Origin of the sequence: Galbitalea sp. SE-J8, from assembly GCF_030345695.1 — a bacterium.
In the GTDB taxonomy this organism is placed as follows: domain Bacteria; phylum Actinomycetota; class Actinomycetes; order Actinomycetales; family Microbacteriaceae; genus JAUASV01.
In genome coordinates, this window is record NZ_JAUASV010000002.1 from 114,266 (window position 1) to 229,608 (window position 115,343).

General features: G+C 72.8%; 102 protein-coding genes and 3 tRNA genes (2 of these 105 running past the window's edge). 72 read left to right on the forward strand and 33 right to left on the reverse strand.

Annotated features, from left to right (window positions below):
• Nucleotides 1-274: the final stretch of a DHA2 family efflux MFS transporter permease subunit gene (locus QT381_RS02030; RefSeq protein WP_289247007.1), read on the forward strand. It extends 1,202 nt beyond the left edge of the window; 274 of the gene's 1,476 nt are visible here — the last part of the coding sequence; its start codon lies beyond the left edge, outside the window; the stop codon is at nt 272-274.
• On the opposite strand, the gene QT381_RS02035 is transcribed toward QT381_RS02030, so the two are convergent.
• Nucleotides 248-1,069 carry a UbiA family prenyltransferase gene (locus tag QT381_RS02035; RefSeq protein WP_289247008.1) on the reverse strand — a complete coding sequence of 274 codons (822 nt, stop codon included), beginning with the start codon at nt 1,067-1,069 and terminating at the stop codon, nt 248-250. The genes QT381_RS02030 and QT381_RS02035 overlap by 27 nt on opposite strands.
• 58 nt (nt 1,070-1,127) lie before the next feature.
• Between QT381_RS02035 and QT381_RS02040 the strand changes: the two genes are divergently transcribed.
• The gene (locus QT381_RS02040) at nt 1,128-1,655 is read left to right on the forward strand and encodes a hypothetical protein (protein WP_289247009.1); all 528 of its coding nucleotides are present in this window, start codon (nt 1,128-1,130) and stop codon (nt 1,653-1,655) included.
• Nucleotides 1,656-1,680: 25 nt separating this feature from the next.
• Here the strand turns inward: QT381_RS02040 and QT381_RS02045 are convergent, their stop codons facing one another.
• The 5 genes from QT381_RS02045 to QT381_RS02065 all read right to left on the reverse strand — a co-directional run bounded on the left by QT381_RS02045 (nt 1,681) and on the right by QT381_RS02065 (nt 7,155).
• Complete coding sequence (locus QT381_RS02045; protein WP_289247010.1) at nt 1,681-2,709, reverse strand: FUSC family protein; 1,029 nt, start codon at nt 2,707-2,709, stop codon at nt 1,681-1,683.
• Nucleotides 2,706-3,803: a winged helix DNA-binding domain-containing protein gene (locus tag QT381_RS02050; RefSeq protein ID WP_289247013.1), complete on the reverse strand. Its 1,098-nt coding sequence runs from the start codon at nt 3,801-3,803 to the stop codon at nt 2,706-2,708. The genes QT381_RS02045 and QT381_RS02050 overlap by 4 nt, the downstream gene beginning before the upstream one ends.
• Nucleotides 3,800-4,141: a hypothetical protein gene (locus tag QT381_RS02055; protein ID WP_289247014.1), complete on the reverse strand. Its 342-nt coding sequence runs from the start codon at nt 4,139-4,141 to the stop codon at nt 3,800-3,802. Before QT381_RS02055 ends, QT381_RS02050 begins: the two co-directional genes overlap by 4 nt.
• Nucleotides 4,142-4,264: 123 nt before the next feature.
• A complete protein-coding gene (locus QT381_RS02060) occupies nt 4,265-6,040 on the reverse strand; it encodes a glycoside hydrolase family 15 protein (protein WP_289247015.1) in 1,776 nt (591 codons plus the stop codon).
• Nucleotides 6,041-6,102: 62 nt separating this feature from the next.
• On the reverse strand, nt 6,103-7,155 hold the full coding sequence (locus QT381_RS02065; protein ID WP_289247016.1) for an App1 family protein phosphatidate phosphatase: 1,053 nt from the start codon (nt 7,153-7,155) through the stop codon (nt 6,103-6,105).
• Nucleotides 7,156-7,370: 215 nt separating this feature from the next.
• Here QT381_RS02065 and QT381_RS02070 point away from each other — a divergent pair, with 215 nt between their 5' ends.
• The 6 genes from QT381_RS02070 to QT381_RS02095 all read left to right on the forward strand — a co-directional run bounded on the left by QT381_RS02070 (nt 7,371) and on the right by QT381_RS02095 (nt 12,583).
• Nucleotides 7,371-8,024: a TetR/AcrR family transcriptional regulator gene (locus tag QT381_RS02070; RefSeq protein ID WP_289247017.1), complete on the forward strand. Its 654-nt coding sequence runs from the start codon at nt 7,371-7,373 to the stop codon at nt 8,022-8,024.
• 175 nt (nt 8,025-8,199) lie between these two features.
• Nucleotides 8,200-9,063, forward strand: coding sequence for an ABC transporter ATP-binding protein (locus QT381_RS02075; RefSeq protein ID WP_289247018.1), 864 nt, complete (start codon nt 8,200-8,202; stop codon nt 9,061-9,063).
• Nucleotides 9,063-9,755 (forward strand): ABC transporter permease, encoded by a 693-nt coding sequence (locus QT381_RS02080; RefSeq protein ID WP_289247019.1) that lies wholly within the window; start codon nt 9,063-9,065, stop codon nt 9,753-9,755. Before QT381_RS02075 ends, QT381_RS02080 begins: the two co-directional genes overlap by 1 nt.
• Nucleotides 9,752-10,489: an ABC transporter permease gene (locus QT381_RS02085; RefSeq protein ID WP_289247021.1), complete on the forward strand. Its 738-nt coding sequence runs from the start codon at nt 9,752-9,754 to the stop codon at nt 10,487-10,489. Before QT381_RS02080 ends, QT381_RS02085 begins: the two co-directional genes overlap by 4 nt.
• 8 nt (nt 10,490-10,497) lie before the next feature.
• Nucleotides 10,498-11,454 (forward strand): ABC transporter substrate-binding protein, encoded by a 957-nt coding sequence (locus tag QT381_RS02090; RefSeq protein ID WP_289247023.1) that lies wholly within the window; start codon nt 10,498-10,500, stop codon nt 11,452-11,454.
• Between the two features lie 205 nt (nt 11,455-11,659).
• Nucleotides 11,660-12,583 (forward strand): glycine betaine ABC transporter substrate-binding protein, encoded by a 924-nt coding sequence (locus tag QT381_RS02095; RefSeq protein ID WP_289247025.1) that lies wholly within the window; start codon nt 11,660-11,662, stop codon nt 12,581-12,583.
• A 29-nt stretch (nt 12,584-12,612) separates the two neighbouring features.
• Here the strand turns inward: QT381_RS02095 and QT381_RS02100 are convergent, their stop codons facing one another.
• Nucleotides 12,613-13,263 carry a DedA family protein gene (locus QT381_RS02100; RefSeq protein WP_289247026.1) on the reverse strand — a complete coding sequence of 217 codons (651 nt, stop codon included), beginning with the start codon at nt 13,261-13,263 and terminating at the stop codon, nt 12,613-12,615.
• Between the two features lie 153 nt (nt 13,264-13,416).
• Here QT381_RS02100 and QT381_RS02105 point away from each other — a divergent pair, with 153 nt between their 5' ends.
• From QT381_RS02105 to cydC, 4 genes are read left to right on the forward strand one after another with little or no spacing between them, the layout of a single operon-like run.
• On the forward strand, nt 13,417-14,838 hold the full coding sequence (locus QT381_RS02105) for a cytochrome ubiquinol oxidase subunit I (RefSeq protein ID WP_289247028.1): 1,422 nt from the start codon (nt 13,417-13,419) through the stop codon (nt 14,836-14,838).
• Between the two features lie 9 nt (nt 14,839-14,847).
• The gene (gene cydB / locus QT381_RS02110) at nt 14,848-15,864 is read left to right on the forward strand and encodes a cytochrome d ubiquinol oxidase subunit II (protein ID WP_289247030.1); all 1,017 of its coding nucleotides are present in this window, start codon (nt 14,848-14,850) and stop codon (nt 15,862-15,864) included.
• A 4-nt stretch (nt 15,865-15,868) separates the two neighbouring features.
• Nucleotides 15,869-17,770 carry a thiol reductant ABC exporter subunit CydD gene (gene cydD, locus QT381_RS02115; RefSeq protein ID WP_289247032.1) on the forward strand — a complete coding sequence of 634 codons (1,902 nt, stop codon included), beginning with the start codon at nt 15,869-15,871 and terminating at the stop codon, nt 17,768-17,770.
• On the forward strand, nt 17,767-19,530 hold the full coding sequence (cydC, locus tag QT381_RS02120; protein WP_289247033.1) for a thiol reductant ABC exporter subunit CydC: 1,764 nt from the start codon (nt 17,767-17,769) through the stop codon (nt 19,528-19,530). Before cydD ends, cydC begins: the two co-directional genes overlap by 4 nt.
• 483 nt (nt 19,531-20,013) lie before the next feature.
• Here the strand turns inward: cydC and QT381_RS02125 are convergent, their stop codons facing one another.
• Nucleotides 20,014-20,937 carry an aminotransferase class IV gene (locus QT381_RS02125; RefSeq protein ID WP_289247035.1) on the reverse strand — a complete coding sequence of 308 codons (924 nt, stop codon included), beginning with the start codon at nt 20,935-20,937 and terminating at the stop codon, nt 20,014-20,016.
• A gap of 12 nt (nt 20,938-20,949) precedes the next feature.
• On the opposite strand from QT381_RS02125, the gene QT381_RS02130 reads away from it, so the two are divergent.
• The 5 genes from QT381_RS02130 to holA all read left to right on the forward strand — a co-directional run bounded on the left by QT381_RS02130 (nt 20,950) and on the right by holA (nt 29,458).
• A complete protein-coding gene (locus tag QT381_RS02130) occupies nt 20,950-22,389 on the forward strand; it encodes an anthranilate synthase component I family protein (protein ID WP_289247036.1) in 1,440 nt (479 codons plus the stop codon).
• A gap of 217 nt (nt 22,390-22,606) precedes the next feature.
• Entirely contained in the window at nt 22,607-25,261 is a 2,655-nt protein-coding gene (leuS, locus tag QT381_RS02135; protein ID WP_289247037.1) for a leucine--tRNA ligase, read from the forward strand.
• 114 nt (nt 25,262-25,375) lie between these two features.
• Nucleotides 25,376-25,984: a helix-hairpin-helix domain-containing protein gene (locus tag QT381_RS02140; protein ID WP_289247038.1), complete on the forward strand. Its 609-nt coding sequence runs from the start codon at nt 25,376-25,378 to the stop codon at nt 25,982-25,984.
• Nucleotides 25,981-28,407 carry a ComEC/Rec2 family competence protein gene (locus QT381_RS02145; RefSeq protein ID WP_289247039.1) on the forward strand — a complete coding sequence of 809 codons (2,427 nt, stop codon included), beginning with the start codon at nt 25,981-25,983 and terminating at the stop codon, nt 28,405-28,407. Before QT381_RS02140 ends, QT381_RS02145 begins: the two co-directional genes overlap by 4 nt.
• Before the next feature lie 10 nt (nt 28,408-28,417).
• Nucleotides 28,418-29,458, forward strand: coding sequence for a DNA polymerase III subunit delta (gene holA, locus QT381_RS02150; protein WP_289247040.1), 1,041 nt, complete (start codon nt 28,418-28,420; stop codon nt 29,456-29,458).
• A 164-nt stretch (nt 29,459-29,622) separates the two neighbouring features.
• Here the strand turns inward: holA and rpsT are convergent, their stop codons facing one another.
• The 3 genes from rpsT to QT381_RS02165 form a co-directional block, all read right to left on the reverse strand.
• Entirely contained in the window at nt 29,623-29,886 is a 264-nt protein-coding gene (gene rpsT, locus QT381_RS02155) for a 30S ribosomal protein S20 (protein WP_289247041.1), read from the reverse strand.
• Between the two features lie 128 nt (nt 29,887-30,014).
• A complete protein-coding gene (locus QT381_RS02160; protein WP_289247042.1) occupies nt 30,015-30,542 on the reverse strand; it encodes an NUDIX hydrolase in 528 nt (175 codons plus the stop codon).
• A 2-nt stretch (nt 30,543-30,544) separates the two neighbouring features.
• Nucleotides 30,545-31,210 carry an alpha/beta fold hydrolase gene (locus tag QT381_RS02165; RefSeq protein ID WP_289247043.1) on the reverse strand — a complete coding sequence of 222 codons (666 nt, stop codon included), beginning with the start codon at nt 31,208-31,210 and terminating at the stop codon, nt 30,545-30,547.
• Between the two features lie 127 nt (nt 31,211-31,337).
• Here QT381_RS02165 and QT381_RS02170 point away from each other — a divergent pair, with 127 nt between their 5' ends.
• From QT381_RS02170 to QT381_RS02185, 4 genes are all read left to right on the forward strand, one after another.
• A complete protein-coding gene (locus tag QT381_RS02170) occupies nt 31,338-32,492 on the forward strand; it encodes a pyridoxal phosphate-dependent aminotransferase (protein ID WP_289247044.1) in 1,155 nt (384 codons plus the stop codon).
• 206 nt (nt 32,493-32,698) lie between these two features.
• A complete protein-coding gene (lepA, locus tag QT381_RS02175; RefSeq protein ID WP_289247045.1) occupies nt 32,699-34,579 on the forward strand; it encodes a translation elongation factor 4 in 1,881 nt (626 codons plus the stop codon).
• Nucleotides 34,580-34,839: 260 nt separating this feature from the next.
• Entirely contained in the window at nt 34,840-35,415 is a 576-nt protein-coding gene (locus tag QT381_RS02180; RefSeq protein WP_289247046.1) for a hypothetical protein, read from the forward strand.
• Nucleotides 35,416-35,487: 72 nt separating this feature from the next.
• On the forward strand, nt 35,488-35,880 hold the full coding sequence (locus tag QT381_RS02185; protein WP_289247047.1) for an NINE protein: 393 nt from the start codon (nt 35,488-35,490) through the stop codon (nt 35,878-35,880).
• Nucleotides 35,881-36,040: 160 nt separating this feature from the next.
• On the opposite strand, the gene QT381_RS02190 is transcribed toward QT381_RS02185, so the two are convergent.
• Both QT381_RS02190 and QT381_RS02195 read right to left on the reverse strand, forming a co-directional pair.
• Nucleotides 36,041-36,394: a hypothetical protein gene (locus QT381_RS02190; protein WP_289247048.1), complete on the reverse strand. Its 354-nt coding sequence runs from the start codon at nt 36,392-36,394 to the stop codon at nt 36,041-36,043.
• A 187-nt stretch (nt 36,395-36,581) separates the two neighbouring features.
• The gene (locus tag QT381_RS02195; protein WP_353889749.1) at nt 36,582-37,463 is read right to left on the reverse strand and encodes a sulfite exporter TauE/SafE family protein; all 882 of its coding nucleotides are present in this window, start codon (nt 37,461-37,463) and stop codon (nt 36,582-36,584) included.
• 53 nt (nt 37,464-37,516) lie between these two features.
• On the opposite strand from QT381_RS02195, the gene QT381_RS02200 reads away from it, so the two are divergent.
• Nucleotides 37,517-38,173 carry a DUF1990 domain-containing protein gene (locus QT381_RS02200; RefSeq protein WP_289247050.1) on the forward strand — a complete coding sequence of 219 codons (657 nt, stop codon included), beginning with the start codon at nt 37,517-37,519 and terminating at the stop codon, nt 38,171-38,173.
• Between the two features lie 302 nt (nt 38,174-38,475).
• On the opposite strand, the gene QT381_RS02205 is transcribed toward QT381_RS02200, so the two are convergent.
• Nucleotides 38,476-39,159, reverse strand: coding sequence for an HAD family hydrolase (locus tag QT381_RS02205; protein ID WP_289247051.1), 684 nt, complete (start codon nt 39,157-39,159; stop codon nt 38,476-38,478).
• 45 nt (nt 39,160-39,204) lie between these two features.
• Here QT381_RS02205 and hemW point away from each other — a divergent pair, with 45 nt between their 5' ends.
• Nucleotides 39,205-40,431, forward strand: coding sequence for a radical SAM family heme chaperone HemW (gene hemW / locus QT381_RS02210; protein ID WP_289247052.1), 1,227 nt, complete (start codon nt 39,205-39,207; stop codon nt 40,429-40,431).
• Nucleotides 40,432-40,492: 61 nt separating this feature from the next.
• Here the strand turns inward: hemW and QT381_RS02215 are convergent, their stop codons facing one another.
• Together QT381_RS02215 and QT381_RS02220 are read right to left on the reverse strand one after the other, a co-directional pair.
• Nucleotides 40,493-40,897 (reverse strand): DUF4870 domain-containing protein, encoded by a 405-nt coding sequence (locus QT381_RS02215; RefSeq protein WP_289247055.1) that lies wholly within the window; start codon nt 40,895-40,897, stop codon nt 40,493-40,495.
• A gap of 79 nt (nt 40,898-40,976) precedes the next feature.
• Nucleotides 40,977-41,369 carry a DUF4870 domain-containing protein gene (locus tag QT381_RS02220; RefSeq protein WP_289247056.1) on the reverse strand — a complete coding sequence of 131 codons (393 nt, stop codon included), beginning with the start codon at nt 41,367-41,369 and terminating at the stop codon, nt 40,977-40,979.
• 195 nt (nt 41,370-41,564) lie between these two features.
• Between QT381_RS02220 and hrcA the strand changes: the two genes are divergently transcribed.
• The 13 genes from hrcA (at nt 41,565) to QT381_RS02285 (ending at nt 57,861) form a co-directional block, all read left to right on the forward strand.
• On the forward strand, nt 41,565-42,587 hold the full coding sequence (gene hrcA / locus QT381_RS02225; RefSeq protein ID WP_289247057.1) for a heat-inducible transcriptional repressor HrcA: 1,023 nt from the start codon (nt 41,565-41,567) through the stop codon (nt 42,585-42,587).
• Between the two features lie 14 nt (nt 42,588-42,601).
• Complete coding sequence (gene dnaJ, locus QT381_RS02230; RefSeq protein WP_289247058.1) at nt 42,602-43,720, forward strand: molecular chaperone DnaJ; 1,119 nt, start codon at nt 42,602-42,604, stop codon at nt 43,718-43,720.
• Between the two features lie 4 nt (nt 43,721-43,724).
• Nucleotides 43,725-44,453, forward strand: a complete 729-nt coding sequence (locus QT381_RS02235; RefSeq protein WP_289247059.1) for a 16S rRNA (uracil(1498)-N(3))-methyltransferase — start codon at nt 43,725-43,727, stop codon at nt 44,451-44,453.
• A 792-nt stretch (nt 44,454-45,245) separates the two neighbouring features.
• A complete protein-coding gene (locus QT381_RS02240; RefSeq protein ID WP_289247060.1) occupies nt 45,246-45,641 on the forward strand; it encodes a histidine triad nucleotide-binding protein in 396 nt (131 codons plus the stop codon).
• An 88-nt stretch (nt 45,642-45,729) separates the two neighbouring features.
• Nucleotides 45,730-46,695 (forward strand): PhoH family protein, encoded by a 966-nt coding sequence (locus QT381_RS02245; RefSeq protein ID WP_289247243.1) that lies wholly within the window; start codon nt 45,730-45,732, stop codon nt 46,693-46,695.
• Nucleotides 46,696-46,699: 4 nt separating this feature from the next.
• A complete protein-coding gene (gene ybeY, locus QT381_RS02250; RefSeq protein WP_289247061.1) occupies nt 46,700-47,161 on the forward strand; it encodes an rRNA maturation RNase YbeY in 462 nt (153 codons plus the stop codon).
• Nucleotides 47,162-47,168: 7 nt separating this feature from the next.
• Nucleotides 47,169-48,446: a hemolysin family protein gene (locus QT381_RS02255; RefSeq protein WP_289247062.1), complete on the forward strand. Its 1,278-nt coding sequence runs from the start codon at nt 47,169-47,171 to the stop codon at nt 48,444-48,446.
• A complete protein-coding gene (gene era, locus QT381_RS02260) occupies nt 48,443-49,348 on the forward strand; it encodes a GTPase Era (protein WP_289247063.1) in 906 nt (301 codons plus the stop codon). Before QT381_RS02255 ends, era begins: the two co-directional genes overlap by 4 nt.
• Before the next feature lie 441 nt (nt 49,349-49,789).
• Nucleotides 49,790-51,421: a sensor histidine kinase gene (locus QT381_RS02265; protein WP_289247064.1), complete on the forward strand. Its 1,632-nt coding sequence runs from the start codon at nt 49,790-49,792 to the stop codon at nt 51,419-51,421.
• Nucleotides 51,418-52,080: a response regulator gene (locus QT381_RS02270; protein ID WP_289247066.1), complete on the forward strand. Its 663-nt coding sequence runs from the start codon at nt 51,418-51,420 to the stop codon at nt 52,078-52,080. Before QT381_RS02265 ends, QT381_RS02270 begins: the two co-directional genes overlap by 4 nt.
• A gap of 208 nt (nt 52,081-52,288) precedes the next feature.
• Complete coding sequence (locus QT381_RS02275; RefSeq protein WP_289247067.1) at nt 52,289-53,050, forward strand: ABC transporter ATP-binding protein; 762 nt, start codon at nt 52,289-52,291, stop codon at nt 53,048-53,050.
• A complete protein-coding gene (locus QT381_RS02280) occupies nt 53,047-54,432 on the forward strand; it encodes an ABC transporter permease (protein WP_289247068.1) in 1,386 nt (461 codons plus the stop codon). Before QT381_RS02275 ends, QT381_RS02280 begins: the two co-directional genes overlap by 4 nt.
• Before the next feature lie 444 nt (nt 54,433-54,876).
• Nucleotides 54,877-57,861 carry an ATP-binding protein gene (locus QT381_RS02285; protein ID WP_289247069.1) on the forward strand — a complete coding sequence of 995 codons (2,985 nt, stop codon included), beginning with the start codon at nt 54,877-54,879 and terminating at the stop codon, nt 57,859-57,861.
• 120 nt (nt 57,862-57,981) lie between these two features.
• On the opposite strand, the gene QT381_RS02290 is transcribed toward QT381_RS02285, so the two are convergent.
• From QT381_RS02290 to QT381_RS02300, 3 genes are read right to left on the reverse strand one after another with little or no spacing between them, the layout of a single operon-like run.
• Nucleotides 57,982-58,749 (reverse strand): ABC transporter permease, encoded by a 768-nt coding sequence (locus QT381_RS02290; protein ID WP_289247071.1) that lies wholly within the window; start codon nt 58,747-58,749, stop codon nt 57,982-57,984.
• A complete protein-coding gene (locus QT381_RS02295) occupies nt 58,749-59,711 on the reverse strand; it encodes an ATP-binding cassette domain-containing protein (RefSeq protein WP_289247072.1) in 963 nt (320 codons plus the stop codon). Before QT381_RS02295 ends, QT381_RS02290 begins: the two co-directional genes overlap by 1 nt.
• Nucleotides 59,712-59,748: 37 nt before the next feature.
• Nucleotides 59,749-61,401, reverse strand: coding sequence for an MFS transporter (locus tag QT381_RS02300; RefSeq protein ID WP_289247074.1), 1,653 nt, complete (start codon nt 61,399-61,401; stop codon nt 59,749-59,751).
• A gap of 51 nt (nt 61,402-61,452) precedes the next feature.
• Here QT381_RS02300 and QT381_RS02305 point away from each other — a divergent pair, with 51 nt between their 5' ends.
• The 3 genes from QT381_RS02305 to leuA all read left to right on the forward strand — a co-directional run bounded on the left by QT381_RS02305 (nt 61,453) and on the right by leuA (nt 65,084).
• Nucleotides 61,453-62,061, forward strand: coding sequence for a TetR/AcrR family transcriptional regulator (locus QT381_RS02305; protein ID WP_289247075.1), 609 nt, complete (start codon nt 61,453-61,455; stop codon nt 62,059-62,061).
• A gap of 215 nt (nt 62,062-62,276) precedes the next feature.
• Nucleotides 62,277-63,179, forward strand: coding sequence for a ribokinase (locus QT381_RS02310; RefSeq protein ID WP_289247076.1), 903 nt, complete (start codon nt 62,277-62,279; stop codon nt 63,177-63,179).
• Between the two features lie 132 nt (nt 63,180-63,311).
• On the forward strand, nt 63,312-65,084 hold the full coding sequence (gene leuA / locus QT381_RS02315; protein ID WP_289247078.1) for a 2-isopropylmalate synthase: 1,773 nt from the start codon (nt 63,312-63,314) through the stop codon (nt 65,082-65,084).
• A 222-nt stretch (nt 65,085-65,306) separates the two neighbouring features.
• On the opposite strand, the gene QT381_RS02320 is transcribed toward leuA, so the two are convergent.
• A complete protein-coding gene (locus QT381_RS02320) occupies nt 65,307-65,993 on the reverse strand; it encodes a trimeric intracellular cation channel family protein (RefSeq protein ID WP_289247080.1) in 687 nt (228 codons plus the stop codon).
• A gap of 287 nt (nt 65,994-66,280) precedes the next feature.
• Here QT381_RS02320 and recO point away from each other — a divergent pair, with 287 nt between their 5' ends.
• The 4 genes from recO to QT381_RS02340 all read left to right on the forward strand — a co-directional run bounded on the left by recO (nt 66,281) and on the right by QT381_RS02340 (nt 69,449).
• Nucleotides 66,281-67,051: a DNA repair protein RecO gene (recO, locus tag QT381_RS02325; RefSeq protein ID WP_289247081.1), complete on the forward strand. Its 771-nt coding sequence runs from the start codon at nt 66,281-66,283 to the stop codon at nt 67,049-67,051.
• Between the two features lie 65 nt (nt 67,052-67,116).
• Nucleotides 67,117-67,911: an isoprenyl transferase gene (locus QT381_RS02330; RefSeq protein WP_289247244.1), complete on the forward strand. Its 795-nt coding sequence runs from the start codon at nt 67,117-67,119 to the stop codon at nt 67,909-67,911.
• A complete protein-coding gene (locus QT381_RS02335; RefSeq protein ID WP_289247083.1) occupies nt 67,908-68,129 on the forward strand; it encodes a hypothetical protein in 222 nt (73 codons plus the stop codon). Before QT381_RS02330 ends, QT381_RS02335 begins: the two co-directional genes overlap by 4 nt.
• Nucleotides 68,130-68,399: 270 nt before the next feature.
• A complete protein-coding gene (locus tag QT381_RS02340) occupies nt 68,400-69,449 on the forward strand; it encodes a Gfo/Idh/MocA family protein (RefSeq protein WP_289247085.1) in 1,050 nt (349 codons plus the stop codon).
• A 282-nt stretch (nt 69,450-69,731) separates the two neighbouring features.
• On the opposite strand, the gene QT381_RS02345 is transcribed toward QT381_RS02340, so the two are convergent.
• The gene (locus QT381_RS02345) at nt 69,732-70,709 is read right to left on the reverse strand and encodes a LysR substrate-binding domain-containing protein (protein ID WP_289247086.1); all 978 of its coding nucleotides are present in this window, start codon (nt 70,707-70,709) and stop codon (nt 69,732-69,734) included.
• 70 nt (nt 70,710-70,779) lie between these two features.
• Here QT381_RS02345 and QT381_RS02350 point away from each other — a divergent pair, with 70 nt between their 5' ends.
• The 10 genes from QT381_RS02350 to QT381_RS02395 all read left to right on the forward strand — a co-directional run bounded on the left by QT381_RS02350 (nt 70,780) and on the right by QT381_RS02395 (nt 81,508).
• A complete protein-coding gene (locus QT381_RS02350) occupies nt 70,780-71,817 on the forward strand; it encodes an aminotransferase class V-fold PLP-dependent enzyme (RefSeq protein WP_289247087.1) in 1,038 nt (345 codons plus the stop codon).
• A 47-nt stretch (nt 71,818-71,864) separates the two neighbouring features.
• Nucleotides 71,865-72,560 carry an NUDIX hydrolase gene (locus tag QT381_RS02355; protein WP_289247089.1) on the forward strand — a complete coding sequence of 232 codons (696 nt, stop codon included), beginning with the start codon at nt 71,865-71,867 and terminating at the stop codon, nt 72,558-72,560.
• A complete protein-coding gene (gene nadA / locus QT381_RS02360) occupies nt 72,557-73,912 on the forward strand; it encodes a quinolinate synthase NadA (protein WP_289247090.1) in 1,356 nt (451 codons plus the stop codon). The genes QT381_RS02355 and nadA overlap by 4 nt, the downstream gene beginning before the upstream one ends.
• Before the next feature lie 5 nt (nt 73,913-73,917).
• Entirely contained in the window at nt 73,918-75,483 is a 1,566-nt protein-coding gene (nadB, locus tag QT381_RS02365; protein ID WP_289247245.1) for an L-aspartate oxidase, read from the forward strand.
• The gene (nadC, locus tag QT381_RS02370; protein ID WP_289247091.1) at nt 75,476-76,333 is read left to right on the forward strand and encodes a carboxylating nicotinate-nucleotide diphosphorylase; all 858 of its coding nucleotides are present in this window, start codon (nt 75,476-75,478) and stop codon (nt 76,331-76,333) included. The genes nadB and nadC overlap by 8 nt, the downstream gene beginning before the upstream one ends.
• Nucleotides 76,330-77,535 (forward strand): cysteine desulfurase family protein, encoded by a 1,206-nt coding sequence (locus QT381_RS02375; protein WP_289247092.1) that lies wholly within the window; start codon nt 76,330-76,332, stop codon nt 77,533-77,535. Before nadC ends, QT381_RS02375 begins: the two co-directional genes overlap by 4 nt.
• A gap of 234 nt (nt 77,536-77,769) precedes the next feature.
• Nucleotides 77,770-79,152, forward strand: coding sequence for a glycine--tRNA ligase (locus QT381_RS02380; RefSeq protein WP_289247093.1), 1,383 nt, complete (start codon nt 77,770-77,772; stop codon nt 79,150-79,152).
• A gap of 269 nt (nt 79,153-79,421) precedes the next feature.
• Entirely contained in the window at nt 79,422-80,681 is a 1,260-nt protein-coding gene (locus tag QT381_RS02385; RefSeq protein WP_289247094.1) for a putative endonuclease domain-containing protein, read from the forward strand.
• Nucleotides 80,682-80,708: 27 nt separating this feature from the next.
• On the forward strand, nt 80,709-81,362 hold the full coding sequence (locus QT381_RS02390; protein WP_289247095.1) for a DsbA family oxidoreductase: 654 nt from the start codon (nt 80,709-80,711) through the stop codon (nt 81,360-81,362).
• Entirely contained in the window at nt 81,359-81,508 is a 150-nt protein-coding gene (locus QT381_RS02395; protein WP_289247096.1) for a hypothetical protein, read from the forward strand. Before QT381_RS02390 ends, QT381_RS02395 begins: the two co-directional genes overlap by 4 nt.
• A gap of 175 nt (nt 81,509-81,683) precedes the next feature.
• On the opposite strand, the gene QT381_RS02400 is transcribed toward QT381_RS02395, so the two are convergent.
• On the reverse strand, nt 81,684-82,142 hold the full coding sequence (locus tag QT381_RS02400) for an aminoacyl-tRNA deacylase (RefSeq protein ID WP_289247097.1): 459 nt from the start codon (nt 82,140-82,142) through the stop codon (nt 81,684-81,686).
• A 505-nt stretch (nt 82,143-82,647) separates the two neighbouring features.
• Between QT381_RS02400 and dusB the strand changes: the two genes are divergently transcribed.
• The 14 genes from dusB (at nt 82,648) to QT381_RS02470 (ending at nt 99,714) form a co-directional block, all read left to right on the forward strand.
• The gene (gene dusB / locus QT381_RS02405; protein ID WP_289247246.1) at nt 82,648-83,799 is read left to right on the forward strand and encodes a tRNA dihydrouridine synthase DusB; all 1,152 of its coding nucleotides are present in this window, start codon (nt 82,648-82,650) and stop codon (nt 83,797-83,799) included.
• Nucleotides 83,800-83,803: 4 nt separating this feature from the next.
• Nucleotides 83,804-85,063 carry a deoxyguanosinetriphosphate triphosphohydrolase gene (locus QT381_RS02410; RefSeq protein WP_289247098.1) on the forward strand — a complete coding sequence of 420 codons (1,260 nt, stop codon included), beginning with the start codon at nt 83,804-83,806 and terminating at the stop codon, nt 85,061-85,063.
• A gap of 262 nt (nt 85,064-85,325) precedes the next feature.
• On the forward strand, nt 85,326-87,383 hold the full coding sequence (gene dnaG, locus QT381_RS02415) for a DNA primase (RefSeq protein WP_289247099.1): 2,058 nt from the start codon (nt 85,326-85,328) through the stop codon (nt 87,381-87,383).
• A gap of 152 nt (nt 87,384-87,535) precedes the next feature.
• The gene (locus tag QT381_RS02420) at nt 87,536-89,185 is read left to right on the forward strand and encodes an ABC transporter substrate-binding protein (protein WP_289247100.1); all 1,650 of its coding nucleotides are present in this window, start codon (nt 87,536-87,538) and stop codon (nt 89,183-89,185) included.
• A gap of 190 nt (nt 89,186-89,375) precedes the next feature.
• On the forward strand, nt 89,376-90,389 hold the full coding sequence (locus QT381_RS02425) for an ABC transporter permease (RefSeq protein ID WP_289247247.1): 1,014 nt from the start codon (nt 89,376-89,378) through the stop codon (nt 90,387-90,389).
• Nucleotides 90,389-91,408 carry an ABC transporter permease gene (locus QT381_RS02430; RefSeq protein WP_289247101.1) on the forward strand — a complete coding sequence of 340 codons (1,020 nt, stop codon included), beginning with the start codon at nt 90,389-90,391 and terminating at the stop codon, nt 91,406-91,408. Before QT381_RS02425 ends, QT381_RS02430 begins: the two co-directional genes overlap by 1 nt.
• Nucleotides 91,405-93,087 carry an ABC transporter ATP-binding protein gene (locus QT381_RS02435; protein WP_289247102.1) on the forward strand — a complete coding sequence of 561 codons (1,683 nt, stop codon included), beginning with the start codon at nt 91,405-91,407 and terminating at the stop codon, nt 93,085-93,087. The genes QT381_RS02430 and QT381_RS02435 overlap by 4 nt, the downstream gene beginning before the upstream one ends.
• Nucleotides 93,088-93,091: 4 nt before the next feature.
• A complete protein-coding gene (locus QT381_RS02440; protein ID WP_289247103.1) occupies nt 93,092-93,928 on the forward strand; it encodes an ATP-binding cassette domain-containing protein in 837 nt (278 codons plus the stop codon).
• Between the two features lie 76 nt (nt 93,929-94,004).
• Nucleotides 94,005-94,976 carry a lactonase family protein gene (locus tag QT381_RS02445; protein ID WP_289247104.1) on the forward strand — a complete coding sequence of 324 codons (972 nt, stop codon included), beginning with the start codon at nt 94,005-94,007 and terminating at the stop codon, nt 94,974-94,976.
• 59 nt (nt 94,977-95,035) lie between these two features.
• Nucleotides 95,036-95,108: transfer RNA gene (locus QT381_RS02450), tRNA-Asn, on the forward strand.
• A 722-nt stretch (nt 95,109-95,830) separates the two neighbouring features.
• Nucleotides 95,831-97,123 carry a sensor histidine kinase gene (locus QT381_RS02455; protein WP_289247106.1) on the forward strand — a complete coding sequence of 431 codons (1,293 nt, stop codon included), beginning with the start codon at nt 95,831-95,833 and terminating at the stop codon, nt 97,121-97,123.
• Nucleotides 97,120-97,785: a response regulator gene (locus QT381_RS02460; protein ID WP_289247108.1), complete on the forward strand. Its 666-nt coding sequence runs from the start codon at nt 97,120-97,122 to the stop codon at nt 97,783-97,785. The genes QT381_RS02455 and QT381_RS02460 overlap by 4 nt, the downstream gene beginning before the upstream one ends.
• Before the next feature lie 455 nt (nt 97,786-98,240).
• A complete protein-coding gene (locus tag QT381_RS02465) occupies nt 98,241-98,558 on the forward strand; it encodes an SHOCT domain-containing protein (RefSeq protein ID WP_289247110.1) in 318 nt (105 codons plus the stop codon).
• Nucleotides 98,559-98,817: 259 nt separating this feature from the next.
• Nucleotides 98,818-99,714 carry a sensor histidine kinase gene (locus QT381_RS02470; RefSeq protein ID WP_289247111.1) on the forward strand — a complete coding sequence of 299 codons (897 nt, stop codon included), beginning with the start codon at nt 98,818-98,820 and terminating at the stop codon, nt 99,712-99,714.
• Nucleotides 99,715-99,768: 54 nt separating this feature from the next.
• On the opposite strand, the gene def is transcribed toward QT381_RS02470, so the two are convergent.
• Nucleotides 99,769-100,335, reverse strand: coding sequence for a peptide deformylase (gene def / locus QT381_RS02475; protein WP_289247113.1), 567 nt, complete (start codon nt 100,333-100,335; stop codon nt 99,769-99,771).
• 44 nt (nt 100,336-100,379) lie between these two features.
• On the opposite strand from def, the gene QT381_RS02480 reads away from it, so the two are divergent.
• Together QT381_RS02480 and QT381_RS02485 are read left to right on the forward strand one after the other, a co-directional pair.
• Complete coding sequence (locus QT381_RS02480) at nt 100,380-101,306, forward strand: DMT family transporter (protein WP_289247114.1); 927 nt, start codon at nt 100,380-100,382, stop codon at nt 101,304-101,306.
• A gap of 6 nt (nt 101,307-101,312) precedes the next feature.
• The gene (locus QT381_RS02485; RefSeq protein WP_289247115.1) at nt 101,313-102,617 is read left to right on the forward strand and encodes a glycosyltransferase; all 1,305 of its coding nucleotides are present in this window, start codon (nt 101,313-101,315) and stop codon (nt 102,615-102,617) included.
• Nucleotides 102,618-102,708: 91 nt separating this feature from the next.
• Here QT381_RS02485 and QT381_RS02490 read toward each other — a convergent pair whose 3' ends face one another.
• The gene (locus tag QT381_RS02490; protein WP_289247116.1) at nt 102,709-103,599 is read right to left on the reverse strand and encodes an alpha/beta hydrolase-fold protein; all 891 of its coding nucleotides are present in this window, start codon (nt 103,597-103,599) and stop codon (nt 102,709-102,711) included.
• An 81-nt stretch (nt 103,600-103,680) separates the two neighbouring features.
• On the opposite strand from QT381_RS02490, the gene QT381_RS02495 reads away from it, so the two are divergent.
• Together QT381_RS02495 and QT381_RS02500 are read left to right on the forward strand one after the other, a co-directional pair.
• Nucleotides 103,681-103,754: transfer RNA gene (locus tag QT381_RS02495), tRNA-Ile, on the forward strand.
• Nucleotides 103,755-104,136: 382 nt separating this feature from the next.
• Nucleotides 104,137-104,209: transfer RNA gene (locus tag QT381_RS02500), tRNA-Lys, on the forward strand.
• A gap of 770 nt (nt 104,210-104,979) precedes the next feature.
• Here QT381_RS02500 and QT381_RS02505 read toward each other — a convergent pair.
• The 8 genes from QT381_RS02505 to QT381_RS02540 form a co-directional block, all read right to left on the reverse strand.
• Nucleotides 104,980-105,252 carry a hypothetical protein gene (locus QT381_RS02505; protein WP_289247117.1) on the reverse strand — a complete coding sequence of 91 codons (273 nt, stop codon included), beginning with the start codon at nt 105,250-105,252 and terminating at the stop codon, nt 104,980-104,982.
• Nucleotides 105,249-105,620: a hypothetical protein gene (locus QT381_RS02510; RefSeq protein WP_289247118.1), complete on the reverse strand. Its 372-nt coding sequence runs from the start codon at nt 105,618-105,620 to the stop codon at nt 105,249-105,251. Before QT381_RS02510 ends, QT381_RS02505 begins: the two co-directional genes overlap by 4 nt.
• Entirely contained in the window at nt 105,617-106,036 is a 420-nt protein-coding gene (locus QT381_RS02515) for a hypothetical protein (RefSeq protein ID WP_289247119.1), read from the reverse strand. Before QT381_RS02515 ends, QT381_RS02510 begins: the two co-directional genes overlap by 4 nt.
• 70 nt (nt 106,037-106,106) lie before the next feature.
• The gene (locus tag QT381_RS02520; RefSeq protein ID WP_289247120.1) at nt 106,107-106,691 is read right to left on the reverse strand and encodes a hypothetical protein; all 585 of its coding nucleotides are present in this window, start codon (nt 106,689-106,691) and stop codon (nt 106,107-106,109) included.
• A gap of 10 nt (nt 106,692-106,701) precedes the next feature.
• Entirely contained in the window at nt 106,702-106,953 is a 252-nt protein-coding gene (locus QT381_RS02525) for a hypothetical protein (RefSeq protein WP_289247121.1), read from the reverse strand.
• Entirely contained in the window at nt 106,940-108,070 is a 1,131-nt protein-coding gene (locus QT381_RS02530; RefSeq protein WP_289247123.1) for a hypothetical protein, read from the reverse strand. Before QT381_RS02530 ends, QT381_RS02525 begins: the two co-directional genes overlap by 14 nt.
• 1 nt (nt 108,071) lies before the next feature.
• Entirely contained in the window at nt 108,072-110,684 is a 2,613-nt protein-coding gene (locus QT381_RS02535) for a carbohydrate binding domain-containing protein (RefSeq protein WP_289247124.1), read from the reverse strand.
• Nucleotides 110,678-114,793: a tape measure protein gene (locus tag QT381_RS02540; protein WP_289247248.1), complete on the reverse strand. Its 4,116-nt coding sequence runs from the start codon at nt 114,791-114,793 to the stop codon at nt 110,678-110,680. Before QT381_RS02540 ends, QT381_RS02535 begins: the two co-directional genes overlap by 7 nt.
• On the opposite strand from QT381_RS02540, the gene QT381_RS02545 reads away from it, so the two are divergent.
• Nucleotides 114,711-115,133: a hypothetical protein gene (locus QT381_RS02545; protein ID WP_289247251.1), complete on the forward strand. Its 423-nt coding sequence runs from the start codon at nt 114,711-114,713 to the stop codon at nt 115,131-115,133. The genes QT381_RS02540 and QT381_RS02545 overlap by 83 nt on opposite strands.
• Here the strand turns inward: QT381_RS02545 and QT381_RS02550 are convergent.
• Nucleotides 115,130-115,343, reverse strand: partial view of a hypothetical protein gene (locus QT381_RS02550; protein WP_289247125.1) — the 3' portion only. The gene runs 203 nt beyond the window's last position; only the last 214 of its 417 coding nucleotides appear in the window; the start codon falls outside the window, past its right edge — the gene reads right to left on this strand; the stop codon is at nt 115,130-115,132. The genes QT381_RS02545 and QT381_RS02550 overlap by 4 nt on opposite strands.

The window sequence follows — 115,343 nt, forward strand, 5'->3', positions numbered from 1 at the left end:
CGCGCGCATCGCGGGCCTCGTCGCGACGGCGTTCGTGGGGGTCATCGTCGGATCCCGGTACACCGTCGAGGGCTTCCACCGCGCGCTCGTCGTCGTCGCGGGACTGCTTGCGCTCGGCGGCGTCGTGTCGCTCATCGGCATCACGAACCGGCGGGCGCCCGGTGCGGCGGAACCCGATGCCGCGGAACCGGGCGCCGCGGAACCGGGCGCCGCGGGCGCCGCGCCGGCGGCATCCGGCTCCGACCCGTCAGCGGACGAGCGCGCCGCCGGATAGCACGAGCAGCGAGACGTCGACGATCGCGGCGGCGATGACGAGGCGGAACAGCGCCCGGGTGGGCGGCCGGCGCAGTCCGAGCACGAGGATCGCGACGCCGATGAGCGCCGCGGGACCGCCGAGCACGAGGGCCGGCCCGCGCGCGCCGAGCGCCACGGCCGCGGCTCCCGCGATCGTGGCGACCGCGATGACGACGATCGAGGTGCGGCGCCCGATCCGGTGGGGCATCCCGCGCACGCCCGTCGCGGCATCCGCGGCGAGGTCGGGCAGCACGTTCGCGACGTGCGCCGCGATCCCGAGGGAGGCGCCGGCGACGAACGCCCAGGCCGGCGCGAGCTGCGGCGGCGTGAGGGCCGTCGTCGCGAGGCTCGGCAGCAGCCCGAAGCTCACGACGAACGGCAGCACCGAGGCGGGCGTGCGCTTGAGCCCGAGGTCGTAGCCCCACGCGGAGAGGAGCACGATCGCGTGCACGGCGACGAACGCCGCACCGAGCGGCACCGACAGCAGGACGGATGCCGCGGCCGTGCCGAACGCCCAGCCCGCGGCGAGCCGGCGGGAGACCTCGCCGCGCGCGACCGGCTTGTCGGTGCGGCCGACCGCGGCATCGCGGGGCGCGTCGATCCAGTCGTTGGCGAGCCCGACCGACACCTGGTCGAGCAGCATCACGGCGCCGACGAGCGCGACCCGGCCGCCCGTGGCGCCGACGCCGGCCGCGAGCAGCACGGCGACCACGGTGACGGCGATCGCGGGACCCGGGTGCGACGACCGGGCGAGAGCGATCGCGGTGCGCACCATGGCCCGATGGTAGGGCGCGCTCAGTCCGCTCGAAGCTGCGCCGGGTAGCGTCTCCGCGATGCGCAACGCCCTGTCCGACCGTGCTATGGCGGAGCTCATCGTCGGCAGCTGGCGCATCGCGGGCACCAACCTCCCGCTGTGGTCGAGCGGGCGGCGGCTGCAGCCGCGCATCCGGTACGAGCCGGCGGGGGAGCATCCGCTGCAGCTCCACGAGACCGTGAGCTTCCTCGACGCCGACGGCGCGGACCACGAGATCGACGGCACCGACCGGTATCGCGACGGCGTGTTCACGCGGCGCGGCTGCGGACTGCTGCGGCTCGCGCGCTCGATCTGGTGGATGACGAACGCCGATTCGAGCGGGTCGGTTCTCGTGATCCGCCGCGCCGGCGAACGGCGCACCGCGGCCCCGACGCCGCCAGGGGGTCGCCCGCGGCGCGGCCGGGGCGCGGGCATCGACGTGCTGGAGCGCGCGGATGCCGCGGTCGACGCGCGCGCGGTCGTCGCCGCGAACGCGAGCGCCTTCGACCTCGGCCCCGAGGAGTTCGCGACCCTCGACTGGCTCGCGGAGGGCCCGTCCGCCTCCTGATCGCGGCGACCGCACCGCGCGGCGCTCACTCCTCGCCGATGATCTCCTCGCGCACGCGGCGCAGGTCCTCGAGCAGGGACCCGATGAGCACCCAGTCGCCGCGGTCGGGGGTGCCGACCACGAGCGGCGCCGTGAGCGCCGGGAGCTCGGCCGTGGTCGGGGCGCGATCGGGCACCTGCTCGCGCACGACGAGCCGCAGGTCGTGCGCGGCGCGGCCGAGGTCGCCCGCGATCGCGCGCACGACGGCCTCGTCGAGCAGTCCGGGATGCCAGCGGTCGTTCACCGTGCGGGTCATGCCGATGACCCGGGTGACGAGGGACGAGAGCCGGTCGAACAGCGCCTCGTCCTCGTCGAGGAGGCGCCGCATCCGTGCGCTGCGAGGGTTGAAGGTGAGGCTCTCGCGCGCGGCGGCGATCGCGGTCGTGCCCGCACCCTGCAGGCCGCGCAGCTCCCGCGCGCTCTCGAGGTGCTCGTGCAGCGATCCGGGCGTCTGGGGCGTCGTGAGCAGGCTCGCGATGTCGTCGATGCGGGCCGCGAGGTCGCGGCCGAGCCGCAGCACGGCGGCGTGCGCGGGGGCGACGAGCACGGGCGGCACGATCGCGACGTTGACCACGAGGCCGGCGGCGGCGCCGATGATCGTCTCGATGATCCGCTCCACGGCGTACGCGGGGGTGAGCGCCCCGATCGACAGCACGAGCATCGCGCTGATCGGGATCTGGTTCGCCGACCCGGGGCCGAGACGGAACACCCAGGACAGCAGCAGCGCGAGCACCACGGCGGACAGCACGACCCAGCTCTCGTCGCCGACGAGGTAGCCCAGGCCGAACGCGAGCACGACGCCGAGGATGACGCCCACGCTGCGCTCGAGGCCGCGGACGACCGTCTGGTTGACGCTCGGCTGCACGACGAGCAGCGCCGCGATGGCGGCGAAGATCGGCGGCTGGTCGAACACCAGGTCGCACACCACCCACGCCACGACGACCGCGACCGAGGTCTTGACGACCTGCAGGAGCGGACCGCGGGCCCGCTGCCGCAGGGACGGGAGCATCGTCATGCCGGCACCCGCTCGACGACGGTCGCGGCGCTGCCGACGAACTCGCCGTAGGCCCGCACCGCCCGCGCGATCCGCGGGCCCGCGGACCGGGGGATCGACGCGAACGGGGTCAGCGCGACGCGGATGCCGCGCGCGCCCGTCGTGCGCTTCCAGGTGCCGAGCACCTCGCCGTCGACGACGATCGTCGGCAGGAACATCCCGTTGCCGCCCGGCACGACCCGGTCGGCGTGGTCGAGGTGCAGCGCCGCGGAGCGGTCCTGGTAGCCGAGCAGGTACTCGTCGAATCCGGGCAGGGCGACGACGGATGCGGGCGCCGCCTCGAGTCCCGGACGCTGCCAGTACCCGACGCCCCTGACCTCGACGCGCTCGAGGGCGTCGCCCGCCGCGGCGAGGCCCGCCCGGGCATCCGTGAGCGTGATGCCGGCCCACCAGGCGAGGTCGCGGTCGGTGGCGGGGCCGTGCCCGAGCGCGTACCGGAGGGCGATCGCCGCGAGCGCCTCCTCGCGGCCGACCGGATGCGGTGCGGGCGCCCACGCGTCGACGAGCGCGAACGCCTGGCCGGTGCCGTCCGTGGGTCCCAGCACGATCACGCGGGACTGCGCGAGGTGCACGATGAGGTGCGCGCCGCGCTGCGCCGCGGTCGACTGCCCGCCCGCCTGCCACGCCGCGAGCAGGTCGGCGCGCGGGCGCGGTCCGTCGGCGAGCGTCGCCTCGGCGATGCGCCGCGCCGCCGCCAGGTCGTCGTCGTCGATGCCGAGGTCGCGCCGCCGTTTCGCGGATGCCGCCATGCCGCGCTCGGCGGTCACCGAGAGCAGCAGGTGCAGGTCGGCGGGCGTCGTCAGGTGCAGCGTGCCGCGCATCGGCCAGGACCGCACGACGAGTCCCGTGTCGAGCGCGCTGCGCACGTCGGCGACCCGGGCGTCGCGCGTGCGGAGGCCGATCGACCAGAGCGCGCCGGCGAGATCCTGCGCCTGCGCGGCGAGCAGGTGCCGGACGGCGGCCGCGGGCGACCCGGCGTCGCGTGCGACGATGCGCTGCGCCGCGAGCCGCAGCCCGGTGAGGCGGCGGCGGTCGGGGGTGAAAGCGCGCGTCACTCTCCCAGTATGACGACGGCCCAGTAGCCCACCGCGGGTCGAGCTCGCCGAGACCGCCCGTCGCCGGGTCCCGGCAACGAGACCGCCGCGGGAGAGGCGTCGGGAGCGAGCGAGGTCGTCGTGATCGTGCCCGCCGAGCGCGGTCTCGCGCGCGTCGCACCGCGCTCGGCCTCGAACCGCGCCTCGAGCTCGAGGTACTCCTGCAGGGTGGCCGCCTCCCACTGATGGGCGAACTGCTCGCGCAGCCGGCTGATGCGTTCGGCGAACTGGGACGCGATCGTGAGGGCGACGCGCAGCGCGTCGTCGAGGGTCTCGTTCACACCGGTGGTGTCGGTCATGGTGTCCTCCCCTATGTCTTTCCACGGCGTCGCACTCTTCGGGCGTGACGGGTGTGATCTGCTTGCACGGTTGGGCTCGACCAGCGAGAAGACCCGACCTCGCACGGCGCGGCGCGAGCGCGCTCAGGAGCGCGCGCGGGCCGCGCCGATCGCCTCCGCCGCGCGGACGAGAGCGAGGTGCGAGAGCGCCTGCGGGGTGTTGCCCGCGTGCCGACCCGTGCGCGGCTCGATCTGCTCGCTGAGCATGCCGACGTCGTTGGCGAGCGCGACGAGGCGGTCCATGAGCGCGACGGCGTCATCCAGACGACCGGATACCGCGTACTGCTCGACGAGCCAGAACGAGCAGGCCAGGAACGGGTTCTCGCCCGCGGGCAGGCCGTCGACGCCCGTCTCGGTGCGGTAGCGGTACACCAGGCCGCCGACCATGAGATCGGACTCGATCGCGGCGACCGTCGCGAGCATCCGCGGGTCGTCCGGCGCGACGAAGCCGATCGCGCTGAGGGTGAGCAGCGACGCGTCCACCTCGCTCGATCCGTAGTGCTGCACGAAGCAGCCACGGCCGGGCTCGACGCCGTGCGCCTCGATCTCGGCGCGCACCTCGTCGCGCAGCGCCTCCCAGCGCTCGACCGGTCCGTCGAGCCCGTGCCGGCGCACGGCGCGCACCGCCGAGTCGAACGCCGCCCAGATCATCGCCCGGGACTGCACGAAGTGCTGCGGCTCGCCGCGGATCTCCCAGATGCCCTGGTCGGGCCGCCGCCAGTTCTGCTCGACGTAGGTCATCAGGGCGCGCTGCAGGGGCCAGGAGAACTCGGACTCCTCGGCGCCCGCCTCGCGAGCGCGCTGCAGCGCGAGCATGACCTCGCCGAACACGTCGCCCTGGTACTGCCGGTAGGCGGCGTTGCCGACGCGCACCGGCGAGGCGCCGTCGTAGCCCGGGAACGCCGGCAGCTCGCGCTCCTCGAGCCGTCGCTCCCCGGCGATGCCGTACATGATCTGCACGTCCCCGGGGTCGCCCGCGATCGCCCGCAGCAGCCAGCCGCGCCAGCGCGCCGCCTCGTCGCGAAACCCGCGCGAGATCAGGGCGTCGAGGGTGAGCGACGCGTCGCGGAGCCAGACGTAGCGGTAGTCCCAGTTGCGCGGCCCGCCGAACTCCTCCGGCAGGCTCGTGGTGGCCGCCGCGACGATCCCGCCGGTGTCCTCGTGGGTGAGGGCGCGCAGCAGCAGGAGCGAGCGGCGCACCGCGTCGCGGTACCGCCCGCCCGCATCCGCGTCGCCGATCCAGTCCCGCCACCAGCGGGTGGTCTCCTCGATGCGCACGTCGTCGTCCATCGGCGCCGGGGCGTCGCGGTGCGATGGATACCAGGTGAGCACGAGGTCGCGCGTCTCGCCCGCCGCGACGTCGAACTCGCCGGCGTGCGCGTGGTCGATGGCCTCGAGGTGCGCGCCGCGCACGACGACGGCATCCGGGCCCGCGATCGCGACGACCCCGTCGCCGTCATCGAGCTGGCGCATCCAGGGCAGCGCGTCGGCGTAGCCGAAGCGCACCCGCAGGTCCTGCCGCATCCGCACCGTGCCACGGATGCCACGCACGCGACGGATGAGGTCGGCGCGACGGTCGCCGACCGGCATGACGTCGACGACCTCGACCTCACCGCCGGCCGTCGTCCAGCGCGTGCGGAGCACGAGGGTGTCGGCGTCGTAGGCGCGCTCGCTCGTCGCGTCGGCGTCGCTCGGCGCGAGCAGCCAGCGGCCGTGGTCCTCGGTGCCGAGCAGCGCGCCGAACATGCTCGGCGAGTCGAACCGGGGCAGGCACAGCCAGTCGATGCTGCCGTTCGAGCCGACCAGGGCGGCGGTGTGGCAGTCGCCGACGACGGCGTACTGCTCGATGGGCAGGGGCATGGCGGTTCGGGTCTCCTCGGGGTCGGGGTCGGTCGGGGGGTCGGTCTCGGTCGGCGTCGGTCTCACTCGGGCCGGGGGCGCTGGGTCGAGCCGGAGCCGGCGACGAGCCCGCGATCGGCGAGCTGCTCGGCGAGGCCCGCGCCGTCGGGCGAGTTGACCCACGGCGTCGCGCCGTCCGGCTCGGGCTCCCGGCTGCGGCCGCCCGCGAGCACCGCCTCGCCCGCGGTCAGCTGACGGATGGCGACCGCCGACACGTTCCGCGGGTGCGCGAGCGCGAAGGCGCTGTAGAGCTCCTCGTCGTGCTGGCCGTCGTCGCCGACGAGCAGCCACTCGAGCTCGGGGAACTCGCCGGAGAGCCGCTCCAGGCTCGAGCGCTTGTGCTCGCGTCCGCTGCGGAACCAGCGGTCGACGCTCGGTCCCCAGTCGGTGAGCAGCAGGGCGCCCGCCGGGTAGAGGTGGCGCTGCAGGAACCGGGTCAGGGTCGGCGCGACGTTCCAGGAGCCGGTGGAGAGGTAGATGACGGGCGAGCCGGGGTGGTCGCGCACGAAGCGCTCGTAGAGCACGGCCATGCCGGGCACCGGCCGGCGCGCGTGCTCGTTGAGCACGAACGTGTTCCACGCCGCGAGGAACGGGCGGGGCAGCGCCGTGACCATCACGGTGTCGTCGATGTCGGACAGCAGCCCGGTGCGCACCGCCGGATCGACCACGAACACGGATGCCGTGACCGGCTCGACCCCGTCGGCCCAGATCGACGCCTCGTGCCAGCCGGGGGCGAGCGCGACCTCGACGCGCACGTCGATGACCCCACCGCGCGACGGCGGCACCGCGACCTCGGCGTCGCCGACCCGCATCCGCACCGCGACGTCGCCGAGCGGCACGCTCAGGAAGCTGCGCCAGCCGCGCACGCTCTCCGGCCGATCGTGCCGCGGCGCGCGGGAGAGCACGACCCGGCCGAGCACGCGCACCCACCGGGTCGAGCCGTATCCGGTGTACGGGACGATGGTCGTGCGCAGTCCGCGCGCACGACCGAGGCGGGCACGGATGCGGTGCACGGCATCCTCGATGCGCGCTGCGCGGTGCAGGAGAACGCCGTCAGCGGCGCGGGAGCGTGCCATCGGCGACAGTCTGTCACGCGGGCCGCGCGACACTCCGACCCGCGTGTCCTCCGAAATGAGGACACTCAGGGATTATTTAGATATGCTCGTCATGCTCGACTAGATTCGTTCGGGTGGCACTCGAAAGGGTGACCCCGACCGGAGAGTCCTCCCCCCGATCGCTCGATCGAGGGGTATATTCGCGTGACACGCGACAGAAGATCAAGGAGATCACCATGAGTGGAGCAGCACTCGCGGAGGACACCGCACTCGGCAGCCTCGCGCTGCGCAACGAGCCCGTGCAGGCTCGAAGCACCGCGCGCCTCGCCGGACTCATCGACGCGGCCGCCGCCGTGATCGACGAGGTCGGCTACGAACGCCTCACGACCGCCATGGTCGCCGAGCGCGCGGGCGCGTCGATCGGCACCGTCTACCGCTACTTCCCCGACCGCATCGCCGTCCTCCAGGCGCTCGGCGCCCGCAACCTCGACCGCGTGCTCTCGCGTGTGTCGGCGGCCGTGGCCGACCAGAAGTACACCGACTGGGCGTCCGCGCTCACCGCCGCGTTCGACGTGCTCGTCGCCGCTTTCCGCGACGAGCCGGGCTTCCGCTCGCTGCGCGTCGGCGACGTCATCGACCTGCGCCCGGCGCCGGTCGAGCGCACCTACAACTCGGTCGTCGCCGAGACGATCCTCGACGGCCTCGCCACGCGCTTCGACCTCACGGTCGACGACGACACGCGCTTCGCGTTCGAGGCGGCCATCGAGATCTCCGACGCGCTCGCGGCACGCGCGTTCGCCCGCGACACCGAGGACGCGCACTTCCTGCAGGCGGCGAAGGATGCGGTCTACGCCCTCCTCGCGCCGCGGTTCGGCGCGCCCGCGCGCTGAGGCATCCGCTCCGGCAACGAACGGGGGTCGCCCATCGGGCGGCCCCCGTCCGGCGTTCCTGGGCGGTTCGGCCCGCTACACATTCGGTAACGCGGCGTGCCCGTGTCGGCGGGAGATGTTTGACTGAACGGGCGCCAGGGCGACGGCGTGACCCCGGCCGGCGAGGAGCATCCGCGTGATCGAGTTCCGCGACGTCAGCAAGCAGTACCCCGACGGCACGACGGCCGTCGACCGCTTCGACATCGTGATCCCGTCCCGGAAGACGACCGTGCTCGTCGGGTCCTCGGGCAGCGGCAAGACCACCCTGCTGCGCATGATCAACCGCATGGTCGACCCGACCGCGGGCGCCGTGCTCATCGACGACGAGGACGTCGCCGGCATCGAGCCGGTGCGCCTGCGCCGGCGCATCGGCTACGTCATGCAGAACTCGGGCCTGCTGCCGCACCGCTCCGTCGTCGACAACATCGCGACCGTGCCCCGGCTGACCGGTGCGAGCCGCGCGCAGGCGCGCGCCCGGGCGCTCGAGCTGATGGACACCGTCGGACTCGACCGCGCGCTCGCGAAGCGCTACCCGAGTCAGCTCTCCGGCGGCCAGCAGCAGCGCGTCGGGGTCGCGCGGGGCCTCGCGGTCGACCCCAACATCCTGCTCATGGACGAGCCGTTCAGCGCCGTCGACCCGATCGTGCGCACCGACCTGCAGCAGGAGGTGCTGCGGCTGCAGCGCGAGCTGCACAAGACCATCGTGTTCGTCACGCACGACATCGACGAGGCGTTCCTGCTCGGCGACCAGGTCGTCATCCTCGCGACCGGCGCGCGCGTCGCCCAGGTCGGCTCGCCCGCCGAGATCCTCGCCGCCCCGGCCGACGACTTCGTCGCGGACTTCATCGGCGCCAAGAAGGGCAAGCGCCGCCTCGAGGTCGCCTCCCGCCGTGACGACGACCTCGTGCTGGCCGATTCGGCCGGGTTCCCGGTCGGGCTGCTCGCGCGCTCGCAGGCCTACAGCGTCTCCGACAAGACCGCCCAGGCGGGGGACGCCTGATGGGGTGGCTGGGGGAGAACCTCGGACTCGTCGTCGATCTGACGCTCCAGCACGCGCGGCTGAGCGTCATCCCGATCGTGGTCTCCCTCGTGGCCGCCCTCCCGCTCGGCTGGGTCATCAGCCGCAGCCGCCTCGGCATCGTGCTGCTCGGGGTCGGCAACGTGATCTACACCATCCCGTCGCTCGCGCTGTTCGTGAGCCTTCCGGCGATCCTCGGCACGCGCATCCTCGACGAGACGAACGTCGTCGTCGCGCTGTCGCTCTACGGCGTGACGCTCATGATGCGCGGCGTCGCGGATGCCTTCGGCTCCGTCTCGGACGACGTGCGCCAGTCGGCGCGCGCGATCGGGTACTCGGCGGCCGGGCGCTTCGCCTCGGTCGAGCTGCCGCTCGCGGCCCCGGTGATCATCGCGAACCTCCGGGTCGTCTCGGTCTCCACGATCAGCCTGCTCAGCGTCGCCGCGATCATCGGCCAGGGCGGCCTCGGCTACCTGTTCACCGACGGCTACAGCCGTGACTTCCCGGCCGAGGTGCTCATCGGCATCGTCGCGACGCTGGTCATCGCGGTCGTGTTCGACCTCGTGATCGTCGCCGCCGGCCGCATCCTGCTGCCCTGGCAGCGGCCCGCTCGCCGCGGGCGGGCGCGCGCGTCGCTCGCGCTCAGCCCGGACGCGGCCGGTGGTGCGTCGTGAACTATTTCGCCGGTGCGATCGCGTTCATCCTCGACGGCGCGAACTGGGGCGGCGAGAACAGCATCGGCAGCCGGCTCGTCGACCACCTGGTCTACACGGGCATCAGCGTCGGCATCGCGGTGCTCATCGCCGTGCCGGTCGGTCTGCTCATCGGCCACACCGGGCGCGGTCGCACGATCATCGTCGCGATCACGGGCTCGGTGCGCGCCATCCCCACGCTCGGCCTGCTGCTGTTCGTCGTGCTGTTCACCGGCCTCGGACTCTGGCCCCTCGTGCTCGTGCTCGTCGTGCTCGCCATCCCGCCGCTGCTCGCGGGCGCGTACTCCGGGCTCGACGCGATCGATCGGCAGACGATCGACGCGGCGCGCGCCATCGGCATGACCGAGTGGCAGATCCTGACCCGGGTGGAGATCCCGCTCGGCATCGGGCTGATCGTCGGCGGCCTGCGCTCGGCGGCGTTGCAGGTCGTGGCGACCGCGACCGTCGCCGGCTACGTCGGCCTGACCGGGCTCGGGCGCTTCCTCATCGAGGGGCTCGCCCTGCACCGCTACGAGCTCGCGATCGTCGGGGCGATCCTCGTCGCCGCGCTCGCGATCGTCGTCGACCTCGTGCTGGTCGGCGTCCAACGTCTCGTCGTTCCGCGTGGGGTGCCGCGCGGAACGAGTCGTCCACGCGCCAGAGGCGGTCGGCCATCCGGGCCGTCCGGGGCGCCGGCACCCGTTACGGAAGGATAAGCACCCCCATGTTCACAGCATCACGAAAGACCGTCGCGGTCGGCATCGTGGCTCTCGGCCTCGCCGCGGGCCTGTCCGCCTGCAGCTCCTCCGATCCGCTGTCGTCGGGCCCGAGCACCGACCCGGGCTCGAGCGCCTCGGCCGCCCCGAAGGAGATCACGATCGGCGCCCAGTTCGCCGGCGAGGGCGAGATCCTCGCGCAGATCTACGGCCAGGTGCTCGCCGCGAACGGCTACACGGTCGACTACCCGACGGCCCCGATCGGTTCGCGCGAGACGTTCATCCCCGCGCTCAAGGACGGCTCGATCGACCTGATCCCGGACTACTCGGGCAATCTGCTCTACGCCGAGGACCCGGGCGCAACGGCGACCTCCGCCGACGATGTCGCGGCGGCCCTGCCGGCCGCGGTCGAGAAGGACGGGCTCGCCGTGCTCGACACCGCGCCCGCCGAGGACGCCGACTCGCTCGTCGTCACGCCGGAGTTCTCCGAGAAGAACGGCGTGACCTCGATCGGCGACCTCGCAAAGCTCGACGGCGACTTCACCATCGGCGCCAACACCGAGTTCGAGTCCCGCCCGTACGGTCGCGACGGGCTCGAGAGCGTGTACGGCGTGACCGGCTGGACGTTCAAGGCGATCGACGACTACGGCGGCCCCGGCACGCTCAAGGACCTGCTCGACGACAACATCCAGGTGGCCGACATCTACACGACCACCCCGTCGGTGAAGGCGAACAACCTCGTCACGCTCGCGGATCCCGAGCACCTCATCGCGGCGCAGAACATCGTGCCGCTGCTGTCGAAGGCGTTCGCCACGCCCGAGATCGCGGACCTGCTCAACCCGGTCTCGGCGAAGCTCACGACCGACGGGCTGCTCGACCTCAACGCGGCGTACGCCGGTGACGACAAGCCGTCGGCGGCGTCGCTCGCGACGACGTGGCTCACGGACAACGGCTTCCTGAGCTGAGCCGACCGGCCGCACCCTGCGGGTGCGGGCGGGCGGCACATCCCTCCCGTGTGAGGACGTTCTGCGCGTGTGAGGACGGTTCGGGACGTCCTCACACGCGCATCCCGTCCTCACACGGGGTTGGGGTGCACCCGTCCGAGTCCGTGCGGGCGGCTTTCCGCGCGTCCGCCCCGAGCGGCGCTCACGAGTCCCTAGGCTGGGGTGCATGCCGCGTCGCGCCCCGTTCCGCAGGCCGGGCTGGCGCCGGGTCCTCGCCGTGCTCGCGGTGCTGCTCGCGCTCGGCGCGACGAGCGGATGCGCCGCGACGAACCAGAAGCCGGGCACCGGCATCCGTCTCACGATCGGTGCCCAGACGGCCAACGACAACCGCGTCGTGGCAGCGATCTACGGGACCGCGCTCGCCGACCAGGGCTACCGCGTCGACTACAACTGGGGCGTCGGCTCGCGCACCCGGATCATCGCCGGGCTGCAGAACGGCATCGTCGACATCGTTCCCGACTACACCGGGCTGCTGCTCGCCGCGACCGACTCGGCGCACGCCCGCGGGTCACCCGACGTCGCGTTCGGCTTCCTGCAGTCGGCCGCGGAGCAGCTCGGTCTCACCGTGCTGCAGCCCGCCGACGCGGACAAGGCGCCGGTCTACATCGCGACGCGGGCGTTCGCGACCCGGCACGGCATCGAGGACCTGAGCGACCTCGCCGCCATCGACACGGCGATCGCGATCGGGTCGGCCGACGACCTCGACACGGTGCCGTACGGCCGGCGCGGCCTGGCGTACTCGTACGGCGTCGAGGGGTTCCGCGAGGTGACCGCGAAGGACGACGCCGAGGCGATCGAGGACCTCCGCGACAACAACACCCAGGTCGCGGTCGTCTCCACGCTGCAGCCCGACGTCGACGACGACGACCTCGTCCGGCTGCGCGACCCGCGGCACATCATCCTCGACGAGCGGATCGTGCCCGTCGTGAACTCCGGCCGCCTCGACGCCACGATCCAGCGCACGCTCGACGCGATCTCGCGGCGCCTCACGACCGACGACCTGCTCGCGTTCTCCCGGGCGACGGATGCGCTGCCCGAGACCACCGCGCGCGCCTGGCTCGAGAAGGAGCACCTCCTCGCCGACGGCTGATCCGACCCACACGGCGCGCGAGATCGGGGTCAGCCCTCGTTCTCGGGGTGCATGTGCCGCTTCTCGGCGCGGTCGATGAGCTTCTTCGCCACGAGCACCGCGACCACGAACAGCACGATGACGGCCGCGAACCCGTAGCCCGCCCAGTGCAGGCGGTCCCCGAGCTCGCGGTAGCCGCCGGCGGCCGCCGCGCCGACGCTCACGTAGAGCGCCGCCCAGACCGCGCAGGCCGGGGCGGTCCAGCGGATGAATCGGCGGTACGGCATCTCGCTCATGCCCACCGTGATCGGGATGATCGAGTGCAGCACCGGCAGGAAGCGCGAGACGAACACCGCGACGCCGCCGCGCCGCCCGAGGTAGACCTCCGCGCGCTGCCAGGTGTGCTCGCCGATGCGGGCGCCGAGCCGCGACCGGCGCAGCCGGTGCCCGAACCAGCGCCCGATCGCGAAGCCGAGACTCTCGCCGACGAGCGACCCGAGCAGCACCGCGACGAACAGCGCGACGCCCTGGAGCAGCGTCGCGACCCCCGTCGACGCGACGAGCACGATCGTGTCGCCCGGCACGACGAGGCCGAGCAGCACGGTCGTCTCGCACAGGATCGCGAGGCCCGCGAGCAGTGCGCGCAGCGCCGGGTCGACCCCGGCGACGGCGCCGAGGAGCCCGTCGAGCAGCTCGTTCACGCCCGCGAGCCTAGCCGCGGCATCCGTGAGCGACCATCCGCCGTGAGGGGGACATCCGTCGCGGATGCGCGGCGCAGGACGGGACCTTCGACCCCTGTGCGAACCTCGCGCGCGAGGTCACACTGGAACAGTCCACTCGACCCGGAAGGTGCTGTGAACGACATCCTCGACCCGCTGCTGCTGTCGCGCTGGCAGTTCGGACTCACCACGCTCTACCACTTCCTGTTCGTGCCGCTCACGATCGGCATGGCGCTGCTCGTGGCGCTGCTGCAGACCTTCTGGGTCGCCACCGGCAGGCTGCACTGGCTGCACCTGACCAGGCTGTTCGGCAGCATCTTCCTGATCAACTTCGCGATGGGCGTCGTGACGGGCATCGTGCAGGAGTTCCAGTTCGGCATGAACTGGAGCAACTACTCGCGCTTCGTGGGCGACGTGTTCGGCGCGCCGCTCGCGATGGAGGGCCTGCTCGCGTTCTTTCTCGAGGCGACGTTCATCGGCCTGTGGATCTTCGGCTGGGACCGGCTGCCGAAGGGGGTCCACCTCGCCACCATCTGGCTCACGAGCATCGCGACGATCCTCAGCGCCTACTTCATCCTGTGCGCGAACGCGTTCATGCAGAACCCGGTCGGCTACCGGCTCGACGCGGCGACCGGCCGCGCGCAGCTCACCGACATCGGCGCGGTGCTCACCAACCAGGTCGCGCTCGCGGCGTTCCCGCACACGCTCTTCGCCTCGATCATGTTCGCCGCGGTCGTCATCGTCGCGACCGCCGCATGGCACCTGCGCAAGGGCCAGCACGTCGAGACGATGCGCCGCGCACTGACCTTCGGCGCGATCACGAACATCGTCGCGTTCATCGGCACCGTGCTCGAGGGCGACCAGCTCGGCCTCGCGATGGTGCGCACCCAGCCGATGAAGATGGCGGCGGCGGAGGCGCTCTACAACACCGCGACGGGGGCGGATGCGTCGTTCTCGCTGTTCTCGATCGGCACGCCCGACGGCTCCAGCGAGATCTTCTCGCTGCGCATCCCGTACCTGCTGTCGTTCCTGTCCACCCACACCTTCACGGGCACCGTCGAGGGCATCAACGACCTGCAGGCGCAGTACACGCAGCAGTTCGGGCCGGGCGACTACACCCCGATCATCTGGGTCACCTACTGGGCGTTCCGCTGGATGATCGCGCTCGGCGTGCTGTCGATGCTCGTCTCGGTCGCGGGTCTCTGGCTCACCCGGCCCGGCCGCATCCGTGCCGGCCGCACCGTGCCGCGCTGGGCGTGGACCGTCGCGATCTGGACGGCGCCGCTGCCGCTGCTCGCCTCGCTCGTCGGCTGGGTGTTCACCGAGATGGGCCGACAACCCTGGATCGTGTTCAGCCTCATGAAGACCGCCGACGCCGTCTCGCCGTCGACGACCGGCCTCATGGTGCTCGCCTCGCTGATCGCCTTCACCGTCGTGTACGGCGCGCTCGCGGTCGTCGAGTTCCGGCTGCTGCGGAAGGCCGCGCTCACCGGTCCCGACGACTGGGAGGCCGTGCACCACGAGACCGCCCCCGCCCAGCTCGCGACCGTCTACTAGGAGCCACCGATGGACCTGCCCTACCTCTGGTTCGGAATCGTCGGATTCCTGTTCGTCGGGTACTTCGTGCTCGACGGGTTCGACTTCGGCGTCGGCATGAGCCTGCCGTTCCTCGGGCGCGACGACGTCGACCGCCGGCACCTGATCAACACGATCGGCCCGGTCTGGGACCTCAACGAGACCTGGCTCATCGTCGCGGGCGCCTCGCTGTTCGCCGCGTTCCCGATGTGGTACGCGACGCTGTTCAGCGGCTTCTATCTCGCGCTGCTCCTCATCCTCATCGCGCTCATCCTGCGCGGCGTCTCGTTCGAGTACCGCCACCAGGGCAAGGGCGTGCGGTGGACGCGCTGGTTCGACGCCTTCATCGTGATCGGCTCGGCGCTGCCCGCGCTGCTCTGGGGGGTCGCGTTCGCGAACATCCTGCAGGGCACGCCGATCGACGCGCACGGCGACTTCCGCGGCAGCCTGCTCGACCTGCTCAACCCGTACGGGCTGCTGGGCGGCGTGACGACCCTGCTGCTGTTCTTCGTGCACGGCGTCGTCTTCGTCTCGCTCAAGACGGATGGCGACCTCCGCGAGCGCGCGCGTCGCCTCGCGACCCGGGCCGGCATCCCGACGATCCTGGCCGGCGCGGCGTTCCTGCTCTGGACGGTGCTCGCCCATCTCGACTCGCCGCAGCTCTGGCTCATCGTGCTCGCGGCCGCGATCGCGGCCGTCGCGCTCATCGGCGCCTGGGTCGCCATCCAGCGCGGTCGTGAGGCGCTCGCGTTCGCGGGCCTCGTGCTCACCACGGCGTTCGCGGTCGTCACGATCCTCGCCGCGCTGTTCCCGAACGTGATGGTGTCCTCGATCGACCCGGCCTACAACCTCACGATCGAGAACGCGTCGAGCACCTCCTACACGCTCGGCGTGATGAGCTGGGTCGCGCTGTTCTCGCTGCCGCTCGTGCTGCTCTACCAGGGCTGGACGTACTGGGTGTTCCGCAAGCGCGTCAGCCGGGCGACGATCGAAGCGGCGGCACACTAGCGCCATGGCCGGTCCGATCGACCGCCGCCTGCTGACGCGGGCGCGACCCGCGCGCACGTTCCTCGTGCTCGGCGCGCTCATCGGCCTCGCCCAGACGCTCGGCATCGTCGGCACGGCGGCGGGCGCCGCCCTCGCGATCGCGGCGCTCGTCGGCGGCGCGCCGGCGGCATCCGCTCTTGCGCTGCTCGTCGCCTCCGTGCTCGTGCGCACCGCGGCGACCTGGGCGCTCGAGGGCGCCGGCGCCCGGGCGGCGAGCGCGGTCAAGAGCCAGCTGCGCGCGGCCGTGCTGACCGCCGTGTCCGCCGCGGGACCGGACGGGATGGCGCGCCGCGACCGCGCCCGGGTCACGACCCTGGTCGGGCGCGGCCTCGACGCGCTCGACGGCTACTTCGGCTCCTACCTGCCGCAGTTCCTGCTCACCGTGATCGCGGTGCCCGTGCTGCTCGGCGTGCTCGCCCTCGCCGACCCCGAGACGGCGATCATCGTCGCGTGCACGCTGCCGGTCATCCCGGTGTTCATGGTGCTCGTCGGGCTCGCGACGCACGCGACGCAGCAGCGGCAGTGGGCCGCGCTCGGCACGCTCGCGAGCGGATTCCTCGAGCTCGTCGAGGGGCTGTCGACCCTCACCCTGTTCGGCCGGCAGCACCGTCAGGAGCAGCGCATCGCCAACGTCACCGAGCACTATCGCGCCCGCACGATGGCGGTGCTGCGCGTGACGTTCGTCTCCGGTTTCGTGCTCGAGATCGCCGGCACGCTCTCCGTCGCGATCGTCGCCGTGACGATCGGGGTGCGGCTCGTGGAGGGCTCCGTGCCGCTCGCGCTCGGGCTGTTCGTGCTGCTGCTCACGCCCGAGGTGTACGTGCCGATCCGGCAGGTCGGCGCCCGGTTCCACGCCTCGGCCGACGGGGTCGCCGTCGCGGACGAGGTGTTCGCGATCCTCGACGACGCCCCCGCGCCGCGCGGCCCCCGGGCGGCGGGCGCCCGGTCTCTCGAGCTCGACCAGCTCAGCGTCGGGTACGACGGGGTCGAGGTCGTGAGGGTCTCGCTGCGTGTCACGGCCGGCCGGATCACGGCGCTCGCGGGGCCGAGCGGCGCCGGCAAGTCGACGGTCGTCGCGGCCCTGCTCGGGTTCCGGCCGCACGGCGGGCGGCTGCTGCTCGACGGCGTCGAGGCGACGGATGCGCGCCACGCGATCGCCTGGGCGCCGCAGCGGCCAGCGCTCGTCGCGGGCTCGGTCGCGAGCAACGTCGCGATGCGCGGGCCGGACGTTTCGCCCGCGGGCGTGTCGCCCGCGGACGGGTCGCTCGCGGACGCCGAGCTCGCGACCGTGCGGCGCGCCCTGCACCTCGCCGCGGCGGACCTCATCGACCCCGCGCTCGTGCTCGGCGAGGAGAGCGCCGGGCTCTCCGGCGGGCAGGCCCAGCGCGTGGCCCTTGCGCGCGCGATCCACCGTGCGCTGACGACCGACGCCCGGCTGCTCGTGCTCGACGAGCCGACCTCCGCGCTCGATGCGGCGACCGAGGCGGAGCTCGTCGGGCGGCTCCGCGAGCTCGCGGACCAGGGAATCGGAGTGCTCGTCGTCTCGCACCGCGACGCCGTGCTCGCCGCAGCGGACACCGTGGTCACGCTCGGGGCCGGGGCCGGGGCGCGGGCCGGTGCTGCGGCCGGGGCGGATGCCGGTGCTCGTGACCGTGCTGCGGCCGGGGCGGGTGCTGGTGCGGGTGCTGGTGCTGGGGTTCGTGCCAGGGCTGGTGCGGGCGAGCGTGACAGTGTCGCGGCCGGGGCGGGCGTTCGTGCCGGTGCCGGGGCGCGGGCCGGTGCTGCGGCCGGGACCGCGGCGGGCGTGGGCGGCGGGGCGGGCGCGGGTGCCGCATCCGTCGTCCCCTTGCGTCGGGGCGAGTCGTGAGCCGGCTGCTCGGCACGGACGCGCCGACGGATGCCGTGCTGCGCGCGGCGCTTCCGTCGCGGCGCGCGATGCTCACCGCGCTCGGCCTCGGCGTGCTCGGGTCGGGGTCCGCGGTCGCACTGCTCGCCACCTCCGCGTGGCTCATCACGCGCGCCGCGGAGCAGCCGCCGATCCTCTATCTGACGTTCGCGATCGTCGGGGTGCGGGCGTTCGCGCTCGCGCGCGCGTTCTTCCGCTACGCCGAGCGGCTCGCGGGCCACGACGCGGCGTTCCGCGGGCTCGGCGCCGTGCGCGTCGCGGTCTGGCGGCGGCTCACGCGTGTCGGACCCGACGGGCTCGCTAACGAGCGCCGCGGCGACCTGCTCACCCGGTTCGTTGCCGACGTCGACCGCCTGCAGGACCTCCCGCTGCGCGTCGTGCAACCCGCGGCGACGGCGATCGTCGTCGGTCTCGGTGCGGTCGTCGCGGTCGCGCTCGCCGACCTCCGCGCGGCGGCGATCCTGCTCGTGGTGCTCGTCGCGGTCGTGGTCGCTGCGACGAGCGTGCAGCGCCGCATCGCCGCGGCGGCCGACCGCGAGCTGGCGCCGGCGCGCGCCCGCCTCGACGCTCTCGTGCTCGAGCACGTGGGACGCCTCGACGTGCTCGCCGCCTTCGACGCGGTCGATGCGAGCCTCGCCCGGATCGGGGCAGCGGATGCCGCGGTGCGGTCCGCGGACCTGAACCGCGCGCGCGGCACCGGGGCGATCGCGGGCATCGGCGCGCTCGGCGCGGGACTCGCGACGCTCACGGTGCTGCTCGCGGTGCCGGTGTCCGAGGTCGGCGGCCCCGTGCTCGCCCTCCTCGCGCTCGTGCCGATCGCGGCCGTCGACGTCGTGCTCGCGGTGCCGACGGCGCTGTCCGCGTGGAGCGAGGTGCGGGTGGGTGCGGGCCGCGTCGCGCGGGCCGCGCCGCTCGAGATCCCCCCGGAGCTGCCGGGTCGGCCGGCCGAGCAGCCCGCGGCGGTCGCGCTGCCGGAGCACGGGTCCGCGCCGGTTGCGCTGCCGGCCGGGTTGCCGGACGAGACGTTTGCGCCGGTTGCGCTGTCTGCCGGGCCGTCCGCGCCGGTTGCGCTGCCGGCCGGGCACGGCATCCGTCTGAGGGGGGTCGCGGCGCGGTGGCCGGGAGCGTCCGCGGACGCCGTCTCGGACCTCGCCCTCGACCTCGCGCCGGGCGAGCGGGTGCTCGTCACGGGCCCGAGTGGCGCCGGGAAGACGACGTTCGCTCACGTGCTCGTGCGGCTGCTCGAGTACCGCGGCTCGTACCGGATCGGCGGGGTCGAGGTGCGCGACCTCGACCCCGACGACGTGCGGCGGGTCGTCACGCTCATCGAGCAGCGGCCGCACGTCTTCGACGAGAGCGTGCGGCAGAACCTGCTGTTCGCGCGCGAGTCCGCGACCGAGGCCGACCTGTTCGAGGTGCTCCGCCGCGTCGGGCTCGACGACTGGGTCACGGCACGCGGCGGCCTTGACGCGCGCGTCGGCGATCGCGGCTCGCTCGTGTCGGGTGGTCAGGCCCAGCGCCTCGCGCTCGCCCGCGCCCTGCTCACCGACACCCCGGTGCTCGTGCTCGACGAGCCGACCGCGAACGTCGACCGTGACCGGGCGGACGCCGTGCTCGCGGACCTCCTCGGCTCGGCCGCCGCCTCGGGCCGAACGGTGCTGCTCATCAGCCACGCCCCGGTCGACAGCACCCTGATCGACCGCGAGGTACGGCTCGCCTGACCCGCGGGTGCGCCGCGTGCGACCCGCGGGGTGCGCCGCGCTCGACCTGCCGCTGTGCGCCGCGCTCGACCCGCCGCCGTGCGCCGCGCTCGACCCGCCGCCGTGCGCCGCGCTCGACCCGCCGCCGTGCGCCGCGCTCGACCCGCCGCCGTGCGGAAACTCAGGAGTTGCGCGCGTGGGCGGCGGTGGCGCTCCTCGGCGCCGCTGTGCGGAAACTCAGGAGTTGCACCGGAGCTGCCCGGCGGCCCGGGTTCGGAAACTCAGGAGTTGCGCGCCCGGGCGGACGGCAACGGGTTGCAATCGCGGGGGGAGCGACACCAACTCCTGAGTTTCCGCGGGGGAGGGCTGTCGCGCGCGGGGGTCGGGGGTGGCGGGGTGCGGTGGCGTTACTCCTGAGTTTCCGCGGGGGAGGGCTGTCGCGCGCGGGGGTCGGGGGTGGCGGGGTGCGGTGGCGTTACTCCTGAGTTTCCGCGACGGGGCGGGTCAGGCGCCGGGCGGACCGGGGAGCGGCCTGCGCAGCGCGGCGAGGCGTGCGCGCCAGAGGTCGAGGCGACCGGGGAGCTCGGCGAGGCCCGGCCCATCGACCCAGCGCGTCACGATGCGCGGTCCGTGCAGTGCCGACAGCGTCCACACCTCGCAGCCGTCGAGCTCGGCGGGCGTCACGGCCTCGCGGTGCGTCTCGACGCCGAGCGCTCCCGCGAGACCGACCAGCGCCCGCTCGGTCACGCTGTCGACCCGGTCGAACTCCTCGGGCACCCCCATCAGCAGCTCGCCGCGCCACCACACGAGCGCGCTGTTCGCGCCCTCGACGACGAAACCGCCCGCGCCGCCCGGCTCGAGCGGCGAGAGGATGACGGCCTCACCCGCTCCGGTCGGCTGTACCGCGGTGCGCAGCGCCGACATCCGTTCCAGGTCCGGACCCTTGACCGACGGATGCCGCCGCGGGTCCGTCGGCGCGGTCGCCACGACCACGGAGCGTCGCCGCTCCGGCGCCTCGCGCTCGCGGTACACGAGCGCACCAGAGGGCGCGTGCCACTCGACCCGCGGGAACCACGCTCCGGAGCGCGGGATGCGAGCGATGACGGCGTCCCAGAACGCGTCGAGCTCGGCGCCCGGCGCGTCAGCGGTGGTCGCGGTGACCGCGGCGGCGGGGGTCGAGCCGAGGGCGGCGGGCCGGCCGGAGCCGGCCGCTGCCGAGGAGGCCGACGCGGCGGCAGCGGCCCCGGCGGCGGAGGAGGCAGCGCGGACGGCATCCGTGAAGCGGGCGCGGTGCAGGTCGATCGCGAGGGCGCGGCCCTCGTCGACGAGCCAGGAGTCCGCGGCGGCGACGCGCACGGCCGTCGGGTCGCACCAGTCGAGGGGCTCGAGGGCGCCGTCGCGCCAGCGGTAGGTGACGGACGCGCCCATAGGATCGAGCCTATGCGCACGGGCCTCGCGGTCGCCGATGTCGACGGCTGGGCGGAGCCGGCGACGGCATTCGCCGCTCTCGCTGACGAGCCGCGCGCGTTCTGGCTCGACGATCCGAGCGGCACGAGCTGGGTGGGCACGGGCGGCGTCGTCGTCGATTCGGTGGCCGGCATCCGCGATGCTCTCGGCGCCGGCGGCGCCCTCGTCGGCTGGATCGGATACGAGGCGCGCGCCGAGACGATGGGCGAACCGATCCTGCGGACCGAGCGCTTCCCGCGCGTCGCCCTCATGCGCGTGACGGGCGTGCTGCGGTTCGACCACGCCGCGCGCCGCGTGACGGCGTACGGCGCGGTGCCCGATCCGAGCGCGGGCGAGTCGCGTCCGCCCGATCCGAGCCCACGCGCGTCGGGCCCGTCCGCCTCGGGCCCGCCCGAACCGAGCTCGCCCGAGCCACGCGCCGCGACGTGGGCGGACGACGACGCCCGGTACCTCGCCGCGATCCGCGCGTGTCTCGACCGCATCCGCGACGGCGACGCCTACCAGCTGTGTCTCACCACCGAGGTGCGCGTCAACGGACCCGTGGACCCGGATGCCGCCTACCGCCGCCTGCGCGCGCTGACCCCCGCGCACCACGGCGGCCTCGTGCGCGTCGACGGGGTGGCGCTCGCGAGCGCGAGTCCCGAGCGCTTCCTGCGCATCGCCGGCGGACGCGTCGAGACGAGCCCGATCAAGGGCACGCGCCCGCGCTCCGCCGACCCGGCAACGGATGCGGACCTCGCCGCCGACCTGCTCGCGAGCGCGAAGGAGCGCGCCGAGAACACCATGATCGTCGACCTGATGCGCAACGACCTCGGCCGCATCGCGGTGCCCGGCACCGTCGCCGTCGAGGCGCTGCACGCGGTCGAGAGCTATCCCGCGGTGCACCAGCTCGTGAGCACGATCTCGGCAACGCTGCGCCCGGGTGTCGACGTCGTCGACGTGCTCGGTGCCACGTTCCCGGCCGGCAGCATGACGGGCGCGCCGAAGCTCGCGGCGACGCGCATCCTCGACGGCCTGGAGCGCCGCGCGCGCGGGGTCTACGCGGGCGCGTTCGGCTGGATCGACGCCGAGCCGACCGAGGGCGGGCTGGACACGGAGGGCGGGCTGGACACGGAGGGCGGCCGGGACACCGAGGGCGGGCTGGACACGGAGGGCGGGCTGGGCACGGAGGGCGGGCTGGGCACGGAGGGCGGGCTGGACACGGAGGGCGGGCTGGACTGGGGCGCGGACCTCGCCATGGTCATCCGGTCGATCGTGACGGATGCCGCGGGCGCGGTCGTCGGGACGGGCGGCGGGATCACGGCGTCATCCGTTCCCGGGGAGGAGCTCGCGGAGGTGAAGCTCAAGGCGGCGGCCCCGCTCGCGGCCCTCGGCGCCGCCCCGCCCCCGCCGCCCCCGCCACATCCGGTGTGAGGACGATCTGCGCGCGTGAGGACGACGCGGACCGTCCTCACGCGCGCAGATCGTCCTCACACGGGAAACCGGCCGGGGAACCAGCGGCGGGGACCAGCAGCGGGGCGCGGGCGGGGGCCGGGCGTTACGGGCAGGTTTCGCTAGGCTTGTGCGTTGGATGACGCGGCGGAAGCCCCATCCGCCTGTCCCGCAGCACCCCCCGAAACGAGATTCCTGCATGGCGAACGCGCACGCTGCCTCTGAAGAGCACGACGCTGAAGAGCACGACGCTGAAGAGCACGACGCTGAAGAGCGCGACGCTGAAGAGCGCGACGCTCCGGACTACGATTTCGCGGCCCTGCAGGCGAAGTGGCTCCCGGTGTGGGAGGAGGCCGCACCATACGTCGCGGGCAAGCCCGGCGACAAGCGTCCGCGCAAGTACGTGCTCGACATGTTCCCGTACCCGTCGGGCGACCTGCACATGGGTCACGCGGAGGCGTTCGCGTTCGGCGACATCATCGCGCGCTACTGGATGCAGCGCGGATTCGACGTGCTGCATCCGATCGGCTGGGACAGCTTCGGCCTGCCCGCCGAGAACGCCGCGATCAAGCGCGGCGCCGAGCCGCGGGCGTGGACCTACGAGAACATCGCCACGCAGAAGAACTCGTTCAAGCGCTACGGGCTCGCCCTCGACTGGACGCGCGAGCTGCACACGAGCGACCCCGAGTACTACAAGTGGAACCAGTGGCTGTTCCTCAAGCTGTACGAGAAGGGCCTCGCGTACCGCAAGGCGAGCTGGGTGAACTGGTGCCCGTTCGACCAGACCGTGCTCGCCAACGAGCAGGTCATCGACGGCCACTGCGAGCGCTGCGACCACCTGGTCGAGAAGAAGAAGCTCACCCAGTGGTACTTCAAGATCACCGACTACGCCGATCGCCTGCTCGACGACCTCAAGCAGCTCGAGGGCTCCTGGCCGTCGAAGGTCATCTCGATGCAGCGCAACTGGATCGGACGGAGCACGGGAGCGGATGTCGACTTCCGTCTCGAGGGCGCACCCGCGGAATCGGTGGGCGACACCATCACCGTGTTCACCACGCGCCCCGACACCCTGTACGGCGTGACGTTCATGGTCGTCGCCCCCGACTCCGACCTCGCAGCCGAGCTCGCCGCCGGCTCCACCCCGGAGGCCCGGGCCGCGTTCGCGGCGTACCGGGAGCTCGCGCAGAAGTCGACCGAGATCGAGCGCCAGGACGCGTCGCGCCCGAAGACCGGTATCCCGCTGGAGCGGTTCGCCGTTCACCCGCTGACGGGGGAGCGGATCCCGATCTGGACGGCCGACTACGTGCTCGCCGACTACGGGCACGGCGCGGTCATGGGGGTGCCCGCGCACGACCAGCGCGACCTCGACTTCGCGCTCGCCTTCGGCCTCCCGGTCAAGATCGTGGTCGACACGAACGCGCCGCTGACCGGCGCGATCCCCGTGCTCGACCTCGACGAGAACGGGCTCGCGATCCTGCCCGACGACCCGGCGCCGCTCGACCCGGCCCGCACCGGGCAGGCGCTCGGCGGCGACGGACGGATGATCAACTCCGGTCCGCTCGACGGCCTGAGCAAGCAGAACGCGATCAAGCGCGTCATCGAGGTGCTCGGCGAGGCCGGCACCGGCCGCGCGTCGAAGACGTACCGGCTGCGCGACTGGCTGATCAGCCGCCAGCGGTTCTGGGGCACGCCGATCCCGATCGTGCACTCGGCCTCCGGCGAGCTCGTGCCCGTGCCCGAGGACCAGCTGCCGGTGGTGCTGCCGTCGACCCAGGGCCTGGACCTGCAGCCGAAGGGGCAGTCGCCGCTCGCCGCCGCATCCGCCTGGGTGCAGACGACCGATCCGCGCGACGGCTCGCCCGCGCTGCGCGACCCCGACACGATGGACACCTTCGTCGACTCGTCGTGGTACTTCCTGCGCTTCCTCGACCCGAACGACGACACGAAGGCCTTCGACCCCGCGCTCGCCGAGAGGTGGGCGCCCGTCGACCAGTACGTGGGCGGTGTCGAGCACGCCATCCTGCACCTGCTCTACGCGCGCTTCATCACGAAGGTGCTGTTCGACCTGGGCTACGTGAGCTTCACCGAGCCGTTCGCCGCGACCCTCAACCAGGGCACCGTGCTGACGGCCGGCAAGAAGATGTCGAAGTCGCGCGGAGGCGTGCACCTCGGTGACGAGCTCGACCGTTTCGGCGTCGACGCCATCCGGCTGACGATGTCGTTCGCGGGTCCCCCGGAGGACAACTTCAACTGGGAGGACGTCTCGCCCGCGGGCAGCCAGAAGTTCCTGGCGCGCGCCTGGCGCATCTCCGGCGAGGTCGCCAGCCCGCCCGACGTCGAGTGGAAGGGCGGTGACCGCGCGCTGCGCCGGCAGACGCACCGGCTGCTCGCCGACGTGCCCGGCCTCATCGAGGGCTTCAAGTTCAACGTCGTCGTCGCGCGTCTCATGGAGCTCGTCAACGGCATCCGCAAGACGATCGACAACGGACCGGGCGCCGGCGATCCCGCGGTGCGCGAGGCCATCGAGGTGGTCACCGTCGTGCTCTCGCTGTTCGCGCCGTACACGGCCGAGGACATGTGGCAGCGACTCGGCTACGAGCCGTTCGTCGCGTGGGCCGGCCTGCGCAAGGCCGACCCGACGCTGCTCGTCGAGGACAGCGTGACGGCCGTGCTGCAGGTCGACGGCAAGGTGCGCGACCGGGTGGAGGTCTCCCCGCGGATCGCGGCGGACGAGCTCGAGCAGCTCGCCCGCGCGTCGGCCGCCGTGGTGCGCTCGGTGGGCGATCGCGAGATCGCGAACGTCATCGTGCGCGCCCCGCGCCTCGTGAACATCGCGACCCGCCCCGCGGGGTAGCCCCGGCGCCGGGGGACCGCTCGGCCCGTCCTCCCCAGGCGCGGCGAGCGCCGCGCGTCCACCGCGCGAACGGATGCCGCGGGGCGCCTCGCCGGTCGCCCCTAGCCTGACGCGGTGACGGCATCCGACCCCCGCGCCCGGCTCAGGATCGGCGTCGGCGCGGCGGTCGTGCTCGTCGTCGTCGCGCTCGGCGTCGGTGTCGCGGCGGCGGCGCTCACGGATGCCGGCGACACCCGCGAGATCACGCCGGCCACCCCGGTGCCGACCGCCTCGGCGGTGGCACGGACGGTCGTCGTGCACGTGCTCGGAGCGGTGCAGAGCCCCGGGCTCTACACGCTCGACGACGGCGCGCGCGTCGTCGACGCGATCGCCGCCGCGGGCGGGCTCACCGCGCACGCCGACCCGGCGGCCGTGAACCTCGCGCGGTTCCTCACCGACGGCGAGCAGCTCGTCGTGCTCGAGGAGGGCGAGGCGCCACCCCCGGGCGTCGCGGGTGCGCCGGGCGGCGGACCCGGCGGCACGACCGCGGGCGGACTGGTGAACCTCAACACGGCCGACCAGGCGACGCTCGAGACCCTGCCGCGCGTCGGGCCGGCGCTCGCGCAGCGCATCCTGGCCTGGCGCGACGACAACGGCGGGTTCACCTCGGTCGACGACCTGCGCGGGGTGAGCGGGATCGGCGAGAAGACGTTCGCGCAGCTCGAGCCGCTGGTGACGGTGTGAGGGGCGCGGTCGACGCGCGGCTCGCGGCGCCCGCGGTCGCGGCCTGGATCGCGGGGGCCGCGCTCGTCGCCCTCCCGTCGTGGTGGGCCGTCGCGGCGCTCGGGTCGGCCGCGCTCGTCGCGGTGCTGCTTGCCGTGCTCGCGGGGGTTGCGCGCGGGATGCGGCCGGTGCGGGGCCGCGGGGGCGGTGCGGCCGTGCTCGCGAGCGTCGCGGTCGCCCTGGCCGCCGCGACCCTCGTGGGCGCGGTCGCCACGGCGCGGGACGGCGCGCGGCACCCGAGCCTGATCGACGGGGCGGCGCACCGCGGCCGGTCCGTCGAGCTCGAGATCACGGTGACGTCGACGGCGTACCCGGGCGACGACGTCGTGCGCGGCGACGTGCGGGTGGCGACGGCCGGCGACAAGCGTGTGGCGGTCGACGTGCCGGTCGTCGTGCTCGGCCCGGTCGACGACCGCCTCGCGATCGGCGCCCGCCTCGGGGTGACCGGGGTTCCGCGCGCGGCGGAGCCGGGGGACGACGCGGCCTACCTGGTCTTCGCGCACGAGGCACCGCATCCGCTCGCCGCGCCGACGGGCCCGCTCGCCTGGGGCGACGGGCTGCGGGCGCGCTTCGCCGAGCTCGCGACCCGGCTGCCGGGCGACGGCGCGGCGCTGCTGCCCGGGCTCTCGATCGGTGACACGGGTGCCGTCGCGGACGACCTCGACCAGGCGATGAAGGGGTCCTCGCTCAGTCACCTGACCGCGGTGTCGGGCGCGAACTGCGCGGTCGTGGTGGGGATCGTGCTCGCCCTCGCCCGGCTGTGCGGGGTCGGTCGCCGGGCGCGGATCGTCGTCGCGGGCGGCTGCCTGGCCGCGTTCGTCGTGCTCGTGACGCCGGAGCCGAGCGTCGTGCGCGCCGCCGTGATGGCCGCGATCGTGCTCGTCGGCGACCTCAGGGGCCGCAGCGGGCGCGGCCTGCCGGTGCTGTGCGCGGCCGTCGTCGTGCTGCTCGCCGTCGATCCGTGGCTCGCCCGGGACTACGGCTTCGCCCTCTCCGTCGCGGCGACGGCGGCGCTGCTCGTGCTCGCGCCGCCACTCGCCGCGCGACTCGAGCGCTGGCTGCCCGCGCCGATCGCGCTGCTCGTGAGCGTGCCGCTCGCCGCGCAGCTCGCGTGCCAGCCGATCCTGCTGCTGCTGCAGCCGAGGGTGCCGATCTGGGGCGTGCCCGCGAACCTGCTCGCCGAGCCCGCGGCGACGGTCGCGACGGTCGCGGGCCTGATCGCCTGCCTGCTCGCGCCGATCGCACCGCCGGTCGCGCTCGTGATCGCGCACGTCGGCTGGCTGCCTGCGGCCTGGATCGCGGCCGTCGCGCGGGTCTGCTCGACGCTGCCGGGCGCGAGCCTGCCGTGGCCGGGCGGGGTGGTCGGCGTCGCCGGGCTCGTCGTCGTCACGGCCGTGCTCCTCGTCGCGCTGCTCGCGCCGCCGGGGCGAGCGCGGCGCGGTGCCGGCGCGGTGCTCGCGCTGTTCCTGGCGGGCGCGGTCGCGGCATCCTTCGGCACCGGGATGGCGCGGAACGCGGGGCGCCCCGCCGATTGGGAGGTCGCCGGCTGCGACGTCGGCCAGGGCGACGCGTTCGTGCTGCGCAGCGCCGGGCGCATCGCCCTCGTCGACACCGGTCCGGAGCCGGCGCTGCTGCGCGCCTGCCTCGACGATCTCGGTGTCGGGCGCGTCGACCTGCTCGTGCTCACCCACTACGACCTCGACCACGTCGGGGGCACGGATGCCGTGATCGGCCGCGTGGACCGCGCGCTCGTCGGCCCGGTCTCCGATCCCGACGACGACCGGTTGCGCGCCGAGCTCGCGGCGGGCGGGGCGATCGTCGAGCAGGGCGTGCGGGGCGCCGCGGGATCGCTCGGCGACCTGGACTGGCGGCTGCTCTGGCCGCCGCCCACGGGCGTCGAGCCGGGCAACGCCGCGAGCCTCACCCTGCTCGTGACGCCGCGGGCGTGCGCGTGCCTGTCGGTGCTCGACCTCGGCGACCTCGGCGAGGAGTCCCAGGCGCGGCTGCTCGGTCTCGAACGCGCGGAGGGCGGGCTGCCGCACGTCGACGTCGTGAAGGTCGCCCACCACGGCTCGCGCGACCAGGACCCGGAGCTCTACGCGCGGGCCGCGGCGGCCGTGGGCCTCATCGGAGTCGGCGCGGACAACGACTACGGCCACCCGACCGCGGAACTGCTCGCGACCCTGGCGAGCGTCGGCACGAGCGCCCTGCGCACCGACCTCGACGGCGAGTACCTCGTCGCGCCCGGACCGGACGGCGGGGTGCGGGTGTGGACGGCCGGCGCGCGGGGCCCGGACCGGGCCGGTGACGGCGGGGGTGACGGCGGCGGCGGCGACGGAGGCGGTGGTGGCGGTAGCGGTGGCGACGACGGTGGCGGCCACTAGGGTGAGGGGCGTGGCGGGCAGGACGACGGGTCGGGCGGGATCGCCGGCCCGCGGCGGCTCGGGCGTCGCGATCCCGCAGCTGCCCTGGTCGGCCGTGCGGCCGGCATCCGTCGTTCTCGTGAGCGGCACCGAGGGCTTCCTCGCCGACCGGGCGATCCGCGAGCTGCGCGAGCTGCTCCGGGCCGAGGACCCGAGCCTCGAGGTCAGCGACATCGACGCGGGGCAGTACGCGCCCGGCGAGCTCATCACGCTCGCGAGCCCGTCGCTGTTCGGGGAGCCGCGCCTCATCCGCGTCACGGGCGTCGAGAAGGCGACCGACGCGTTCCTCGCGGAGACGCTCGAGTATCTCCAGGCGCCCGCCGACGGCAGCTACCTCGTGCTGCGGCACGCGGGCGGCCAGCGCGGCAAGAAGCTGCTCGACGCGGTGCGCGCGGGCAGCGGGTCGGGCGTCGAGGTCGTCTGCGCGCCGATCACCAAGGACGCCGAGAAGCACGACTTCGCGGCCGCCGAGTTCCAGACCGCGGGCCGGCGGATCAGCGCCGGGGCGCTTCGCGCGCTCGTGTCCGCGTTCAGCGACGACATCGCGGAGCTCGCGGCGGCGTGCCAGCAGCTGCTCGCCGACGCCGCCGACGAGATCACCGAGCAGACCGTGCAGCGGTACTACGGCGGCCGGGTCGAGACGACCGCGTTCGCCGTCGCGGATGCCGCGCTCGCCGGGCGCTACGGCGACGCCCTCATGCTGCTGCGGCACGCGCTCGCGGGGGGCAACGACCCGGTGCCGATGCTCGCGGCGTTCGCGTCGAAGCTGCGGACGATGGCGAAGGTGTCCGGCGCGGCACGGATGGGGTCGGGCCAGGCGGCCGGGGCGCTCGGCCTGGCGCCGTGGCAGGTCGACCGCGCCCGGCGCGACCTGCAGGGCTGGACCGACGACGGCCTCGCCGCGACCATCGAGCTCACGGCCGAGACGGACCACCAGATCAAGGGCGCCGGGCGCGACCCGGTCTACGCGCTCGAACGGCTCATCGGCGTCGTCGCCCGCCGCGGAGTGTGACGGCCGGCTTCGAGACGGCCGCCTTCGAGAGGGCGCTGGCTTCGAGAGGGCGCTCGCGCGCCTCCTCGGCCGCCGGGGTGAAAGCGAAAGCGCCCCGCCTCCCAGGGGAGGCGGGGCGCTTTCGCGGTGTGCGCCGACGTCAGCGGCCGGCGTGTGTGCGCGGGTCAGCCGAGCTTGGCGACCTGGGACGCGATCGACGACTTGCGGTTCGCGGCCTGGTTCTTGTGGATGACGCCCTTGCTGACGGCCTTGTCGAGCTTCTTGGTCGCGAGGTGCAGGGCGGCGGCGGCCGCATCCTTGTCGCCCGCGGCGATCGCGGTGCGCGTCGCGCGCACGGCGGTCTTGAGCTCGCTCTTGACGGCCTTGTTGCGCTCCTGCGCCTTCTTGTTCGTGATGATGCGCTTGAGCTGCGACTTGATGTTCGCCATGGAGAGTTCTTCCGTTGTCCGATGAATGGTGGAGCGGCCTACGGTTCCGGTAGAGGAGTGGGGGTCCCGGGCCGCTTATCGCGCCCGATCCGCGAGAGACGGATGAGCACGCAAGCCAACGAGGGACTCTACCAGCCGGCCGGTTCGCCGGCAACGTGACCGCCCGCGGCGCCCTCCGGCGTGTCGAGCCGGCGGAACACGGCCCGCGGATCGTCCGCGAGGGCGGCCTCGATGCGCCCGAGCATGTGGGCGCTCATCGGCGGCAGCGCGTCGAGCCCGAACCAGGCGGCATCCGTGTTCTCGCCGTCCGCCGGGTACGGCTCGCCGCTCAGCCACGTGCAGCGGAACGTGACGTCGGTGTACCGGCTGCGGTCGCCGTTGGGGTACTCGTACAGCGCGGTGACGCCGAGGCGCGCGAGCCGGTCGACGCGGATGATGACGCCGGCCTCCTCGAGCGCCTCGCGCGCGGCGGCGTCGGCGGCCTCCTCGCCCGGGTCGACGATGCCCGTGACGGGCGTCCAGTCGCCCGTGTCGCTGCGGCGCACGAGCAGCACCTCGCGCTCGTCGCGCACGATGACCGCGGTCGTGCCGATCAGCCACAGCTCCTCGTGGCCGATCCGCTCGCGCAGGCGGAGGACGAAGTCGGGGGTCGCCATGGTCAGGCCTCCAGCTCGGCGAGGACGGTCGTGAGGCGCGCGGCGAGCGCGGGGTTCCGCATCCGTTCGGTGCTGCCCGGCACACGAGAGAGCGCGCCGTCGCGGCAGGCGCGCACGAAGGCGCCCTCCTGCAGGCGGAAGCGGTCGCGCGATCCGTTGACGAGCCGCACGGGGGCGGCGATAAGGCGCAGCGCGGCGCGGGTGTCGAGCGCGGCGAGGCGACCCAGCTCCGCGTCGAATCCCGCGTCGGCGGCCACGGGCGCGCGATCGTCGCCGCCCGCGAACGTCGCGGACGCCCACGCGGCCACCGTCGAGCCCCGGTCGCCGTGCAGGACGGATGCCGTCGACGCGATCCGGTAGCTGTCGGCGAGCCAGCCCAGCGTCTCCGTGCCGCAGCCGACCGCGACGAGCCCGGCGAGCGCGGCCGAGCCCTCGGCCGCCGCGGCGATCGCGAGGTGCGCGCCGACGCCGTTGCCGACGAGCACGGCGGGCCGGGCGAGGCCGAGCAGCGCGACGCGGATGCCGTCGAGCGAGGCCTCGACCGAGAACGGCGACGAGGCGCGTGCGCCGTGGCCCGGCAGCTCGACGCGGATCGCCTCACCCGCGGCGGCCGGCCAGTCGTCGCCGGAGCCGCGCAGGTCGTGCACGAACACGACGGGGGCGGGCATGTCCCGATGCTACGCGGGGCGGCGCGTGCCCAGGGCTGCGCGGGTTCCAGGTCCCGGGCCGCCCGGGTTCCAGGTCCCGGGCGCCGCACACAACATCCTCGAAACACGCGCCGCCTAGCCTGGCCCGGTGCCCCAGCTCGCGCCCCACATCTCCGTCGTGCCGGGGTCCGGCATCCGTCGCATCCACGAGATCGCGCTCGAGCTCGGCGGTGCCGCGCTCGACGGCGTGACGATGCTCGCCGTGGGGGAGCCCGACGTGGCCGTCGCCGCACACATCGCCGATGCCGCGCGTCGGGCCTGGGCGGCGGACGCGACGAACTACACCGCGAACGGCGGCATCCCGGCGCTGCGCCGCGCGATCGTCGCCAAGCTCGCGGAGCGCAACGGCATCCGGGTCGAGACCGAGCAGGTCTGGGTGACCGTCGGCGCGACGCAGGCGCTGCACCAGGCGATGACGCTCGTGCTGGCCGCGGGCGACGAGGTGCTCGTCCCCGACCCGGGCTACACGACGTTCACGATGAACGCGCGCATGATCGACGCCGTGCCGGTGCCCTACCGGCTCGCGCCCGAGCTCGACTTCCAGCCCGACCTCGACGAGCTCGAACGGGTCGTCTCCGAGCGCACCCGCGCGATCATCGTGAACTCGCCGTCGAACCCGCTCGGCAGCGTGTTCGACGAGCCGACGCTGCGCGCGCTGCTCGACTTCGCGCGTCGGCACGACCTCTGGGTGATCAGCGACGAGGTCTACGAGGCGTTCACCTACGGTGCGCCCCACCTCTCGATCGCGGCGCTCGACAGCGACGACCGCGTGTTCAGCGTGTTCTCGCTCTCGAAGACCTACGCGATGACGGGAGCCCGGGTCGGCTACCTCGTCACCCCGCCGGGACTCGCGGCGACGATGCGCACGGTGCAGGAGGCCGCGATCAGCTGCGTCGCCGAGCCCGAGCAGCACGCCGCGGTCGCCGCGATCGAGGGTCCGCAGCGGTCGGTGACGGATGCCGCAGCCCACTACGCGGCCAACCTCGCGGCGACGCGCGCGCTGCTCGACGCCCGCGGCATCCGCTACCTGAACCCGGGCGGCGCGTTCTACCTGTGGATCGACGTCTCGCACGCCTCGGGCGGCGACGTCGCGGCGTGGGCGGAGCGGTTCCTCATCGAGCACCGGGTCGCGGTCGCGCCCGGCAGCGCGTTCGGGCGCACCGGCGAGGGCTGGATCCGGGTGTGCCTCGCGAGCCGCGAGGAGGACCTCCGCCGCGGCCTCGCCCTGCTCCCCGCCCCCTGACCTCGCCCCTGCCCTCGCCGCCGGCCCGGCGCCGGGGTTCGGAAATTCAGGAGTTGCGCGCTGCGGGCCGCGGGCGGGCCCGCCGTGCCGGGCCGGCACCCCGGGAGCGCCGGCGCAACTCCTGAGTTTCCGCACTACGGCCCGACGCAACTCCTGAGTTTCCGCACGACGGCCCGGCGCTCGCCCGCATGGGACAATGGCGCGACATGTCTCCGCGCGCCCAGACCCCCCTCGAGCCGGCTTCGACCGACCCGGCCGCGATCCGCAACTTCTGCATCATCGCCCACATCGACCACGGCAAGTCGACCCTGGCCGACCGGATGCTGCAGATCACGGGCGTCGTGAGCGACCGCGACATGCGCGCGCAGTACCTCGACCGGATGGACATCGAGCGCGAGCGCGGCATCACGATCAAGTCGCAGGCGGTGCGGATGCCGTGGGCCCTTCGAGAGCTGCAGGGAACGGCGGCGGCGGGCACCTACGCCCTCAACATGATCGACACCCCGGGCCACGTCGACTTCACCTACGAGGTCTCCCGCAGCCTCGCGGCCTGCGAGGGCGCCATCCTGCTCGTCGACGCCGCGCAGGGCATCGAGGCGCAGACCCTCGCGAACCTCTATCTCGCGATGGAGAACGACCTCGAGATCATTCCCGTGCTCAACAAGATCGACCTGCCCGCCGCCGACCCGGACAAGTACTCCCGCGAGCTCGCGCAGCTGATCGGCGGCGACCCCGACGACGTGCTGCGGGTGAGCGGCAAGACCGGCATGGGCGTCGAGGCGCTGCTCGACCGGGTCGTGGAGAAGATCCCGGCCCCGGTCGGCGTCAAGGACGCCCCGCCCCGCGCGATGATCTTCGACTCCGTGTACGACGCGTACCGCGGCGTCGTCACCTACGTGCGCATGGTCGACGGGCAGCTGAATCCGCGCGAGCGCATCCAGATGATGTCGACGCGGGCGACCCACGACATCCTCGAGATCGGCGTGAGCTCGCCCGAGCCGTCCCCGTCGAGGGGACTCGGCGTCGGCGAGGTCGGCTACCTCATCACCGGGGTCAAGGACGTGCGTCAATCGAAGGTCGGCGACACCGTGACGAGCGCTGCCAAGCCCTCGACCGATCCGTTGCCCGGCTACACCGACCCGCTGCCGATGGTGTTCTCGGGCGTCTACCCGATCGACGGCTCCGACTACCCGGTGCTGCGCGAGGCGCTCGACAAGCTCAAGCTCTCGGATGCCGCCCTGCAGTACGAGCCGGAGACCTCCGTCGCGCTCGGCTTCGGCTTCCGGTGCGGGTTCCTGGGGCTGCTGCACCTGGAGATCATCACGGAGCGCCTGCGCCGCGAGTTCGACCTCGACCTCATCACGACGGCGCCGAGCGTGCCGTACCAGGTCACGACCGAGGACCGGAAGACGGTCACCGTCACGAACCCGAGCGAGTACCCGACGGGCGCGAAGATCAGCGAGGTGCTCGAGCCGATCGTGAGCGCGTCGATCCTCGCGCCGAAGGACTACGTCGGCGCGATCATGGAGCTGTGCCAGCAGCGCCGCGGCACCATGAGGTCGATGGACTACCTCGGCGAGGACCGCGTCGAGCTCAAGTACACCCTCCCGCTCGGCGAGATCGTGTTCGACTTCTTCGACCAGCTGAAGTCGAGGACGCAGGGCTACGCGTCGCTCGACTACGAGCCCGCGGGGGAGGCGCCCGGCGATCTCGTCAAGGTCGACATCCTGCTGCAGGGCGAGACGGTCGACGCGTTCAGCGCCATCGTGCACAAGGACAAGGCCTACGCCTACGGCACGATGATGGCGACGCGGCTGCGCGAGCTCATCCCGCGCCAGCAGTTCGAGGTGCCGATCCAGGCCGCGATCGGGGCGCGGATCATCGCGCGCGAGAACATCCGCGCGATGCGCAAGGACGTGCTCGCCAAGTGCTACGGCGGCGACATCACCCGCAAGCGCAAGCTGCTCGAGAAGCAGAAGGAGGGCAAGAAGCGCATGAAGATGGTCGGCCGCGTCGAGGTGCCCCAGGAGGCGTTCATCGCCGCGCTGTCCGGTGACGTCGAGTCCAAGGACAAGGCGAAGAAGTAGCCATGGTGGGGCGGGGCACGTCCGGGTCGCCCGCCGCCGACGACGACGCGCTGCGATACGAACTGCGCCGTCGCGCGTTCTCCCGCTCAGCGACGGAGGCGGACCTCCGCGCGCTCGAGGCGCACGAGGTGGCGCGCGAGGCGGCGCGCGCTGGCACGGGTGCCGGGGGAGCTGGGTCGGGTCGGGGTGCGGGTGCGGGTCCCGCGGGTGCCGTGGGCGCCGGTGCGCGTGCGGGTGTCGCGGGTTCGGAGGCGGATCGCGTGACCCTGGACGCGGCACGCCTGCGGTCGCAGCGCATCCGCCGCCGCGCGCTCGCCGGGGGTGTCGGACTCGTGCTGCTCGGCGCGGTCGTCGCCGGGGGAGCCGCCGCCGCGGGCACGCTGAAGATCAGTCCGGAGCCGACGACGCAAGGCTCGCCGGACACGGGCCCGGAGACCCGGGCGCCCGACGAGGACAGCCCGGCGCCCGACGGGCCGACCCCGGATCCGCCCGCGACGGACGTGTTCCCCGCGGGTCTGCCGATGCTGTCCGTGTTCGAGCGGCCGCAACGGAAGGTCGACCGGATCACGGTGCCCGAGGACGCCATGGACCCGGCGAGCACCCGGCTGCTGAGCTCGGCGGACGCCGGCTCCGCCGGGCTGTTCGCCGCGAAGCGTTGGGACGGTGAGATCTGCGCGGTGGTCGCGGGCGGCGGCGCGCCGCTGGCGTGGCAGTGCGCCGCGATCGTCGACGTGCAGGTGCAGGGCTTCGTGATCGGGTACTCCCTCGCCGACCGGAGCTACCAGGCGCAGTGGTGGGCGGACGGCACGGGCGACCTCGCGGTCACCGCATCCTGACCCGGCGCAGCGATCGCGGCCGGGATCGTCGTCGACTTGCGGTGGGCACCGGGGCTCCGCCATCATCCGGCTATGACGATTCCTTCTGGGCCGCACCCCGCGGGGTGGTACCGCGATCCGGCGAATCCCGCCGTCGAGCACTACTGGGACGGAACCCGGTACACCCAGACCCGGCCGGTCGGCGCGCCGGGCGTCACCGCGCCACCCGTGCAGGTGGTCAACAACTACTACCCGGCCGGGCAGCCGGCCGTGTCGCCGAAGAGCCGCCTCGTGGCGACGCTGCTGGGGTTCTTCCTCGGCGGGCTCGGCGTCCATCGCTTCTACCTCGGCAATGTCGGCCTCGGCATCGCGCTGCTACTCGTGGGCTGGCTGACGCTCGGCATCTGGCCGCTCATCGACTGGATCGTCGTGCTGGCCGGCAACGCCCACGACGGCCAGGGCCTCCCGGTGCGCAACTGGGAGTAGCCGTTCCCGCGCCCACCCTGCGCCCTGCACCCCGTCCGCCCGTCACGCGGAAACTCAGGAGTTGCGCGCGCGCCGCGCGGGTCCAGCGCGCTGTTCCGGGGCTCCGGCCCGCCGCGTGCGCGGTTACTCCTGAATTTCCGCACGACGGGGACGCGGGCCGTCACCAGTGCAGGATGCGCGCCCCGAGTGCGAGACCGCCGACGACCGCGATGCCGAGACCCGCGAGCACCCAGCCCGCGAGCGCGACGGCGTTGAGCACGATCCCCGCGACCGCGACACCGGTCGCGTCGGGCTCACGTCGGCGGGACAGGATGCCGAGCACGAGTCCGACGATCGCCGCGAGGAACGTCCAGCCCGCGAGCAGCGAGGTCACGCCGAGTGCGAGGCTCGCGATGCCGTAGCCGCGCGCGGTCGTGGGCGCGGGCGGCGGGACCGTCGCCGGAGCAGTGACCGGGCGCGCGGATGCGGTGGTCGGCTCATCGATCACGGTCGCGGAGCTGGTGTCGTCGTTCATGCCGCCCACGATGCCGCGGCGACTGATCACTGGCGTCCGCCGGAAGGGGCGGAGGCATCCGTCGAGAGGATGATCCTCGGCGCACCCCGCGACCCCGCGACCCCCGGGACCCCGCGACCCCGCGACCCCGCGACCCCGGGATCCCGGGACCCCGGGACCCCGCGACCCCGCGACCCCGCGCGGAAACTCAGGAGTTGGGCGCCGCGGATCGGGCTCCGCCCGCGGAGCCTCGCGCGGCGCGGGAGGTCGAGACGATCCAACTCCTGAGTTTCCGAAGCGGGGCCGGGCTACGCGGCGCCCGGGCGGCGCGCTGCAGCCGCACCGCGCGCACGGCGAGCTGCACGCACACCAGCAGGAGGAACCCGGCGAACAGCAGCGCCGACACCCGCGGCGCCATGACCTGGGCCAGCAGCGCGCCGGGGACGGCGGCGACCGCGGCGGCGACGCCCGTGACGAGTCCGTCGCGCAGATCGGTGAGGCCCGCGCGCGTGTTCGCGATCGTGCCCGTGATCGACGTCGGGATCATGGCGACGAGCGACGTCCCCTTCGCGATGAGGTCGGACACCCCGAGCAGCGCCACGAGCGCCGGCACCGCGACCGCTCCGCCGCCGATGCCGAACAGGCCCGAGCAGACGCCCATCACGAGGCCCACCGCGAGGTAGGCGATCACGACGCCGGCCGACAGCTCGAGCGGGTCGGCACGCACCGGCTCGGTGAGCGCGAGCCGCACCGCCACGACGAGCAGCAGCACGATGAACAGCCAGCGCAGCACGGCGAGCGGCAGCCGCCGCAGCAGCCAGGTGCCGATGAACGATCCCGAGACCGCACCGGCCGCGAGCAGCGCGGCGGCGGCCCAGTCGATCTCGCCCGCGATGAGGTACGTGATCGAACCGGATGCCGCGGTCGGCAGGATCGCGAGCAGCGACGTCGCCGAGGCGCGGCGCTGATCGAGACCCGCGAACAGCATGAGCATCGGGACCATGACGATCCCGCCGCCGACTCCGAACGCACCCGAGAGCACGCCGCCCACGAGGCCGATGAGGGCGAGTATCCACCACCGCGCGCGCATCACGTCCACGGGACCATGCAACCGCATCCGCGCCGATCCGTAGAATCGCAGGCATGCGGCAGAACGAACTGTGGCAGCGACCGGTGTCGTACGCCGCCGTCGGTGCCACGCAGGCCGCGGACCTGCTGCGGTATCCGCCGCGCGGTTACCGCCCGGTCGAGCGGCGCGCGCGCATCGGCCACGGCGAGGACCGGTTCGCCTTCGCGAGCATCGCGGTGATGACCTGGGGCGTTCAGCGCGGCAGCGGGATGCGCGTCGACCTCCTCGACGCCCCCGCCGAGGTCACCGACATGACCTACGTGCCCGTCGCGTTCGACGAGGCCGGTGAGCCGGTCGCGCCCGCGGCGACGAGCACGGCGGACGAGCAGGTGTTCGCCCCGGACGGCACCAAGGCGGTCGCGCCGGGCGATACGGCGATGCTGCACATCCCGTTCGGGCCGTTCCGCGTGAGCGCTCCCGTGCGGGTCGTGTACGTCGTCGACGAGCCGACCCGGCGCGGCTTCGCCTACGGCACGCTCGCGGGGCATCCGGAGGACGGCGAGGAGGCCTGGGTCGTCGACCGACGCGACGACGGCAGCGTGTGGATCACGATGCGGGCGTTCTCCCGCCCGTCCGGTCCGCTCTGGTGGGTGGTCTACCCCGTGCTGCGCCTGTCCCAGGAGGTCTACACCCGCCGGTACCTCCGCGCGCTCGCGGGTCCGATCGCGTAACTCCCGCCGCCGGGCTCCCGCGCGCCCCGCCCGGGCACGCTCGCGTCGCCCGGGAACGGATGCCGCCGTGCCCGGCCCTGCCCGTGCCCGGCCCTGCCCTGGAACGGATGCCGCACCCGCTCTGTTCGCGCCGGCGACTTCGGGAAATTCAGGAGTTAGTGCGCACCCGGAGCCGCCCCGGCGCCCGTCCGCGCGTCCGCGCGACGCAACTCCTGAATTTCCGAACCCGAGCGCGGGCGGGGCGGCGCGGGGTGAGGCGGCGCGGGCGCGGGCCCGCGGGCCCGCAGGCCCGGGGGCCGGGGTCAGCGCGCGGGGAGGTCCGCGAGCGCCGCGAGCAGGGCGCCGTGCCCGCTCTGCAGGTCGTCGAGCACGACGCGGGCGGAGGTCGCCGCGAGGTCGTCGCGCGCGAACGCTCCGGTCGCGACGGCGATGAACGCGAACCCGGCCGCGTCCGCCGCGACGCCGTCGTTCGGGGTGTCGCCCACGATGACGGCCGGACCGTCGAGAGCCGCGGCAGCGCGGCGCGTTAGATCGGCCCGCACGAGGGTGGTGTCGCCGAAGAACGAGCGGTCCCAGTCGATGAGCTCGAGGTCGAGTCCCGCGCCGGCGAGCTTGTAGGCGCTGCGCTGGCGCCCGTTGCCGGTGAGCAGGCCGTTCGTCCAGCCGTGCGCGGCGGCGGCGCGCAGGGCGGCATCCGCTCCGGGGCACAGCGTGCGGTGCTCGCCGCGCTCGTGGCGCAGCCGGGAGAGCTCGTCGAGGTGCAGGGCCGCGGCCTGGCGCAGCGTGTCGGGCAGGCCGTGGTGCGCGAGGGTCTCGGCGAGGATCTGCGCGTCGGTCTTGCCGTGCGTGTTCGGCATCCGGTCGGCGATCGTGCGGCCGGCCGCGAGCTCGACGGCCTCGTGGTACAGGTTGCCGGCGTCGGCGCCGTTGAACACGAGCGTGCCGTCGACGTCCCAGAGCAGATACCGGGCGGGTTCAGCGGGCATGTCCCTCATCGTGGCAGGGCGCGCGCCGGATGACAGAATCGATCGGTGCCCTCCGCCCTGCCCGACGGGATCCCCGCGCCCGCCTCGGGGGAGCTGCCCGCGAGCGCGGCAGCGGATGCGGCGGCGCGCGATCTCGGCGTCTACCTGCACGTGCCGTTCTGCCGGGTGCGCTGCGGCTACTGCGACTTCAACACGTACACGGCCGAGGAGCTGCGGGGCGTGTCGCGGCACGACTACGCGGCGCAGGCGGTCGCCGAGGTCGGGCTGGCGCGGCGCGTGCTCGACGCCGTGCCCGGGATGCCTGAGCGCCCGGTGAGCACGGTGTTCTTCGGCGGGGGAACGCCCACGATGCTGCCCGCGGCCGATCTCGCCGTGATGCTCGCGAGCGTGCGGGAGGCGTGGGGGCTGACGCCCGGGGCCGAGGTGACGACGGAGGCGAACCCCGATTCCGTCGACGAGCGCTACCTCGTCGCGCTCGCCGCGGCCGGCTTCACGCGCGTGAGCTTCGGGATGCAGTCCGCCGTGCCGCACGTGCTCGCGACGCTCGAGCGCACGCACGACCCGCAGCGCGTCCCGCTCGTCGTCCGCTGGGCGCGCGCGGCCGGGCTCGACGTGAGCCTCGACCTCATCTACGGCACGCCCGGCGAGAGCCTCGACGACTGGGGGACGAGCGTCGACGCCGCGCTCGCGCTCGAGCCCGACCACCTGTCCGCGTACGCGCTCATCGTCGAGCCGGGCACGAAGCTCGCGCGGCAGATCCGCCGGGGCGAGGTCGGCGAGCCCGACGACGACCTCGAGGCCGACATGTACGACCTCGTCGACGAACGGGCGACGGATGCCGGGCTCGGCTGGTACGAGGTGTCCAACTGGGCGCGCGACGGCGCCCACCGCAGCCGGCACAACCTCGCCTATTGGACCGGTCAGGACTGGTGGGGCATCGGCCCGGGCGCGCACTCGCACGTCGGCGGTGTGCGCTGGTGGAACGTGAAGCATCCGGCCGCGTACGCCGAACGCATCGCCGCGGGCGCGAGCCCCGCGCACGCGCGCGAGGAGCTCGACGACGGCACGCGCCGCGTGGAACGGGTGCTGCTCGAGTCGCGCACGGCCGACGGCCTGCCGACGGGCGTGCTCGCCGCATCCGGCCGCTCCGCGGTCGCCGGGCTGATCGCCGACGGCCTCGTCGAGCCGGCCGCGGCGTTCGCGGGTCGCGTCGTGCTCACCCGCAGCGGCCGCCTGCTCGCGGATGCCGTGGTGCGACGGCTGCTCGACTGAGGGACGGCGGGCGCGCGGGGGCGGCCGGGCCGGGCCGGCGCGCTCAGCGCACGCGCCGCGCTCAGCGCACGAACGCGATCGTCGCCGGGTAGCTGTACCACTGGCCGCGGTAGGCGGCCATCGCGGCGACGATGCGGAACACCAGGTCGACCACGACGAGCGGCAGGAACAGGATCGCCGCGATGCCGAACGTCGGGATGCACAGGATGCCGACGGCCACGTAGGCGATGAGCATCGTGAGCGTGAAGTTCAGCGCGGTCGCGGTGTGGGCGCGGATGAACGGCCCGCGCTCGCGCAGCACGAGGTAGCCGATGAGCGGACCCCAGAACCCGACGACGAGCGGGCTCAGGTGCAGGAGGGTCGCCCAGGTGCGCTCGTCGCCCGGGTTCATCGGCGGGGTGGGCTGCGGAGCGCCGTAGCCGCCGGGCGGCGGGACGGAGGGTCCGGGCGGGGGAGGCGTCGACATGCGGTCATTAAACCGAACGGCCCGGCCTCCCGCGGGAGGCCGGGCCGTTCGACGCGCGGACCGCGCGGCGGGTGGGGGGCTACTTGATGAGGCGCAGCGCGAACGGGTAGCGGTACGCGACGCCGTCCTTGGCCTTGAGGAAGCCCTGGATCGAGAAGATGATGATCACGACCGCGAGCGCGAGGTACAGCAGCGGCGCGATGAACCCGAAGATGCCGAAGGTCACCGCGGTGAGGATGCTCGTGATGATGAACAGAGCGACCCAGGCGATGAGGGCCGTGATCTGGAAGTTCAGCGCCTCCTTGGCCTCCTGGTTCGTGAACGTGCCGCGGTCCTTGAACACGAGCCAGATGATGAGGGACGGCAGGAAGCCGATGATGCCGCCGAGGTGGGCGAACGAGGCCCACTGGCGATCGTCGGCCTGCGAGAGCGGCGGCTGCGGGGTGACGGGTTGGGGCGTGGCGTCGGTCATGAGGGGTGCCTTTCGGGGCGGATGAGGCTCGGGACAGCGGTGTCCGACAGATGTCGTTGTACCCCGTTCGGTGGACAAGCCAGACGGTGGGACTCACGGTAGCCCCTCGCGCGCGGCCCGTGCAACGGACGATGACACCGGTCGTCGCGTATCATTGGCAGTCGATCGATTCGAGTGCTAAGCGGGGGAGGGCTGATGGTCTCCGATCGAGGTCTCGAGGTGCTCCGGGCGATCGTGCAGGACTACGTCGCGACGCGCGAGCCGGTCGGCTCGAAGGCGATCGTCGAGCGCCACGCGTTCGGCGTGAGCTCCGCCACGATCCGCAACGACATGGCCGCGCTCGAGGACGAGGAGCTCATCGCCGCTCCGCACACCTCGTCGGGCCGGGTGCCCACCGACAAGGGCTACCGCGTCTTCGTGGACCAGCTCGCCGACATGCGCCCGCTGTCCGGGGCGCAGCGCAGCGCGATCGAGACGTTCCTCGCCCGGTCCGTCGACGTCGACGACGTGCTCGCGCGCACCGTGCGGCTGCTCGCGCAGCTCACCCACCAGGTCGCGCTCGTGCAGTACCCGCAGCTCGCCCACTCGCGGGTGCGGCACGTCGAGCTCGTGCGCCTCGCCCCGCGCCGCGTCATGACGGTGCTCATCACCGACAACGGACGCGTCGACCAGCGCCTCGTCGAGCTCGCCGCCGAGCTCGACGACGACGGCGCGGCCGACGTGCGCGCGCGGGTGAACGGCGCGATCGTCGGCTCCGCGCTCACGGATGCCGTGGTCGCCCTGCGCGAGCTCCCGGGGGCGGTGCCGCCCGGCATCCGTTCGGCCACGGAGCAGGTCGCGGCGAGTCTCGCCGAGCAGATCGGCCAGAACCGCCAGGACCGTCTCGTCATCGCCGGCGCCGCGAACCTCGTGCGCACGGAGGAGGACTTCTCCGGCTCGATCTTCCCCGTGCTCGAGGCGATCGAGGAGCAGGTCACGCTCCTGCGGCTGTTCGGCGAGGTCGAGGCCGACCGCAACGGCGTCGCCGTGACGATCGGCCGCGAGAACGCCGGCTTCGGCCTCGGCGAGACGAGCGTGCTCACGAGCGCGTACACGGCATCCGGGGGCGGGGTGGGCCGGCTCGGCGTGCTCGGGCCGACCCGCATGGACTACTCGAACAACATGGTCGCCGTGCGCGCGGTGGCCCGCTATCTCACTCGCCTGCTGGGCGAGGACTGACCGCGAAGGACCCAGTGGCAGATCACTACGACACGCTCGGCGTCGACCGCTCGGCGAGCGCCGACGAGATCAAGAAGGCGTACCGCCGGCTCGCACGCGAGCTGCACCCCGACGTGAACCCGAGCGCGGATGCGGCGGAGCGGTTCAAGGACGTCACCCACGCGTACGACGTGCTCTCCGACCCGCAGCAGCGCCAGCAGTACGACACCGGCGGCGGCACGGGCTTCGGCGGGCCCGGGGGCTTCGGCGGGTTCGGCGACATCTTCGAGACGTTCTTCGGCTCGGCCCCGAACGGCGGCGGGTCGGGCGGCGCGCCGCGGTCGCGCACCGAGCGCGGCTCCGACGCGCTGCTCCGCGTCGAGGTCGACCTGGAGGACGTCGTGTTCGGCGTGCAGCGCGACCTCGAGGTCAACACCGCGGTGCTCTGCGAGACGTGCGAGGGCTCGTGCTGCGCGCCCGGCACGCGCGCCGTGGTGTGCGACATCTGCCACGGCTCGGGCCAGATCCAGCGCGCCGTGCGCAGCCTGCTCGGCAACATCATGACCTCGAGCCCGTGCACGACGTGCCGCGGCTACGGCACGGTCATCCCCTCGCCGTGCCCGACCTGCTCCGGCCAGGGCCGGGTGCGCGCCACCCGCACGATCACGCTCGACATCCCGGGCGGCGTCGACACCGGCGTGCGCCTGCAGCTGCAGGGCCAGGGCGAGGTCGGCCCCGCGGGCGGCCCGAACGGCGACCTGTACCTCGAGGTCAAGGTGCGCCACCACGACGTGTTCAGCCGCAACGGCGACGACCTGCTCGCGACGGTCGAGGTGCCCATGGTCGACGCGATCCTCGGCACGAAGGTGCAGCTCGACGCGATCGACGGCGCGCCCGTGACGATCGACATCAAGCCCGGCACCCAGAGCGCCGAGGTCGTGACCGTGAAGGACCGCGGCGTGACCCGCCTGCGCGGCTCCGGTCGCGGCGATCTGAAGGTCGGCGTGCAGGTCGTGACGCCGACGAAGCTCAACGGCAGCGAGCGCGCGATCATCGAGCAGTTCGGCAGGACCTACAGCGCGCCGCCGCCGTACTTCTCGCAGTTCCACCAGGGGCTGTTCGCGAAGGTGCGCGAGCGCTTCCTCAACCTCTGAGCCCGTGGCGCACCGCTATCTCGACGAGTCGATCCCGGACGGGGCGAGCCCCGCATCCGTGACGATCGCGGGCGCCGAGGGCCGGCACGCGGTGACCGTCGCGCGGCTCACCGCGGGCGAGCGCGTGTCGGTCGGCAACGGGCGCGGCCTCGTGTTCGAGGGCGCGGTGACGGATGCCGCGGCCGGCTCGTTCACGCTCGCGGTCGAGCGCGTGACCGCGGTGCCGCGCCCGGCGCCCGCGATCGTGCTCGCGCAGGCGCTCGCGAAGGGGGACCGCGACGAGCTCGCCGTGCAGGCGGCCACCGAGCTCGGCGTCGACGCCGTGATCCCGTGGCAGGCGCAGCGCTCGATCTCCCGATGGGACGGCGCGAAGCGGGCGAAGGGCGTGCAGCGCTGGGAGGCGATCACGCGCGAGGCGAGCAAGCAGTCGATCCGGGCCTGGCTGCCCGACGTGCTCGCGCCGGTGTCGTCGAAGGAGCTCGCCGCGCTCGGCGCGTCGTTCCGGCTCGTCGTGCTCGATCCGGCCGCCGCTACGCCGCTCTCGGCCTGGCAGCCGGACGAGCGCGACGTGATCCTCGTCGTCGGGCCGGAGGGCGGCATCGCCCCCGACGAGCTCGCGCGGTTCGCCGATGCTGGCGCCGACGTCGTACGCCTCGGCGAGGGCGTGCTGCGCACCTCGACCGCCGGTCCGGCGGCCATCGCGGCGCTCAACGTGCGCCTCGGCCGCTGGTAGCGCGCCCGCTGCTCGGGGAGCGCCGGCCCCGCTGGTCGGGGAGCGCGCCGCGCTGGTCGAGGAGCGCGCGCCCCGCTGGTCGAGGAGCGGCGGCCCCGCTGGTCGAGGAGCGGCGGCCCCGCTGGTCGAGGAGCGCGCGACGAAGTCGCTCGCGTCTCGAGACCACTACGGATGGTCGGGTGATCGGGTGGTCTCGAGACGCGGCGCTCCCTGCGGTCGCGGCGCTCCTCGACCAGCGGGGAGGGGTCCCTTGCGGAGTGGGGCGCTCGTGCTCGTCGTGCGGTCGGGAGCGGCGGCCCCGCTGGCCGAGGAGCGGCGGCCCCGCTGGTCGAGGAGCGCGCGACGAAGTCGCTCGCGTCTCGAGACCACTACGGATGGTGGGGTGTTCGAGTGGTCGAGTGGTCTCGAGACGCGGCGCTCCCTGCGGTCGCGGCGCTCCTCGACCAGCGGGAGGGGTCCCTCGACCAGCGGGAGGGGTCCCTGCGGTCGCGGCGCTCCTCGACCAGCGGGAGGGGTCCCTTGCGGAGTGGGGCGCTCGTGCTCGTCGTGCGGTCGGGAGCGGCGGCCCCGCTGGTCGGCGCGCGCGCGCCCCGCTGGTCGAGGAGCGCGCGACGAAGTCGCTCGCGTCTCGAGACCACTACGGATGGTGGGCTGATCGGGTGGTCTCGAGACGCGGCGCTCCCTGCGGTCGCGGCGCTCCTCGACCAGCGGAGTCGGCGCTCCCCGAGCAGCGCGCGCGCTCACCGCGAACAGCCCGGTCGCGCGTCCGGGGCGCCTCGTAGAATCGACGGCATGAGCGAGGACCCCACCATCGGCGCGCCGTTCGACACCGAGCCGTCGATCTTCACGCGCATCATCGCGCGCGAGATCCCGGCCGACATCGTGCTCGAGACCGACCAGGTCATCGCCATCCGCGACATCGCGCCGAAGGCCCCGGTGCACCTGCTCGTCATCCCGAAGACGCAGGCCTACCGCACGGTCGCCGAGCTCGCCGAGGCCGACTCGGCGCTCCTCGCGCACGTCGTCGAGGTCGCGCAGCAGCTCGCCGACGAGCTCACCGACGGCGAGTTCCGGCTCATCTTCAACTCCGGCGAGCGCGCCGGGCAGTCCGTCTTCCACGTGCACGCGCACGTGCTCGGCGCTCCGCGCTCCGCCGATCCGCTCACGGAAGAATCCCTTGGCCTCTAGAGAACCCGCCTCCAGCGACAGCCCGCTGTCCCCCGTCCCGATCGCGCCCGCCGAGGTCACGGCCGACATCGCCGTCGACGGCGTCGCCATGGTGCGGCTGCTCGGCCCGCAGGACCGTCTGCTCTCCACCATCGAGAAGCAGTTCCCGGGCCTGTCGGTGCACGTGCGCGGCAACGAGATCCACCTGACCGGGGAGGCCGAGACGGTGGCCGCCGCGAAGACGCTCGTCGACGAGCTCGTCGTCATGGTGCGCGACGGACGCGAACTCGCGCCCGTCGACGTGGCACAGTCCGCGCGCATCCTCGGCCGGGGCGAGGGCAGCCCCGCGGAACTGCTCAGCCAGGCGATCCTCACGAGCCGCGGGCGCAGCATCCGTCCGAAGACGCTCGGGCAGAAGGCGTACGTCGACGCGATCGACCGCAACACCATCGTGTTCGGCATCGGCCCGGCCGGCACCGGCAAGACCTACCTCGCGATGGCGAAGGCCGTGCAGGCGCTGCAGCGCAAGGAGGTCGACCGCATCATCCTGACCCGGCCGGCCGTCGAGGCGGGCGAGCGGCTGGGCTTTCTGCCGGGCACGCTCACCGACAAGATCGACCCCTACCTCAGGCCGCTCTACGACGCCCTCAACGAGATGATGGACCCCGAGCTCGTGCCTAAGCTGCTCGCGTCGGGCACCGTCGAGGTGGCGCCCCTCGCCTACATGCGCGGGCGCACGCTCAACAACTCGTTCATCATCCTCGACGAGGCGCAGAACACGACGCCCGAGCAGATGAAGATGTTCCTCACCCGGCTCGGCTTCGAGTCGAAGATGGTCGTCACCGGCGACATCACGCAGGTCGACCTGCCGGTCGGCGCCAGCGGGCTGCAGCTCGTGACGAAGATCCTCGACCGCGTCGACGACATCCACTTCGCGCGCCTCACGTCGGCGGACGTCGTGCGGCACACCCTCGTCGGCCAGATCGTCGACGCCTACACGAGGTACGACGCGCAGCAGCAGGCGCGCGACTTCGCCCGTGCGAACCGACTCCCGAGCAAGAAGCGGACCCGATAGCCCCATGTCGATCGAGATCACCAACGAGTCGGGCGTCGAGGTCGACGAGACCGCGCTGCACCGGATGATGCGCTACGCCCTGCAGGAGCTCCGCGTCCACGAGGACGCCGAGCTCGCGATCGTGCTCGTCGACGAGGCCGCCATGGAGCAGCTGCACGTGCAGTGGATGGACGAGCCGGGACCGACGGATGTGCTGAGCTTCCCGATGGACGAGCTGCGGCCCGGCACGGACGACGCCCTGACCCCCGCGGGACTGCTCGGCGACATCGTGCTGTGCCCGCAGGTCGCACAGGCCCAGGCCGAGAGCGCGGGCCACTCGCTCATGGACGAGTGCCTGCTCCTCACCACCCACGGGCTGCTGCACCTGCTCGGCTTCGACCACGCGGAGCCGGACGACGAGCGCGAGATGTTCGGCCTGCAGCGCGACCTGCTGCTCGGCTTCGCGCTCGACGAGCGCAAGCGCTAGGCACCCGATGGTCGCGATCTTCCTCGTCGTCGCGGTGCTGCTCATCGCGGTCGGCGGGCTGCTCGCGGCGGCGGATGCGGCGCTGACGGTCTCGAGCCGCATCGACCTCGTCGAGCTCGCGGCGACGGCCCGGTCGCGCCGGTCGATCCTCGCGATCGCCGCGGACATCGGCACCCACCTCAACGCCGTCAACTTCATGCGCGTCGTGTCGGAGACGACCGCGGCCGTGCTCGTGACGCTCGCGTTCGCATCCGTGTTCCCGGACGCGTGGTGGTGGTCGCTGCTCGTGTCCGCGCTCATCATGATCGGCGCGTCGTTCGTGCTCGTCGGCTCGAGCCCGCGCAGCGTCGGACGGGCGCACGCGCGCGGCGTGCTCGCGTTCGCGGCGCCCGTGATCCACGGCGGACGCGTCGTGCTCGGCCCGCTCGCGAACGCGCTCGTCGCCCTCGGCGACCGCGTCACGCCGGGCACGAACCGCACCGCGACGTTCTCCAGCGAGGAGCAGCTGCTGTCGATGGTCGACGAGGCGACCGAGCTCGACGTGCTCGAGGAGGACGACCGCGAGCTCATCCACTCGATCTTCGAGTTCAACGACACGGTCGTGCGCGCCGTCATGGTGCCGCGGCCGGACATGATCGTCGTCGAGCAGGACGCGACCGTCGGCGACGCGCTCGACCTGCTGCTCGAGCGCGGCGTGTCGCGCGCGCCCGTCGTCGGCGACGACCTCGACACCGTGCACGGCATCGCCTACCTCAAGGACCTCATTCGCCGCGATCCCGCGGGACGCGTCGTCGCGGTCGTGCGCCCGGCGCTGTTCGCGCCGGAGTCGCAGAAGGCCGACGACCTGCTGCGCATCATGCAGCGCGACGCGAACCACCTCGCGATGGTCGTCGACGAGTACGGCGCGATCGCCGGCCTCGTCACCATGGAGGACCTCATCGAGGAGCTCGTCGGCGACATCAGCGACGAGTACGACCGGGAGGTCGTCGAGCAGGAGGAGGTCGAGCCCGGCGTCTTCCGGGTGAGCGCCCGGCTGCCCGTCGACGAGCTCGGCGACCTGTTCGACCTCGAGCTCGACGACGACGACGTCGACAGCGTCGGGGGACTGCTCTCGAAGGCCCTCGGGCGCCTGCCCGCGCGCGGGGACGAGGCGACCGCATCCGGTCTCGTGCTGCGCGCGGAGCGGATCGAACGCCGCCGGGTCGTCTCGGTGATCGTCCACCGCGGGCCCGAGCTGACGGATGCCGAGGCCGCGTTCGCGGCAGAACGCGAGGAGACCGCATGACCGACACCGCATCCGTTCCCGACTTCCGGGCCGGGTTCGCGACATTCGTGGGGCGCCCGAATGTCGGCAAGTCGACGCTCACGAACGCGCTCGTCGGCGAGAAGGTCGCGATCACGAGCTCGAAGCCCCAGACGACGCGCCGTGCCATCCGGGGCATCGTGCACCGGCCCTCCGGCCAGCTCGTGATCGTGGACACGCCCGGCATGCACCGGCCGCGCACCCTGCTCGGCGAGCGGCTCAACCAGGTCGTGCAGGACACCCTCGCCGAGGTCGACGTGATCGGGTTCTGCGTGCCGGCCGACGAGAAGCTCGGGCCAGGGGACCGGTTCATCAACGAGCAGCTCGACGCCTACCCGCGGGCGCGCAAGGTCGCGATCGTGACGAAGGTCGATGCGGCCGGCAGGGCGCGCGTCGCCGAGCAGCTGCTCGCGGTGAGCGCACTGCGCGACTGGGACGACATCGTGCCGATCTCGTCCGTCGAGGGCGTGCAGCTCGAGACGCTCGTCGAGCAGCTCATCGCCCTGCTCCCGGTCTCGCCCGCGCTCTACCCGGCCGAGACCGTCACCGAGGAGACGCTCGAGGCGCGCATCGGCGAGCTCGTGCGCGAGGCCGCGCTCGAGGGCGTGCAGGACGAGTTGCCGCACTCGATCGCGGTGACCGTGGACGACCTCGACCTCTCCGACGAGACGCTCGCGCGGGTGTACGTGAACCTGTTCGTCGAGCGTGACAGCCAGAAGGGCATCATCATCGGCAAGGGCGGCTCGCGCCTGCGCGACGTCGGTGCCGCGGCCCGCGCCGAGATCGAGAAGCTCATCGGACACCGGGTCTACCTCGACGTGCGCGTGAAGATCGCCAAGGACTGGCAGCGCGACGCGAAGCAGCTCGGCCGCCTGGGCTTCTGACCGCTCCTGCTGCTGCTCCTGCTCCTGCTGCTCCTCCTGCTTCTGACTGCTCCTCCTGCTGCTGCTGCTGCTCCTGCTGCTGCTCCTGCTCCTGCTGCTCCTCCTGCTTCTGACTGCTCCTCCTGCTGCTGCTGCTGCTGCTGCTGCTCCTGCTGCTGCTCCTGCTGCTCCTCGCCCCAGCCCCCGGCGCCCCAGCCCCCGGCGAGCGGCGTCCCTTCGGAAATTCAGGAGTTGCGTCGTGCACCGGCCCGGCCGGTCGGCGTGTCGCGCGGCCGGGCGTCGTAACTCCTGAGTTTCCGAACCTCCGGCGCGCGCACCGGCTCTCCGGCGCGCGCACCGGCTCTCCGGCGTGTACATCGAGGGGATGATTTCCGCGCCGAGCGGACGATCGACCATCGCCGAGCACCCGGCGGCCGCCCGCGACCGCCTACCGTGGCAGGCATGATCCGCCGACTGACGCCCGTGCAGCTCGCGGTCGATCTGTCGCTCGCCGCGCTCTGCGTGCTCGCGCGCTTCACGTTCTCGGTCGGCGAGGCGGGCACGCTCGTCGCGATCGTGCTCATGGCGGCCGCCCTCGGCATCCGTCGGCTCTCGCCCGCGATCGCGCTCGGCCTGGTCTGGGTCGGCGCCCTCCTGCAGGTGGTGCTGAACCTGCCGCCGGACCTCTCGAACGCGGCGATCCCCGCCGTGCTGTTCACGACGGCACGCTACGGCGACCGGCTGCTGCGCTGGCTCGGTCTCGCCTCGGCGATCGCGGGCGCGGTGCTCGCGTCGCTGTCGGTCACGCTCGGCAACATCCTGTTCCTCGACGGCTCGCTCGTCGCCGAGCTGCCGCGCGCAGCGTTCACGTTCGTCGTCGGGTTCGTCGTGGCGGCGACGGTGTTCGTGCTCAGCTGGACCTTCGGCCTGCTCTGGCGCACCTGGGCCCTCGCCCGCGAGAGCCGCGCCGCGCAGCAGGCCGCGGTGCTGCAGCGGGAACGGGCCGAGCGCGAGGTGGGCGTCGAGCAGGAGCGCGTGGCCCTCGCGCGCGACATGCACGACGTCGTCGCGCACTCGCTCGCCGTCGTCATCGCGCAGGCCGACGGCGCGCGGTACGCGATGCGCGCCGATCCGAACGCCGCGGATGCCGCGCTCACCACGATCTCGGCCACCGCGCGGGACGCGCTCGCCGACGTGCGCGTGCTGCTCGCGCAGCTGCGGCACAGCCAGGCGGCGGGCCCGCAGCCGATGCTCGCCGACCTCGACCGGCTCATCGGGCAGTTGCGGCAGGCCGGTCTCGACATCCGGCACGAGGTGGTCGGCGAGCCGCTCGCCGTCGGCACCGGGACGCAGCTCGCCGTGTACCGCATCGTGCAGGAGTCGCTCACCAACGCCCTCCGCCACGGGGACGCCGCGAAGCCCGTGCTCGTGCGCCTCACCTGGACCGGCGGCAGCGTCGTGGTCGCCGTCGAGAGCGCGCTGCGAACGGATGCCGTCCCCGGCCCGGGCGAGGCGGTCCCGTTCGGCGCGGGGCGGTCGAGCGCCGGCCTCGCGCCCGCGGCCGCGCCCGCCGGGCGCGCGCCTGCGGCGCCCGCGGGCTCCGCGCCCGCGGCGCAGGCCGGCCGCGCGCCCGCGGCGCACGTCGGCTCCGCGCACGCCGGCCACGGCATCGACGGTATGCGCGAGCGGGCACAGCTCGTCGGCGGCGTGCTCACGGCCGGTCCGCATGATGGACGGTTCCTGGTGAGCGCGACGCTGCCGGCGGCGGCGCCCGTCCCGCCGCTCCCTCCGGGAGCTGCCCCGGGGCCCGCCTCAGGAGCCGGCCTGCGAGCCGCGCCCGGGCCTGCTTCGGGGGCCGTCCCCGGAGCCGCCTCGGGAGCCGCCTCGGGAGCCGCCCCGAGAGCCGCGGCGGGGCCTGTCCCGGGAGCCGCCCCGCCAGCCGCCCCGGGAGCCGCGTCGGTGCCCGTCCCGGGAAGCGCCCCTCTATCCGACCCGGGAGTCGCCCCGGGAGCCGCCCCGACAGCCGCGTCGAGGCTCGCGCCGGGAGCCGCGTCGAGGCCCGCGTCGAGGCCCGCCCCCGGAGCAGCGTCGTGACCCGTTCGATCCGCGTCGCGCTCGTCGACGACCAGGCGCTGTTCCGGGCCGGCATCCGCATGCTCGTCGGCTCGCAGCCGGACCTCGAGTTCGTCGGCGAGGCCGGCGACGGGCGGGCAGGCGTCGACATGATCGTGGCGACGCGTCCGGATGTCGTGCTCATGGACATCCGCATGCCCGTCCTGGACGGCATCGAGTCGACGGCCCGCGTCCTCGCGCCCGACGGGCCGGTCGCCCGCCCGCCGCGGGTCATCGTGCTCACGACGTTCGACCTCGACGAGGCGGCGGCGCGGGCGATCCGCGCGGGCGCGAGCGGATTCGTGCTCAAGGACGCCGACCCCGAGTTCCTGCTCGCAGCGATCCGCACCGTGCACGCCGGCACGTCGGTGATCGCCGCCGCGCAGACGCGCGAGCTGTTCGCGCATTTCGGCGAGCCGCAGCGCCCCGACGCACCGACGGCGTTCGCGGAGCTGACGGCCCGCGAGCGCGAGATCTTCCTGCTCGCGGCGCGGGGCCTGTCGAACGCCGAGATCGCGGCGCGCGAGTTCGTGAGCGAGGCGACCGTGAAGACGCACATCTCGCGCGTGCTCGGCAAGCTCCGCGTGCGCGACCGCGTGCAGCTCGTCGTCTACGCGTACGAGCACGCGCTGCTCGACTGACCGCGCCGGGCCGGCCTCTGTTCTCCGGTCGTGTGGAAATTCAGGAGTTGCGTCGCCGCCGAGCGGAGTGCGCCCCGGATCCCGGCCGTGCCGCGCCCCAACTCCTGAATTTCCGCACGCGCCGCGGGCGCGGGGTCATCCTCGCGACGGACGCGGACCATCCCTCCGCCCGATCCGTCGCACCCAGCGCGTTCCCTAGCGTCGCAGCATGGACATCACGACATCCGACCTCGGCCTCGTCGCCCGGGTCGCGCACCTCGGCAAGGCGTACGGCACCGGCCCGAACGCCGTGACCGCTCTCGACGACGTCACCATCGGCATCCGTCGCGGGGAGTTCACCGCGATCATGGGGCCGAGCGGCTCAGGCAAGTCGACGCTCATGCACATCCTCGCCGGCCTGGACACCGCGACGAGCGGCCAGGCCTGGCTCGGCGACACGGAGATCACCCGGCTCGACGACACGCGGCTCACCGAGCTGCGCCGCCGGCGCGTCGGCTTCGTGTTCCAGGCGTTCAACCTCGTGCCGACGCTCGACGTGCTCGCCAACATCGAGCTGCCGTTCGAGATCGACGGACGCCGGCCCACGACGGATGAGCGGGCTCGCATCGACGGCCTCGTCGCGCGGCTCGGGCTGACCGATCGACTCGCGCATCGACCGCACGAGCTGTCCGGCGGCCAGCAGCAGCGGGTCGCGATCGCGCGCGCCCTCGCGACGCGCCCCGACCTCGTCGTCGCCGACGAGCCCACCGGCAACCTCGATTCGCGGACGGGTCGGGAGGTGCTCGCGCTGCTGCGGGGCGCCGCGAGCGACTTCGGGCAGAGCATCGCCATGGTCACGCACGACCCGATCGCGGCGAGCTACGCCGACCGCATCCTGTTCCTCGCCGACGGACGGGTCGTCGACGACCGCGGCCCGTCGACGCCAGAGCAGGTCTCCGCGCTCATGCTCGGCATGGAGGTGGCGTCGTGAGGGGTCACGCGGCGAGCGTGCTCGTGGCGGTCGTCAGCAGCGCATTCGGGGTGAGCCTGCTCGCGGTCACCGGGGTGCTCAGTCAGATGATCAGTGCCGACCCGATGGCTTCGGCGAGCCCGACCGTGCGCGCGGTGCTGACCTTCATCGCGCTGGTGTTCCTCGCGATAGCGCTCTACGTCGCGGCGCTCGTGACGGCGAACACCTTCGCGACCGTGGTCGCGGGCCGCTCGCGCACGATCGCGCTGTACCGCCTCATCGGCTCGAGCGCGAGGGCGCAGCGACGGTCCGTCGCGCGTGAGGGTCTGCTCGTCGGGATCGTCGGATCGCTCGTGGGCGCGGCCGTCGGCGTGCTCGCCGCGATGGCGCTCGTCGCCGCGGGCGTCGCGTTCCTCGGCCTGCCCGACCTCGGCTACCGCTTCGTCGAACCGGTGACGGCGCTGCCGATCGTGGCCGTGGTCGCGACGACGTGGGCGGCATCCTGGGTCGGGTCGCGGCGCGTGCTGCGCGTCTCGCCGATGGAGGCGACGGGCGCCGCGCAGGAGCGCGGCCTCGACGAGACGACGCGCCGACTCGGCCGCAACGTGGCGGGGCTCGTGCTGTTCCTCGCCGGGGACGCGGTGCTCGTGTTCGGGATGCTCGTCGGGCTCGTCTCCCCCGCGGGCGTGCTCATCGGGGTGGTGGGCGGCATCCTGTCGTTCAGCGGCGTCGTCGCCGCGGCGGGCGCGATCATGCCCCGTGCGCTGCGCGTCGTCGGTCGTCTGTTCGGGCGGGGCGCGACCGCGCGGCTCGCGGCGGAGAACGCCGTGCGCTACCCGGAGCGCAGCACCCGCACGACGATCGGCCTCGTCATCGGCGTGACCCTCGTGACGACGTTCTCGGTCACGATCGAGAGCTTCCGCGCGCTCGTGCACGCTGCCAACGCTGCCCAGCCGCGCACCTACGAGGGCGTCGATCCGACGCTCGACACCATCTCGGTCGTCTTCGAGGTGCTCATCGGTTTCAGTGCGCTGCTCGCCGCGATCGGCATGGTGAACAACCTCTCGCTCACCGTGCTGCAGCGCACCCGTGAGCTCGGGCTGCTGCGCGCGCTCGGCTTCAGTGTGGCCCAGGTACGACGGATGGTCGTCGCCGAGAGCGCGCAGCTCACGATCGCCTCGGTCGTGCTCGGTCTGCTGCTCGGCACGTTCTACGGCTGGGTCGGAGCGCAGTCGTTGCTCGGCAGCATCTCGGGCTCGCCCGGCATCGTGGCCCCGGCCGTGCCGCTCGTCGCGGTCGGAGTCATCGTCGCGCTCGGCGCGGTGCTCAGCCTCGCAGCCTCGGTCGCCCCGGCCCGCCGCGCGACCCGGGTCGCCCCGGTGCGCGCCCTCGCCGTCGACTGACCGGCCCGCCCGTTCGGGTGCCCCGCCCGTTCGGAAACTCAGGAGTTGCGCGCCGCCGCGCGGCGACTGCCCCGCGGCTAGGCGCCCCGGGATGCGTAACTCCTGAATTTCCGAACCCCCGCGGCACCCGGAGGCCGGCCGTGCTCGGTACGGCCCGCCTCGCCGCCCGACCCTCCCGCAGGCCCGCCCCGCCGGGACGCCCCGCCGGGCCGCGCGACCTGCCGCGCAGGCCCGTCCCGCCCGGACGGGCCGCCGGGCCATGCGACCCGCCCCGCAGATTCGGATGCCCCGCCCGTTCGGGTGCCGCGCCCGCAGGTTCGGATGACGCGCTGGTTCGGAAACTCAGGAGTTACGCGCCGCGGAGCGGCCGCTCCCGCGCAGCCGAGTGCCGCGGGATGCGCAACTCCTGAATTTCCGAACCCCCGCGCTCCATAGAGTGGGGGCGTGAAGATCGCCGCGCTCGGGGGGCTGCGCATCGAGCACGACGGCGCCCCGGTCGTCGTGACGGGCGCGATGCAGCTCGCCGTGCTGTTCCGCCTCGCGCTCGACGCCGGCCACGCGGTCGGCTACCGCGCCATCGCCGAGGACGTCTGGGGTCTCGACGCGCCCGAGAACGTGCGCGCGGCGCTGCAGTCCGTCGTCTCCCGCCTGCGGGCGCAGCTGCCGCCCGGCGTGATCGAGTCGACGCCGGGCGGCTATCGCCTCCGCATCGAGCGGGCGGATGTCGACGTGCTCGCCCTGCAGGACGCCGCGGATGCCGCGTCGCGCTCCGCCGGTCACGTCGGCGGAGCGCTCGCGTCCGGGCCGCCCTGGTCCGGAGTGCCCGCGTCCAGAGTGCCCGCGGCCGGGGCGCCCGCGACCGGAGCGCTCGCGTCCGAGGCGGCCGCCGCCCTCGCGCGCTGGACGGGCGAGCCCTGGCTGCCCTCGGACGGGTTCGACTGGGTGGCCGCCGACGTGGCCCGCGATCGCGCGACGCTCGCCGCCATCGCGGCACGGCCGGATCCGGATGCCGCGCCGACCGGATCCGATCGCGCCATCCCGGTGCCGCTCACCGAGCTCGTCGGTCGTGAGGCGGAGCGCGGCGCGATCGCGGCGCAGCTCGACCGCGGGCGCCTGGTGACGCTGCTCGGCCCGGGCGGCTCGGGCAAGACGCGCCTCGCCATCGAGACCGCGCGCGGCGCCACGCGCCTCGCCGTCGAGACCACGCGCGGCGCCGGGCGGGCCGTGCTCGTCGAGCTCGCCCCGGTGGGCGCCGGCGAGGTGCTCGCGGCCGTGCTTGCGGCGACCGGGCGCGCCGTGCGCACGGAGTCGAGCGACCCGGTGCCGCTGCGTGGCCGCGTGATCGACGCGCTCGCCGGGCGTCTGGTGCTCCTCGTCGTCGACAACTGCGAGCACGTCGTCGCCGAGGCGGCCGAGGTCGTCGCCGACCTGCTGTCCGCGCTGCCCGACCTGCGCGTGCTCGCGACGAGCCGCGAGCCGCTGGGGGTCGCCGGGGAGGCGTTCGTTCCGATCGGCCCGCTGCCGCACCCCGAGGGGGACGAGACGGGCGATCCCGAGGACTACGACGCCGTGCGACTGTTCCGCGACCGCGCCGTCGCGGCGACGGGCGCCCCGCTCGGCGACCTCGCGACGGCGGCTCGCATCTGCGCGCGCCTCGACGGGCTGCCGCTCGCGCTGGAGCTCGCGGCAGCCCGGCTGCGCACCATGACGCTCGACGAGGTGCTCGCGGGTCTCGAGTCGCGCTTCGCTCTGCTCACGACCGGACCGCGCACGGCCCTGCCGCACCACCAGACCCTCCGCGCGATGATCGACTGGAGCTGGAGCCTGCTCGGCGCCGACGAGCGCCGCGCGCTCGCCTGGCTGAGCGTCTATCCGGGCGGTGTCGCGGCGGCCGATGCCGCGCCCGTCGCCGCGTCGATGGGCGTCGACGACCCGGGCGTGTTCGACGCGCTCGTCGACCGGTCTCTGCTCCAGCGCTCGCGTGGCCGGTTCCGCGCGCTCGAGACGATCCGCGAGTACGGCCTCGACGTGCTCGACACCGCGGGGGAGACGGATGCGGCCCGGCGCGCGTTCGTGGACCGGATGGCGGCGTGCGCGGCGGACGCCGACGACATCATCCGTGGTCCGGGCATCCACGACGCGCTCGCCTGGTTCGACGCCGAGGACGACAACGTCTCGCAGGCGCTCCGGGTCGCGGCGTCGCTGCCCGCGCCGCAGGCCGCCGTCGACCTCATGGTGTCGTGCATGTGGGCGTCGATCATCCGCGAGCGCGAGGAGCTCGCCCGATCGTTCATGGCGATCGTCGCGCTCGCTCCCGAGGTCGACACGCCGGCCGGGCGGATGCTCGCGCGCCTCGGCCCGATCCTCGCGGCGATGACCGAGGGCGCGCCGCCCGACGCCGTCGATCCGGAGATGGCGGATGTGCTGCGCGCGATCGCCGAGGACGCGCGCGGCGACGACGGCGGGTCCGACCTGCTCCAGCTCGTGCCGGTCGTCGTGGACGCGTTCGCGGGTGCGGCGGCCGAGGGCGACTGGCCGAACGGTGTCGAGCTCCCGGCGGTCGACGAGCTGGGGCTGCGCCCGTGGCCGACCGCGTTCCTGCACCTGTTCGCGGCGGTGCTGTCCCAGAACCGCGGCGACATGACGACGCTCGGCACCGAGTCCGCCGTCGCGCTCGCCGCGTTCGAGCAGCTCGGCGACTCGTGGGGACTCGCGATCGCGCAGCAGTTCCGGGCGGAGTGGCTGCGGCTCACCGGCCGCCTCGATGAGGCTCTCGCCCTGTGCGAGAGCGCGCTGGGGAACATGGCCCGGATCACCCCGCCGTGGGACCTCGCGCAGCTGCAGGGCACGGCGATCGACCTGCTCGCGCGCCTGGGCCGGACGGACGAGGCGGAGCGACGCGCCCGCGAGCTGCTCGCCGCCGCGCAGGACGGCGGCCACGCGCGCACCCTCGTGCAGGCGCGCGCGACGCTCGCGAGTGTCGCGCTCGCGCGCGGCGACGCCGTGGCAGCGCGCGAGCAGCTCGACTCGATCGACTCGCCCGACCGGCTCGAGCCGACCTTCGAGCGGGCGCCGCACCAGCTGGCCGCGCTGCTGTTCGCCGACGAGGCCTGGTGCGCCGTGCTCGAAGGCGATCTGGATGCCGCCGAGGCCGCGGCCCGGTCGGCGGCGCGATCGGCGGTCGAGAGCCACGATCAGCCCGTGATGGGCTCCGTCGCGCTCGTCGCGGGGCTCGTGGCGCTCGAGCGCGGCGACGTGCGGCGCGCGCTCGAGGCGGTGGACGTCGCGAGCGCCCTGACCGGGGTGACGGATGCCACGCATCCGATCGTCATCCGCATCGAGGCGACCGCGAGCCGGCGCGGCATCGAGCGCACCCGCCGCACGCTCAGCCGGCCGCTCGCGGTGGAGGCGCTCGACCGGCTCACCTGAGCCGGGCGGTTCCGTGGCGGCGGAGGCGCTCGACCGGCTCACCTGAGCCGGACCCCCGCCGGGAACGACGACGCGCCCCGGTCGCGGGGGCGACCGGGGCGCGCGACGCGGCATCCGTGGTCAGATCTTGCGGCGGTACGCCCAGGTCGCGAGCGGGAAGAACACCGCGACGAGCACGACGCAGCTCGCGAGCACCCAGAGCACCTGGCCGCCGACGGTCTCGCCCGCGGCGAGCGCCGCCTCGCCGCTGAACAGCCCGCGCATCGCCTCGATGACGTGCGTGACGGGGTTGATCGCGACCCAGCCCTGCAGCCAGTCCGGCAGCGTCGAGGCGGGCACGAACGTCGAGGAGCCGAAGGTCAGCGGGAACACGATGAGGAACGAGAGTCCCTGCACCGCGCCCGACGACCGCGCGAGCATGCCGATGAACACGCTCACCCAGCACAGGCTGACGGCGAACACGACGATGAGCACGATCGCCGCGAGCACGTCGTACCACGGCGTGACGAACCGGAAGCCGATGATCACGGCGAAGACGAGCGTCACGCCCGTCGCGATGGTGTGGCGGATGATGTCGCCGAGCACGGCGCCGAACAGCGGGGCGCTGCGCGCGATCGGCAGCGAGCGGAACCGGTCGAAGACGCCCTTCTGGATGTCCGTGTTGAGGTTCACGCCGATCGTGAGCGAGGTGAACATGATCGTCTGCACGATGATGCCGGGGATGACGAACGGCAGGTAGCTCTGCGTGTTCCCGGCGACGGCGCCGCCGAAGATGTACACGAACAGCACCGTCATGATGATCGGCTGCACGCTCACGTCGATGAACTGCTCCGGGTTGCGGAACATCTTGATGACGTTCCGCTTCGCGAGCACGAGGGTGTCCTTCATCAGGCCGCCTCCTCTTCCTGCTGGTCGTCGGCCTGCTTCTGGCCGGTCAGGCTGTAGAACACCTCGTCGAGGCTCGGCAGGCGCAGTCCGAGCTCGGAGACCCGGATGCCGCGGCTCGCGAGCTCGGCGACCACCGAGGTGAGAGCGGTGTCGTCCGCGACCGGCACGCTGAGCAGGTCGGTGGCGGGCTGCTCGGGGTCGCGCGAGCCGATGCGGGCGAGCACCTCGCGCACCGCGGGCAGGTCGGCGAGGTCGAGCGGGCGCACCTCGAGGGTCTGCCCGCCCACCTGCTGCTTGAGCCCGCGTGCGGTGTCGTGGGCGATGACGCGGCCGTGGTCGATGACGGTGATCTCGTCCGCGAGCGCGTCGGCCTCCTCGAGGTACTGCGTCGTGAGCAGCACCGTGGTGCCCTGGGCGGTGAGCGCGCGCACCATGTCCCACACGTCGTCGCGCTTCGCCGGGTCGAGGCCCGTGGTCGGCTCGTCGAGGTAGACGACCGCGGGGCGGCCGATGAGGCTCGCGGCGAGGTCGAGGCGGCGGCGCATGCCGCCGGAGTAGGTCTTCACGAGTCGCGTGCCGGCATCCGTGAGGTCGAACTCGGCGAGCAGCTCGGTCGCCCGGGCCTTGGCGTCCCGGCTCGACAGGTCGAGCAGCCGGCCGATCATCACGAGGTTCTGCACCCCGGTCAGGTCCTCGTCGACGCTCGCGTACTGGCCGGTGAGGCCGATCGAGCGACGCACCTGCTTGGCCTCGTGCACGACGTCGTGGCCGGCGACGCGCGCCGTGCCCTCGTCGGGGGCGAGCAGGGTGGCGAGGATGCGCACCGTGGTGGTCTTCCCCGCACCGTTCGGGCCGAGGACGCCGAGCACTCGGCCCTCCTCGACGGTCAGGTCGACGCCGGAGAGGGCCTGCGTCTTCCCGAATCTCTTCGTGAGGCCCTGGGCCTCGATCGCGTAAGTCATGCATCCGATGATGCCGACTCGCGCTGTCGCGCCTCTGTCAGGGCGCTGTCGCGCTCTCTCGCGCGCTGTCGGCGGGTCGGGGTGCGGGCGCGGATGCTGCCGCGGGCACGGATGCGGGCGCGCGGCTGGTTGCGGGCGCGGGGCCGGCGGGTGCGGGGCCGGCGGCGGGCGCGGGGCCGGCGGGCGCAGGGCCGGCGGCGGGTGCGGGGCCGGCGGGTGCGGGGCCGGCGGGTGCGGGGCCGAGAGTCGCGGGTCGGGCGGCGCCGCGGCGGGAACGCGCCAGACCGAAGCCGACGAGCGCCGCCGATGCCGCCGTGAGCACGACGCCCGCGAGGACCTCGCCGGTCTCGAAGCCCGAGCGCGTGGCCGCCGTCCAGGGCGCGCTCGTGAGCGAACCCGTGACGAGCGCGGCGAGGACCGTGCCGACCGCGGCGATGCCGACGGCGCTCGCGAGCTCCGAGGCGGTGTCGACGAGCGCCGCGCCCATCGAGGTGCGCTCGGCGGGCAGCCCGCGCACGACGCTCATGCCCGCGACGGGTCCGTTCACGCGGATCGCGAAGGCGACGAGCGCGAGGGACGCCGCGACCCACGGATAGCCGGCGCGGCCGAGCAGCGCGAACACGGCGAGCCCGGCGACGACCGCCGCGGCGCTCGTCCAGGCGGCGCGCTCGAGGCCGACCCGCTCGATGAACCGGTTCGCGAGAGCGCCCCCGACGATGAGCACGACGACCTGGGGCAGCATGCCGAGCGATGCGAGGAACGGCGGCCAGCCCCAGTCGAGCTGCAGCTGCATCGTGACGAGGTAGCCCATGCCCGCGACGGCGAGACCGGTGGCCGCCTTGAACGCGAGTCCGCTCGCGACGAGCGGCCTCGACACGAGCGCGAGGTCGAGCAGCGGATGCGCGGCGCGCCGCTCGCGCAGGGCGAACAGGGCGGCGGCCGCGATCGTCGCGCCCGTCGCGACCCACGGCTGCCAGGCGCCGACGCCCTCGTCGACGAACAGGGTCGGCGTGAGCAGCGCGATGACGATCGTGACGGTGCCGAGCGCGGCGCCCGCGATGTCGATGGGCGCGCGGTGCAGCTCGTGCGGCGCATCCGGGGCGATGCCGAGACGGATGCCGAGGAGAGCGAGCAGGGCGATCGGGACGTTCACGAGCAGCAGCACCTGCCACGGTGCGACGGCGAGCACGAGGCCGCCGGCGGTCGGGCCGATCGCGAGCCCGACGATGCCGACGGTCGAGATGAGCGTCATGGCCCGCACCCGCAGAGCGTCGGTGTCGAACAGGCGGAACGCGAGCGCGATCGAGCCCGGTGTCGTCATGGCGGCGGCGACGCCGGTCGCCGCGCGCACCCCGATGAGCTCGGGGGCGGAGGTCACGAGCACGGTGGCGAGGCTCGAGAGCGCGAGCAGAACGAGTCCGATGAGCATCATCCGTCGGCGTCCGAACCGGTCGGCGAGCGCGCCGAACACGAGCATGAGGCCGCCGAAGACGACGGCGTACGCGCCGGTGACCCACTGCAGCTCGGTCGCGGACGCGTCGAGCTCGCGCCCGATCGTCGGGAGGGCGACGGTGAGGATCGAGGTGTCGAGCATCTCGAAGAGGAAGACGGCGGCGAGTCCCGCGAGTGCGATCCACTCTTCGCGGAGGGACGCGGGAGACTGGCGGGGCGCGGCTGCGGCGGTGGTCATGCAAGTAGATTATGCGACTAAAGATAGTTGCACAAGAGAGTGAGTCGAATCATGCCGAGAACCGGCGAGCGCGGCGGCCCGCAGACGCGGGCCCGCATCCGTGAGGTGGCGAACCGCATGTTCCTGGAGAGCGGCTACGACGCGGTCACGGTCGCCGAGGTCGCGCGCGAGGCGGGCGTGTCGAGCGTGACGGTGTTCAACCACTTCCCGCGCAAGGAGGACCTGTTCCTCGACCGTCAGGACGACGCCGTCGACCTGCTGCGCGAGGCGGTGGCCGATCGTCCCGACGATGTCGACGCGCTCGAGTCGCTACGCCGAGCCGTGCTGCGGATGTTCGACGAGCGGCATCCGCTCTCCGGGGTCGACGAGCGCTCGGCGCCGTTCTTCCGCACCGTCGCGGACTCGCCCGCGCTCATCGCGCGGGCGCGCGAGATCGCCGCCGAGCTGCAGGCCGAGCTCGAGGACGCCCTCGCGGGCGACCCGGCGTTCGCGGGCGATCCGGCGCTGTTCGCCGCGCTGTTCCTGGCCGGCTACGCCGCCCTGCTCGTCGGCACCGCGAAGCGCATGCTCGCGGGCGACGACCACGCCGGGGTCGTCGCCGCGCACCGCGAGCGCATCGACGCGCTCTTCGGCGCGCTCCGCTCCGGTCTCGGCACGTGACCCGGCCGGGGCGCACCCCGCGGCCCCCGGGCTGGTCGGAAACGCAGGAGTTGCGCGCCGGGCTGATCCGGAAACGCAGGAGTTGCGTGCCGGGCTGGTTGGGAAACGCAGGAGTAGCCGCGCCATGCCGCGGCCGGGGCGGCGTGTCGCGCCACGACGCCGCGCCAACTCCTGAGTTTCCGAACCCGGGCGGGGCGGACTGCGAGAATCGGGCGGTGAGCAGCACCCCGGTCGCCGGCAGCGACGACCCCGCCATCGTCGTCGTCGGTTCGATCAACGCCGACCTGACCGTGCGAGTGCCGCGGCTGCCCGAGCCGGGCGAGACGCTCACCGGCACCGATTTCCGCATCGCCTGGGGCGGCAAGGGCGCGAACCAGGCCGCGGCCGCGGCCGCGCTCGGCGCGCGCACCCTCCTCGTCGGGGCGGTCGGCGACGACGAGAACGGCGCAGGCTCCCTCGCCGACCTCCGGGAGCGCGGCGTCGACATCTCCTTCGTCGAGATCGGCGGCGAGCACACCGGCGTCGCCGTCATCCAGGTCGACGCCGCCGCCGAGAACACCATCGCGATCGTCGCCGGCGCCAACGCGACCGTGAGCGCCGAGCTCGTCTCCGACGCCCTCGCGCGCATCGAGGGCACGGCGGTCGTCGTGAGCAACCTCGAGGTGCCGGATGCCGCGGTCGAGCGCGCAGCGGAGGATGCCGAGCGTCGCGGCTGGGCGTTCGTGCTCAACCCGGCCCCCGCGCGCCCGCTGAGCGCCGAGCTCGTGGCCCGCACGACCGTGATCACCCCCAACGCGACCGAGTTCGACGTGCTCGGCGGCGCGGACGTGCTCGGCGCGGCGCAGGCCATCGTCGTGACCCGCGGGGCAGACGGATGCGACATCCGCGTCGGCGACGCGCTCACGCGCGTGCCCGCAGCATCCGCGCGTCCCGTGGACACCACCGGCGCGGGCGACGCCTTCACGGCGGGCCTCGCCGTCGCGCTGCTCGAGGGGCGACCGCTCGACGACGCCGTGCGGTTCGCCGCGGCATCCGGTGCGATCGCGACCGAGGGCCCGGGCGCCCGCGGCGCGCGCCTGACCCGCGCCGCGGTGGAGGCACGGTTGGGCGAGTCGTGAGACGGTGCTACCGTAGGCACGTGCTTTCCGGCCTGCTCCTTCTTAGCTGCCGCGACGAGTCCTAGTTCTCAGGCCTTCCTCGTCGCGGGGTTTCGTGTTGGCCCGACACAGCAGCGACAGAAGCAGAGACCGATGAAGAACACCCAGCAGCCCTCGGGCATGCCGATCCACAAGTACCGCCCGTTCCACGAGCAGATCCGCGTCGAGCTGCCCGACCGCACCTGGCCCGGCAAGCGCATCGAGGTCGCGCCGCGCTGGTGCGCCGTCGACCTCCGCGACGGCAACCAGGCGCTCATCGACCCGATGAGCCCCGAGCGCAAGCGGATCATGTTCGACCTGCTCGTGTCGATGGGCTACAAGGAGATCGAGGTCGGCTTCCCGTCCGCGAGCCAGACCGACTTCGACTTCGTGCGCAGCCTCATCGAGGAGAACGCGATCCCGGACGACGTGACCATCCAGGTGCTCACGCAGGCCCGCAAGGAGCTCATCGACCGCACCTACGAGTCGATCGTCGGCGCCGAGCGCGCCATCGTGCACCTGTACAACTCGACGAGCATCCTGCAGCGGAAGGTCGTGTTCCGCTCCGACGAGCAGGGCATCCTCGACATCGCGCTGCAGGGCGCGCGCTGGTGCCGCGAGGCCGAGGCGATCGCGCCCGGCACCGAGGTCTACTACGAGTACAGCCCGGAGTCGTACACCGGCACCGAGCTCGAGTACGCCGCGCGGGTCTGCAACGCCGTGCTCGAGGTGTTCGAGCCGACCCCCGACCGCAAGGTCATCATCAACCTCCCGGCGACCGTCGAGATGGCCACCCCGAACGTCTACGCCGACTCGATCGAGTGGATGTCGCGGCACCTGCACCACCGCGAGAACGTCATCCTGTCGCTGCACCCGCACAACGACCGCGGCACCGCGATCGCGGCCGCCGAGCTCGGCTACCTGGCGGGCGCCGACCGCATCGAGGGCTGCCTGTTCGGCAACGGCGAGCGCACCGGCAACGTCGACCTCGTCGCGCTCGGCATCAACCTGTTCACGCAGGGCATCGACCCGCAGATCGACTTCAGCGACCTCGACGAGGTCAAGCGCACCGCCGAATACTGCAACCAGCTGCCCGTCCCCGAGCGCAGCCCGTGGGCCGGCGACCTCGTCTACACGGCGTTCAGCGGCTCGCACCAGGACGCCATCAAGAAGGGCTTCGAGGCGATGGAAGCGGATGCCACGGCATCCGGAGTCTCGGTCGACGAGCTGGTCTGGGCGGTGCCGTACCTGCCGGTCGACCCGAAGGACCTGGGCCGGTCGTACGAGGCCGTCATCCGGGTCAACTCGCAGTCCGGCAAGGGGGGCGTCGCCTACCTGCTCAAGACGGACCACGCGCTCGACCTGCCCCGCAAGCTGCAGATCGAGTTCAGCGGGGTCGTGCAGGCACGCACGGATGCCGAGGGTGGCGAGGTCACGAGCGAGGCGCTCTGGGAGATCTTCAGCGACGAGTACCTGCCGGCGCCCGCCGACCGTGTCGAGGACAAGTGGGGCCGCTTCGAGATCCTGCGCACCCGCACGTCGAGCGAGGCCGGCGGCTCGGTCGAGCTCTCGGTGGACCTGCGGGTCGGCGACTCGGTCGAGATCGCGCGCGCGACCGGCAACGGACCGATCGCGGCGTTCCTCGGCGTCATGCGCGATCAGGGCATCGACGTGACGCTCTACGACTACGTCGAGCACGCCCTCTCGGCCTCGGGCGACGCCCTCGCCGCGGCGTACGTCGACCTCCAGGTCGGCGACGTGCGGCTCTGGGGCGTCGGCATCGACGCGGATATCTCGACCGCGTCGCTCAAGGCGGTCGTCTCGGCGGTCAATCGCGCCGTGCGCCTCCGCGCCGGGGAGCCCGAGCCCGAGCTCGCCGCGGTCTGAGGTCGTCGCTCTCTGGGCGCACTGCTCGTGGGCGCGCTGCTCTTGGGTGCGCTGGGGTTTGGGTGCGCTGGGGTTTGGGTGCGCTGCCGTCGGGCGCGCTTCCGTCGGGGCGCTGCGCTCTGGGGATGCTGCGGGGCGGCATCCGCGACCCGTGGTTCGGAAATTCAGGAGTTACGCGCGCCGGGCGCCCGCTCTTCGCGCGGATTGCGCCGCGGCATCCGTCTACTCCTGAATTTCCGAACCGTCGTCGCCGCGGGGGCGGCGGGAGCGCCAGCGCGGCCGCCACTCGATGCGGCGCTGCTCGGGGAGGCTCCAGCGGAACAGCACTGCGAGCACGCGCACGCCGAACGTGACCGCGACGCACACTGCGGCCGCGATCGACACGTTCACGCCGATGCTCACCAGGACGACGAGCACGCTCGACCCCGCGACCGCGGCGATCGCGTAGAGCGATCCGACCTGCATGAGCGCGATCGGCATGGTGAGCAACAGGTCGCGCAGGATCGACCCTCCCACCGCCGACAGCGCGCCGACGAAGATCGCCGGGGCGGGCGGCAGACCGAGGGCGAGGGCCTTCGTCGTGCCGATCGCGCCGAACAGGCCGATCGTGATCGCGTCGAGCACCGTGATGAGCACGCCGAGGCGGCGGAACAGCCGCTCGAGCAGCATGCCCAGCAGCGCCGCACCGATCGCGACCGGGAGGTACCAGGTCGACTCGAGCGCAGCCGGCAGCTCGGCGAGGAGCACGTCACGGAGGATGCCGCCGCCGAATCCGGTGGCGATGCCGATGATGGCGACCCCGAGCCAGTCGAGCCGGCGGTCGCGGAAGCCGGCCGAGAACAGGGCGCCCTGCAGGGCGCCGATGCCGACGGCGAGCAGGTCGGCCCAGAGCGGAATGGAGAACGGCACGCGCTCATTGTCGCGGGTGGTCCCGTGGTCGCGGGTGGTCCCGCGGTCGCGGGTGGTCCCGTGGTCGCGGGTGGTCCCGCGGTCGCGGGCGATTCCGCGGCCGCGGTCGCGGGTGAGTTCGGAAATTCAGGAGTTGATTCGCCACCGGCCCACGTCCGCCCCATGCCCACGTCAGCGCCGTGACGTAACTCCTGAATTTCCGCACGAGGTCGAGCATGAGCATCGAGCGAGGGGCGGCCGCGACGCGCCTCCGACGCGCGTTCGGCGCGGCGCGCGACAATGGGCCCATGCCGACCTACCGGGACGAGGCCGTCGTCCTCCGCACCCACAAGCTCGGGGAGGCCGACCGGATCGTCACCATGCTCAGCCGCGAGCACGGCAAGGTGCGCGCCGTCGCGAAGGGCGTGCGCCGCACGGCGAGCCGGTTCGGTTCCCGCCTCGAGCCCTTCATGGTCGTCGACGCCCAGTTCTACGTCGGACGCAGCCTCGACATCGTGCAGCAGGCCGAGTCCCTCGGCGCGTACGGCGCCGACATCGTGGGCGACTACGCGCGCTACACCGCGGCGAACGTCATGGTCGAGACCGCCGACCGCATCACGGGCGACGAGGGCGGGCTGCAGCAGTACCTCCTGCTCGTCGGCGCCCTGCGCTCGCTCGCGCGCGGCGAGCACGCCCCGGGCCTGACGCTCGACTCGTACCTGCTGCGCTGCCTCGCGATCGCCGGCTGGGCGCCGAGCTTCGTCGACTGCGCGGTCACCGGCGCCCCCGGACCGCACACCTTCTTCGTCGTCCAGCTCGGCGGCGTCGTCTCGGATGCCGTCGCACCCCCCGGAACCCCGCGCCTCGCCGCGTCGACGCCCGCCCTGCTCGGCGCACTGCTCGAGGGGCGATGGGATGCGGCCGAGGCGACCGACGAGCGCACCCGCGCGCAGGCGTCCGGCATCGTCGCCGCGTACGCGCAGTTCCACCTGGAGCGCACGCTGCGCTCGCTCGAGCACGTGGACCGCGGGGCCGACCCGGTCCGCGCTCCCGCGTCCGTCGACCGGGGGATTGCGTGAGCCCGCGGGTCGGCGGCGGGCGTCGCGGCATCCGTTCGCTCGGGCGCGACAGCGCCGGCGGAGTCGTGAAGACCCACCGGGACGCCGTCGACTTCGTGCCCCTCGACTGGACCGGGCTGCACCCGCCGGCCCTGCCCGCGCGGGCGGTGCCCGAGCACGTCGCGGTCGTGATGGACGGCAACGGACGCTGGGCGAACCAGCGCGGACTGACCCGCATCGAGGGCCACAAGGCCGGCGAGGCGGCGTTGCTCGACGTCGTGGCGGGCGCGGTGCAGATCGGCGTCAAACACCTCAGCGTGTACGCGTTCAGCACCGAGAACTGGAAGCGCAGTCCCGACGAGGTGCGCTTCCTCATGGGCTACAACCGCGACGTGCTTCACCGCCGACGCGACCAGCTCAACGCCTGGGGGGTGCGCATCCGGTGGGCCGGACGGCGCCCGCGCCTGTGGCGCAGCGTCATCGACGAGCTGCAGTTCGCCGAGCGCCTGACCGCCGGCAACAGCACGATGACCCTCACGATGTGCGTCAACTACGGCGGCCGGAACGAGATCACGGATGCCGTGCGCGCGCTCGCCGAGGAGGTCGCGGCCGGCCGGGTCGCGCCATCCGGGATCACGGAGAAGGCCATCCAGCGGCACCTGTACCAGCCGGAGCTGCCCGACGTCGACCTGTTCGTGCGGTCGTCGGGGGAGCAGCGCACGTCGAACTTCCTGCTGTGGCAGTCGGCGTACGCGGAGATGGTGTTCCTGGACACGCTCTGGCCGGACTTCTCGCGCGTCGACCTGTGGCGCGCGATCGAGCTCTACGCGGGGCGCAGTCGCCGATTCGGGGGCGCCGTCGACGCGCCGACGGCGCCGTGAGCCTGTTCGCGCGGTTGCGGGCGCGCCTCGGGGGAGGGCCGCGGGCGGTCGCCGGGTTTCGTCCCGAGCCGGGTCCGTTCGACGCGCCGCCGGCGGAGCCGATCGAACTCGACGAGTCCGAGCTGCCGTGGGAGCTGCGCCCGGAGCCCGGCCGGGCGGGCGATTGGAGCGGGCCGGGCGGGCTGAGCGGGCAGGGTGGGCCGGGCGGATCGAGCTGAGTGCGCCGGCGGGCCGGGCGGGCCGGGGGATCCGCGCGGCTGAGGCCGCGATTCCGAGCGCGTGATGCGGAAATTCAGGAGTTATGCCCTCGTGCACCCCTCGAACGGCAGTGCCGTATGGCTCCGCCCCGCTCAACTCCTGAATTTCCAGACAGCGGCCGGCGAGACGCTTGGCTGCGGCGACCGACGCAGGGCTGCGGCCCCCGGTGTGCCACGGGCGCGGGCTCGGCCGATGCGGGACCCTGGGCACGCGGTGGCTAGGGTGTTCCGGTGCCCACCACCACAGCCATCCGCGTCGGTCTTATCGGCTACGGCCTCGCCGGACGCGTCTTCCACGCCCCGTTCATCGCCGCGAACCCGGACCTCGAGCTCGCTCTCGTCTCGACGAGCGATCCGGCCCGCGCCGCGGAGGCCGCCGAGCGTTACCCGAGCGCTCGCGTGGTCGCCCGCGCCGAGGACGTCCTCGCGAGCGACGTCGACCTCGTCGTCGTCGCGAGTCCCGTGCACGCGCACTTCGAACAGGTCAGCACGGCTCTCGCGGCCGGCCACGCGGTCGTCGTCGACAAGCCGTTCGTGCCGAGCGTCGCCGAGGCGAAGCAGCTCATCGCCGTCGCAGAGGAGGCCGAGCGCGCCCTGATCGTGTTCCACAACCGTCGCTGGGACGGTGACTTCCTCACCGTGAAGGCACTCGTCGAGCAGGGCCGCATCGGCGCGGTGCACCGGTTCGAGTCGACCTTCGAGCGCTGGGGCGGAGCGCTGCGCGAGCGCTGGCAGGACGAGATCGGGCCCGAGGTCGGGGGCGGCATCGCATTCGATCTGGGCAGCCACCTCGTCGACCAGGCGCTGCAGTTGTTCGGCCCGGCGGAGGTCGAGCTCGCCGAGTTCGCTCGGGTGCGCGAGGGTGCCACGAGCGAGGATGACGCGTTCATCGCGCTCCGGCACCGCAACGGCGTGCGCTCGCACCTCACGCTGAGCCGCGTGGCCGCACTCAGCGGTCCACGCTTCCGCGTGCTCGGATCGGACGGCGCCTACGCCGTGCACGGCCTCGACCCGCAGGAGGGGCGACTGCGCAGCGGCACGACCGACCTCGACGGGATCGGCGTCGCCACGACGGATGCCTGGGGCGAGCTCGCGATCGGTGGCGACGTCGAGCGCGTGCCGACTCTCGACGGCGACTACGCAGCGTTCTACCGCGGCGTCGTGGCCACGATCCGCGACGGGGAGCCCGCTCCGGTCGACCCGCGCGACGCGCTCGAGGTCGTCCGCATCCTCGAGAATGCGCACGCGGTGGCGCGGGCGAACGCTGCGGCGACCGCCTGATTCGCCGTCGACGCGTCGCTGTCGTGTCGGTGATACCCCGCGCCGGCATGTCTCGTTGATGCGTCTGTGTCGTTGATGCGTCGGGCGGGCGCTCTACGGCGCGGCGATTTCGGAAATTCAGGAGTAGATCGCGTCCTGGGCCCGCGGGCACGGGCGGAGGACGCTCCGCGACGCGTAACTCCTGAATTTCCGCGATCATCGGCGGGGCTGCGCGGCGCGCGGCGCCAGTCCCGAGCGTCGTGCACCTCAGCGCGGGCCGCGCGGCGGCCTCGGGCCCGCACCTCAGCGCGGGCCGCGCGGCGGCCTCGAGCCCGCACCGTGGGTGCCTGAGAGCCTGTGGCGCGCCGTCGCGGCGTCGAGCCCCCAGGCGCGGGCGTCGAGATCGCGCAGGGCCTCCGCGACGGCGGCGACGCTCGCCTGGCGCGAGCCGCTCGCGCGCACCGCGTGCACGAGGCGGTCGCCGGCGAACGGCGCGTCCCGCACGTGCGCGCCGTCCGGAACGTGCGCGCCGACCAGGGCGAGGCGCGGCAGCAGCGCGACGCCGAGCCCGGACCCCACGAGCGACAGCACCGCCGCCGCGTTGTCGGTCTCGAAGCCGATCGCCGGCGCGAACCCGGCCGCCTCGCAGACCGCGAGCAGGTGGCCGCGGCAGCGCGGGCATCCCGCGATCCAGGTCGCCGCGGCGAGCTCCTCGATCGAGTCGATCGCCGCGCCGCCGGCCGGTGTGGCGAGCACGAGGGACTCCGCGAACAGCGTGTCGACGACGAGTCCGGACGCGCTCGCGGCGTGCGGGTCGGCGCGGTCGCCGGGGTAGCTGAACGTCACGGCGAGGTCGGCGTCACCGTCGCGCACGAGCTGCACCGCCTCGGGCGGCTCGGCCTCGACGTAGCTGACCCGCAGTCCCGGATGCCGTGCCGCGATCGTCGCGATGAGCCGCGGCAGGATGGTGGACGACGCGGTCGGGAACGCCGCGACGCGCACGGTGCCGGCGCCGAGCCCGCGCAGTGTCGCGAGCTCCTCCTCCGCGGCGCCGAGCGCGGCCTGCACGTACACGGCGTGGCGCGCGAGCAGCGCTCCCGCCTCGGTCAGCCGCACCCCGCGTCCGTGCCGCTCGAGCAGCGGAACGCCGAGCCGCGCCTCGGCCCGCGCTAGGTGCTGGCTGAGCGCGGGCTGGCTGTAGCCGAGGTCCCGGGCCGCCGCGGTGAGCGTGCCGGTCGCCGCGAGCGCGCGCACGATGCGCAGGGTGTGCAGGTCGAGCATGCGATGAGGTTATCGGAATGAGAAGAAACCTGGGCTGGTGCAATAGGAACTCGCTCAGCAGAGTCGATGCATGCAGAGCCTCGCCGATGCCCGCGCCGCCTTCGACCACCCGGGCGGCTACCTCGCCGCCGCCAGCCAGGGGCTGCCGACGCTCGCGACCCAGGCCGCCCTGCGGGACGACGTGGGCGCGTGGGCGAGCGGCACGCGGCATCCGTCCCACTACGACGGCCTCGTCGAGCGCTCGCGCGCATCCTTCGCCCGGCTCGTCGGCGTGCCGACCTCCCGCGTCGCGATCGGATCGCAGGCGAGCGTCATGGCCGGCATGATCGCGAGCGCCGCGCCGCAGGGCGCCGAGGTGATCTGCGTCGACGGCGACTTCTCGTCGATGGTCTTCCCGTTCCTGCAGCGAACCGACCTCCGGGTGCGGCACGTGCCCGTTCACGGAGTCCCGGATGCGATCGGGCCGCAGACCTGGCTCGTCGCGTTCTCGCACATCCAGTCGGCGACGGGCGTCGTGGCCGACGTCGACCCGATCGTCGCGGCGGCCGCGGAGCACGGCGCGCGCACGCTGTGCGACACGACGCAGTCGGCGGGGGTGCATCCGGTCGACGCGAGCGTCTTCGACGCGACCATCTGCCACGCGTACAAGTGGCTGTGCGCGCCGCGCGGCGTGGCCTTCCTCACGGTCGCCGACGACTGGCACGACCTCGCGCCCACGGCCGCCGGCTGGTATGCGGGGGAGGAGGTCTGGCAGTCCTGCTACGGACCCGCGATGCGACTCGCCGGCGACGCCCGTCGCTTCGACGTGAGCCCGGCGTGGCAGGCCTGGGCCGGGGCGGAGCCCGCGCTGGCCCTGTTCGCCGACCTCGACGTCGCCGAGGTCTGGCGGCACGCGACGACCCTGGGGGACGCGCTGTGCGACGGCCTCGGGATCGAGCGCCAGGGCCAGGCGATCGTGACCTGGCCGGATGCGGACGGCGAGCAGCTGCGCCGCCTCACCTGCGCGGGCCTCGTCGCCGCGGGTCGCGCCGGCCGCGTGCGCACGGCGTTCCACGTCTGGAACGACGAGCGCGACGTGGACCGCGTGCTGCAGAGTTTGGGTGCATAACACCCGAAGGAGTAGACTGCGTTCAGGTCATTCAGACCTTTACTCTCATGAACGCCGTCATCGCCCTCGCCGTGTCCACGGTCATCTTCGCGCTGCGCGCGGACGACGAGGGTGCCGCGACCCTGCGCATCCCGCTCGTGCGGCGCATCGCCGAACCGTTCGAGGGCCGCTGGGCGCTCCCCGGCGGCGCCGTCCCCGCGGACGAGGGGCTCGCCGCGGCCGCGGGGCGCAACCTCCGCGAGACCACCGGGCTCGCCCCGAGCTACCTCGAGCAGCTGTACTGCTTCGGCGACGTCGACCGGTCGCCGACCGGCCGCGTCGTGAGCATCGTGTACTGGGCGCTCGTGCGCGGCGACGAGGCCGCGGCGGCGGTCGAGGGCGAGAACGTGCGCTGGTTCCCGGCCGACGAGCTGCCCGAGCTCGCGTTCGACCACAACCGCATCGTCGAGTACGCCCTGTGGCGGGTGCGCACGAAGATGGAGTACTCGCGCATCTCCGCGGCGCTCCTCGGCGAGACGTTCACGCTCAGCCAGCTCCGCGGCGTGCACGAGGCCGTGCTCGGCCGCGCCCTCGACCCCGCGAACTTCCGCCGGCAGCTCGGCGCCTCCGTCGTCGCGACGGATGAGCGACTCACCGGCACGCGGCACCGTCCGCCCCGGCTGTACCGCTTCGACTCCGACATCGAGATCGTCGACAACGGACCGCTCACCAGGTCCACGAACACCCCGGGAGGTCGCGCATGAGCGCGAGCATCGACACCGCCATCCGACGCATCACGAACGGCGAGGCGGGCGGCTCCACCTGCACGCCCGAGCTCGCGAACGGCCCGTGGGTCGCCGACGCGCTGCCGTTCCCCGTCTACGGACCGGGCGCGTCGATGGGCGACCTCATCCCGACCGCGAGCCCCCGCCAGGGCCAGCTGCCGCTCGAGTACCAGCGCGCGACGAACGACGAGCTGCACGACCGCATCCGTGCCGCGAAGGCGACGCTCGGCTCGCGGGTCGTCGTGCTCGGGCACTTCTACCAGCGCGACGAGGTCGTGCAGCACGCCGACTTCCTCGGCGACAGCTTCCAGCTCGCGAACGCCGCGCAGACCGTGCCCGACGCCGAGGCGATCGTGTTCTGCGGCGTGCACTTCATGGCCGAGACGGCCGACATCCTCGCGCGCGCGGGGCAGAGCGTCATCCTGCCGAACCTCGCCGCGGGCTGCTCGATGGCCGACATGGCCGACATCGACTCGGTCGAGGAGGCCTGGGCTCAGCTCGAGGCGCTCTACGGGACGGAGCCGGATGCCGCCGGCCGCGCCCCCGTCATCCCGGTCACGTACATGAACAGCTCCGCCGCGCTCAAGGGCTTTTGCGGACGCCACGGCGGCATCGTCTGCACGTCGTCGAACGCGCGGACCGTGCTCGAGTGGGCGTTCGAGCGCGGGCAGCGCGTGCTGTTCTTCCCCGACCAGCACCTCGGCCGCAACACCGCCAAGGCGATGGGCGTGCCGCTGTCGCGGATGCCGATGTGGAACCCGAGCAAGCCGCTCGGCGGCAACAGCGGCGACGACCTTCTCGACGCGCGCGTCATCCTGTGGCACGGCTTCTGCAGCGTGCACAAGCGGTTCACGGTCGACCAGATCGACCGGGCCCGCGCGGCGCACCCCGGCGTGCGCGTCATCGTGCACCCGGAGTGCCCGATGGCCGTCGTCGACGCCGCGGACGAGTACGGCTCGACGGACTACATCCGCAAGGCCGTCGCGGCCGCGACCGAGCCTGCGACGTTCGCGATCGGCACCGAGATCAACATGGTGAACCGGCTCGCGGCCGAGTTCCCGCAGCACGAGATCTTCTGCCTCGACGACGTGATCTGCCCGTGCTCGACGATGTACCGCATCCATCCCGGGTACCTCGCGTGGGTGCTCGAGGAGCTCGTCGAGGGCCGCGTCACGAACCGGATCTCGGTCGACGGGGACGTCGCCGTGAACGCGCGCGTCGCCCTCGAACGGATGCTGGCCGCGAAGCCCAGGGACGACCGGCCGGCCGGGGCAGTTGTGGTGGCCGCGCCGGCCGCGCCGGCCGCGGTGGCTCGCGGGCTGGGCGCGTGACGCGCATGCACGTCATCGTCGTCGGGTCGGGCATCGCCGGTCTCGTCGCGGCGCTCGAGGCGTCGCGGCGTCACGACGTCACGCTCGTGACGAAGGCGCACCTCGCGGAGAGCAACACCAGGTACGCGCAGGGCGGAATCGCCGCGGCGCTGTTCGCCGACGACTCGGTCGCCTCGCACGTCGCGGACACCCTCGCCGCCGGCGCCGGACTGTCCGATCGCGCCGCGGTCGAGGTGCTGTGCGCCGAGGGGCCGGTGCGCGTGAGGGAGCTGATCGCGCTCGGCGTCGCGTTCGACCGGGACGCGTCCGGACAGCTCGCCCGCGGACACGAGGCGGCGCATTCGCACCGGCGCGTGCTGCACGCGGGCGGCGACGCGACCGGGCTCGCGATCGAGCTCGCGCTCGTGGCAGCGGTGCGCGAGCGCGTCGCCGACGTGCGCGAGAACGCGGTCGTGCGCGACCTCGAGGTGCGCGACGGCGTGGTGTGCGGCATCCGTCTCGCGGACGGCTCGACGCTCGACGCCGACGCCGTCGTGCTCGCCTCGGGCGGCGCCGGCCAGCTCTACGCGCACACGACGAATCCGGCCGTGACGACCGGTGACGGCGTGGCCGCGGCCTGGCGCGCGGGCGCAGTGCTCGCGGACCTCGAGTTCTACCAGTTCCACCCGACGGCGCTCGCGGCATCGGGCACGCCGCTGATCTCGGAGGCGGTGCGCGGGGAGGGCGCCGTGCTGCGCGGGCTCGACGGACACCGCTTCATGCTCGACGTGCATCCGGACGCGGAGCTCGCGCCGCGCGACGTCGTCGCGCGGGGGATGGCGGCGCAGATGGCGCGGCAGGGCGGCGAGCCGGTGCTGCTCGATGCGACGGGGCTCGACCCGGCGTTCCTGCGCGAGCGCTTCCCGGGCATCTCGTCGACCCTCGACGCCCACGGCCTGAGCTGGCGCGAGCCGTTCGCGGTCACCCCGGCCGCGCACTACTGGATGGGCGGCGTGCGCACCGACCTCGACGGACGCACCTCGCTGCCCGGGTTGTACGCGGTGGGCGAGGTGGCGTGCACGGGCGTGCACGGCGCCAACCGCCTCGCGTCGAACTCGTTGCTGGAGTCGCTCGTCTTCGCGCACCGGGCCGCCCGCGCGCTCGATACCCCCCGCCCCGACGCCCCCCTGCCCGTGCATGGTTCGGAAATTCAGGAGTTGCATCGCGCGAACGACGGGTTCGTGCGGCGCACGGAGCCCGACCACGCGTTAACTCCTGAATTTCCGAATCACGGGCGGGAGAACGGCCCCGCGAGCTCGCCGCGCGCGGCGCTGCAGCGGCTCATGTGGGACGCCGCGGGGCTCGTGCGCGACGCTGACGGGCTCGCCGCGGCATCCGTCGCGCTCGCCGGCTCGACCGCGGAACCGGGCAGCGAGGACGCCGACCTGCTCGACCTGGGCCGGCTCGTCGTCGCGGCGGCGGCGGCGCGCGAGGAGAGCCGGGGGGCGCACGCGCGCACCGACTTCCCGGACGCCGATCCGGCCCTCGCCCGGCACTCGCTCACCGCACGGAAGCTGCCGGCGCATGTCTGAGCCGATCGAGCCGGCGATCGAGCGCGTCGTGCGCGCCGCGCTCGACGAGGACGCCCCGTGGGGCGACGTGACGAGCGAGGCGTTCATCCCGGCGGATGCCGTCGCGACCGCCGAGCTCACCGCGCGTGAGCCCGGCGTGCTCAGCGGCGCGGCGATCCTGACCGCGACGTTCACCGCCGTCGACCCGGCGGTCGGCGTCGACGTGCGGATCGCCGATGGGGACGCCTTCTCCCGCGGCGACGTGCTCGCGATCGTCACCGGCCCGGCCCGCGCCGTGCTGCGCGGCGAGCGCGTCGCGCTGAACCTCGTGCAGCGGATGAGCGGCATCGCGACGCTCACGTCCCGGTACGTCGCCGCGGTGGCGGGCACCCGTGCTCGCGTCGTCGACACGCGCAAGACGACGCCCGGGCTGCGCGCGATCGAGCGCGCTGCGGTGCGCCACGGCGGCGGGCACAACCACCGCTTCTCGCTCTCCGACGCCGTGATGGCGAAGGACAACCACCTCGCCGTGCTCGCCGAGCGCGGCATCGGCATCACGGAGGCGATCCGCGCGGCCCGCGCGCGCATCGGCCACACGACGCACCTCGAGGTCGAGGTCGACCGGATCGACCAGATCGATCCCGTGCTCGCGGGCGGCGTCGACACGATCATGCTCGACAACTTCGACCTCGACGCGCTGCGCGAGGGCGTGCGTCTCGTCGCCGGGCGTGCGCTCGTCGAGGCGAGCGGCGGCGTCACGCTCGACACGATCGGGGCGATCGCCCGCACGGGCGTCGACGTCATCTCGGTGGGGGCGCTCACGCACAGCGTGCGGTCCCTGGACCTCGGCCTGGACATCCGTCTCTCGTGACCGTCTACCTCGACCACGCCGCCACGACGCCCGTGCGTCGCGAGGTGCTCGAAGCGATGTGGCCGTGGCTCACGTCCGGCTTCGGCAATCCGTCGAGCCACCACGAGGTGGGACGCCAGGCCGCGGACGCCGTGGTCGCCGCGCGCGCCGCGGTCGCGTCGACGCTCGGCGCGCGTCCGTCGGAGATCGTGTTCACGGCCGGCGGCACCGAGGGCGACAACCTCGCGATCAAGGGCATGGCGCTCGCGAACCCGCGCGGCCGCCACCTGGTCACCGCGGCGACCGAGCATGAGGCGGTGCTCGAGAGCTGCGACTATCTCGCGCGGCTGCACGGGTTCGAGGTCTCGTTCGTGCCGCTCACGCCGGAGGGCATCGTCACGCCGGACGCGCTGCGATCGGTGCTACGTGCCGACACGACCCTGGTGACGCTCGCGCACGGCAACAACGAGATCGGCGTCGTGCAGGACATCGAGGCGCTCGCCGCAGTCGCCCACGGCGCCGGCGCGCTCGTGCACACGGATGCCGTGCAGTCCGCCGGCTGGCTCGACGTCGGTCTCGCGCACCTCGGCGTCGATGCCGTCTCGATCGCCGGCCACAAGCTCGGTGCGCCCAAGGGGATCGGCGCGGTCGCGATCCGCGCGTCCGTGCCGGTCGAGCCGGTGCTGCACGGCGGCGGACAGGAACGCGGACGGCGCTCCGGCACCGAGAACGTCGCGGGCGCTGTCGGCCTCGCGACGGCTCTCGAGCTCGCGTCGGCGCTGCGCGCGGCGGCACCGGCCGTCGCGGCACGACGCGACGCGCTCATCGACGGGGTGCTCGCGCGCGTGCCCTCGGCGCGGCTGACCGGGCCGCCGGGCGCGGGGCCGGCGGGCGCTGCGGGGTCGAGTGGGGGGCGTGCGGGTGCCTCGGGCACGCGGCACGGGCGCCTGCCCAACCACGCGTCGTTCTGCTTCCCCGGCACGAGCGGGGAGGGAGTGCTGCTCGAGCTCGAACGACACGGCATCGTCTCATCGAGCGGCTCGGCGTGCGCGGCCGGCAGCGACGAGCCCTCCCACGTGCTGCTCGCGATCGGCATCGCGCACGAGACGGCGCAGACGTCGGTGCGGTTCACGCTCGATTCCTCGACGACGGATGACGACATCCGTTTCACCGTCGAGCGCGTCGCCGAGGCGGTCGCCGCCCTGTCGGCCCTCGGCCGCTGAACCCCCACCCCTCATCGCGCCCCAACCAACCGCCGCGCCCCAACCGCCCCCGGCTCGCCCGTGACCTTCGGAAATTCAGGAGTTAGAGCAGTAGTGACACGCCTGTCCCGCGCGGTCGTCCCGCATCCGTGTCCGCCTGAGTCGGTAAGTCCTGAGTTTCCGCACGGGTAGGCTGGGGCGTCCCTTCTCGGCCGTGCAGCCAGCGCGGCCCGACCCCCTGGAGTTCTTTCGCCCGTGGCCCCCACCAGCACGCTCGATTCCGTCATCAACCTCGCCAAGCGCCGGGGCTTCGTCTTCCAGTCCGGCGAGATCTACGGCGGCTCGCGCAGCGCCTGGGACTACGGCCCCCTCGGCGTCGAGCTGAAGGAGAACATCAAGCGGCAGTGGTGGCAGCGCTTCGTGCGCGGTCGCGCCGACATGGTCGGGCTCGACTCGGCCGTCATCCTGCCGAAGAAGGTCTGGGAGGCATCCGGCCACGTCGCGACCTTCACGGACCCGCTCGTCGAGTGCCTGCACTGCCACAAGCGCTTCCGCGCCGACCACCTGCAGGAGGCCTACGAGGCGAAGAAGGGTCGCGCGCCCGAGGGCATGACCGACATCGTCTGCCCGAGCTGCGGCACCCGCGGTCAGTGGACCGAGCCGCAGAACTTCTCCGGCATGCTCAAGACCTTCCTCGGCCCCGTGGACAACGAGGAGGGACTGCACTTCCTCCGCCCGGAGACCGCGCAGGGCATCTTCGTCGACTTCGCCCAGGTCGTGACGACCTCGCGCCAGAAGCCGCCGTTCGGCATCGGACAGATCGGCAAGGCGTTCCGCAACGAGATCACGCCCGGCAACTTCATCTTCCGCACCCGGGAGTTCGAGCAGATGGAGATCGAGTTCTTCACGCCGCCCGCCGAGGCCGCGGAATGGTACGAGAAGTGGGTCGCCGATTCGATCGGCTGGTACACCGACCTCGGCATCGATCCGGCGAACCTGAGGCGCTTCGACGTGCCCGACGGCGAGCGGGCGCACTACAGCGCGGCCACGGCCGACATCGAGTACCGCTTCGGATTCGCGTCGGGGGAGTGGGGCGAGCTCATGGGTATCGCCAACCGCACTGACTTCGACCTGTCGAACCACATCCGTGAGTCCGGACAGGACCTGCGCTACTTCGACCAGGCGTCCAACGAGCGCTACACGCCGTATGTGATCGAGCCGTCGTTCGGCCTGACACGCGCGCTGATGGCGTTCCTCGTCGACGCCTATCACGAGGACGAGGCGCCGAACACGAAGGGCGGAACGGATGTGCGCACCGTGCTGCGCCTCGATCGTCGCCTCGCGCCGGTCAAGGCCGCTGTGCTGCCGCTGAGTCGCAACGAGCGGCTGTCGCCCGTCGCGCGGGGACTCGCCGACGACCTGCGCCAGTTGTGGAACATCGAGTTCGACGACGCCGGCGCGATCGGGCGCCGCTACCGCCGGCAGGACGAGATCGGCACGCCCTTCTGCATCACGGTCGACTTCGACACGCTCGACGACCACGCCGTGACCGTGCGGGAGCGCGACACGATGGCTCAGGAGCGCATCCCGCTCGAGGGGATCCGCGCGTACCTCGCGGAGCGCCTGCTCGGCGCGTGACCCCCGCGCCGGGCCCCTGTCGCTCCTGAGCCTCGGGAGCCTCGGGGGCTCGGGAGCTTCGGGGGCCTTGCCGGCCCCTGTCGCTCCTGAGCCTCGGGAGCCTCGGGAGCCTCGGAAGCTTCGGGAGCCTCGGAAGCGAGGCAATACGTGTTGCGGTCGGGCCCGGCGCCCAGGCTCGGCGCACGGGCCTGTCGCCCGGGTGTCGCGCTCGGCGCGGCCTCACGTCCGAAAATTCAGGAGTTGCGTGTGGCGCGCGATGCTACTCGCCCGTGATCCGCAGCAACCCCCGCGCAACTCCTGAATTTCCCAGCGCTCGGCGCGACGTCCACTCCTGCACAGGGCGGCAGGACGGACGGCTGTCCCACGGATCGGCCGAACGCGCGCCCGGCGCGCGTCCCATGCGAGACGCTCCCGGCATGACGACCGTTGCCGACATCGTGGACTCACTGGGAGGGCTGGCCACGAAGCGCCAGCTCGTGGCGCGAGGCGCTCGCGATCATCACCTTACGGATGCGGTGCGCGACGGCAGCGTCCGGCGCGCGCGTAACGGCTGGTACTCGACCTGGGCCGTGAGCGACCTCCGTTTCCAGGCGGTGAGAATCGGCGGCCGCCAGACCGGGTTGTCCGCGATCGCTGCGCTCGGGGGCTGGGTGCGCGAGGTGACGGTGCTCGACGTGGCAGTCCCCGCCAACGCGTCGCGCCTCCGCAAACGGAACGTCCGGCGCCCCTTCGACTACAGCGCGCCCGGCGGGGTGCGCCTGCATTGGGAGTCGAGGGATGCCGCGGGTCGGGGCAGCGCGGCCATCGTCGGTCTCGTCGACGCCCTCACCCGCGTCGCACTCGACGAGCCGCTCGAAGATGCCGTCGCCGCCTTCGACTGGGCGCTGCACACGGGGCGGATCGAGGTGGAGGATGCCATCGCCATCATCGAGCGACTCCCGGCTCGGATGGCCGACCTCCTCGACTGGCTCGACCCGGAGTGCGAGAGCCTGCCCGAATCCCTCGCGAGGACGCGCGCTCGGCTGCGCGGCCTGCGGGTCACGTCGCAGGTCCCCGTCGGTCCCCCGACGGCTCGTGGGGGACGTCAGCGCGGTGACCTTCTCATTGAGGACGTCGTGATGCTCGAGATCGACGGCAGAGACGCGCATCTCGAGACGTTCGAAGCTGATCGCTCGAAGGACCTCGACATCACGATCGACGGATTCCACTCGATCCGGCCGGCGGCGAATCACGTGTTCCACGACTGGGGGCGGGTCGCTCGCGCGATCGACACGGCGATCGTGCTCCGCCGGGGCAGCACCCCGTCGCGTCTCGAAAACTCAGGAGTTGCCCGCCACGCCGTCCGTCGGAACGGGGCGCACGGCCGACGGCGCCGCGCAACGCCTGAGTTTCCGCCGAGCGGGGCGGGAGACAGGCCGAGCGGGGCGGGAGACAGGTCGGGCCGCGCGGGAGACAGGTCGGGCCGCGCGGGAGGCCGGCCGGGCCGCGCGGGAGACCGGCCGAGCCCGGTGGGAGCCGCGCGGGAATAGGAGCGCGGCTCGTCGGTTGACCTCGGTGTGACTGAACCGATCAAGGTCGACATCTGGTCCGACGTGCAGTGCCCCTGGTGCTACATCGGAAAGCGCAAGTTCGAGGCGGGCGTTGCAGCGTTCGGCGGCGACGTCGAAGTCGAGTACCACTCGTTCGAGCTCGCTCCCGACACCCCGGTCGACTTCGACGGAACTCCGGTCGACTACCTGAGCCAACGCAAGGGCATACTGGTGCCGCAGGCGGAGCAGATGCTCGAGCGCGTGACCGGCATCGCGAAGACGGTCGGGCTCGACTACGACTTCGACCACGTGCACCAGACCAACACGGTGATCTCGCACGAGCTCATCCATTTCGCCAAGTCCAAGGGACGCCAGCTCGAGATGAAGGAGCGCCTGCTCGCGGCGTATTTCATCAACGGCGAGCACGTCGGCCGCATCCCCGACCTGGTCGAGATCGCCGTCGAGCTCGGCTTCGACCGCGATGAGGTCACCGAGGCTCTCGAGTCGCACCGCTACCTGCCCGACGTGAAGGCGGACGTGGCGCAGGCTGCGGCGTTCGGCATCCAGGGCGTGCCATTCTTCGTCATCGACGGGAAGTACGGCGTCTCCGGCGCCCAGGAGTCGGCGACGTTCGCGCAGGTGCTCGCGCAGGTTTCGGCAGAGCGGGAGAGTGCAGCGTGACGGATGCGATTCCCGCGACGGACGGCGCCCGGCCACCGTTCACGATGCTGGGCGACGCCGGCGCGACCGTCTGCGAGGGCGACGCGTGTCTCGTGCCAACGCCGCAGCAGCGTGTGAACGCTCGACTCGACTCCGACGAGGTCTGATCCGGCCGCCCGGCAGCTCATCCTCGCCGCGCGTGTGTTCGGAAATTCAGGAGTTGCGCGCGCGTTGCGGCTCATCGGGGCCATGGCACACCATCAGCGCGACGCAACTCCTGAATTTCCGAACTCACCGGGCGGGAGGCGGGGCGGTGAGCGTCGGCGGCGTCCCGGAGCGGGGTCAGTCCGAGATGTCGGCGACCGTCGCGCCGAAGGCCGCGATGAGGGCGTCGGCGTCGACCCAGGCGCTCCAGCCGTGCTCGCCCGCGCCCAGCGCGACACGGCGGCCCACGATCGACGCGTCGGCGAACACCGGCCAGGAACCACGCGCGCCGAGCGGAGTGATCGTCCCGCGCTCGTAGCCCGTCGCCTCGAACGCCTGTCCGGCGTCGGGCAGCTGCAGTCGGTTGACGCCGACCACGGCGCGCAGCTTCTTCCAGGAGATCTGCCTGTCCCCGGGGATGAGCGCGAACAGGAATGTGCCGTCGTGCCGTTTCACCACGAGCGACTTCACGATGTCGGCCGGGCTGATCCCGAGAGTCGCGGCCGCCTCCTCCAGGGAGCCGGCCCGCGGTCGCTCCACCACGTCCACCGCGAGACCCCGCGCTGCGGCATCCTGCACGACCCGCTCCCGCCCCATGTCGTCCCCCTCTGCGAGAATGGATGCGATGTCCTCCATTCTCGCCGCCCCGACCGCGGGTGGGCGCGCCGAGCGCCCGCCGGTCGACGAGCGCGCCAGCCGGGACGAGCGCGCCCGGCACGCCGAGTCCCGACCCGACGCCGAACGGATGCCGCCCCCCACGCCCCTCGCCCCGGCGGCGCCGCGGTCCGGTGCTGCCACCACTGGCCCCGGCCCCGGCACCGACACCGTGCCCGCCGCCGCAGGTCCCGGCACCGTTTCCCGCGCCGCCGCGTCCTCCCGCTCCGACACCGTGCCCGCCGCAGCCCCCGGCACTGGCCACGACACTGGCACTGGCCCTGGCACCGTTTCCCGCGCCGCCGCGTCCTCCCGCTCCGACACCGTGCCCGCCGCAGCCCCCGGCGCTGGCCCCGGCACCGTTTCCCGCCCCGCCGCGTCGTCCCGCCCCGCCGCCTCGCCCGCCACCGTGCCCGCCGCAGCCGCAGGCGCGCCCGCCGCGCGCCCGCTGCCAGCTGCAGGCGCCGCGCGCCCGCTGCGCATCGGCCCGCTCGAGCTCGACGTGCCCGTCGTGCTCGCGCCCATGGCGGGCATCACGAACACGGCGTTCCGTCGACTGTGCCGCGAGTACGGCGCCGGGCTCTACGTGAGCGAGATGATCACGAGCCGCGCCCTGGTCGAGCGCACACCGGAATCGATGCGCCTCATCCGTCACCACGAGTCGGAGACGACCCGCAGCATCCAGCTCTACGGTGTCGACCCGGCGACCGTGCGCGACGCCGTGACGATGCTCGTCGCCGAGGATCGCGCCGACCACATCGACCTCAACTTCGGCTGCCCGGTGCCCAAGGTGACGCGAAAGGGCGGCGGCGCGGCGCTGCCGTGGAAGCTCGACCTGTTCCGCGAGATCGTCGAGAACGCGGTGCGGGCCGCGGGCGACATCCCGCTCACGATCAAGATGCGCAAGGGCATCGACCCCGGGCACCTCACCTACCTCGAGGCGGGCCGCATCGCCGAGGGCGCGGGCGTCGCATCCATCGCCCTGCACGCGCGCACGGCGAGCGAGTTCTACAGCGGCGCCGCCGACTGGGACGCGATCGGCACCCTCAAGGAGACGATCACGAGCGTGCCTGTGCTCGGCAACGGCGACATCTGGAGCGGCGACGACGCGGTGCAGATGATGCAGCAGACCGGATGCGATGGCGTCGTCGTCGGGCGCGGCTGCCTCGGCAAGCCGTGGCTGTTCGGCGACCTGCACTCGTCGCTTACGGGCGGCGGTTCGAAGGCCGAGCCGAGCCTCGGCGCGGTCGCCGACGCCTTCCGTCGGCACGCCGAGCTGCTCGTCGAGTTCTTCGGCGACGAGGACCGCGGCTGCCGCGACATCCGCAAGCACGTCGCCTGGTATTTCAAGGGCTACCCGGTCGGCGGCGACCTGCGGGCGGCGCTCGCGACGAGCGAGTCGCTCGCGCAGATCGATGAGCTGCTCGGCCAGCTCGATCGCGGACAGCCCTATCCGGGGTCGGATGCGGAGGGCCAGCGCGGCCGCGCCGGCACACCGAAGTCGCCGGCGCTGCCCGATCGCTGGCTGGAGTCGCGCGAGCTCGCCGCGTCGCACCGCGCCGAGGTGGCCGCGGCCGAGCTGCACCACAGCGGTGGCTGAGCGGGTGGCCGCCCCGCTCGGCCGCACCGCGGGATACACGGATGCGGACGCCGAGCGCTGGTTCCCCGAGGAGCACTCGAGCCGGCGCAGCGACTTCGCGCGCGACCGCGCCCGGCTGCTGCACTCATCCGCGCTCCGCCGGCTCGCCGCGAAGACGCAGGTGCTCAGCCCGACGCAGGGCCTCGACTTCGCCCGCACGCGGCTGACGCACTCGCTCGAGGTGGCGCAGGTCGGGCGGGAGATCGGGGAGGCACTCGGGCTCGACCCGGATGTCGCGGACACCGCCTGCCTCGCGCACGACATCGGGCATCCACCGTTCGGCCACAACGGCGAGCGCGCCCTGAACGCCTGGGCGGAGGACGTCGGCGGCTTCGAGGGCAACGCGCAGAACCTGCGCGTGCTGACCCGGATCGAGCCGAAGGTCGTCGGCCCGGACGGCCGCAGCTACGGCCTCAACCTCACCCGCGCGAGCCTCGACGCGGCGTCGAAGTACCCCTGGCCGGCCGCGACGAGCGTCGGAGACCCGAGCGGCCGGCGCAAGTTCGGCTACTACGCGGACGACGCGGCCGTTTTCGAGTGGATGCGTGTCGGCGCGCCCGAGCGTCGGCTGTGCATCGAGGCGCAGGTGATGGACCTCTCCGACGACATCGCCTACTCGGTGCACGACTTCGAGGACGCGATCGTCGGCGGTTACCTCGACGTGCCCGCCCTCACCGCGCGCGTGGATCACGACGACCTCGTCGCGTCGATGTTCGCCTGGATCGGCGGCGAGTTCGACCACGGTGAGCTCATCGCGGCGTTCGACCGACTCGACGACCTGCCGTACTGGCTGAGCGCCTGGGCGGGCACGCGCGTCGACCTCGCCCGCCTCAAGAACCTCACCTCCCAGCTCATCGGGCGGTTCGCGCACGCGGCCGTGCACTCGACGCGCGCCGCCTATCCGCGGCAGTCGCTCATCCGGTTCGGCGCGGATGTGGTGGTGCCGCGCGAGACCCGGGCCGAGATCGCGGTGCTCAAGGGCATCGTCGCGGCGAACGTGATGTCGACGAACGCGCGGCAGCCCGTGTACGCGCACCAGCGCGATGTGCTCACCGAGCTCGCGACCACGCTGCTCGAGCGCGGGGGGCGCGACCTCGACGTCGTGTTCGCCGCCGACTGGGCCGAGGCGACGGATGATGCAGCGCGCAAGCGGGTCGTCGTCGACCAGGTCGCGTCGCTCACCGACCAGTCGGCCCTCGCCTGGCACGCGCGCCTCGTCGGCTGACGCGCCCCGCCGCGCCGCGCGGCCCGGCCCCGCGCCGCGCCCCGCCCCGCCCCGCCCCCGCCCGCCCGAGATTCGGAAATTCAGGAGTTGCGCGAGCGCTGACCCCGTTCGCGGGCGCAGTGCGGGGGCACCCGCGCGCAACTCCTGAATTTCCGAACTCCCCCCGCGGGGGAAGGGCGGGTGGGCTGGGGAGAACCGCGGCGGGTGCACCGATCGGCGCCGGGACCGGCGGCGCCCGGCGGCCGCCCGTAGACTCGGCGCCGTGGCGGGCCTCATCCGACAGAGCGACATCGACGAGGTGCGGTCGCGCACCAACATCGTCGACATCGTCGGTGACTACGTGACCCTGAAGAGCGCGGGCGGCGGGTCGTTCAAGGGGCTGTGCCCGTTCCACGACGAGCGCAGCCCGAGCTTCCACGTGCGACCCCAGGTCGGGTTCTACCACTGCTTCGGGTGCGGTGAGGGCGGCGACGTCTTCCGGTTCCTGCAGAGCATGGACCACGTCACCTTCCGCGAGGCGGTCGAGCGGCTCGCGGCCCGCATCGGCTACGAGCTGCACTTCGAGGACGGCGGCCAGGCCACCGACCATGGCAACCGCGCGCGCATCCTCGCGGCGAACGCCGCTGCGGAGGAGTTCTTCCGCGGCCAGCTCGGCAGCGAGGAGGCGGAGCCCGGCCGCCGCTTCCTCGGCGAGCGGGGCTTCGACCCGGCGGCGGCGCAGCGCTTCGGCGTCGGCTTCGCGCCGCGCGGCGACGCGCTCGCCCGCGCCCTGAGAGCGCAGGGCTTCAGCGAGGAGGAGCTCGTGACGGCCGGCCTGCTCGGGCGCGGGGAGCGCGGCGACGTGTACGGCCGGTTCCGCAGCCGCCTGGTGTGGCCGATCCGCGACGTCACCGGCGCGACGCTCGGCTTCGGCGCTCGCCGGCTGCTCGAGAGCGACACCGGCCCGAAGTACCTCAACACGCCCGAGACGGCGGTGTACCACAAGAGCCAGGTGCTCTACGGCCTCGACCTGGCCCGCCGCGACATCGCGCGCGAGAAGCAGGTCGTCATCGTCGAGGGGTACACGGATGTGATGGCCGCCCACCTCGCGGGCGTCACGACCGCGGTCGCGACCTGCGGCACGTCGTTCGGCGTCGACCACGTCAAGATCATGCGGCGCCTGCTCGGCGACTCCGACAACCCGAACGTCGCCGCGACGGGTGAGGTGATCTTCACCTTCGACCCGGATGAGGCGGGCCAGAAGGCCGCGAGCCGCGCGTTCGCCGAGGAGCAGCGCTTCGCCGCGCAGACCTTCGTCGCCGTCGCCCCCGACGGCCTCGACCCGTGCGATCTGCGTCTCGCGAAGGGCGACGACGCCGTGCGCAGGCTCGTGCGCACGCGCAAGCCGATGTTCGAGTTCATGATCCGCCGCGAGCTCGCGAAGTACGACCTCGAGACCCCCGCGGGCCGGGTCGCGGCGATCCGCGAGGCGGCGCCGATCGTCGCGGGCATCCGCGATCCGGCGCTCCGCGAGGGCTACGCGCGGGAGACCGCGAAGTGGACGGGCGAGGACCCGCTCACCGTGCGCCGCGCCGTCGGCCTCGACCGGCGCGGCGGGCTGGGCCGCGGCGACGCCGCCGCGTCGGGCCGAGGCAACGCCGCCGGGGCGGGCCGTGGCAACGCCGCCGGGGCGCAGCGCGACCTCGGCGCCGGGCCGCAGCGCGGCGGGCAGGCGCGCGATCGGCCGCCGCGCGATCCCGCCTCGGGCGGCTCGGCGCCGGGGGCCGCGACCGCGCCGGGGGCCGCGACGGCGCCGGGGGCCGCGACGGCGCCGGGCGCGCTCGACCCGTACGGCGCATCCGCCCCGGCGCTCTCGTTGCACACGCTGCCGACCGACCCCGACACGCGCGCCGAGCGCGACGCCGTGATGGCCGTGCTGCAGCGCCCGGCGGATGTCGGCGCCGACCTCGTGCGCGCGCTCGGCGACGTGCGGTTCGGCTTCGCCCCGCTCGCGGCCGTGCGCGACGCGATCGGCCTGCACCTGGGCGAGCTGGAATCCGCCTCCTGGGTCTCGACGATCGTCGAGGAGGTGCCGAGCGCGTACGCGCCGTTCGTGCAGCAGCTCGCCGTGGCGCCCGTGCCGAGCGCCGAGGACCGCCTCGCCGCGTACTGCCGCCAGGTCGTCGTCGACGTCATCGACCGCGACCTGTTCCGCCGCAAGCGCGACCTGCTCGGCGCGCTGCAGCGCACGGATGCCGCGGCCGACCCCGACCGGCACCGGCGCCTGCAGCAGGACCTGGTCGCCATCGAGTCCGCGCGCCGGGGCCTGCGCACCGAATAGCCGCGCGCTCCGATGTTGCGCTCGTGTAAACATCCGTACGCGGAGAGTCGCTCAGGTGGAACGCTCGTGCGCGTGCGTGCTAGACCGGGTCTACACAGCATCCGGGGACACGTCTGTGCCCGTCTGGATCGGACCAGGAAGAGGTAGCGGATATGGCATCCGTGTTCACACGCAAGCGCGCCCTCGTGGCCGCCGCCGGCATCGCGAGCGCAGCGCTCGTGCTCGCCGGCTGCGCGACCACGACGAACAAGCCGGGCTCGAGCTCGGACTCGAGCGACGGCATCGTCATCGGAACGACCGACACGGTCACGTTCCTCGACCCGGCGGGCAGCTACGACAACGGCTCGTTCGCGATCATGAACCAGGTCTTCCCGTTCCTGTTCAACACGCCCGAGGGCTCGCCCGACGTGCAGCCGGACATCGCCGAGTCGGGTGAGTTCACCGACCCGAACACGTTCACCGTGAAGCTCAAGCCGGGCCTGAAGTGGGCCAACGGCGACGACCTGACGAGCTCCGACGTCAAGTTCACCTTCGACCGCCAGCTCGCGATCGGCGCGAGCGGCGCCGACAACGGCAACGGCCCGTCGTCGCTGCTCGGCAACCTGGACAGCGTCGACGCGCCCGACGACACGACCGTCGTCTTCCACCTGAAGAGCGCCAACGACCAGACCTTCGAGCAGGTGCTCTCGAGCCCCGCCGGCCCGATCGTCGACGAGCAGGTGTTCGCGGCCGACGCGATCACGCCCGACGCCGACATCGTCAAGGCCGACGCGTTCGCCGGTCAGTACACGATCACCGACTACGACCTGAACAAGCTCGTGCAGTTCCAGGCGTACGACGGCTACCAGGGCCTGCTCGGCCCGGCCAAGACCAAGACGGTGACCCTGAAGTACTACACCGACTCGTCGAACCTCAAGCTCGACGTGCAGCAGGGCAACATCGACGTCGCGTTCCGCAGCCTCTCGGCGACGGACATCGCCGACCTGAAGGGCGACAGCAAGGTGCAGGTCGTCGACGGCCCCGGCGGCGAGATCCGCTACATCGTGTTCAACTTCGACACGATGCCCTACGGCGCGAAGACGGATGACGCGGACGCGGCCAAGGCCCTCGCGGTCCGGCAGGCGGCCGCCGACCTGATCGACCGCCAGGCGATCGCGACGGACGTCTACAAGGACACCTACACGCCGCTCTACTCCTACGTGCCGGACGGCCTCACGGGCGCCACGAGCGTGCTCGAGGACCTGTACGGCGACGGCGACGGCGGCCCCGACGCCGACAAGGCCAAGGCGACCCTCGAGGCCGCGGGCGTGAAGACCCCGGTCGACCTCAAGCTCCAGTACGTCTCCGACGGCCACTACGGCCCGTCGAGCGCCGACGAGTACGCGGCGATCAAGGAGCAGCTGGAGTCGACCGGCCTGTTCGCGGTCGACCTGCAGTCGACGGAGTACGCGACGTACTCGAAGGAGCGCACGCAGGACGCCTACCCGGCCTACCAGCTGGGCTGGTTCCCGGACTTCTCGGACGCCGACAACTACCTGACGCCGTTCTTCTCGAAGGACAACTTCCTGAGCAACCACTTCGACGACGCCGAGGTGCAGGACGACCTGGTCGCCGAGTACACCACCGGCGACGCGGAGGCGCGCACGGCGGCCATCGAGAAGACGCAGGCGGATGTCGCGGCCCAGCTGTCGACGCTGCCCCTGCTGCAGGGCTCGCAGGTCGCGGTCGCGGGCAAGGACGTCTCGGGCGTGACGCTCGACGCATCCTTCAAGTTCCGCTACGGGACGCTCACGAAGGGCTGAGACACCCGCACCCGGGTCGGGGCGGCACCGCACGGTGCCGCCCCGACCCGCGTCTCCGTCAGCCCCCGCGCCGTCCACGGCGCTCGCACGAAAGGCACCCGTGAGCTCGCAGGCCACCGATCAGGTCACCGCGGCGCCGGTCGACCCGGCCCCGGCAGCCCCCCGACGACGTCGATCCGGCGGGGGCGGGCTGTGGCGCTACCTCGTGGTGCGCTTCCTGCTCATCATCCCGACGGTGTTCATCCTCGTCACGATGGTGTTCTTCCTCATGCGCCTCACCGGCGACCCGATCACGGCGGCGCAGGGCGGCCGACTGCCCCCCGATGAGCTCGCGCGCCGCATCCACGCCGCCGGGTACGACCGGCCGATCCTCGTGCAGTACGTCGAGTACCTCGGCAACCTGCTGCGCGGCGACTTCGGCACGACGCTCACCGACGGCACGCCAATCACCCAGCTGCTCACCGAGTACGGCGGCGCGACGCTCGAGCTCGCGCTCTACGCGATCATCGTGGCCGTCATCGTCGGCATCCCGCTCGGCATGATCGCGGCCCGTCTGCGCGACCGCTGGCCGGACGCCGTGCTGCGCGTGCTCGCGATCCTCTGGTACGCGACGCCGGTGTTCTTCGTCGGCCTGCTGCTCAAGCTCGTCTTCGCCGTGTGGCTCGGCGTTCTCCCCGTCGCCGGCCGCGCCTCGACGAGCACGGAGATCGACATGCAGTCGATCACGAACGCGACCGGCCTCTACCTGCTCGACGCCATCCGCCTGGGCAGCGCCGCGGACATCGTCGACGTGCTGCAGCACGCCGTGCTGCCGGCCATCGCGCTCGGCTTCCTCACGGCGGGCGTGTTCCTGCGGCTCGTGCGCACGAACGTCATCGGCACCCTGTCGCGGGAGTACATCGACGCGGCGCGCTCGCGCGGCGTGAGCGAGTTCCGGCTCGTGACGCGCAACGCGTTCAAGCCCGCGCTCATCCCCGTCATCACGGTCATCGGCCTGCAGGTCGCGATGCTGCTCGGCGGCGCGATCCTCACCGAGACGACGTTCGAGTGGCGCGGGCTCGGCTACCAGCTCGGGCACTACCTCGGCGCCCGCGACTTCGTCGCGGTGCAGGGCATCGTCGCACTGCTCGCCGTCATCGTCGCCGTGACCAACTTCATCGTCGACGTCGTCGCGGCGATCGTCGACCCGCGAGTGAGGTACTGATGGCGAAGCGATCCCTGCTCGACCGGCTGCCGGTCGTGCACCAGGTGCGCCAGAGCGTCGGCGTTCAGCGCGGCATGCTCGTCACGGGCCTCGTGCTCACGGTGCTGTTCGTCCTCGTGGCGATCTTCGCGCCGCTCGTCGCGCCGTACGGCTTCGCGCAGCTGCGCGACGCCGCGGGCCACGCGTTCGGCGCGCAGCAGCCGCCGAGCGCCGAGCACCTGCTCGGCACGACGGTCGGCGGTTTCGACGTGCTGTCCCGGGTGATCTGGGGCGCGCGCACGGCGCTCACGACCATCGTCATCGCGGTCATCCTGTCGCTGCTGCTCGGCGTGGCGCTCGGCCTCGTCTCGGGCTACCTCGGCGGCTGGGTCGATCGCGTGCTCGTCGTCATCGCCGACGCGGTCTACGCGTTCCCGTCCCTGCTGCTGGCGATCGTCACGGCCATCATCATCTCGGGCGGCCGGTCCGGACTCTGGCAGGGCATCTGGTCGGCGGCCATCGCGATCACCGTGATCTACATCCCGCAGTACTTCCGCGTCGTGCGCGCGGAGGCCGCGCGCATCAAGTCCGAGTCGTTCGTCGACGCCGCGAAGGTCATCGGCACGCCGACCGCGCGCATCATGACGCGTCACGTGCTGCGCAACGCGACCCGCACGCTGCCGCTCATCGCGACGCTCAACGCCGCCGAGGCGATCTCGACGCTCGCGGCGCTCGGCTTCCTCGGCTTCGGCATCGAGCAGACCTCGGCGGCGGAGTGGGGCTACGACCTCAACCGCTCGATCTCCGACGTCACGGCCGGCATCTGGTGGACGTCGATCTTCCCCGGTGTCGCGATCGTGCTCGTCATCCTCGGCATCACGCTCGTCGGCGAGAGCCTCAACGACCTCGCCGACCCGCGCCTGCGCACACGGCGGAGAGCGGATGTCGGCGAGCCGCTGACGGCGGACGTCGCGGTCGGGCCGGGCGGCGCCATCCTCGACGACCGGCAGCCCGCGACGGGGGAGATGGGGACACGATGACCGGCACCACCGAGAACGTGCTCGCCGTCCGCGACCTCGAGGTCTCGTTCGCGAGCGACTCCGGCACGGTCGCCGCCGTGCGCGGCGTGAACCTGACCGTCGCGCCGGGCGAGGTCGTCGCCGTGGTCGGCGAGTCCGGCAGCGGCAAGACCGTGACGGCGAAGTCGATCCTCGGGCTGCTGCCCGAGACCGCGACGACGCGCGGCGCGGTCGTGCTCGACGGCGACGACATGCTCGCCGTCTCCGGCCGCCGGCTGCGCGAGCTGCGCGGCACGCGCGCCGCGATGGTGTTCCAGGAGCCGTCGACGGCGCTCAACCCGGTCTACACGGTGGGCTGGCAGATCGCCCAGGGCCTGCGCGCGCACGGCAGGTACACGCGCAAGCAGGCGCGGGCGAAGGCCGTCGAGATGCTCCGGACCGTCGGCATCCCGGATGCGGCCGAGCGCGTCGACTACTACCCGCACCAGTTCTCGGGCGGGCAGAAGCAGCGCATCGTGATCGCCATGGCGCTCGTGCTCGAGCCGGGACTCATCGTCGCCGACGAGCCCACGACGGCGCTCGACGTCACGGTGCAGGCGGAGATCCTCGAGCTGCTGCGTCGCGTCGCGGCGGACTTCGGCACGTCGATCCTCATCATCACCCACAACATGGGCGTCGTCGCCGACCTCGCCGACCGCGTCGTCGTGATGTACGAGGGCGAGGTCGTCGAGCAGGCGCCCGTGCGGCAGCTGTTCTCCGCGCCCGAGGCGCCCTACACGCGCCGGCTGCTCGCCGCGGTGCCGCGCATCGGCGAGCGCGTCTCGGCCCGGTCGGTCGTCGACCCGGACGCCGAGCCCGTGGTCGCGGCGGACAGGCTCGTCATCGAGTACCCGGGTCGCCTCGGCCGCGGCGGGTTCCGCGCGGTCGACGGGGTGAGCTTCACGATCGCGCCGGGCGAGGTGCTCGGCCTGGTCGGCGAGTCCGGCTCCGGCAAGACCACGATCGGCCGGGCCATCGCCGGGCTGCAGAGCGTGAGCGGCGGCTCGCTGCGCGTGCTCGGGCACGAGATGCTCGGGGTGCGCGAGCGCGAGTTCCGTCCCGTGCGGCGCGACATCGGCTTCGTGTTCCAGGACCCGGCGACGAGCTTCAACCCGCTGCTCACCATCGGCCAGTGCATCGCCGAGCCGCTCGTCGTGCACGGTCGCGCCAGGGACGCGGATGCGGCATCCGCCCGCGTCGCCCAGCTGCTCGACGCGGTGGAGCTGCCCGCCGCCTACGCCGCGCGCTTCCCGCACGAGCTGTCCGGCGGTCAGCGCCAGCGCGCGAGCCTCGCGCGCTCCCTCGCGCTCGACCCGAAGCTGCTCATCGCGGACGAGCCGACGAGCGCGCTCGACGTGAGCGTGCAGGCGCGCGTGCTCGAGCTGTTCGGCCGCCTGCAGGACGAGCTCGGCTTCGCCGCCCTGTTCATCAGCCACGACCTCGCCGTCGTCGACCTGCTCGCCGATCGCATCGGCGTGCTGTACCGCGGTGTGCTCGTCGAGGAGGGCACGGGCGAGGACGTGCTGCAGCGGCCGCGGCATCCGTACACCCGGCGCCTGCTCGCGTCGCTGCCCGTGCCCGACCCGGTCGAGCAGGCCGAGCGTCGCGAGCGCCTCGCGGCGATCGTCGCGGCCGAGGCCGCCGCCGCGGGAGAGGACTGACCGGATGCCCCGCCCCGTCGTCATCGCGGACGACCTGTCCATGCACTACCCGGCGCGCAGCGCGGCGAAGCGCGTCGACGCCGTGAGCGGCGTGACGTTCAGCATCGCGGCGGGGGAGTCGCTCGCGATGATCGGGGAGTCCGGCTCGGGCAAGTCGACGCTCGCGGCGGCGATCGCCGGCGTCGCGGGCATGCACGACCTCGGCTCGCCCGTCATCCACGGCGGCGCGCTGAGCGTGCTCGGCACCGACGTGCGCACGATGAGCGGGCGCATGCGGGACACCCTGCAGTTCCGGGTCGGCTACCTGCCGCAGGACGCCGGGGCGCGCCTGTCCCCGCACCTCACGGCGGGCGAGAACGTCGCGGCCCCGATCTACGCGCGCGACAAGCGCTTCGACCAGCACCTCGCGGGGCAGGCGGTCGCGACGCTCATCGACCAGGTGCGCCTGCCGCTCGTCACGATGAACAAGTTCCCGTACGAGCTCTCCACGGGACAGCGGCAGCGCGTCGCGATCGCGCGCTCGCTCATCCTCGAGCCGGAGCTGCTCGTCGCCGACAACCCGACCGCGGGCGTCGACGTGACCGTGCGGCACACCATCGTCGAGACGCTCCGCGAGGTGCAGCGCGCCCGCGGCATCTCGGCCCTCGTCATCGCCGGCGCGCTCGACGAGGTGCGGGCGCTCGGCGACCGCATCCTCGTCATGCACGAGGGGCTCGTCGCGGGCATCGGGACGATGGCCGAGATCCTCGACCAGTCCTGGCATCCGTACGTCGACGGTCTCGTGCGCGCGGACCGGCTCATGACGACGGATGACGCGCCGGCCCCGTCGGCGCGGGTGTGACGGCGCGGGTGCGACGGCGTGGGTGTGACGGCGCGGGTGTGACGGCGCGGGCCGGGTTCGGGGAGGGGTGCTGATCGTGTCCGGGTGGCTCGTCGGGGGTTACACGCCGGACCTCGGCGGCGTGGGGGAGGGGATCGTGCGCGTCGGCCTCGACGCCGACGGCGGTCTGGTGCACCGTGGGCTCGCGGCCGCCGTCGCCTCGCCCTCGTACCTCGCGGCGGCGGGCGACCTCGTGCTCGCGGCGAGCGAGGGCGCGGGACGCGTCGAGGCCTTCGTGCGCGACGGCGGCGGACTGCGCTCGATCGGCGGCGCGGAGTCCGGCGGCGGGTGGCCGTGCCACCTCGGCGTCTACGGCGACACGGTCGTCGTCGCGAACTACCGCGATGGCGCGCTCGGCGTGCTCGCGCTCGACCCGCTGCGCCTCGACGGCGTCGTGACGGCGCGCGGATCCGGAGCGCACCCGCGCCAGGAGCAGCCGCACGCGCACTCGACGGCCTGGAGCGGCGGGCGGCTGCTCTCCGCCGACCTCGGCACCGACACGATCGGCGTGCACACGCTCGCGCACGGGGTGCTGCACCGGGTCGGCACGTGGCGGGCTCCGGACGGCACCGGTCCGCGCGACCTGCTCGTGCATCCGTCCGGCCGCGTCTTCGTGCTCGGCGAGCTCGCGAACGTGCTCATCGAGCTGCGCTGGAGCGGCGCGGGCGAGCTCGAGCTCGTGCGCCAGGCGTCGCTGCCGGGCGCCCGCGCGGACGACCAGGCCGCCGGTCTCGCACTCGCGCACGACGGCCGCTACCTGCTCGCGGGGCTGCGGGGCAGCGACGCCATCGCGGTGTTCGACCTCGCCGGCGGCGGGCTGCGCGCGCTCGGCGCGACGCCTACGGGCGGTTCCTGGCCGCGGCACTTCGCGGTCGACGGTGAGCTCGTGCTCGTCGCGAACGAGCGCTCGAGCACGCTCACCTGCCTCAGGATCGGCGCCGACGGCGACCTGGCGCCCGCGGGCGAGCCGCTCGCGGTCGCCTCGCCGACCTTCCTGCTGCGGGCGTGACCCGTGGCATCCGCACGGTCGTCGATTTGCTACAGTGGATGCGCCCCTTCGGGGGTTCTTCCTCGATAGCTCAATTGGCAGAGCAATCGGCTGTTAACCGATAGGTTCTTGGTTCGAGTCCAAGTCGGGGAGCTGTCCGGCCCGGATTCGCGTGAGCGGGTGCCGGGCCTTCCTCGTTGCCGGGTGTGTCTGGCTCTCGGTGTGTCTGGCTCACTCGCTAGCTCTTCCTCGCTCCGGGTCTGCCCGGCCCCGTCGCACAGCGCCGGGGTGCGCGTCCCGCGTCGCCGAATTGGGGAAATTCAGGAGTTGCGCGGCGTCGAGGTGCGCGTGGTCGGCGTGTCGCCCGGGCGGTGCGCGCAACTCCTGAGTTTCCGAATCTCTCGCGCGGGCGGGGGTCTGGGTGTGTCCGGCACGGGCGTGCCCGGACACGGTCTGCCCGGCCCCGCGGCACAGCGCCGGGGTGCGCGTCCCGCGTCGCCGGATTGGGGAAATTCAGGAGTTGCGCGGCGTCGAGGTGCGCGTGGTCGGCGTGTCGCCCGGGCGGTGCGCGCAACTCCTGAATTTCCGAATCTCTCGCGCGGGCGGGCGGGCTGAGCGCGGCGGGGCTCCCCGGGGGAGGCCGCGCCCCGGGGGGAGCCGCACGCGCTGGCGAGCCCGCGAGCACGAGGGCGTACTCCCGGGGGAGTACGGGCGGCGTCCCGCGGGCGGATGCCGCCCGCACGGGCCGCGGATAGCATCGGCACATGCCGTCCCCGCGTCCACCCCGTCCGGGGCACGGGTCGCGGGGCCGGGCCGGGCACGGGACCGAGGCACGTCCCTGGCGCACCCCGTCGTGGCGCACCCCGTCCTGGCGCATGCCGACGTGGCGTAACCCGCCGGGGCAGACCCCGCCGGGGCACGGCGCCGGGGCTCGTCCGTGGCACACCGCGCCGTATCCGCCCGCGCCGTGGGCGACGTCGTGGGAGGACGCCATCGCCGCCCAGCAGGAGCGCCGCGCGACCCCGGGACGCCGTCGCCTGCGGCTGTGGCTGCCGGTCGTGATCTCCGCGGTCGTGCAGGTGCCCGTGGCGGTCGTGTTCGCGACGCATCCGGGTCTGCCCGTGGTGGCGGGCACGGAGCACTGGCGCCTGCTCGTCGGCGTGCTGCTCGCAGTGATCGGCCCGCTCGCGCTCATCGCCGCGCGCCGCGCGCCCGGGCCGGTCGTGGCGGTCATCGCGGCGGCGGCGTGCGCGAGCCTGTTCGCGGTCGACACCGGCTATCAGCCGCCGTACATCGCGCTCGCGTTCGCGATCGGCGCGGCGGTCGTGCGGGGCGCGCGGCTCTGGGCGTGGATCAGCGTCGCCGCCGCCTGGGTCACGACGATCGTCATCATCAGCGTCGGACAGTTCGACTGGCCGCCGCCGCGCATCGCAGCGACCACCATCGGCATCCTCATCGTGTTCGGGCTCGCCGAGGGCGCGCGCTCGCGTCGCGAGGGGCACGCCCGGCTGCGGGAGCGGGTCGCGCAGCGGCGCCAGGACGAGGTGCAGGCCGAGCGCGTGCGCATCGCCCGCGAGCTGCACGACGTGCTCGCCCACTCGCTCAGCTCGATCAACGTGCAGGCGGGCGTCGGGCTGCACCTCATCGAGCGCCAGCCCGAGAAGGCGGCCGACGCGCTCGCGAGCATCAAGGAGACCAGCAAGACCGCCCTCGACGAGGTGCGCAGCGTGCTCGGCGTGCTGCGCGCGGAGGACGGCGCCGACCCGAGCGCTCCGCTGCTGCCCGAGCCCGGACTCGACCGCCTGCCCGCGCTCATCGCCCGCGTCGAGGGACAGGGACTGCGCGTCGAGCTCGCCGACGGCATCCGCGACGCGCCGCGCGCCGTGCAGCTCGCGGCGTACCGCATCGTGCAGGAGGCGCTGACCAACGTGGTCCGGCACGCGGGCGCGCGCACCGCATCCGTGGCGCTGACGGAGACGGATGCCGCCTACCGCGTGCGCATCACGGACGACGGAACGTTGCCGCCCGTCGAGTCGGGCGACGGCGGCGGTCGCGGACTGCTCGGCATGCGGGAGCGCGCCGAGCTGCTCGGCGGCTCGTTCGCCGCCGGCCCCGGGCCGGACGGCGGCTTCGTCGTCGAGGCGCACATCCCGAAGGAGCAGGCATGATCCGCGTCGCGATCGCCGACGACCAGCAGCTCATCCGCGGCGGCTTCCGCAGCCTCCTCGAGTCGGAGACCGACATCGAGGTCGTCGGCGAGGCCGGCACGGGAACGGATGCTGTGGCCATCGTCGCGGCGACGCGCCCCGATGTCGTGCTCATGGACATCCGGATGCCCGACGGCGACGGGCTCTGGGCGACGGAGCGCATCGTGGCGCGGCCGGAGCTCTCCGGAACGCGCATCGTGATCGTGACGACGTTCGAGCTCGACGAGTACGTGGCGCGGGCGATCCGCGCCGGGGCGAGCGGATTCCTCGTGAAGGACACCGAGCCCGTCGAGCTCATTCGCGCGGTGCGCGTCGTCGCCGGCGGCGAGGCGCTGCTCAGCCCCGGGGTGACGCGGCGGCTGCTCGAGCGGCTCGGCGGCGAGCTCGCCCCGACGCCCGACCGCTCGCGGCTCGACGTGCTGACCGACCGGGAGCGCGAGGTGCTCACGCTCGTCGCGCGCGGCCTGACGAACGAGGAGATCGGCCGTGCGCTGTTCCTCAGCCCGCTCACGGCCAAGACCCATGTGAGCCGGATCATGGCGAAGCTCGCCGCGCGCGACCGCGTGCAGCTCGTCGTCATCGGCTACGAGACCGGCCTCGTGCGCGTCGGCGACGCCGACTGAGTCCTGCGCTGGCGTTGCGTCCACGCCGACCCGCCCGGGTTCGCGGAAACTCAGGAGTTGCGTCGCCGCGCGCAAACGCTCGCGCGGCCGGGGTTCGCGGAAACTCAGGAGTTGCGCGGCCGTGACCCCGTGTCGCGGGGGGTGGCCCGGGCGTGTTGCCGCGCGTAACTCCTGAGTTTCCGCGGGAGGGGGTGTGTGTCGCGGGGGGTGGCCCGGGCGTGTTGCCGCGCGTAACTCCTGAGTTTCCGCGGGAGGGGGTGTGCGCCGCGGGGGGTGGCCTGGCGTGCTGCCGCGCGTAACTCCTGAGTTTCCGCGGGAGGGGGAGTACGCCGGAGGGAGTAGCGAAGGAGCGCCCGGCGGCGGATTCGCGGGGGCCGCGCCCGGAGCACGCTGGAGGCACGACGGCACCGGCCGCCGCATCCGTTCACCGCACGTCACCACCTGAGGAGATCATCGTGCTCACCACCCTCGCCGCCGCATCGGCGATCGCCCACCCGTACGGCCCGGGCCCCGGGTTCGGCTTCCTGTTCCTGCTCATCCCGCTGTTCTGGATCGCCGTCATCGCGATCCTGTTCGCGACCGTCGGTCGCCGCTGGCGTCGCCGCGCCTGGGAGCACGGCGCAGGCCCCTGGGGCCACGGCGCGTTCGGCGCCGCCCGGAGCGCCGAGGCCACCCTCGCCGAGCGATTCGCGAACGGCGACATCGACGAGAAGGAGTACCGCGCCCGGCTCGAGGTGCTGCGGGCCAACAACCCCGTGCCGCCGCTGCGCTGACCGTGCCGACGCGGCGCCGCTGCGCTGACCGCGCTGACCGTGCCGCGGCGCCGGCAGCGGCGCCGCTGCCGGCGCCGACCGTGCCGCTGCGCTGACCGCGCTGCCCGCGCCGACGCGGCACCGGCAGCGCCGACGCTGCGCTGCCCGCGCCGATCGCGGCGCCGGCAGCGCCGACGCTGCGCTGCCCGCGCCGACGCTAGGCTTCCCTCCGGGTTCGGTCGTCGCCGGACCGCGACACCGACCCGGAGGCAGGCGACCGATGAACGCGTGGATCCGCGGCAACTGGGCCCTCTTCACGAGCCTCCTCGAGGTCGCCACGGGCGGGCTCCTCGTGCTCGCGATCGTGTTCCTCGTGCTGTGGCTGCGGGCCAGTCGCGCCCGCCGTCACCAGCACCTCGACCGCGTCGACGCCGAGCTCGACGTCATCGACCTCGAGCTCTCGCTCGCCGAGCAGACCAACCGGCTGCGCATCATCCGCGAGCTGCACGACGTCGCCGTGCACGACGTGTCCGTCATCATCAGCCAGGCCGACGGCGCCCGGCTCGCCGGTGCCACCGACCCGACCGCGGCCGTGCGCGCCGTGACCGCGATCGCGGACTCCGCGAAGTCGCTGCTGGCCGACCTCCGCCGCGTGATGACCGTCGTGCACGAGGGCGAGGCGGATGCCGCGGCCCACCCGACCCTGCGCAGCGTGCGCGAGCTGTTCGGCGTCATGCGCGAGGCGGGCCTCGCCCTCCGCGTCGAGGAGACCGGCCGCCGATTCCCGCTCAAGGCGGGGGCCGAGGTCACGATCTACCGCATCCTGCAGGAGGCGCTCACCAACGCGCTCAAGCACGGCGGCCCGGGCACGGAGGCGGTCGTGCACATCGGCTGGACGGACGAGGGATTCCAGCTGCGGGTCGAGGACGACGGCATGCGCCGCTCGGGCGACGCGGCCGCCGAGGGCAAGGCGCGCAAGCTCGAGATCGACGACGACCTGCGCGCTCTCACGGGCACCGTCACGGGCGCCGGCATCAGCGAGATGCGCGAGCGCGCGGAGCTGTTCGGCGGCGTGTTCGACGTGAACGTGCTCCCGGGCGTCGGGATATCGGTGACGGCGAGCTTCCCGAATCTGCGCTACCACAACGGCATCCACGGCGTGAACCTCGGCGCCTGACCGCGCGGCGAGCGCTGACCGCGCGGCGAGCGCTGCCCGCGCGGCGAGCGCTCGCTACGCGTCGAGGTCGTCGACGCCCGGCGTCCACGACATCCCGGGCACGCCCCAGGAGTTCTTGCGCACGACCTTCGCGACGGCCTTCTGCAGCGGGTACTCGAGGCGGTCCGCGTAGAGCACGCCGTCGAGGTGGTCGTACTCGTGCTGGAAGATGCGGGCGAGCCAGCCGTGGGCCTCGATCTCGAACCGCTCGCCGTCGAGGTCGGTGGCGCGCAGGATGACGCCCTCGGCGCGCCGGAGCGGGAACCGTTCACCGGGAATCGACAGGCAGCCCTCCGACTCGGTGTCCTCGTCGAGCTCGCCGATCGTCAGGGGGGAGAGCCACAGCTGCGGATCGATCGCCACGCCCCGGTGGCGCGCGCCGTCCTCATCCGTCCAGTCGTAGACGAACAGCCGCTTCGCGACGCCGACCTGGGGTCCCGCGAGGCCGACGCCGGGCGCCGCGGCCATGGTCTCGAACATGTCCGCGACGAGCTCGCGCAGCGCGCCGTCGATCTCGCCGACGGGCTCCGCCGGGTCGTGCAGAACGGGGTCGCCGGTGATGCGGATCGGGAGGACGGCCACGATCCTCAGCCTATCGGCGCGCGCCCGGCGCTACGGTGGACGGCGTGCCGGACATCGATCTGTTCTCGAACACACCGGTCGGCATCGCCATCGCGCTCGTCGGCGCGGTCATCCTCGCGCTCGGTGCGCAGTTCCAGCACGCGGGCGTGAGCAAGGTGGACGACCCGGATGACGGGGCCTCCGCGCTCAGCGTGCGGCAGCTCGTCGCCCTGCTCCGACGGCCGTCGTGGCTGATCGGCACGACGCTCATCGGGGTCGCGATCCTGTTCCAGCTGACGAGCATCACGATGGCCCCGCTGACCGTCGTGCAGCCGCTCGGCGTCGTGGGGCTCGTCGTCACGTCGATCGTGAACGCGCGGGTGAGCCACGTGCGGCTCGACCACCGCACCGTCCGCTCCATCGGGCTGTGCGTGCTCGGCGTCGCGCTGTTCGTCGGCGTCGCCGCGTTCACGACGCAGTCGAAGCCGATCAGCGAGGGTCAGCTCGCCGTGGTGCTCATCGTGCTCGGCGTCGTCATCGCGCTGCTCGGCATCTCGCTGCGCGCGCTGCGCGCCCGCTTCACCGCGATGATGTACATCGTCGGGGCCGGCATCCTGTTCGGCTTCGTGGCGACGCTCGCGAAGGTCGTCATCGACCGGGTGAAGACCCTGCTCTCGCTGCACGTCGCGATCGGCCCGTCGGAGCTGCTGACCATCGGATGCCTCGTGCTGCTGCTCGCCGCGGTGCTGCTCGGCAGCTACTTCCAGCAGTCGGCCTACGCGAACGGACCGCCCGACCTCGTCGTGGCGGGGCTCACCGTCGTCGACCCGTTCGTGGCCATCATCATCGGCATCGTGATCCTCGGCGAGGCGCGCGGTGCACCGGTCTGGGCCTACCCGGCGTTCGTCGTGGCCGGCGGTATCGCGATCGCCGGAGTGCTGCAACTCGCCAAGCACCATCCCCAGGCGAACCTCGCCGCTGCGGTACGGTAGGCCACCGTGTCCGACGCAGCAGCGCCCGCATCCGGGTCCGAGCCCGCGGGTCCGCCCGACCCCGTCGCGCGGCCGCTGCGGATCGTGATCGGCGCGGACACGTTCCCGCCCGAGATCAACGGGTCGGCGCGGTTCAGCTCGGTGCTCGCGGGTCAGCTCGCCCGGCGCGGTCACGACGTGCACGTCGTGGCGCCCTCCGCGACCGGGCGGCCCGTGACCCACACCGAGGTGTTCGAGGGCGCCGACGTCACCGTGCACCGGCTGCGCAGCTGGCGCTGGTATCCGCATCCGTGGCTCCGGTTCGCGCTGCCGTGGCGCATCGAGCAGAACGCGGCGCGCATCCTCGACGAGGTGAGGCCCGACGTCGTGCACTTCCAGTCGCACATCGTCACCGGCCGGGGGCTGTCGCACCAGGCGCAGCTGCGCGGCATCCGCCTCATCGGCACGAACCACGTGATGCCCGAGAACCTCATCGAGCACTCGCCGATCCCGAAGCGCCTGCACGCCTGGGCCTACCGGATGTTCTGGGATGCCGCGGCGCGCTCGTACACCCGCGCGGCGGTGCTGACCTCGCCGACGCGTCGCGCCGCGGACTTCCTCGAGAAGTACATCCGCGTGTCCGGCGTGCTGGCGCTGTCGAACGGCGTCGTGATGAGCAACTACACGCCGGTCATCGCGCCGCGCAGCGACCGCCTCATCCTGTTCGTCGGGCGCATCACGGGGGAGAAGCGGCTCGAGGTGCTGCTCGACGCGTTCGCGAAGCTCGACCCCTCGCTCGGCGCTCGGCTCGAGCTCGTGGGCGGCGGTGAGGGCGAGGGGCACCTGCGGGCGTACGCGCGGCGCCTCGGCGTCGGCGATCGCGTCACGATCACGGGCTACGTGAGCGAGGAGTACCTGCGCGAGGCCTACACGCGCGCGGCCGTGTTCGCGATGCCGTCGACCGCGGAGCTGCAGTCGATCGCGACGATGGAGGCGATGGCGAGCGCCCTGCCCGTCGTCGGCGCCGACGCGATGGCCCTGCCCCATCTCGTGCACGACGGCGAGAACGGCTACCTGTTCGAGCCGGACAACGCCGACGACCTCGCCGCGCGCCTCACCGACGTGCTCACCGCGGAGCCCGCCGAGTACGAGCGGATGCAGCGCGAGAGCCTGCGCATCGTGACCGACCACGACATCGCCACGACCGTGTCGACGTTCGAGGCGATCTACCGGGGCGAGCAGGTGAGCGACACGATCAAGGAGCCGCCGCCGCCGCGCAAGGTGCGCGCCTCGCTGCAGGCGCTGCGCGAGAAGCTGTCCCGCGGCGAGTAGCGATGCCGTGGCGTGCCGCATCCGCGCCGAGTTGTGCCGATCGGGACATCGCGGCACGCGACACCGGTGAGTCGCGACGTCCCGACGGCGCTCAGGCGTTCAGCGCGGCGCCGATGAAGCGGATGTCGTCCGCCGCCACCCGGCGCCAGAATCCGGCGTCGTGTCCGCCCGCATCCCGGTCGCCGGGGATCTCTCGGTCGAACCCGTCCACGTAGCTGCTGATGACGGGGGAGAAGCCGTCGCCGCGCCCGCAGTCGATGCGCACCGCGATCCCGTCGAGCTCGTCCTGGTGGCCCTGCACGCGGTGGGCGTCGTAGTCGGCGTGGCCGTCGAACGCCGTGCGCGGTGCGGACGCCCATCCGTTCCACATCGCGGGGCTCGCCGCCGCGACGGCCGTGACGGCCGCCGCGCCGAGCCGTCCCGCGAGCAGCAGCGCGCCGTACCCGCCCATCGACCAGCCGCCGAACGCTGCCCGTTCGGTGCGCAGTCCCCGGTCGGCGAGCAGCGGGAGGAACTCGTCGACGACCATCCTCCCCGCGTCGTCTCCGGAGACGCGCGCATGCCAGTAGCCGTTGCCGCCGTCGACCGTCGCGATGGCGAACGGCGGGGTGCCGTCGGCGACGGCGGCCGCGAGGAAACGGTCGAGGCCGAGCAATCGGAACGCCGTCTCGTGCGTGCCGTCGAGACCGTGCAGCCAGATCGCGACGGGGAGGTCCGCGCCCGGTTCGGCGCCGGGCGGGTACGCGACCGTCCAGCCCACGTCGCGCCCGCGGGCCGCCGAGGAGAAGGTTCCGCTCACCGCCGCACCGGCAGCGGCATCCGGGATCACGCCCGCCGGGCCGTTGAGGCCGAGCGTCCGGTACATCGTCGACCGGCCGGGCAGGATGCCGAGGTCGACCGCCTCGCCGGCCGCGGCCGCGAGCGCCGCGGCGCCGAGCACGCCTCCGCCGGCGATGAGGAACGCTCGGCGCGACGGCGTCATGGCGCGAGCGTAGCGGACCGCCGCGATAGGGTGAGCACAGCCGCTCGGCGAGCGCGCCGACGGCGTGGTCCGGGGCGGCGCGGGGCGGTAGCTCAGCCGGTTAGAGCAGCGGACTCATAATCCGTCGGTCACGGGTTCAAGTCCCGTCCGCCCTACGCTGACCAGCATTTTTGTTTTTCGTACGTCCTGTTGCCACCCGCAGCCCCACGCTTACCCCGCGCTTTGCATCGCGAACGCGCCGGCCCCGAACTGGGGCAAGCATGACGTGCGCGCAACTCGGTACGTTCGCGGGCATGGCCGAGATCCGCACCGTCTACGACTCCGATCGCCGTGTCGGGGTCATCATTCGAGACGGCGAGACACCCGACGAGGCGCTGACTCGCTCGAGGCGAGAGTCGGGCTGACCCTCGCTCACGCCTCCCTCGCAACCACGCAGCTCTACCTGGAGGTCTCCGACGCCGAACTCAGGGAAGGTGTCAACGTCGTCCCGCCGATCGCGATCCGTACCCGGTCGGGCCGTGGCAGACTGGCCGCCTAGCCCCTGTAGCTCAGCCGGTAGAGCATCTGACTTTTAATCAGCGGGTCGTGGGTTCGAGCCCCACCGGGGGCACGTAAATTGCGGGTCTATACGTGCACCGCATGCGCGATCCCGGGCGTCGAGGGGGCAGTCGCGCTCGGCGCGAGTTGTTCGCCTGCGAAGCGTTCGCTACTGTCGGGTGGTGCACCGACGAATCCTCGCGCTATCCCTTCTCCCGCTCGCCCTAACTGGATGCAGTACAGCATCCCCGCACACCCCGCCGTCTACCGCTGCGGTGCTCCCTTACGCAACGAACGAGCAGGTCGCGTCCGTTGTCGCCTCTAACGAGTCCGCCCTTCGCCGTGCAATAGGCAATCGGTTTGACTGCGCAGTGCGCATCGCCTTCGCCGCGACTGACCACCTCTCTGCCGATGAGTGTTGGTCGGGTCGTCTGGACGCCGAGCGAGCCGCCCAGAATGTCCTGAACGGCTTGGCCGAGCTCGAACCTCCGCCCGAACTCGAAGCGCTCCTCGTCAAGACGAATGCCGCCCTCGCTCCTGTCGCCGCCAGACTCGAGGACACATGTGGCGATTCCATCTCGGATCATCCGAGCGAGGGCTGCTCCCTGGCTGTAGGCGCGCAGACACAAGCTCTCGGAGACCTCGAGACTTTACTGGACGCTTGGAAGCCATACCTTTGACCGACGCGTAGCGCAGGACCTCTTGGACGGAACGCCAGAAGCGGCCCCCAGCCGCTCCCGATCTGGGGCGGCTGGGGGCCGTTGTGCTACTGGCAGGACTCGCAGACGAGCTCGTCCATCGGGTCGACGGGGACCTCGTACCCGTCGACCGTGTCGCGGTCGGTCACTTCGAGTACGCGTCGGGCGACTTGGCGAGGCCGAGCAGCCAGCCGAAGCGGGGCGACACGTACGTCTCGAGGACTCGGACGCCGATGTAGTACACCGCGGTCGCGGCAGCGAACAGGGTCGCTTCGAGCAGGCGGGACAGGTCGCCGTCGACGGGCAGGCCGAGGGCGGTGAGCCCGGCGACGATCGCGCCGACGAGCGGCGGGACGAGCGTGCGGATGATCGACGCGGCCAGGGCGGCACCGGGGCCGCTTGCGGGAGTGGTGGTCATGGGGTCTCCTTGTGTTTCTGACGCAGGCGCGCTACCTGCTCCGGGGTGAGGGTGTCTTCGAGGTTGTGGAGCCGTCGCCGGTCCTCGGCGGCGGCTTGCCGGTCGGTGAGCGCCTCGCGGCGGATGCCGCGCAGGTCGGACTTGATGCCGCCGACATCCGCGGCGAGGTTCGTCAGCCCGCGGACGAGACCGGCGAACTGCTCGTCGAGGTCGTCGCGGAGGTTCACCGTGTGGTTGTTCTCGACACCATCGCGGGCTGCCTTCGCGTGCCGGCGCGTCGTCGTCGTGACAGCGCCTAGGTACCCGAGAAGGGCGGTGATGACCACGCCGACGAGCGCGAGCACACCGAGCGTCACGTCGTCGCTCACTTCCCGGGGTGCCGCTCGTTGTACGCGCGGACCTTCTTGTAGACCGTCGTCCACGGGACTCGCTTACCGGCCGGGGTGAGGCCGTGCGCGTGGGGGTACTTGCCGCCTGCGACGGCGAGCTCCTGGCCCGCTTTGATCTGGTAGCCGGGCGAGTGCACGACGTGCGCCATCTCGAGCAGGCAGAACGCCCACCCGGTCGGGTGCACGAGGACGGGCTGACCGCCGACGACATTCAGGGTGCCGTCGAACGGCGCGTGGACGATCTCGCCGGGGGTGAACACGTAGTCGGTGCCGCCGTTGAGGACGGTCGAGCCGTACGCCTTCCGGGACGCCGCGGAACGCAGCGCCGGGTTGCGGTGCTGCGCCCATGTCCACCCCTTCGCGCGGCCGGTGAACGGGTTGATGGTGCCAGGCATGATGCCTCCTAGAAACAACGAAGCCGCCCCGGTCGGGGCGGCTGAGAGAGAAGGGGTTGAGCGGGGCCGGTCAGGGTGCGGTGAGGAACGACCCGCCGATGACGACGTACGCGCCAGCACCACCGGCCTGCCCGATCGTGACGACCCCGGCCGCGTCGATCCACACGGCTGCCGCAGCACCGGCCGATGTCGCGGTCAGGAGCGTTCCCGTCGCGGGACGGAACCCGACCGGGAGTGTGCAGATCGTCTCCCCGGCTGTCCACGCGGCCGACCGCACCACGCGTCCGTTCAGTTCGACGGTCTTGCCGACCCGCCGGTAGGCGAGGTTCCCGAACGGGGTCGACTGCTGCGACGACCAGCTCGCGAAGAACGCCGACACGGCGATGTACCCGGAGTCGTGGGCGTAGACCTTCCATGCGCTGCCGGTGTACCGCCCGTAGCCGGCGACGCCGCCGCCGACGTTGACCACCGGAATCGTCATCCCGGGGTACGCGCCCGTCAGCGTGTTCAGGGCCGCGAGATCGGCCACCGGCGGGTGCTCGTACCGGTCGGCGACCGCGGCCACGATGTCGGTGCCGACCTTCTGCTCGTTGGGTGCTTCCAGCAGTGGCCAGAGCGACCCGTCTGCCGGCGGCAGGGGTGTGATCGTGGGCAATGTGGGCCTCCTAGGCTCGGGGTAGAACGATGGGGAGCCCGGTGTCGGGCTCGAAGGTGACGCCGGTGAACGGCCCCTCGGCGGGGTCGGCCGTGTAGGTGAGGCCCGCGACGCCCACGGCATCCGTGACGGTGCCGCGGACATCGACCTGCAACGGCGCTACCGACACGATCCGGCACACGCTGACCCGCGTCGAGGGGAGGCCGGCAACGCGTTGCGCGAGCTGCGCCGCCGACCTCGTGGGCGGTCTACGAGTCGTCATCGGCGGTGCTCCTTGTCTGCGCGGTCATGTCGTGCGTGCGCAGGTCGACGGTGAACTGCTCGAGCAGGTGGGTGTAGTGCTGCGAGAACGCCATCGCGGACGCTGCGAGGTCCACCCGCACCACGTCCCCGGCTTCGAGGGCCGGGTTCGCGAGCGCACCGAGCTCGAGCGTCTCCGACGTGCCCGCGTACTTCGAGGTCAGGATCGCGAGGGCGATCTCGTCCGCTTCCTCCCGGGTCGCGGCCGTCGTCGACGTCACGTCCGGTGCGGACCGCACACCGATCCCGAACCGGCCCGGCCACCTCGGGTGGGCAGGGTCGGCGATCGTCGCCGACCCGTACGAGAACGGCTGCGTGCCGTCCGTCGTGCCCGGCACGACCCGCACCCGGTTGTACAGCTTGTCGAGAGGCCGGGTTCGGCCGTACGACTTCACCGTGCCGCCGTCGCCGGTCGCGATCGTCCACACCGGCGCGTCCGTCAGGGTGGGCAGGTCGCGGATGCGGAACGCCCGCCCCGGGACGAAGAATCCCTCGGCCTTCGCGTCGGACAGAAGCGCCTTCAGCGCCTCCCGCGGCGACCCCGACCACAGCTGCTGCGTGTGCAGCGTGCCGGTGTCGGTCATGGTGTTCTCGATCGTGATGCCGGGGAACACCATGCTGATGATCTGCTCGATGGCCGCCTTGCGGGTCATCGACGCTGCCTGCACCAGCGGCACCTCGAACGACATCGCCGACAGTGCCGCCCCGAAGTCGTTGATCGTGACTTTGAACGTGCCGTCCGGCTGCTGCTCGCCGACCGGGGCGGCCTGCCCCGACAAGACCGTCACGATCTCCGACTGGGAGCCCCAGTCGAACCCCGACCCGAGGTCGAAGATGGCGCCCTCGGTACCGATGACATCCCAGGTGGCGGCGACGCCACCATCCGCGACTGCCTGCCTGAGCGACGAGTTCGGCACCCGGACGGTCAGGTCCGCCTTGCGGCGGATGTCCTGACCGCCCGTCACCGACCATGACCCCGACTCGATCACGAGCGGGTACGTGTAGTCGTCGATCGACACCGTGAGGGAGTGGCCCCGCAGTGTCGACGTCGGGATCGACGCGAGAAACTGTGGGGACACGTCAAGCACTGGGCACCCTCCGGTTCTGCATGAGATCAAGACGAGACGCCCACACGCCCGCGAGCTGCTGCCGCGTGTACCCGGCATCCATGAGCGCCTGACGCGACCACAGCGACTCCACGACCGTGATCGGCTCCACCGCCGCATCGACCGGCAACGACCACGACCGGTAGTCGTAGTCGGGGTTCTCCACCGGGATCACCTCGTCGATGTCGCCGACCGAGTACCAGCCCGACTCGAACAGCACCCGCCACGACGGCGGGATGAGGAACAGCACCGGCAGGTCATCATCGAGCAGCGCAAGAAGCTGCTGCCAGTGCGCCATGGTGACGGTCTCGACCTCGATCGTCCGCGACGTCGACAGCCTCCGCCCCGTGGAAGTCACGACCGGTTTCGCCTGCCCGATGATCTGATGCAGGGTCCGGGTCGACTTCCTCGACGAGTTGCCGAGCTTCGCGAGCCCCGACTTCGAGTCGTCGACGTTCGACAACGCCAACGACAACGCCGGGGTGCGGGGGTGGATGATCCACGCGTCCGCAATGTCCGCCGTCAGGGTCAACGACTCCGACAGGACCGTGCCCGGGGCGGTCTGGTAGGCGTACTCCAGCCGGTACGTGACGGGCACCTCACGGTTGAACTCGTAGTCGTCGACCACCGCCGCGACCTGCCCGGACTGTGGTTGACGGCGCACGAGCACACCGTCGCGGTACAGCCGCAGCGTCGTGAACGGGTTCCCGGAGTCGGGGACGAACTGCGACACCGACCGCCGCGATGGCGACCCGCCGACCGCGCCATCCCACGAGTAGATCACCCCACTGTCGAACGGGTTCTCCGGTGTCACACCGGTGGTGTCGCCGGAGAACCATCCGCCCGTGTAGACGCCGCCCATGATGGCGTAGTCGTCCCACCAGACATCCCCGCCGCCCTCGGCGGCACCGTTGAACAGCCGCACGAACGCTTCTGTCGCATCACCCGGAATGGTGAGGGTGAGGCGCAGATCGGTCCACCCCGCAGCGTTCGGCGGCTGCTCACTGGACACCTGCTGGTACACCCCGGCACCGTCCCGGTAGTAGCCGACGATGCAGCGCGCCTCGGCGATGACATCACCGGACTGCGGGGCAGGAAGCCAGCACCTCGCCATCACCGTGTACGTGCCCCCGGCTACCATCCCGGCCCGCATCCCGCCGACATCACCCTCCGGGCTGTAGAACGACGCCGCCGCACTGCCACGCGGCGACACCCGCAACGCTTTCCTGCCGGTAGACGCCCACACCGTCGACGCCCACCCGCACGCCCCGTTCGGGCCGCCACCAGTCACCGCCGGCGCACGCCGCTCCGACGCGGACGCGTTGTCGGCGCCCGCCCACCCGTACTCGTACTCCGACACGTACTGGGCGTCGTCGTCCGGGTCGTCCGACACGGCAGTCACCCGGACCGCCGTCACCCCCACATAGTCCCCCGCACCGAACACCGACTGGTAGCCGGACCAGGCGAACCCGATCCGCATGAGAGCCGCACCTGCGGGAGGAGTGACCGTCCGCGACGTTCGCGCCCACACCCCCGCAACCGGGGTCCAGTGCTCCTGCACCGCCGACGAGATCAGCGTCCCATCACTCGTGTAGAACGCCGCGTCGATCCGATTACCGGACGGTTTCGCCTTCGTCTGGAAGTAATCAGCGCTGACCGTGTACGAACGATCACCCGACACCGGAATCAACGACCCAAGCGACGTCTGAATATTCGCAGGCGATCCGGTGGGCGCAGCCGACCACGACAACCGAAACCAGTTCTTACCCCCGGTGACACCACCACCGCCGATAACACGTGTGGCGGTGGAACCCACCGTCCCGGCCCCCCACCCGGTGAACCCTGATTGTTGAGCCTGCGGGTTCACCACCGGGTTACCCGCTACCACGGTATTACCGTCGAAATACGGGAGCACCCGGGTCGCTTCCTCGAACAGCAACCCGGTGAGGCCGATGAAGTCACCCGCCACGGCAGTCAGTGTGACGAAATTGACCGAAGCGGCGGCACCGGCAGCGCCCGGAGGGGCAACCGAGGGGAGCGTGCTCAACCGTGCCCACACACCAGACGACACGATCGCGGACGTGATGGGGCCATCGCCGATGAGTGCACCGTCCGCGTCCCACCACCTAACCCGGACCTGCACAATCCTGGTGGCATTCGCTGGTGCCGAATACACCCCCCACAGAGACGCCGTGTACGTGCGGCCCTCCACGACAGGGATCGGCGTGACCGCCTGCCCTGCCGCGTTCGGACCATACGAAATGGTCATCCCTCCGGGACCGTAGGAGGTGTTTAACCTCCGACGAAACCATGTCGGCATATCCGCTGTCGGGCCACCCACCGTCTGGTACGAACTGGACGCCGATCCCGAATTGGAAATCCACCCTCCCGCACCGGCGACCGCGCGAGGATTCGGGCACAGATTCGACCGCACCACGACCGAGCCCGACACCGACTCGAACGACGGATTCACGGCCAGGTTCTGCACGCAATCCGCGGTCGGCTGCCACACCCCCGCAAACGACTTCACCGCAATCTGACACCGCGGAGGCGCCTCACCCGCAAACAGGGTCGCCTGCATCACCATCCGGCCACCGTCCCGTCATTGTCGAAATCGATCAGCGCATCGTTGATGCGCACGTCGATGAGGTCCGATAGCCGAACCCCGGTCCTGTTGATGAGCTGCACCGTCGTGCCGCCCGACTGCGAGCCGTAGCCCGCGGCCGACGACGACGGCTCCCACCGCGGCTGCGCCGCATCCGACGCGAGCAGCAGCGCGTTCGGAGACACCGACGCGGCCGTGAGCACCTGATCGGCCATGTCCGCAGCAGCAGCGACCGCAGCCGGGGTGCTGTCCTTGAGGCCGAGCGCACCACCAATGCCGAACCAACTGAACGCCGCACGCGCCTTCTTCGACGGCGACGCGATCCCCAGCGATGCCTTGATGCTCGCGAGCATCGCCTCACCCATCTGCGCCGCCACCGCGTTGAGCGCGTCCTGCTGGTCCTGGAGACCCTTCACGATGCCCTGACCGAACGCTATCGACACGTCATACGCACCCGACGATGCCGCATCCGCAAGCCCCGACGCGGCGTCCGCGAGCTGCGACTGCAACCCGGCGATCTCCTGCACCGCACCCGCACCACCCGCGAGCAACGCCTGCGCAGTCGCCGACGACCCGTTCTCCACGAACTCGTTCACGACCTGCTTGTAGGAAGCCGCATCGAGACCTTCCGCCTGGAGCGCTGCAAGGTCCTGCCGGAACTGCACCGCCGCCGCGATCCGATCACGCAGGTTCTTCTTGATATCGTCCGTGGTCCCGAGGGACCCGTCGAGGGCGTCCTGGAACGTGACGGCCTTACCATCGCGCATCTCCGTCCACTGGCGGACGATCTGCCCCTGCTTGTCCTTCAACGCGGCCGTGACATCCCCGAGGGATATGAGCCCGTCGATGATCGACTGCCGGAACGATGCCTTGTCCGACACAGCCTGCGACAGCGCATCCTGCGCCTTCGCGAGAGTGTCGGCGATGATCTCCGTCTGCGTCGCCGCAGCCGACAACGCCGAGTTCTGCTGCGTCAGACCCCGCAGGTACTCGGCCCGCGTCTGCGGGTCGAGATTCGCAAGCACCGCCGCCGACACGCCGGCCTGCGCTCTCGCGAGCTCATCACCGACCGTCCACGTCCGATCCACCTGAACGTGCAGGGCATCGTCCTGCTGACGGATGTACGCGAGCAGACCATCACGGGTACCGGCGTCGATTCCGCCCTGATTGAACGTGTCGAGCACCTGGTCGGCGACATCCTGCGCTGCCGCCGACAGCCGCCCGATACGCCGCAACGCGTCATCATCAAGACCGATCCCGTCGCCCCACGACTTCGCCGCGTCCGCGATGCTTTTCCGTGCCTCAACGCCCGCTTCTTGCAGATCGACCACGGTCTGATTGATCGAGTCGAGCGCATCCTTCCGCGCGTCTTTCGAGATCAAACCTGCCTTGAAATCCGCGGCGATCTTCGCCCGAGCCGCGTCCGCCCCAGCGATGATGTCGCGGGCGGTCATGTTCACCCCGTCGACGTACCCGTTCTTCCCCCACGCGTCGGCCCACTTCGTGTCAGCCTGCGAGTGCACGTCGACCGTGGACACCTGCTCTTTGAGGGCCTTCGCCTTCGCCGCCGTGATCGCACCGGCCTTGACGGCCTTGTCGATCTTCGCGAGGGTCTGCTGCGCATCCGACGACAGCACCGACAGGTCCGACCCGTCCGGCAGGGTGCTCTTCAACGCCGTGTCGAGGTCGGCCGCGGCATCCGCCGCAGCCTTCGCCGCGGTCTTCGACGACGACTTCCACTTGTCGACGAGCTTGTCGAGGGCAGTCTTCTCCTTCTTCGTGATGTCCTTGTCGGAGTACGCGTCGGATATGGCCCGCTTCTGCTTCTTCGCCATCGACTGGATCGCTGCGACGGACTTGTAGGTGCCGTCCTTCGCCGTCGCTACCAGGTCCTCGATCTGGTCCCGGAACTTGTCCGTGCGGTCCTTCTGCGCCTGAGTCGCCTTCTTGTCTGCGGTCGACGCCGCCGCCGACGCCTTCTCGGATGCGTTGGACGCCGCAGTGCTGAACGACGCCGCGAACGTCGACTCAATGTCCTTCGCGGCCTGCGCAGCCGCCTTGAGCTCATCGAGCCTGGCCCGAAGGTCCGAGACTCGAGCACGACCGGCGTTCGCAGTACTGCGCTCGATGGCACCGTCACCAGCCGATGCCTCCTGCAACGTGAGGGCACTTTCAGCGGCGGTGAGGTTCGCCTCCGTGATCTGCTGCGCCGCGGCAATCGACTGCGACCCGTCGAGCAGCACCGACCACTTCTGATCCGTCACAGCGAAGAATGCATCCTTGACCAAGCTCATGACCTTGGTCGTGTCGACACCCGAGGCCTTCAGCCCTGCAAGCATCCCCATCAGGGAGCCCTGGAACTTTGTGCTGTCGCCCCCGGCTTTCGCGGCGAGGGCGTCGATGGCGTCGGTGAGCGCGGCGGCGTTCTCGACCCCGCCCGCGGTCGACTCATCCATCGACTTGCCGTTGTCGACGATCGACTTCGAGAGCGAATCGATCGCCTTCTGCGCCTTCTCGGCGCTGGTCACATCGGAGAATACGCTCTTGAGCTTGTCGTCGAGCCCGTCGACCTCGTACGCAGCGTTCTTCACCTTGTCCGCGGTGGCGTCGAGGGCCTCGCCGGTCGCGTCGAGCTGACGCTTCTTCGCGGCGATCGAGTCCGCCGTCGACTTGGCCTGGTCGTTGATCTGGTTGAGCCAGTCCCGCGCCTGAAGGCCCGCCTTCGAGATCGTGAACTGCCCGCGCGCGTTCGTGGTCTTCTCCGCCGCGATGATCGCGAGCAGCTTGTCCCGGAACTTGTCGAGCTCCGGCCCGCCCTCGGCGATGGCCTTCGCGAGGCCGGACGTCGACACCCCGGCGTCGTTCATGCCCTTGATGACGTCGCCGATATCCTCGGCGATTTTCTGGTACGTGTTCGCTGTGACGGCGCCCGTGTTCTCGTCAAGGGTGGCGGTGAGCTCGGCGAGGGTCTGCTTCTGCTCCGCCGTCTTGGCCTGCCAGGCGGCGATCGCAGCGGTGAGGATCGTCACACCGGCTGTGATCCCGAGCATGACCGGCCCGCCGAAGGCATTGAGCAGCTCCGAGCCGCCTGCGCGTGCGGCGGTCGCAATGCCGGTCAGTCCGGCCCGCACGGCCGGCAGGGTCGCACCCGCGAGCGCGGCTTCGTCCCGCAAGGAACGGAACGTGCCGGCCGCGTGGCGAACCTCGAAAGCGACATCGGCTGCGCGCCCGCGGATGCCAGCCGACCAGTCCCGCAGTGCGGTGGTCTTCACGACCTCCTCGCGGAGGTTCCCGAACGAGTCCCGAACCTGCACCGTCGCGGAGCGGGTGCGGAGCCCGGCGATGGTGAAGAGGCCCAGCGCGGCGGCACCCGCGAGGACCGGGGCGGGGATCTGTCCGGCGAACTTCGCCGCGTCGCCGAACGCCTTGCCGATCGCGTCGAGCGACGGCTGCACCGCGTTCAGCGCCGAGGTGAGATCCTTGAGCCCGGTCTTGGACTCTTCGAGGATCGGCCCGAGCAGACCGTCCTTCCCGGACGATCCGGCACCGGCACGGCCGATCGCGGCCATGGTGTTCGACCACGACGCGGCGAGCGAGTGGACCTTCTTTGCCGACCCGCCGATGTACTTGTCGATGGCCTTGAAGAACGTCTCCGAGTCGACCTTGCCCTCGGATACCATCTTTCGAATCTGGGTCGTGTTCACGCCGTACTGGGCCGCGAGCAGACGCCACACCGGGATTCCGCGCTGCACGATCTGGTTCATGTCCTGCGTGTACGCGCGACCGGCCGCGGTGACCTGGTTGAACACGACCGAGATGTCCGACACAGACGCGTGAGTAGCCGCTGCGGCATCCGTCACGAGCCCCAGGTACTTCGTGAGTGCTGTACCCTGCTGCACACCGGACGCGACCGCGGCCGACGCGGCCGACGCGAGATCGCCGTAGGAGAACGCGGTTCCGAGGGCGGCCTGGTTCGCGGAACCGAGGATTGAGGTTACCTGCTCCTGCGTGTACGCGAACGACTCCAGCGAAGCGGTCGCGTTGTCGACCGCGGAGAACCGGTCGAATCCGGCACCGAACGCTGCTTTCAGGCCGACGTACCCGGCCGTGACCGCCGCTGTCGATGCGATCAGCTTGCCGCCGGCCGCGATGAGTCGGGACGCCATCGAGTCGCCTGCGGCTTCGATGCCCTTCATCGTCGACGACGCGGTCCGGTCGCGTCCGAAGAAATCGAAAGTCAGTGACTTACTTGCCCCGGGCATGGTTCGCCTCTCTGTTCAGTTGTTGCTTGTGCGCCGCCTGGGCAACGAGCACGCGCCACCACTCGTAAGTGATGGCGCGTGCGTTGAGGGGCGAAATGTCGGGGAATATCGACGACACGACCGGCAGCCACTCGAACAGCGACCGCTCGATGTCGTCGACGTGTGCTAGCCCCCGGCTACGTCTTTTGGGGCGTCGTCGGTTGCCTCCACGCCCTCGTATACCCAGGTCGTGTCAACGAACGGAACCGCGCGGGCGTCCTCCCACGTCGCGGCCTGGTTGAGGCGCCGCAGCGCCAGGAAGATCAGCCCGATTGCGGCGCGAATCTTCACGGGGTCGTCGAGCACCTGCAACGGCGACCTGGCTTCCAGCTCCTCCTGG

What these genes read in the sequence shown, in the direction of transcription:
- QT381_RS02350 (WP_289247087.1), top strand. Translation starts at nt 70,780, where the DNA reads ATGCAGAGCCTCGCCGATGCCCGCGCCGCCTTCGACCACCCGGGCGGC.
- QT381_RS02345 (WP_289247086.1), bottom strand. Translation starts at nt 70,709, where the DNA reads ATGCTCGACCTGCACACCCTGCGCATCGTGCGCGCGCTCGCGGCGACC.
- QT381_RS02125 (WP_289247035.1), bottom strand. Translation starts at nt 20,937, where the DNA reads ATGGGCGCGTCCGTCACCTACCGCTGGCGCGACGGCGCCCTCGAGCCC.
- recO (WP_289247081.1), top strand. Translation starts at nt 66,281, where the DNA reads ATGCCGACCTACCGGGACGAGGCCGTCGTCCTCCGCACCCACAAGCTC.
- QT381_RS02255 (WP_289247062.1), top strand. Translation starts at nt 47,169, where the DNA reads ATGGTCGCGATCTTCCTCGTCGTCGCGGTGCTGCTCATCGCGGTCGGC.
- QT381_RS02265 (WP_289247064.1), top strand. Translation starts at nt 49,790, where the DNA reads ATGATCCGCCGACTGACGCCCGTGCAGCTCGCGGTCGATCTGTCGCTC.
- QT381_RS02420 (WP_289247100.1), top strand. Translation starts at nt 87,536, where the DNA reads ATGGCATCCGTGTTCACACGCAAGCGCGCCCTCGTGGCCGCCGCCGGC.
- QT381_RS02435 (WP_289247102.1), top strand. Translation starts at nt 91,405, where the DNA reads ATGACCGGCACCACCGAGAACGTGCTCGCCGTCCGCGACCTCGAGGTC.
- QT381_RS02215 (WP_289247055.1), bottom strand. Translation starts at nt 40,897, where the DNA reads ATGTCGACGCCTCCCCCGCCCGGACCCTCCGTCCCGCCGCCCGGCGGC.
- QT381_RS02535 (WP_289247124.1), bottom strand. Translation starts at nt 110,684, where the DNA reads ATGGTGATGCAGGCGACCCTGTTTGCGGGTGAGGCGCCTCCGCGGTGT.
- QT381_RS02430 (WP_289247101.1), top strand. Translation starts at nt 90,389, where the DNA reads ATGGCGAAGCGATCCCTGCTCGACCGGCTGCCGGTCGTGCACCAGGTG.
- QT381_RS02190 (WP_289247048.1), bottom strand. Translation starts at nt 36,394, where the DNA reads ATGAACGACGACACCAGCTCCGCGACCGTGATCGATGAGCCGACCACC.
- QT381_RS02460 (WP_289247108.1), top strand. Translation starts at nt 97,120, where the DNA reads ATGATCCGCGTCGCGATCGCCGACGACCAGCAGCTCATCCGCGGCGGC.
- QT381_RS02095 (WP_289247025.1), top strand. Translation starts at nt 11,660, where the DNA reads ATGCCGCGTCGCGCCCCGTTCCGCAGGCCGGGCTGGCGCCGGGTCCTC.
- QT381_RS02470 (WP_289247111.1), top strand. Translation starts at nt 98,818, where the DNA reads ATGAACGCGTGGATCCGCGGCAACTGGGCCCTCTTCACGAGCCTCCTC.
- QT381_RS02505 (WP_289247117.1), bottom strand. Translation starts at nt 105,252, where the DNA reads ATGACCACCACTCCCGCAAGCGGCCCCGGTGCCGCCCTGGCCGCGTCG.
- QT381_RS02240 (WP_289247060.1), top strand. Translation starts at nt 45,246, where the DNA reads ATGAGCGAGGACCCCACCATCGGCGCGCCGTTCGACACCGAGCCGTCG.
- leuS (WP_289247037.1), top strand. Translation starts at nt 22,607, where the DNA reads ATGGCGAACGCGCACGCTGCCTCTGAAGAGCACGACGCTGAAGAGCAC.
- nadB (WP_289247245.1), top strand. Translation starts at nt 73,918, where the DNA reads ATGCACGTCATCGTCGTCGGGTCGGGCATCGCCGGTCTCGTCGCGGCG.
- QT381_RS02040 (WP_289247009.1), top strand. Translation starts at nt 1,128, where the DNA reads ATGCGCAACGCCCTGTCCGACCGTGCTATGGCGGAGCTCATCGTCGGC.
- QT381_RS02060 (WP_289247015.1), bottom strand. Translation starts at nt 6,040, where the DNA reads ATGCCCCTGCCCATCGAGCAGTACGCCGTCGTCGGCGACTGCCACACC.
- lepA (WP_289247045.1), top strand. Translation starts at nt 32,699, where the DNA reads ATGTCTCCGCGCGCCCAGACCCCCCTCGAGCCGGCTTCGACCGACCCG.
- leuA (WP_289247078.1), top strand. Translation starts at nt 63,312, where the DNA reads ATGAAGAACACCCAGCAGCCCTCGGGCATGCCGATCCACAAGTACCGC.
- QT381_RS02515 (WP_289247119.1), bottom strand. Translation starts at nt 106,036, where the DNA reads ATGCCTGGCACCATCAACCCGTTCACCGGCCGCGCGAAGGGGTGGACA.
- cydB (WP_289247030.1), top strand. Translation starts at nt 14,848, where the DNA reads ATGGACCTGCCCTACCTCTGGTTCGGAATCGTCGGATTCCTGTTCGTC.
- ybeY (WP_289247061.1), top strand. Translation starts at nt 46,700, where the DNA reads ATGTCGATCGAGATCACCAACGAGTCGGGCGTCGAGGTCGACGAGACC.
- QT381_RS02065 (WP_289247016.1), bottom strand. Translation starts at nt 7,155, where the DNA reads ATGGCACGCTCCCGCGCCGCTGACGGCGTTCTCCTGCACCGCGCAGCG.
- QT381_RS02275 (WP_289247067.1), top strand. Translation starts at nt 52,289, where the DNA reads ATGGACATCACGACATCCGACCTCGGCCTCGTCGCCCGGGTCGCGCAC.
- nadA (WP_289247090.1), top strand. Translation starts at nt 72,557, where the DNA reads ATGAGCGCGAGCATCGACACCGCCATCCGACGCATCACGAACGGCGAG.
- QT381_RS02070 (WP_289247017.1), top strand. Translation starts at nt 7,371, where the DNA reads ATGAGTGGAGCAGCACTCGCGGAGGACACCGCACTCGGCAGCCTCGCG.
- QT381_RS02290 (WP_289247071.1), bottom strand. Translation starts at nt 58,749, where the DNA reads ATGAAGGACACCCTCGTGCTCGCGAAGCGGAACGTCATCAAGATGTTC.
- QT381_RS02355 (WP_289247089.1), top strand. Translation starts at nt 71,865, where the DNA reads ATGAACGCCGTCATCGCCCTCGCCGTGTCCACGGTCATCTTCGCGCTG.
- QT381_RS02205 (WP_289247051.1), bottom strand. Translation starts at nt 39,159, where the DNA reads ATGCCCGCTGAACCCGCCCGGTATCTGCTCTGGGACGTCGACGGCACG.
- QT381_RS02440 (WP_289247103.1), top strand. Translation starts at nt 93,092, where the DNA reads ATGCCCCGCCCCGTCGTCATCGCGGACGACCTGTCCATGCACTACCCG.
- QT381_RS02245 (WP_289247243.1), top strand. Translation starts at nt 45,730, where the DNA reads ATGGTGCGGCTGCTCGGCCCGCAGGACCGTCTGCTCTCCACCATCGAG.
- QT381_RS02455 (WP_289247106.1), top strand. Translation starts at nt 95,831, where the DNA reads ATGCCGACGTGGCGTAACCCGCCGGGGCAGACCCCGCCGGGGCACGGC.
- era (WP_289247063.1), top strand. Translation starts at nt 48,443, where the DNA reads ATGACCGACACCGCATCCGTTCCCGACTTCCGGGCCGGGTTCGCGACA.
- QT381_RS02055 (WP_289247014.1), bottom strand. Translation starts at nt 4,141, where the DNA reads ATGACCGACACCACCGGTGTGAACGAGACCCTCGACGACGCGCTGCGC.
- QT381_RS02090 (WP_289247023.1), top strand. Translation starts at nt 10,498, where the DNA reads ATGTTCACAGCATCACGAAAGACCGTCGCGGTCGGCATCGTGGCTCTC.
- nadC (WP_289247091.1), top strand. Translation starts at nt 75,476, where the DNA reads ATGTCTGAGCCGATCGAGCCGGCGATCGAGCGCGTCGTGCGCGCCGCG.
- rpsT (WP_289247041.1), bottom strand. Translation starts at nt 29,886, where the DNA reads ATGGCGAACATCAAGTCGCAGCTCAAGCGCATCATCACGAACAAGAAG.
- QT381_RS02200 (WP_289247050.1), top strand. Translation starts at nt 37,517, where the DNA reads ATGCGGCAGAACGAACTGTGGCAGCGACCGGTGTCGTACGCCGCCGTC.
- QT381_RS02490 (WP_289247116.1), bottom strand. Translation starts at nt 103,599, where the DNA reads ATGACGCCGTCGCGCCGAGCGTTCCTCATCGCCGGCGGAGGCGTGCTC.
- QT381_RS02080 (WP_289247019.1), top strand. Translation starts at nt 9,063, where the DNA reads ATGGGGTGGCTGGGGGAGAACCTCGGACTCGTCGTCGATCTGACGCTC.
- QT381_RS02185 (WP_289247047.1), top strand. Translation starts at nt 35,488, where the DNA reads ATGACGATTCCTTCTGGGCCGCACCCCGCGGGGTGGTACCGCGATCCG.
- QT381_RS02165 (WP_289247043.1), bottom strand. Translation starts at nt 31,210, where the DNA reads ATGCCCGCCCCCGTCGTGTTCGTGCACGACCTGCGCGGCTCCGGCGAC.
- QT381_RS02045 (WP_289247010.1), bottom strand. Translation starts at nt 2,709, where the DNA reads ATGACGATGCTCCCGTCCCTGCGGCAGCGGGCCCGCGGTCCGCTCCTG.
- QT381_RS02295 (WP_289247072.1), bottom strand. Translation starts at nt 59,711, where the DNA reads ATGACTTACGCGATCGAGGCCCAGGGCCTCACGAAGAGATTCGGGAAG.
- QT381_RS02400 (WP_289247097.1), bottom strand. Translation starts at nt 82,142, where the DNA reads ATGGGGCGGGAGCGGGTCGTGCAGGATGCCGCAGCGCGGGGTCTCGCG.
- QT381_RS02220 (WP_289247056.1), bottom strand. Translation starts at nt 41,369, where the DNA reads ATGACCGACGCCACGCCCCAACCCGTCACCCCGCAGCCGCCGCTCTCG.
- QT381_RS02160 (WP_289247042.1), bottom strand. Translation starts at nt 30,542, where the DNA reads ATGGCGACCCCCGACTTCGTCCTCCGCCTGCGCGAGCGGATCGGCCAC.
- QT381_RS02300 (WP_289247074.1), bottom strand. Translation starts at nt 61,401, where the DNA reads ATGACCACCGCCGCAGCCGCGCCCCGCCAGTCTCCCGCGTCCCTCCGC.
- QT381_RS02195 (WP_353889749.1), bottom strand. Translation starts at nt 37,463, where the DNA reads ATGCGCGCGCGGTGGTGGATACTCGCCCTCATCGGCCTCGTGGGCGGC.
- QT381_RS02035 (WP_289247008.1), bottom strand. Translation starts at nt 1,069, where the DNA reads ATGGTGCGCACCGCGATCGCTCTCGCCCGGTCGTCGCACCCGGGTCCC.
- QT381_RS02130 (WP_289247036.1), top strand. Translation starts at nt 20,950, where the DNA reads ATGCGCACGGGCCTCGCGGTCGCCGATGTCGACGGCTGGGCGGAGCCG.
- cydD (WP_289247032.1), top strand. Translation starts at nt 15,869, where the DNA reads ATGGCCGGTCCGATCGACCGCCGCCTGCTGACGCGGGCGCGACCCGCG.
- hrcA (WP_289247057.1), top strand. Translation starts at nt 41,565, where the DNA reads ATGGTCTCCGATCGAGGTCTCGAGGTGCTCCGGGCGATCGTGCAGGAC.
- QT381_RS02305 (WP_289247075.1), top strand. Translation starts at nt 61,453, where the DNA reads ATGCCGAGAACCGGCGAGCGCGGCGGCCCGCAGACGCGGGCCCGCATC.
- QT381_RS02525 (WP_289247121.1), bottom strand. Translation starts at nt 106,953, where the DNA reads ATGACGACTCGTAGACCGCCCACGAGGTCGGCGGCGCAGCTCGCGCAA.